We start from the raw sequence: 108,804 nt of genomic DNA, 5'->3' as shown, positions 1-108,804 counted from the left end.
TCACCCGCCCGCAACCAGCGTGGCGCGAACAAACCGGCGGCTCCCAACCTGCAGCAAATAGGTACGCCCCGCCAGCAGCCGCAGCTCCCGGTCCTCAACCTTCTCCTGCTCAACGCGTACCGCGCGCTGCTGAATCATGCGCATGCCTTCGCCGTTGCTCGAGACTAGTCCTGCTTCTTTCAGGACACGGGCCAGCGCCATGCCGTCCGCAGGGACCGCAATGGTGACTTCCGTAATGTCTGCGGGTAAGGCGCCCTTGGAAAACTGAGCGATAAATGCGGCCTTGGCCGCCTCTCCCGAGCCTGCGGGATGGAAACGATCAACCAGCTCAATCCCCAGTTCCATTTTGACGTCCCGCGGATTGCCGCCCTCCTCAACTCGCTCCCGCAGTCTTTGAATTTCAGACAACGGCCGGAACGACAGGAGTTCAAAGTAGCGCCACATCAGGGTGTCCGAGATCGACATGAGTTTGCCGAACATATCTCCAGGGGAATCGTTGACCCCTATGTAGTTGTTCAGACTCTTAGACATCTTCTGGACGCCGTCCAAGCCCTCCAAAATGGGCACGGTCGCAATGCACTGTGCCCGCTGTCCGTAGGCATGCTGCAGATGGCGCCCAACGAGCAGGTTGAATTTCTGATCGGTCCCCCCGAGCTCCACATCCGCTTTCAGTGCAACTGAGTCGTAGCCCTGCAACAACGGATAGAGGAACTCATGCACGGCAATCGGCTGACCCCCTGCGTAACGTATTGCAAAATCGTCCCGCTCAAGCATTCGCGCGACTGTGTGTTGCGCCGCCAGACGTATCAGCCCCTCGGCTCCGAGCGGATCCAACCAGCGACTGTTGAACTCGATCTTGGTTTTTTGCGGATCCAAGATCTTGAAAACCTGCTCTTTGTAGGTTTGCGCGTTCTCCTCAACCTGCTCACGTGTGAGAGGCTTGCGCGTCTCGTTCTTACCGGTCGGGTCTCCGATCATTCCGGTAAAGTCTCCGATCAGGAAAATCGCCTCATGACCGGCCTCCTGAAATGCCCGCAAGCGATTCAAGAGCAGGGTATGCCCAAGGTGCAAGTCCTTCGCCGTAGGGTCGAACCCCGCCTTAATTCTGAGCGACTGTCCGCTTTGCGCAGCCTCCCGCATCCGCGCCCGAAACTCAGCCTCGGGCAAGATTTCATGGGTGCCGCGTTCGAGCTCGGAAAGGTCAATGGTATTTGGCATCAGCGTGTCAGTCCTGCGAGCTGAGGGTCTTCCCCCAGCCAAGAAAGATAAGGGTGAAATTCCTAGTGAGATCTGCTTGCAAAGGATAGGAAACTATGTTTCCTTACGCCTCAAGAAGCGTCCCAATATTGTTAGCACACCGAGGACGCCACGGGTGCCGGACCGCACACTCGAAGTGTGTGGCCTCAATTCGTTTTTCGGGTCAGAGAATGCAACTGGATTATAGCCCAGCCAAACCGGCTCACCGCCGGCCGGCACGTCGTTCCGTATTGGCTGCAACAATGTGCCTGGTCATGCTGACCGCAGTTGCCACCCGGGAATCGGTCGCCAACCGGCACAGCGCGCTGAGGGACGCAAGCGTTCCTGAGTCCACCCTCCCGGCATTCTCGTCACAAACCGAAGCCGCGTTCGACGAAACTGTACAGGGCGCGCTTGCCGACCCTCTGGAAGCCCCCCCCGCGAGCGAGTGGACAACTATCACGGTCAAGCCCGGCCAGACGCTGTCGGACATCTTTGAAAGCCAGGATCTGGGATTCTCAGAAGCCATGGCTGTCGTCAAACTCGGCAAACGCACCGAAGAACTGAAGAGGCTGCGCGCAGGCGAGAAGCTGCTACTGAAGAAGACGCCCGAGCAGAAACTGGAGGAGTTGCGCTACGAACTGGATGAAGCCAACGTGCTGCAGGTTCGCAGAACCGACGATGGCTTGGAGGCGATCACGCTCGCAGCCGAAATCGAACGGCATCAGACAGCAGTCTCCGGTGTCATCGAGAATTCCCTGTTCCTGGATGGACAACGCGCCGGGCTGTCTAATCGGCTGCTGATGCAAATGGCGGAAATGTTCGCCTATGACATCGATTTCGCACTTGATCTTCGTGCCGGCGACCGGTTTGGCGTGGTCTACGAGGAGCTGTACAAGGACGGACAAAAGCTGCGTGACGGCGACATTCTGGCCGCTGAATTCGTAAACCGCGGCCAAAGCCACCGCGCAGTTCGTTACATGGACGCCGATGGCAACATTGCGTACTACTCCCCTGAGGGCGACTCCCTGCGCAAGGCGTTCATTCGAACCCCGGTCGATTTTGCCCGGGTGAGCTCCGGATTCAATCCACATCGCCGCCATCCGATCTTGAACACGATTCGGGCACACAAGGGCGTCGACTACGCCGCCGCGACGGGCACTCCGGTCAAGGCCACCGGCGATGGACGCGTGGAGTTCATCGGGGTCAAGGGCGGATACGGACGCGTCGTCGTCCTCAAGCACGGATCGCAGTACACGACACTCTATGCCCATCTTTCCCGCTATCGCTCTGGACTTAAGGCCGGCGCAGCAGTCCGACAGGGCCAAGTGATCGGTTACGTTGGCGCTTCGGGCCTGGCCACCGCACCTCACTTGCACTACGAATTCCGCATCAATGGTGTCCACAAGAACCCGATGACGGTTGCCCTGCCGCGCTCGAACCCACTCCCGCGTAGCGTCTCCGCACAGTGGCGTCATGAAATGACGCCAGAACTGGCCCAGCTGGACGCGATGGCGGCTTCCGCCCAACTCGCGCAAGCGCCCGGAGACGCGGCAGCATCACGCTGATCGCGCCTTTATTCCGAACATGCGCAGCGAGTTCCAGCGCTGCATAGGCCTCATGTCCGGCACCAGCATGGATGCCGTAGACGCTGCGCTGTGCCGCTTCGATTCATCGGGCAAGCTGCTGGAAATCGAATCCACCTGCAGCCTGGAATATGGATCGAAGCTGCGCGCAGCGTTGTTGCGGATTCAGCTTGACCCTGATCACCTCCTGAGTCTTCGAACGATGGCCGATCTCGACCAGCAGATCGCAGGGGCGTTTGCTGAGTGCGCGGCAACGTTGATTGCCCAGTGTTCGCTAAGCCCGGCCGATATTCTGGTCATTGGATCACACGGGCAGACTGTCTTTCACGACGCGCTCAATCTCGGCAACAGCCTGCAACTGGGCAATCCGAGCCTGATTGCAGCGCGTTGCGGTGTTCCGGTCGTCGCAGACTTCCGGCGTGCCGATATAGCTGCTGGCGGGCAAGGCGCGCCGCTGGTCCCGGCGTTTCATCTCGATCAGTTCGGGTCCCGAGCTCCGTGCGCCGTGCTCAACATCGGCGGCATCGCAAACTTAACGCTGCTGGATGGCGAATCGGTCACCGGCTTTGACACCGGCCCCGGCAACGGATTGATGGACGAATGGATCCAGGTCCATCGCGCAGAACCCTTCGATCGTGGCGGCAGCTGGGCTGCGCAGGGAAAAGTAGTCGAGGCTCTGGTTACTGCGTGCCTGAACGATCCCTACTTTGCCTCTGCCCCCCCCAAGAGCACCGGGCGCGATCAGTTCAATTTGGCTTGGTTACGTCGGCGCTACCCGGCACTTGACCAGCTGCCTGCGGTCGACGTGCAACGCAGCCTTTGCGAACTCACCGCTCGCAGCATCAGCAACAGCCTGCTCTCAGCGGCATCTGGCGTCAGCCGGATCTACGTCTGCGGCGGCGGAACAGCAAACATTCTGTTGCTCGAGAGCCTACGGCGGCACTTGCCAGGGACCCGTGTCGAAACCACGCAGGCGGCCGGCCTTGATCCGCTATGGGTAGAGGCCAGCGCATTCGCATGGCTGGCTTGGCGCACAGCGCACGGACGTGCAGGTAACTTAACGAGCGTTACAGGCGCCGGCCGCGAAGTTGTACTTGGCGGGGTCTTCCGGCCCTAAGCGGCGTCACACCGAGAACGAATTCCCGCAACCACAGCTCGTTGTTGCATTCGGGTTACGGATGACGAACTGCGCACCCTCAATGCTTTCCTTGTAATCAATCTCGGCGCCGATGAGGTATTGCACACTCATCGGATCCACCAGCAGCGTGACGCCGTTCTTGACGACCAACGTGTCGCCTTCCTCAGGCTGCTTCTCGAACTTGAAGCCGTACTGAAAGCCGGAGCAGCCGCCGCCAGTGACGAAAACACGCAGCATCTGCTCGGGATCGTCTTCCTCCCGCAGCAGCGCACTCACCTTATCGGCTGCAGCATCCGAAAAGATCACTGGCACTTCCGTTTCTACGCTTGTCTCGGACATGGCTTTACTTCAACCGCCAATCACGGTGCTTTTGACTCGGCGAGCCTCGCTGAGTTCATCAGGTGTCGCGTCGTCCATCGATCGCCCCGTCAACGCCGAGAAACCGTCCGCCGCTGCGCCGGTGCCATCGTCGTGAACCAGCTGACCGTTGACCTGCGCACCACCCTCCATTTCGATAATGCGATAAAACACGTTGCCGGTCACGCGTGCTTTTGCTGAGAGCGTGATCTTGGTCGACGCGTGCACGTCCCCGACCACGCTGCCGTTCAGCACTATGCTGGGCACACGAACATCCCCTTCGATGGAGCCGCTATCGCTCACGGAAAGGGCCGATGCCTTGTCACTCGCCGCAATGACCTTGCCCTTGACCTTGCCATCAATGTGCAAGCCGCCGCTGAAATGGACATCGCCCAATATCTCGGTCTGACGCCCCACCAGCGTATCAACCGTCGTCGAAGTGCTGGTGTTCTTACTGGATTTGTTGCCGCCCAACATCACTGTCCTCCTGTACCGCCAGTCAGGCGATCCCAGTCGTAGGATTCCTCGACATTCGGCGCACCGTTTTCGTCCGGAACCAGGGTTACTTCAATTCGAGTCGGCTTGAAAGCGCCTGGAAGCTGGAACTCGCCAGCGAATTCCTCGAAGTACTTCAAGGAAAATAGCAGATTTCGGGTGGAATCGTCGGTAATTAGATCGTGCAACGGATAGCGCGCGTCCCCTTTGCTTCCGCGCCCGACCAGGTTGACCTGAATGCGGCCAGCCACCCGTTGCTCGTGCCTGACCGACTGGATCAGCACCAGATCAAAGCGGTACCGCCCCGGCTGAGCTCCGGCCGACAGTTTGAACTCGTATATGCGAACGCCGGCACGCGATTGTTCCGGCTCAACAATTCCGCGGTAAAAGGCAAGCTGCTCGCGCAGCTCTGAGGCCTCGGCCTGCGCCTGCGTCATCGAATCTCGAACGGCGGAACATGCCTGCGTATCGATGTCCTGAGACTGCTGGATATAAGCAGCCTGTTGCTCGAGCTCCGCCACGCGCTCACGTGCCGCACGCAAATCACGGGTCAGACTGCGGCGCTCTTCCCGCAGTTGCTCAACCTCCAGCTGGGCTCTTTCGAAATCACTGACAGTCGACGCTCGTGTGTAGCTGTACAGCGCCCAGGCCGCAACCGCAATCAGGCAGGTGCCGCCACCAATGATCCACGCTCGCAGCCACGGTCGGTGCCGGGTGACGACGATTCTAGGCTGCATCGCCGCGATGCCCTAAGGCGCAAGCGGTGGCGCATCAAGTCCGCAGCGCTCGTCGAATCCGAACATGAGGTTCAGATTCTGCACCGCCTGACCGGACGCTCCCTTGACCAGATTGTCGATGACACTCAGCACGATTGCTGTCCGACCGCCCTGCTGCCGATGGACCGCAATCCGGCACTGATTGGACGCACGTACACCGCGGGTCTCGGGATGTTCGCCGGCAGCGAGCAGGTCGACGAAGGGTTCATCGTTGAAGCGCTTTTCGTAAATCGACTGCAGGTCGATTGCCGGGTCGGTCAGTCGCGCATAGAGCGTTGCATGGATGCCTCGATTCATCGGCACCAGATGCGGCACAAAGGTGAGCCCCACTGCCTGCCCTGCCATCTGGGTCAGTCCCTGGGCGATCTCGGGCAGATGACGATGCCCCGACACTCCATACGCCTTGAACGAATCGCTGGCTTCACAGAACAGCGAACCCACCTTGGCCTCCCGGCCGGCGCCGCTGACGCCCGACTTGCAGTCGGCAATGATGTCCCCCAGCTCGACCGCGCCAGCCTCGATCAAAGGCAACAAGCCCAGCTGCACGGCAGTCGGATAACACCCGGGATTGGCGACAACCCGGGCCTCGCGAATCTGCGCGCGGTTGACTTCAGGCAAGCCATAGACCGATTCAGCCAGCAGATCGGGACAGCTATGCGGCATGCCATACCAGTGCGAAAACGTCTCGACGTCACGCAGCCGGAAATCCGCCGACAGATCGATCACCCGGACGCCCGCCGCCACCAATTGGGGCGCCAACGACATTGCGGTGCCATGCGGCGTCGCAAAAAACACGGCATCGCAGGTAGCCAGGGTATCCAGCTCCGGCACCACAAACGACAGATCGCAGTAGCCACGCAGATGCGGAAACAACGCATCCGCCCGACGCCCTTGCTCCTTGCGTGAGGTCAGCAGCTTCACCCGCACCTGAGGATGTGCCGCCAGCAAGCGCAACAGTTCGGCTCCCGTGTATCCGGTGCCCCCGACGATTCCGACCTCGATCATGGCTCTATGCTTACGCCGTTCAAACAGATTTGAAGGCGGCGATGATACGCGCCGCGGCCTACCCCTGCATCAGCCCGCGAGCCTCGAGCTGCTAGACTTCGTTGTCGATTCGGCCCGGAAACGCGACACCCATGCTTTGGCTCAAAGCCGTTCACATCATCTTCGTTGTCGCCTGGTTCGCCGGCCTGTTCTACATGCCCAGACTGTTCGTCTATCACACCCAGGCTCTGGCTTCGCCGTCGATGACCGACGCGGAGCATGCGCGGTTCTGCGTGATGGAGCGCAAGCTCTATGGCATCACCACGATCGGAATGATCGGCACCTGGGCGTTCGGCATCGCGACGCTACTCAGCGCGGACACTAACTATGCCAAAGCCCTGTACTGGGGCATGGGCTGGCTGCACGTAAAGATCGCGCTGGTGCTCGCACTTTCGGGATATCACGGCTGGCTCAAAGTCACTGCACGTCGCTTCGCTGCCCATGCCAATACGCGCAGCGAGCGCTATTACCGCATCGTCAACGAAGTGCCAGCGCTGATCCTGATCGCGGTGGTCCTGCTGGTCGTGACCAAGCCTTTCTAGCGACTTTGAGATCCATCAGTCCCTGCACGTCGCCAGGGACGGCAGTCCAGCTCAGCTCGCGGGCATCTCGCCAACGGCAGTCTGGATGTAATTCTCCAGCCCCATGCGCTCAATCAAACCCAGCTGGGTTTCGATCCAGTCGATGTGCTCTTCTTCGCTTTCCTGGATCTCGACCAACAGGTCGCGCGTCACGTAGTCACGCACGGTCTCGCAATGGGCAATCGCCGCCTGGTACATCGGATGCGCTTCCTTTTCGCGCTTGAGGTCGCATTCGAGGATTTCCTTGACGTCCTCGCCGATAAACAGCTTGCCGAGATCCTGCAGGTTGGGCAGCCCTTCGAGAAACAGAATCCGCTCGATCAACCGGTCGGCGTGCTTCATCTCGTCGATCGACTCTTCGTACTCGTGCTTGCCCAGGCGCTTCATGCCCCAGTTGTCCAGCATGCGGGCATGCAGAAAATACTGATTGACCGAAGTCAATTCGTTCTTGAGCGCCTGATTCAGATGTTCAATAACTTGGGTATCGCCTCGCATGGCAAGGACTCCATCGCAAAAAGGGCATCGGAGTATAGGCAGGCTTCGACACCGATGACGAAGCGGGAGCGTTGCGAATTTTTCTCGCGCCAGCCCGATCGCCGAAGCAGCGATCGCCTGAGCGTTAAAGAAGCACCCTAGGCGGCGACGGAAGCATTCAGTCGCGCGGACCCCACCCGAACTGGGGGCACCGTTTCCGTGCTGCGCACCTGGGCCAGCATTTCGCGAATTTCCGGAACGCATTTTCCGCAACAGGTTCCGACACCGTGCCGTCGCGATAGCTCGCGCAGGGTGACGACGCCATCGTTCGCGACGGCGCGGCGAATGGCGCGGTCAGAAACGGCTTTGCAGATGCAGACATACATGATGTCCGTACTGTAATTGCCAATGAGAATGATTGTCAAGACGATCAGGGAATGCTTCCCGATCCGCTCAGCCCATCGTACGCCGGATGGCGGCAGGTGCGTCGGCCTGGACACCCAGCATCGGCGCCAGCTCGATCAGCGCCCGCCGGTAGACCTCGCGTTTGAACTCGACCACTTCCGTCAGCGGATGCCAGTAGTCGACCCAGCGCCAGCCATCGAATTCCGGTTTGTCGCTGCCGTCCAGGCACACCGCATCTTCCGAACTCAGCAGACGCAGCGCGAACCACTTCTGCTTTTGCCCAATGCATAAACGGCCGCGCGTTCTGCGCAGATATCGACTGGGCAGGCGATAACGCAACCAGCCCGATGTCACTCCGATGATCTCGACCTGCGGCGCGTGCAAACCCAGTTCCTCGTGCAATTCCCGATACAGCGCATCGCGCGGGCTCTCGCCGCGCTTGATACCACCCTGCGGGAACTGCCAAGCGTCCTGGTTAATACGCTTGGCCCACAGCAGACGCCCGTCAGCACCGCTGACGATAATTCCGACATTTGGGCGAAAGCCATCCGCGTCAATCACTTGCAAGACTCAACCGAAGCTCAGCTCAAACGATTCTTTCACAGCCTTGCAATAGGCGGCAATTCAGTCCTCGAGACACTGCTATCCTGCGCCGCCTAAATCTGATTGCGACTGATCGAGCCGACCATGCGTCTTGCCGTCTTTGATCTCGACAACACCCTGCTTGCCGGTGACAGCGACTATCTGTGGGGACGCTTCCAGGTCGAGCAGGGCGTGGTCGATGCTGACACTTACGAGCGCGAAAACCAGCGCTTCTATCGCGAATATCAGGCCGGCACGCTGGATATTCATGAATACGCTGCGTTTGCGCTGCAGAGTCTGGTTGCTCAGGACTTCGCGCACATGCAGGCGCTGCGCTCGCGCTTCGTAAGCGAATGCATCGCACCGATCGTCGCAACCGGCACTCCCGCATTGCTGGAACGCCACCGCGCACAGGGCGATACGCTGATCATCACCACTGCGACCAATCGCTTCGTCACCGAGCCGATCGCGGCCCTGCTGGGCATCGATCATCTGCTGGCGACCGACCCCGAGATTGTCGACGGTCGCTACACCGGACGCATCGCCGGCATTCCGAACTTCCAGGCAGGGAAAGTCGTGCGACTACGCCAGTGGATTGAAAGCCGCTCAGAAGCCTGCGAGCACATGAGCTGCTACAGCGATTCGCACAACGACATTCCACTGCTGGAGATGGCGCAGGCTGCTGTCGCAGTCGATCCGGATGCAGTACTGCAGGCCACCGCCGCACGCCGCGGCTGGTCCATCATCAGCCTGCGCGGAAACGCCGCGGTCGGACATTAACGCAGCGACAACGACTCCAGCGCGTCGTGCAAACGCCCGTTGGTCGCGCGCACGGTGCGAATATCCAGGCCGACCGGCCCGCCATTCAGATCGGTCAGGATCCCTCCTGCTTCGCGCACGATGACGGCCAGCGCTGCGATATCCAGGATGTTGACGTCGGATTCGACCACTGCATCAATCCGCCCCGCCGCCAGCAGGTGGTAGTGCAGAAAATCACCGTAGCCGCGAATGCGATGCAGCTGCGGGATCAATGCCCCCAGCGCCGCCCACTGCGGCGCGCGCGCCAAGGTCGCCAGATTTCCGGTCGACAACGTTGCTTTTTCGATGCGGTCAACCGTCGATACCTGCAGACGCTCGAATGCCTCCAGCGGCGTATTCAGATCACCGCGCCACGCGCCCTGCCCGCGCTGTGCCCACAACAGCTCACCCGCCGGCTCGTTCCAGCACGGGGCACAGGACACGCCGAGCTCCAGCTCGCCACGATGCATCAGCGCGATCTGCACCGAGAACATCGGATAGCCGCGCACAAATGACTTGGTGCCGTCGATCGGATCGACCAGCCACAGATACTCGGCATCGGCGTGGTCCTTGCCGGTTTCCTCGCCGAAGAAGCCGTATCCGGGAAACCGTGCCTGCAGCACCGCCTTGATCGCATGCTCGGCAGCGACGTCGACCTCCGTCACGGGACTGGCATCAGCCTTGTAGTCAACCGAGAAGTTGCCACGGTAGGCCTTGCGGATGATGTCGGCAGCGGCACGGGCCGCTTCCAGGGCAACTGCGAGCTGGTGGGTGGACATATCGATCTCTCCTTGGCGGCGCGCATGATACCCGGCCGCCGCACGGCGTGAATTCCTCTCAGGTACTACAGCCCGCGTATAATCTCGCCCCAGCAGGTGCCGCACGATGCGTGCGGTGAAACGGGAAGTGGGTGAGATGCCCACGCTGCCCCCGCAACGGTAACTGGCAAAGCCCCACCGTCGAAGCCACTGGCCCCGTGCCGGGAAGACTTCAGACCCAAGAATGCGCCAGGAGCCCGGAGACCGGCCTGCGAGGCCCGGCACTTCGCCGGTAATTGGGTTTCAAAACACCGCGGGGATGCGGTGTGGGAGCATGATCTTGAATATTCGTATCCGTGCCGCGCTCGCGGCGACGCTGTCTGCTGCCTGTCATTCGGCATACGCAGACAGCGTTGAACAACTTTCCCCCATTACTGTTACCGCTACACGCACACCCGTCGCCGAACCCGACGCCTGGGCCAGCACCACCGTGCTGAACCGTGCCGATATCGAACGCGCACAGGCAACCGATCTTGCCGAGCTGTTGCGCGACGTCACCGGCGTCGACATCGCCCGCAATGGCGGCCCTGGCCAGGTCACTTCCGTGTTTCTACGCGGAGGCGAGTCAAATCACACACTGGTGCTGATCGACGGCGTTCGCGTCAATCCGGCCACCGCCGGTGGCGCAGCCGTGCAAAATCTTTCACCCGAGCTGATCGAACGCATCGAGATCGTCAAAGGCCCGCGCGCCACCCTGTATGGTTCCGACGCCATTGCTGGCGTCATCAACATCATCACCCGGACGCCGCAGCGCAGCGGGGTCGGTGCCAGTCTGCGCGCCGGCGCGCTCGACACACGCGAAGCCTCAGGCTATGCGTCACTGGCTGGCGACACCTCCGGCATCAACCTTCAGGCTCAGAGCACGCACAGCGACGGATTACCGCCGTGCAGCTTTGGCGGCCCGGATCGTGGGTACGACCGCAACAGCCTCACCCTGGGCGCACGTGGCAGCGCGATCGGAATCGATTTCGACGCGCGGATTTATCACACCGAAGGCAATGTCGAGTACGTCGATTACTGCGACGCTGATTTCGGCAACAACCCGCTGGATCAGGACTTCCGCAATCAAGTGGTCCAAGTCGGCGCCAGCGCGCGGCCGCTGTCCGGCTGGACTTCCCAGCTGAGCCTGAGCCGCATGGTCGACGACATCGAGCAGCAGCAGCAAAACTATCTGGGCGCCTACGATTTCGTGCGCACCGAGCGGCCGAGTCTGGATTGGCACAACGTCGTCGAACTCGGGTCGATGCAACGCTTCAGCGGCGGCCTGATGCTGGCGCGGGAATCCGTCGATGCGCTGAGCTACGGGATACGCATAGAAGAGGATCGTGACCTGTGGTCGGCCTATCTGCAGGACGAAATCAGCCTCGGCGCACAGCATGTACTGCTGGCGGCCAGCTATGCGGACCACGACGCTTTCGGCAGCGAAATCACCTGGAACGCCGAGTATCGCTGGGACATCAGCGCGCAGACCCAGGTGCAGGCATCCGCCGGCACCGGGTTCCGCGCGCCGGACGCGACCGACCGTTTCGGCTTTGGGGGCAACCCGGATCTGGATCCGGAACAAGCAACCAACTTCGAACTGGCGCTGCACCAGTTGATCGGGACCGCGCAGTCGCTGCGTCTGAGCCTGTTCCAGTCTGACGTCGACGATCTGATTGCCGTGGTGTTCGATCCGGCGGCACCGGCAGACGACCCGAGCTTCGGTTTCCACGCGGTCAACATCGATCGCTATCGCAATCGTGGCGCCGAAATCGATTACGCGCTGAACCTGGACAGCGTGTCGCTGCGCGTCGGCGGCATCTGGCAGAAACCAGAAGACCGCAGCACCGGTGAAGCGCTGCTACGACGTGCCGAACGCTCGGCGCATGCGGATCTGGTGCTGCCTCTGGGTCCCCACGAGATCGGGCTGCAGCTGCTAGCCGTCGGTGACCGTCCGGATGTTGACGCCTCCAGCGGCAACGACGTTAGCCGAGGCGGCTATGCCCTGCTTAATTTGAACGGGCGTCTGCAGTTCTCATCCGCATGGTCAGTGCTGGCACGGATCGAAAATGCCCTGGACAAGGATTACCAGACAGCGGCCGGCTTCAATCAGCCCGGCACTGGCGCGTATCTAACGCTGCGCTATTCCAACTGATAGGCTGCGGCCGCGGGGTTTCGGCCCCGCGGCCTTTCAGCGGAGACACGTCACATCATGGGTCACAGACTGAGCAAGATCGTTACGCGGACCGGAGACACCGGCACCTCCGGACTCGCAGATGGATCACGCCTGCCGAAATGGGATTTGCGCTTTGAAGCGATGGGGGATGTCGATGAGCTCAACAGCCACCTCGGCGTGCTGCTGACGCTAAACCTGCCGCAAGAGCTTGCAACCGTTCTGCTCGATGTGCAGCAGCGCCTGTTCGATATCGGCGGCGAATTGGCGATGCCGGAGTATCACGCGATACGCGAGGAGCACCTGGCAACACTGGATGCGGCGCTGGAACAGTTCAACGCTTCATTACCACCACTGAAAGAGTTCATCCTGCCTGGCGGCAGCCCAGCAGCAGCACAGGCGCATCTTGCCCGCGCCGTTGCGCGACGGGCCGAACGCGCGCTGTGGCGCACGCACGAGAACACGCCATTGCAGCACACGTTCAGCCTGCGCTTCCTGAACCGCCTGTCCGATCTGCTGTTCGTGATGGCGCGAGTGCTCGGGCGCTCCGCCGGTGCGGCCGAATCAACCTGGCAAAAGCGCGGCGGCTGATCAATCGGCGAGCGTATTGCGCACGCGGTCAATTCCCGCACATAGCTGCGCAATGCCGCCGAGCACCCGCGGCGACTGCCGCGTCAGTGTGTTGGCATCGACGATGACGTGACGCGCCGGGTCCGCCGCCGGCATCACCGACAGGCGGGACCACAGGCGCGCGATCGCTGCAGGATCTTCCTGCTGTGCATAGATCACCACCTGCGGATTCGCCGCGACAATCGCTTCCAGACTGATGGCGCCAGCGATCGCCGGCATCTCCGCGAACACATTGTCCGCCCCGCACAGGTCCAATGCGGCGTGAATCGGACTGCTGCGATTGACACTGAAGGGCGGATCCGTTTCGGTGTGATAGAACGCACGCAGACGTCTGCGGCCCGCGTACTGTGCGCGCAGTGTCGCCAGTTGCCGACGATAAGCCTGCGCCGCCCGCTGCGCCACAGGCGTGTCTCCGGTCAGCGCGCCGACGCGTTCCAGTGCATCGGCGATGTCATCAAGGCCACGCACCGTCACCGCCTCGACATGCAGCTTCAACGGTTGCAGTCTGCGCAACAATTCCGGACTGTTGCCGCCATCCCAGCTCAACACCAGATCCGGATGCAGCGCCAGCACCGCTTCGAGATTGACGCTGTATGCGTTACCGACCTGCGGTCGCGCAGCGGCCTGTGGCGGAGCGTCGGTATAGGCAGCGACACCGACCAGACGATCGCAGGCCCCCACCGCGCACACCAGTTCGGCCAGATGCGGCGCCAGCGTCACGATGCGCTCGGCCGCCTGTGCAGACACCGCCGCCAGCAGCAGCGCAGCAGCAGCCATCAGGCGCATCAAAGCAGGGTGCCAGTCGCGACCAGGACGAAGCCGGCGAGCAGAATCAGCAGGCTGCGGGTCTGCATATGCAGCACCTCGTGCATCATCGCCTCGAGGCTGGCCGGCACCACCGGCGAACCATCTCCTTCTTCGGAGCCCAGCGACGCCGCCGGAATTTCCGCCAGTAACGCCCAGGTCTGCGTGCGCCATTCGTGTTCGGGCTCGCGCAGCAGGCGGCGCCAGGCCTGCAGCGCATCGTCGAGGCTGCCTGCCAAGGCATAAACCAGTGCCGTGATGCGCGCCGGAATCCATGCCAGACCGGCGTGCAGCCGATCCGCGGTCCACAGCGCCGTACTGTCGGGCGCATTTTCCGAAAGATAGCGCGGCAAACGGCTCGCCAAGCGATACAACACGGCGCCCGCAGGGCCGGCAACGAAAAACCAGATCAGCACACCAAACAGCTTTTCATGCGACTGGATGAACAGCGCGCCCATCAGCGAGCGATGGCTTTCGCCCGGATTGGGTCCACGCTGCAGCGCGCGTGACAGCTGGGTCACCCGCACCAGATCGCCGTGCTCGCGCGCACGCAACAGTTCGTGCACCTCTTCCGCCAGGTCGCGGGGCCCCAGACACAGCAGCAGAATGGCCGCGGAAACACTCAGTTCAATCAGCGGGTCTTCGAGCTGCCCGCGCAGCCACCAGGTCACTGCGGTCGGCAGCGCCACGACCACCAGCGGCAGAATCCCTGACTGCCACAGCCGCTCGGGAGTCAGCACATGGACGCCGCGCATCACGCCGAGAAAAATCACCGGTCGGCCCCACCCCGGCACGTGGCCCAACAGGCGTTCCATGCCCAGCGCAATGAGGATACCGATCAAGGTCATGGCAGCTACTTTATCCGATCACGCAAACCAACCCGGAAGCGTGGCCAGTCGAACGCCGGCCCCGGATCAGTCTTGCGACCCGGCGCGATATCGCTGTGCCCCACGATGCGCTCCGGCTTGATCCGCGGATAGGTCCGCAGCAACGCAGCACTGACGCGAATCAGCTGCGCGTACTGCCGCGCCGTATAAGGCGTCGTGTCAGCACCTTCAAGCTCGATGCCGATGGAGAAATCGTTGCAGCGCTCGCGCCCGCTGAAAGTCGACACGCCGGCATGCCACGCGCGCTGATCGAACGCGACGTACTGCGTCAACCGGCCATCGCGACGGATGCACAGGTGCGCGGACACGCGCAGCTGGCTGATCGTTTGAAAGTACGGGTCCGCCGTGGGGTCGAGCGTGTTGGTGAAGAGCGCGTCGATCCACGGGCCGCCGAAGCGCCCCGGGGGCAGCGAGATGCCGTGAATCACCAGCAGGCTGATGTCGTCAGGGTCTGGACGGTCATCGCAATTCGGTGACGGCACGCGTCGCGCGCGCTTGAGCCAGCCGCGGTCGCAGTCCAGACTTGGGGTTCCGGAACCTTTCCGACGCTTCGCACTCAATTCAGTCATTGGCGCACAGTTTCGCCGAAATCCTCAGGGGACATCATGACCGACGCAACGCGCTGGATGAAAGCCATCCGCATCGCGACCGTGACCATTGCGGCATTGCTGGCCAGCGGCATCAGCCACGCCGCCGAATCCGATTTTCCGGATCTGAAAATTCCCTACGAGCGCCATGTGCTTTCCAACGGACTGACCCTGCTGATTCACGAGGATCACAAGGCTCCGGTGGTGGCGGTAAACGTCTGGTATCACGTTGGCAGCAAGGATGAGCGACCGGGACGCACCGGCTTCGCGCACTTGTTCGAGCATCTGATGTTCAACGGCTCGGAGAACTACAACGACGAGTTCTTCCGCCCGCTGGAGCCAGCCGGCGCAACGCAGATGAACGGCACGACCTGGTACGACCGCACCAACTATTTCCAGAATGTACCGACCAGCGCGCTCGACATGACCCTCTGGCTGGAATCCGATCGCATGGGGCACCTGCTCGGCGCCATTGATCAGGCCCGGCTGGATGAGCAACGCGAGGTGGTACTGAACGAGAAGCGCCAGGGTGAGAACGAACCCTACGGCAAAGTCGATGAACTGATTGCCGACGCAACCTATCCAGCAGGGCACCCCTACTCGTGGACCACGATCGGCTCGGCCGACGACCTGAACGCAGCAACGCTGGATGACGTCAAACAATGGTTCCGCGACAACTATGGCGCGGCCAATGCCGTGCTGGTCGTCGCCGGCGACATCGATCCGAAAACCATCCAGGCCAAGGTCGAGCACTATTTCGGCGACATTCCGCCGGGACCGACGCGCGAACACCCCGGCGCCTGGGTTGCAAAGATGCACGGCACCAAGCGCGCCACCCTGCAGGACCGCGTACCGCAGGCGCGCATCTACAAGGTCTGGAACATTCCCGGCTTCTGTGAAACCGACGCCAACCTGTTGTCGATGGTTGCGGCCGTACTCGGAGACGGCAAGAACAGCCGCCTGTACAAGCGCCTGGTCTACCGGGATCGCAGCGCAACCGCGGTCGATGTAAGCATCGGCCCGTTTGAGATCGCCTCGCAATTCACGATCGACGCCACTGTCGCCCCCGGCGCAGATCCTGCCGCGGTCGAGCGCGCGATCGACGAAGAGGTCGCGAGTCTGCTGAAGGATGGACCAACGCGCGCAGAACTCGAACGCGTGCAGACCAAAGTCTTCGCCGGTGCGGTGCGCGGGCTGGAGCGCATCGATGGCTTCGGCGGCAAGTCCGCGACCTTGGCGCAGTATCAGGTCTACTGCGGCACACCGGATCGCTACACCGAGGAACTGCGTGAAATTCGCGACGCCAGCTCCAAGCAACTGCGCACGGTGGCACGCCGCTGGCTCGACGACGGTCAATTCGTGCTCAACGTCGAACCGTTCCCCGAATACACCTCGGCAAAGGAAGGGGCCGATCGCAGCAAGCTGCCGCCGCTGGGCAAACCGCCGGCATTGAAGCTGCCGCCGCTGCAACGGGTACAACTGGCCAATGGCCTGACCTTGGCAGTTGCCGAGCGGCACGCTGCACCGGTCGTGCAATTCACCCTGATCGCGGACGCCGGCTTTGCCGCCGACGCCGGCGCCAAGGCCGGCACCGCGCGACTGACCATGGACATGATCGACGAAGGCGCCGGCGACTACGATGCCCTGGCCCTGTCGGCGCGTGCGGAGGCGCTCGGCGCGGTGATCGGTGCCGGCTCGAATCTCGACACCTCCTACATCGGCCTGAATGCGTTGAAGGCCAAGCTTGATCCAAGCCTGGACCTGTACGCCGATGTCGTTTTGCGACCGCAATTCCCGGCCAAGGAGCTGGAGCGCTTGCGCCAGCTGCAACTGGCGCGGATTCAGCAGGAAAAGGCGCAGCCCTACGGCATCGCCTCCCGCCTGTATACGCGCCTGATCTACGGCGAAGGCCACGCCTACGCCAATCCGCGCAGCGGCAATGGCACCGAGGCCAGCGTCGCCACGATCAGCACCGACGACTTGCGCGCGTTCTATCAGCACTGGGTGCGTCCGGATCAGGCAACCTTGCTGGTGGTCGGCGACACCACCTTGGACGAAATCCGTCCACTGATCGAGAAGCGCTTCGGTAGCTGGACCGCACCCGACACCGCGGCGCCGAAGAAGCAATTGGACACGGTGGCACTGCCGAAGCAGCCGCGCATCTTCCTGATCAACCGCACCGCAGCCGAGCAGTCGCTGATCCTGGCGGCGCATCTCGCCCCGCCGAAATCCGATCCGGACGATCTGGCGATGGAAGTCGCCAATACCGCACTTGGCGGCAACTTTGTGTCGCGCATGAACATGAACCTGCGTGAGGACAAACACTGGAGCTACGGTGCGTACACTGTGGTCTCCGGCGCCAAGGCGCAGCGCCCGTTCTTTGCCTACGCGCCGGTGCAAACCGACAAGACTGTCGAGTCATTGGTGGAAACGCGCAAAGAGCTGGAACGTGTGATCGGCAAGCAGCCGCTGTCGGAGGACGAACTCGAGTTTGCGCGCGACAGCCTGGTGCGGTCGCTGCCCGGCAACAACGAGACCGCAGGCGACATCGCCGGCTCCTACACCACTGTGCTCAGCTACGGCCTGCCGGACAGCTACTGGAACGACTATGTAACCCGCGCGGAGGCATTGGATCTGCAGCAGGTCAACGCCGCAGTGAAGCGTCTGGTGCACCCGGATGCGCTGACCTGGATCGTGGTCGGCGATCTGTCCAAGATCGAAGCCCCCATCCGCAAACTGGGTTGGGGCGAAGTCACCGTGCTGGATACCGATGGCAAGGTCGTGCGCTGAATGCGCATGACCTTCAGTCAGGAAGGCGCTCCAGCAAGGCGGTCAGGCTGAGCCAGAACAGCTCGTCATTGGCGTAGCCGCTGAAGCGGCCGATTTCCCGGCCAGCGTCGATCAGCACAAAGGTCGGCGCGACAGCCGGCACCTCGACGCCATACAAATCATCAGGTTGCGCGGCGTGGATTTCGACGCGTCGCAGCGGCGCCCGCTGGTGTTCGGCTGTCTTGGCGTAGATGCCGCCGACTTCATGCTCGAACAGGCGGCAGGGACCGCAGCTGGGATCGGTGTACATCAGCAGTTCTGCCGCCGAAAGCGGCGACGCAATGGCGGACAACAGTAGCGCCACCGCCAGGGCACGCACGGATGCGTCAGGCAGGTGATGCCCTATTGCTTCCCGCATGCGAGATTGGCCGGCACTGCAATATCCATCAAACGCGGATTCGGCAGATTCAGTGAAGTCATGATCTGCACATACTCGTCCTCGGTCTTGCCGGCCAATCGTGGATTGGCGCGCTTCTCTTCGCCGATGCTCGATGCGGTCCAGCCCTTGTAGTCGTGTCCGGGGTAAACCAGCGTATCGTCGTCGAGACGGAAAAGAGTGTTGACGATCGAATTCCAGGACTTGCGGGGATCGCCGCCCTGAAAGTCGGTGCGCCCTGTGCCACGGATCAGCAACACGTCGCCGGTGAAGACCGCTTTCGGTCGATCCGGTTGCAGCACAAAGCTGAACGATTCATCCGTGTGTCCCGGCGTGTACAGCGCCTGCAGACGGATGCCGTCGACATCAAGCATCTGACCATCGACGACGCGGCTCGACACGCACTGCGCGCGGGTGAATTCGCCCATCACGGTCACACAGCCGGTGCTGTCGCGCAGATCACCCAGCGCCGTGATGTGATCGGCATGCGTATGCGTATCGATCGCCGTCACCAGCTTGAGGTCCAGATCGCGGATCAGTGCGAGGTAGTGCGGCAGCTGTTCCTTGACCGGGTCGATGATCAAGGCTTCACGTCCGCGCGCGGAAGCCAGCACGTAGGTGTACGTGCTCGAAGCCGCATCGAACAGCTGCCGGAAAATCACGCCGTAACTCGCGTCTGCAGTCGCATGTCTACGAGCCGGAAAGATTCGATGCGGACGGCAAGCCCGCACGCATCATCTGTCGCCGGGTCTGCAACAGGGTCACGCGATCGCTCAACCACATGCCGGCAATCATCGCTGCAACAAACACGAAGAACTGCGGCACGCCAGTCGCCAGCGCAACGATCGCAGGTCCGGGGCACAGCCCGGTGATGCCCCAGCCGATTCCAAACAGCGCGGAACCCGCAAGCAGATTGAAATCCAGATCCTGCTTGGTCGGCAGAACGAACCGCTCTTCGAACATCGGCCGCTTCAGCCGCAGCAACCAACGGAAAGCCGGCGTGGTCAGCAACAAAGCGCCTCCCATGACAAACGCCAGCGACGGATCCCAATGCCCGGCGAGATCGAGGAATGCGACAACCTTGGCCGGGTCAGTCATTCCGCCCAGACTCAGGCCAATTCCGAATAGCAGGCCGCAAAGCAGTGCCGACAGGGATTTTCTGAGCGTCATAGCACGTGATGCACGATAAAGACGGTAAGCATGCCGCAAGCCATGAACGTGATAGTCGCCACGATCGAACGCCGCGATGTACGCGCGATGCCGCAAACCCCGTGCCCCGAAGTGCAGCCACTGCCCATCCGCGTTCCGAATCCGACGATCAGCCCGGCCAGAGCCATGCCGGTCCAGCCGGTCTGCAAGGTGTGCTGCAGTGCGCCCGGCCACAGCAGCGCGAACACCGCTCCGCCCAGGATCAGGCCGACGATGAACATCGCGCGCCAGGACCACTCCGACATCACTCGGGCAGACGGCAGAATGCCGGCCAGAATGCTGCTGATCCCGGCAATGCGACCATTAATGCCCAATAGCAGCACCGCCGAAAAACCTATCAACAAGCCACCGGCCAGCGAGCGCAACCACTGCTCCGGTTGAATCACAATCTCCACGTCTGCCTCCCCTCATTGGCGTGCACGCCACTCTGGCAGTCGGTAGTATCGGAGGCAACCCCGTCAGCATTTGTACCGCGGACCTGGCCCATTAACTGCTTTGCGTAAAACACCCCCGCACCGGGGTAGAGGGAATCCACATGCCGTCGCCCGCCAAATCCAGCAAGTCCGCCCGTCCGGCAAGCAAGAGTGCTGCTGCGCCAGCGGCGCTGACTCCGCCCTCCCACCAGCAGGACGTGGTGCATCGTCTGCGCCGGGTCGAGGGCCAGATTCGCGGTGTCCTGACGATGATCGAACGCGATGAGGACTGCGATGCCATCGCGCAGCAGCTGGCTGCCGCTCGCAAGGCGCTCGACCGCGCGTTTTACGAAATGATGGCCTGCAGCCTGGAAATGGAACTGCAAGGCACGCCAACGGACGACAAGGCCCGCGAACGCATTGCCGAGAAGACCCGCCTGCTGGCCAAGTACGCCTGAGGCGGCTTGGTGATGGGCCGTCAGACGCGGAACCGCCTGCGTCATACCAGACCTTGGTTGTCGCCGATGCCGATCAGACGCGGCTGATTGAGCGTCGGCACCGTCACCGTCTTTCGATCGCGCAACCATTGCGCCACCACATCCCAGATCGGCTCGCCGCTGGCATTGGGCTGCACCGATGCCCAGCCGGCCACCTTGTAAGTCTTGCTGGCGTCGAGCGGCTTGCCGTCGAGCCGCATGTCCTGAATCCGCTGCCCCATCACCGCACCGGGATCGATGGCATAGGTCAGCCCACCGACGCGAACCATGTCTCCACCCTGCTGGTAGTAGGGATCGGGGTTGAACAGATTGTCGGCAACATCTTCCAGCACGGCTTTGACGCGCTCGCCGCTCATCTCGGTCAATGTCGTGCTGGGATAGGTGATCGCGGTCTGATCGAGAACATGCTCCATTGTGATCGGGCTGCCCGGCAACAGGCTCGTGCCCCAGCGAAAGCCCGGCGAAAATGCGATCTGCGCTTCGCGCACATCAAGCATCGCGTCGACGATCAGCTGGTCGAAGGTGCCGTTGAAATTTCCACGGCGATAGAGCAGATCTTCCGTCGTCGCCAGGACCTCGCCGAGCTGCTTCTCGTAAGGCTTGCGCACGCGCGTGATCAGCGCCTGCATGCCGGGGTCGGCCGGCAGTGCATCGGCAAACACGGGCAACAGACGATACCGCCAGTCGGAGATCTTGCCTTTCTTGACGTCAAAATCGAGCACGCCGAGGAACTTGGCGTTGCTGCCGGCATTGGTCACCAGCGTCTTGCCGGCACCGTTATCGACCAGCACCGGCTGAGGCATGCCGTCATGCGTGTGCCCACCGAGGATCGCGTCGAGACCGCGCACACGACCGGCCAGTTTCAGATCAACGTCCATGCCGTTATGCGACAACAGCACGACAACCTGGGCGCCTTTGCCGCGAGCTTCGTCAATGACTGACTGCAGGTGTTCTTCCTGGATGCCGAAAGTCCAGTTCGGCACCAGATGCCCCGGGTTGGCGATCGGCGTATACGGGAACGCCTGACCAATGATCGCGACCGGAACACCATTCATCTCACGCAGGGTGTAGGCCTCGAACACAGGATCGCCGAAGTCCGCGGTGGCCACGTTCTGCGCCAGAAAATCGATCTTGCCTTTCAGCGGCCCGCTGACCAGTTCCTGGACGCGCTCCTCGCCCAAGGTGAATTCCCAATGCGCGGTCATCACGTCGACACCCAGCTGCAGGATCGCATCGACCATGTCCTGGCCTTTGGTCCACAGAGCTGTACCGGAGCCCTGCCAGGTATCACCCCCATCCAGCAGCAAGGCACCGGGACGCGAAGCCTTCAGCTGCTTGACCAGGGTTGCTAGATGCGCAAATCCGCCGACCTTGCCATAGCGCTGCGCCGCCGCCTCGAAATCGAGACAGGAGAATGCATAGGCTTCCGGTGTTCCGGGCTTGAGCCCGAACTGCTTCAGGAAGTTGGCGCCAACAATGTGCGGCGCTCGATTGCGCGCCTCGCCAATGCCCAGATTGACGGACGGTTCGCGGAAATAGATCGGCTGCAACTGCGCGTGCGAATCGGTCATGTGCAACAGATGCACATTGCCGAAGCGCGGCACCTGATACAGCCCATCGAACTGCGAGCCCGCCCACGCGCTACGTGGCGTCAGCGGCATTCCGGCTGCGGCAGCTGCCGCCAGCACCTGCAGAAAATCACGCCGATTCATGTGCCCGCTCCTGTCCTACTGGTTGACTGGTGAATCCAGATCGAACAGATACGCCATCACATCCTTCAGCTGTTGCTCTGTCAGAATGCCAGCATCGCCGAAACGCGGCATGTGGGAACAAACGTTGTAGACGTGTGAATTCCACAAACGCGTCCAGGTGTATTCGAGAATCGCCGGGCTGGTGCCGCGCAGCTTGCCGTACTGGCTCAGACTCGGCCCGAGCGTGCCATAGGCGATTTCGCTACCTGCCATCTGATGACAGGCATAGCAGTTACCGCCGTTAGGCTCGGCCGGATCGTCCGAATACTGCATGCCCTTGCCCGTCTGCGCGATCTTTTCGCCCGCTTTCCAGTCGCCAAGATACTGCCCGTCCGACGGCGGCTTGACGCGCTCCTGCGCGCTGCGGCTGATCGACTTGGCCACCTCTGCGGAAGGTTCGCTACTCGCCGGCTGACTGCAGGCCTGCTGCATCGGATCGCGCTCGAGCCGGTCCATGCCCGCCTGACCATGCGCCTTGAACGACGCGGCAACATTTCCCAACGGATCCGACTTGCCCGCCGCAGCGGCCAGCATCGAGGTACAGCACAGCGCAGCGCCCAGCAGGCCCCACTTCACAGTACGGTGCATGTCAGTCTCCGCTAGCGTTTCAGGCCGGGAGCGTTCATCGGCTCTCCGTTGGCCATCACGCCCAAATAGGTGATCAGTCCGATCGCAATATCCGAACCGAACTGCAGCTCGGGCAACCGCTGCTGCCGCACGCAATCTCCCATGCGCCATTCCATCGTACGCACGGTACCTTCGGAAATTCGGTAGCCCGGCCACGTCGAGTAGGCCTTGCGTGCTTCTGCCGCCTCGGTCAGATTGGGCAATGCCTGCAGGCGGATGCGCTTACCGCTCTGTGAATGACAGGTCGCACAGGAAAAGTCATGCGGCCCCGCTCGGTAGTAGAAGAATTCCTTGCCGCGCTCATAGGCCGCACGCTCCTGCGCGTGCGACTGCGATACCTTGATGGGCGCGCCACGCGATCGACCCGCAATGAATGCCGACAGCGCTTCGAGATCGCTGGGCTGTTCGCCTCGCCCCGAGAACGGTTTGGCGACCAGATCCTTTTCAGAAAATCCCTGCAGCGTCACCATGCAGTAGACCAGCCGTGTTTCCAGATCCATCACGTGCTTGGTGTCAGCAAAGTAACGCGGCAGCTGCGCGTAGGCGCCATCCAGCTTGCCCGGCCCAAGGCCGAGATCGCACTTTTCCAGCGACGCTTTCTTCGGCCCACGCACCTGCGACCACAGATCCTCACCCTGCAGCTCGATAAGCTCGGCTGGATTGTCATCCCCGAACATCTCGCGGTACTGCGCGAAGACGTTGTCGCCATCATCCTGCGCAACGGCGCTGTCCGGTACGGTCAGTACCGCCAATGAGACCCAAGCCAGTGCGGCAAAGATGCTCTTGTCGATTTTCATGCCTTGGATACTCCGGAGTCGACGCCGCGAGGTGGTGACGCAACGTTCAGGACAGCGTCGCCTGTTCGGTCTGCGACTCGCCCAGATTGTCGACCCACTTGATCGTCACGGTGTCACCCGCAGCGCCGCCCTTGAATTGGAAATTGAGGAACGGATTCTGCGAAACCGCCGGCCCCCAGTAGGCATGCAGCACCAGCTTGTCGTTGTGGGTGGCGGTGACTTCAGTAATGTAGTGCGCAGGGATCGGTTTACCTTCCGCATCCTTGCGCATGCCGGTTTCCATCGGGTGCGACATCAGTGCCTTGACCTCGGTGATGCCATCGGTGGTCTTGGCTCGAATCCGCATCGGGCTTGCCATGGTGTATCTCCAGATTGATTGCGTTGACGGCGAATGAACTGCGCGGCCTTAGCCGCCGCAACCGCCGAGCGTGACTTTGGTTTCCTTGGACGCGCTGTAAAGCTTGCCCCCGGCCTTGACCACCGCAATCAGGTTGCAGGTCTGCGCAACCTTGACGCGCAGGCTGACGAAAGGCTCCGTCCCTTCGGGAATCGTGAAGGCGGCCGCAAGCGGGTTCGGGTTTTTCTCGACCAGAATGTAGATCTCTTCGGTCCCCGGAAGCTTGCTCGTGACGTTGATCGGCACCACAGCCCCGTTCTCCGCGATATCAGGTGTCGAGAGATCAATCTCGGCGCTTGCCGTCGGTGTGCCGCCCAGCCCCTTGTAGGTGCCTTCGAGATCCTTTGCGACGAATGCTGCCTCGGGACGCACCGCAGCGGCCAGCGCGCGCAACGGCCACATTGCCGTCGTCGCCAGCGCTGCCAGCGCGCTTCCGCCAAGCTTCAGGAATGATCTGCGGGGGTAATTCATATCAACTGACTCCGTGGTTCTTCGGTCGGTGCCACAATCGGCGATCAAAGTGGGTTCATGCTAATGCTTGGCGCCGGCGGCCAACCATTCGACAATCGTCTGGATCTCAGCATCCGTCAGTTGCGGCTGCGGCGGCATCGGGATCGATCCCCAACTACCGGAACCACCGTTGCGGATGCGACCACTGAGACGGCTCACAATATCAGCCTGCCCATGATACTTCTCAGCCACGTGGCTGAACGCCGGGCCAACAACCTTCTGATCCATGCCGTGACATCCGGTGCAGCCGTTGGCGGCAAGGATCGCCGTCGGCGGTCCAGGCGTCTTGTCATCGGTCGCTGCCGCTGCCGGCGCGGCGGCGCCTGGCTCAGGCGTTGGCACCCCGCGGACCGGACCATACTCCCGATTCTGCTTTGATAGGTCACCGTTGGCGCCACGCGCATAGTCCGGCAGCGACGACAGAATTGTCGCCTCCTTCTTGCAGTTCTTCATGCATGCGGTGTTATGCGTATCCGGCTTGCCGTCGATCGTCCACATGCCGTGGTCACGGGTCATGCCGTTGCGATTCGGCATGCGCTGCTGAACCTCGGCGATGTTCTCATTCGATAGCACATAGTCGTTCGGCACGATCTCGGCCAAATTCAGCAGATACGCAAGAATCGCGTAGACCTGATCTGTACTCAACGACTTGGGCGCATTCCACGGCATCGCACGATTGATGAAGTCCCACAGGGTCGACACCGTGCTGACCTTGGCAATGGTGGTGCGCACCGCGCCACCCTTCTTCAGCGAAGCGACGTGCCCGGTTTCGATGTCCTCGGTGGTGGTGTTGCCGATCAGCGGAGGAAACACATGGTTGGCATCGCCGAAGTCACCATGACAGCTAGAACACTTCTCGATCCACAGTTCCTCGCCGTCCTCGACACTCCCGGAACCCGGGGGTAGTCCGAGAAAATCCGGGCGCACGTCAATGTCCCAGGCAGCGACTTCAGCTGGCGTAGCATCCCGCCCGACACCCGCATAGTCGGCCTGCGCCGTCAGCGTGACGGCGGCGGCAAAGCATCCAAACACTATCGGTAGGCGCATGGCGGTCACACCTGCACGTTGGAAACTTCGCCGGACTCGGCGACTTTCCACGACTGGATGGCGTTGTTGTGATACACCGAACGCGTTCCCCGCACTTCGCGCAGCTGCGTATAGGTCGGCTGCACAAAACCGGTGTCGTCGATTACCCGGCTCTGAAGAATCGCAGGCGCGCCATTCCAGACCCAATCGATGTTGAACCGTGTCAGCGCCTTGGGGAGAACGGGCTGTTCCAGCCTCGCGGCATGCCAATTGATGCCGCCGTCAAACGACACGTCGACGCGCTTGACCTTGCCACGTCCCGTCCAGGCCAGACCGGTGACGTTGTAGAACCCCTTGTCGATCAGCTTCTGCCCGCCGGACGGGCTGGTGATAACCGACTTTGCCTCCTGAATCGTCGCGTACTGGCGCTGCATGCCGTCCGGCATCAGATCGGCGTACTGCGACGTTTCATCCTTGGCATTCCACGGCTTGTCTCCAACCTCGAGACGGCGCAACCACTTGACCCAGGACACGCCCTGAATCCCCGGCGCGACTAGGCGCAATGGATAGCCATTTTCCGGCCGCAGCATCTCACCGTTCATGCCGTAGGCCACCAGACAGTCGTCGAGCACGCGTTCCATCGGCAGCGTACGCGTCATGCTCGAACCATCAGCGCCCTCCGCCAGAAGATATTGCCCCCGCTTGCGATCGAATCCGGCATCTTCCAGCAGGGTTGACAGCAGCACGCCGGTGAATTCAGAACCCGATAGCATGCCGTGGGTGTATTGCACCGTTGGGACCGCGACGTTGCCCCACTCCATTGCCGAGTTGGCTCCGCACTCGAGAAAATGGATGCGCGAAACCGATGGCAGCCGCATCAGATCGTCCATGGTGTAGACGCGCGGCCGCTTGACCAGACCATTGATCATCAACCGATGCCGCGAAGGATCGATTTCCTCCCAACCCTGGTGATGACGCTCATAGTGCAGGCCCGACGCGGTAATGATGCCGAACATGCCCTGCAGGGGCGTGAACGCGACGGAGGCCTGCGACACGCTGGCCAGCCCCGGACTCTCGCGCCGCACCAGATTCATTTCATACTTCGCTGGCGACCCATACGGACGTGATGCTACGGGTTTGCCCAGCGTAGTCGTCCATGGCGGCAGATTCAAAATGTCCGGATCACCCTGTGCCGGCGCAGCCAGCGCCTCGCCCAACGGCGCGGCGGTCAGCGCCGCACTGGCGGCAAGGAAACTCTTGCGCAGAAATGCGCGGCGCGTCTCGTCAAAGCCGTGTTGCTTGACCTCGGCAATAAACTGCGGATCAAGGAACGATTCTGGTGCCTTGAGCAGACGACCTGGACGGATTTTCTTAGACGTCATTGCAGCCCGCCCTCGGGGCCAGCGAGCCCTCTCAGCAAAACCTGTCCGCGGCACGCGCCCGGATGTAATAGCCGACGGCGCCCCTGATAACGGGGACAGCCAATGCCGACAGCGCCTGTAGTGTGTGCTCTCATCCTCACCTCGCACGGTGTCGCACTATATTCATGCCGTCTTTGCGGCTAGAGCAGCGCGTGACTTATACGTCGATATGTTATACCCCCGAGTGTATCTCAAGTCCAGCGAGCATATACAAGCCCCATGCAGTCACTTATTCGACCCACTTTTGCCGCCGCAGCCGCCCTGCTGGTATGCACCCTGTGCGCCTGCGCACTCGCCCGGACACCAAATGAGATCATCGCCCAGGATCCTGAACTGATCCCGCAGGCCGTGGCCAAAGGCGCCTGGTACTTTCGCGGCACCTCCGGCGTCGCCGCCGCCGACAATCGTGGCTTCACCAGCAATGCCGGATTCGTTGTCACCGCTTCGGGGGTGGTGGTATTTGATGCGCTGGGCACCCCAGCCCTGGGATCGGAAATGATCGATGCCATCGCACACGTGACCGACCTTCCCATCAAGCTGGTCATCATCAGTCACTATCACGCCGACCACATCTACGGACTGCAAGCCTTCAAAGCCGCAGGGGCGACCATCTGGGCACGCGATGCGGGCCAGGACTATCTAAGCTCGGACACCGCGCGTGAGCGCCTGACGATTCGCCGCCAGGAACTGGCGCCATGGGTCAATTCTGATACTCAACTGATCCCTGCGGATCGCTGGATCCGCTTCGGCGACGAGCGATCAATCCCGTTCGAGTTTGGCGGCATGCATTTCGAGCTGATTGACGGCGGCGACTCGCATTCGCCAAGCGATCTGATGCTGTACGCGCATGAGCCGAGCGTGCTGTTCTCCGGCGATCTGTTCTTCACCGGTCGGCTGCCCTACGTTGTCGGCAGCAATACCCGAAACTGGTTGGGGGCGCTGGAACGGATGGCGCAGATTCACCCCAGGGTTGTGGTGCCCGGACATGGCGCCGCATCGCACGCGGTCGAAAACGACCTGAAAATGACGTACGACTATCTGCAGTTCCTGAGGCAACGCATGGGTGATGCCGCAGCCCAGCTAGAAGATTTTGATGAAGCCTATGTCAAGACCGATTGGTCGGCATTTGCCAATCTACCCACCTTTGCCGACGCCAACCGGCGTAATGCCTACAGTGTATTTCTGGAGATGCAGGCAGAGCTGCTGGAAGCTCCGCCGCATTGAATGAATGACACCAGTGGACGAGCGCGTCGCCCACTGGTGTCTTCAATCCAAGCCAATGAAATCGATCAGTCGGTCACACCAACGACCGGATGGCCCAGCGTGGTCCATTCATGCATCGATCCGTCGTACAGGCTGACGTTCTTACCGCCCATGATCTCGCTCTCGACGAACCAGGCCCCAGCGGCCATATGCCCGGTGTTGCAGTAGGTGATTGCCGGCGCATCCGTGGAAATACCCTGCGCTGCCAGCACACCGCGATATTCCTTTTCGCTCAGGAATTTCTGCGAGATACCGACGCTGCGTGTGCGCACTTCCCCGGGAAGGCTCTTGGCACCAGCGACATGCCCGCCTGCCGTCACGGCCGGTTTCTTGAACTTCAGCCCCAGATACTGATCCAGCGGGCGCGCATCAACCAGTTGCACTCCACCTTTCGTAGCCTTCTCGACGTCCGCAGTCTCCGCTAGGTAAGCCTTGCGCGCCGCAGAAGCCTTCCAGTCGCCGCGCGCAGCTGACGGCTTGTCGGTGCTGACGGCGTATCCCGCCTCGAGCCAGGCCGCATTGCCACCGTCGAGGATCGCCATGTCATCGGCGCCATAGACCTTCAGCGTCCAGTACAGGCGCGCGGCCTCTTCGACTTCGCTTACGGTTTCCCCGGGCGAGGTGATTACCAGCGCCTTGCCCTTGGGCACGCCCGCGGACTGCATCAGATCTTCGACGTAAGCCTGATCCGGCAGCAGCTTGTCGATCTTCTTGCCATCAATCTCGCGACTGACACGAAGCTTGCCGAACTCAACCAGTCGCGCTCCATCAATGTGCCCACCCGCTGCGACCAGTTTCTTGGCCCCGGCATCTCCGGACTCGTACTCCGGCGCCTGCGTAAAACTCTCTGCATCGTCGCGCACATCGATAACGACGACGTCGCCGGCGTGCTTGTTGAGCCACTCCGCCGATACCACCGGTCCCGGCACGCCGCCGGCAACCGCGGCCATTGAACCCATCGCCAACACCATGGCGGACACACTTGCCAACACAGATACTTTCATGACGCTGCCTCCAGTCGATTGATTTATGCGCGGGCCGTCAGCGCGTCGAGCGCCACCGCCTGCTGTGCGAGTGAAACATGGAATTGACTCAATATCGTGACGCGGCGGTCGTCGAACAGCCCTGGGCGCGGCTGACCTCCGCGCAATTCACGCAAGCGCTGATCACGTGCGCGCAGCAGCCAGCGGAGCTGCGGCCGAAACACCTGCAACAATGCCGACAACCACGCGTGGACACGCTTCAGGCCCTGCGGCGCCCGCAATACGAAGCCGTCGATCAGATCCAGGACCTTTCCCGCGGGTTTCCAGCACTCGTCGGTAATCCAGCGATTGGTGGTGAACAGCCGCAGCGGCAACCCATGCGCGTCCACCCCGATGGCAGCCAGGTGCGTGACGCCACCAGCACGGTCGGCGTCGGCGAAGACGTGAAAATGACCGTGCTCCGCGCGCGTAGCGCCGTGCCCCGGGTGGCAGTGGTAGTAGTAGCGGTAGCCGCTCCGCGGATCGTGAGCGTCGCCTTCCGGCAGGTGCTGCCAGATCTTCGGAGCCGCAGCAGGATCAGCAAGCTCGTTGAGGATTGAACGGCCTAACCGCGCCATTCGCACCATCTGCTGCGTCAACCTCGCCGCCGCTGCGGCAGACCGCTCCAGCTCATCGGTGCCACACCGCGCCAGCAGCTGGGTTGCATCAAGCTTCGGCTCCAGCGCGCCGTAGCGGGCAACCATGGCTCAGGCGCCGCCGCCGATCTCTCAACCACCCACCGCGCAGGGACCCGCAGGCCGCTTCTTCTTCTTGGCAGGGGCGCAAGGATTGCTTGCATCGCGCTTCTGTTCAGGTGCCGCTGTCGTCGAACCTGTGGTCGGCTCAGCTGACTGCGAAGCGTCAGGACTCGCCGACGCTGTCGGGGCCGGCGAAGGCTCCGCCGCCATGTCCTCGGCTGCGGCCGGCATCGCCGCGACGCTGCTCAGAGCCAGACTCAGGGCGCCAACCGCACTGGCGAGCGAACTGCGGGGGGACTTCTTGGACATCATCATCTCCATCAACATACGTTTTCGGGCCCACGACTTGCGGCCCTCGTGAACTCGCCCGTTCAGGTCGCGTTGCGTGTGGCACCACCGATCCGCGGCTGTGCAGTTGACGCACGGCTCGAAGGCGTTGCGCATGGGGCATCAGGAACCGGGCCGCGCGTCAGCCAGCCAACCACCACCGCTACGGCCAACAGAGCGACCAGCACTACCCAAGTCGGCAAGTGCAGCAGCTGCGGAACAGTTTGTGCCTCCGGGCCGGGGAGCGCGTCGAGCACGGGTTCAAGACGCTCGTAGACGCCGGAAAAAGCCAAGGTACCGAACAGCAGGCCGACGAAGAACACCAGTCCATCAATGCGTCCTGACATGAAGCTGACCACTGAGGTGCCGGGACAGTAGCCCCCGATCGCCATACCCGCACCGACGCCGACGCCGCCCAGCAGCGTCGCCCACACGTAAGTCGTCGGAATGTAGATCATCTCTGATGGCATCACGCCGGTCAGATCCAACAGATACAGCCCGAGCGCGCACACCAGAATCGCCGTGAACATCACCTTGAATACGGCCCAGTCACGGAAGCGCAGCTGCGCGGTCAACTTGCATCCACTGGCAAAGCCCGCGCGCTCAAGCGCGAAACCAAAAATAAGACCGCAGATCAGGCCCGACGCCACACCGCTGATTGCCATGGGAAATGTCATTGCCAAAACCTCTTCATCAACAGGCCGAATCCGGCCCCGGTTGCAAAGAATCCGATCAGGAACAGAAATCCGGCCGTCGCCAGCGTTGCCGCGCCGGACAGCCCCAGACCGCTGGTACATCCCAGCGACATCCGTGCACCAAAGGCCGCGATGGCGCCACCAGCGAATGCCAGCAGCAATCGTGTGCCTATTTTGAGGCGCCCCGGTCCGTCTACCGTGATCCTGAATCGACCGGCGGTAACTGCAGCAATCAATGCCCCCAGTGCCAGCCCGATAACCTGCCAGGTGATCCACGAATCCAGTGGATTGGCACCGTCCTCGACCATCGAACCCATGTAACTGTTGGCTTCGGTGGCCTCCGGTGCGGCAACATGTGCGAGCGCCGCGGTCAGGCGAGTGGTGAATCCACTGGCGCCCAGACCATGTCCGGTCATCATGAACGTCAGCAACAGACCGGCGCCCAGCAAGGCTCCAGCAGCGTAGGGATTCCACAGTGGTTTGGGCTGATTCATGGCTGATTCCCTTCAGAATCCGCATCTCTGTTCAATGGCGCGCGCCCGACAGACGCATTGCAACGTCTAATCATGCTTGATCTCCTCATCTATTTATCGCCGGAGGGATATACCCATGCCCGTATGGGTGTGATTTACACCACGGGCACTCAGGCGTCAATGCTGCAGTGCGCCATTACCCCGGCACTGCGAACCATCCGTCACACACAGGCGGCGGTCGCGCCACGCACCTCGATCAGCTCCGCAAGCGAGTCAATCACGCGGTCAGGTCGCGCTTCGGCTATCGGCCGCCCGGCGTTGTAGCCATAGCTGACCGCCCAGCACGACACGCCCGCAGCGCGGGCAGTTGCGACGTCCACTGCGGAATCACCCACCAGCAGCGCACGACTCGGCGCCACTCCGCAGTGCTGCAGACAGTGGCGGACAGTGCGCGGGTCCGGCTTGCGCACCGGCAAGGTATCCCCGGCGACAACCGGTGCAAACCAGCCGGACAGGCCATGAGACTGCAACAGCGCGTCGACGAACCGTCCTTCCTTGTTGGTCACAAGCGCCATGATCTGGCCACGTCGCCGTAGCTCCTGGAGTGTTTCGCGAACCCCGGCGAACAAAGTGCTGCCGGTGCCTACGCGGCGCGCGTGATGGCGTGCAAACTGCGCAAACAGACGATCGAGCACCGCCGCATCACGCAGGCTCAACAGGCTTCGCCGCGTGCGCGCGGCGTACGCCTGCCGCAACGTCTCGCGTGCGCCATGCCCGATCCAGTTGCGCACTTCCGAAAGCGGCAGCGGAGCAATGCCCTCGTCACTGAGCACGTCATTGATCGTGTCGGCGATCTCCGACGCGGTATCGATCAACGTGCCGTCGAGATCAAACAGAATCAGATCAAATTGTGGCATGGCCCCTCAGGCTCGTCGCTTCTGGTCCATCAACCGCAAAATCATCGGCGTCAGAATCAGTTGCAGGGCCAGCCCCATCTTTCCACCTGGCACCAGGATATTGTTCGGCCGACTCATCCACGAGCCATCCAGCATCGACAGCAGGTAGGGAAAATCGATTCCATGTGGATCCGCGAAACGGATCACGACCATGCTTTCGTCTGCCGTCGGGACATCCTTGGCAATGAACGGATTCGACGTATCGACCGTCGGCACCCGCTGGAAATTTACATGCGTCCGCGAGAACTGTGGGCAGATGTGATTCACGTAATCCGGCATGCGGCGAAGGATCGTGTCGACCACGGCTTCCTGCGAATAGCCACGCATGTTCTGATCACGATGCAGCTTCTGGATCCATTCCAGATTGATGATCGGGACCACGCCGATCAGCAGATCGACATGGCGCGCGCAGTTGACCTGCTCGTCGGCATACCCTCCGTGCAGACCCTCGTAGAAAAGCAGATCGGTGCCCGCTTCGACCTCGTTCCACGGTGTGAAGGTTCCGGCCGACTGCCCGGCCGCCTCGGCCTCGACGTGATCGTGCAAATAGCGTCGCGTGCGACAGCGGCCGGTTGCCGCATACTGCGCGAAGGTCTGTTCCAGATCCGCGAGGAGATTCGCCTCCGGACCGAAATGACTGAAATTGCGATGCCCCTGCGTTTCATGCTCGGCCATTGCCGCGCGCATGCCGACACGGTCATAGCGGTGAAAAGCATCGCCTTCGATCACCGCCGCCTTCAATTTTTCGCGCCGGAAGATGTGCTCGAACGCGCGCATCACCGTCGTCGTGCCGGCACCGGACGATCCGGTGACGGCCATGATTGGATGTTTGATCGACATCATGTGCTCCTGTCGTCATGCGACGATCAACGCCGCACCAGCAGTCAGGCTTCTGACCTTCAAACCTCGGCGCGATAAAGCGAGCGCTCCTTGAACAGCGGGCTGCGATACGGTTTGTCAGTGCCCTGTTCGTACTCGCCGTGGTAGCGCTCGATCCGCTCTATTTCAGCTCTGGATCCAAGAATGACCGGAATCCGCTGATGCATGTCTTCGGGCACAACTTCCATCAGGCGCATGCGCCCGGTTGATGCGGCGCCACCGGCCTGTTCGACCACAAACGCAATCGGATTGGCTTCATACATCAACCGCAGACGCCCAGGCCGCGTCGGATCGCGGAAGTCCCGCGGGTACAGAAAGACGCCGCCGCGCATCAGAATGCGATGGACATCAGCGACCATCGAAGCGATCCAGCGCATGTTGAAATCACGCTCGCGCACGCCGGTGGCGCCCGCCTTGCATTCAGTCACGTACCGTTGCACCGGCGGCTCCCAGAAGCGTTCGTTGCTGGTGTTGATCGCAAACTCGCTGGTCTCCGGTGGAATCGCAATACTGGGGTGCGTCAGCACAAAGTTGCCGACCTCACGATCAAGCGTGAATCCATGCGTCCCTTTGCCGACTGTCAGCACAAGCATTGTCGCCGGGCCATAGATTGCGTAGCCGGCCGCAACCTGGCGCACACCCGGCTGCAGAAAATCGGCTGCGACGGGCGTCTCGGAGCTTGCGTGGCGCAACACCGAAAAAATGGTGCCAACCGACACGTTCATTGCCACATTGGATGAGCCGTCCAGGGGATCGAACACCAGCAGATAGCGTCCGACCGGCCCGTCTGTTTCGACTGGGATGGGCTGTTCGTTCTCTTCCGAAGCCATGCCGGCGACGAGTCCGTTCCAGTTGCAATGCTCGATCATGATGGTGTCAGCCAGCACATCAAGCTTGGTCTGCGCCTCGCCATGCACGTTTTCGCTGCCCGCATCGCCGTGATGACCACCCAGCGCGCCGCGCCCGGTCAATGCGGCAATGGTCTTGACGGCCGCGGCGACGTCCACCAGCAAGCCCGCCAGCTGTCCTCCATCGTCCAGATCCTGCAGATGCTCGATCAGAAACTTGGACAAGGTGGTGCGTCCGGTATACATGCGCGTCATGTCGTTTCTCCGTGAGACACCGCGTCGAGTTCCTGGAACACGCGGGAAGCGTGCAGGTCCGCTGCAGACAGTGTGCTGAGCGCGACCTGATCGACCGCCTGTGGCAATGCGAACAGGCGATTGGCCTGCCGCAGACGCGCACGGTCCAGCGCATTTCGAATCGAGCGCGCATTGGCAAAGTTCGGCCGACGCACCCGACGCTCGATGTACTCTCGCATCGCCTGCTCGCCCGAAGCGTCCAGTCGATAGTTCATCTGCGCCAGCATCAGCTGCGCGATCTGCATCAGCTCATCTTCGCTGTAGTCCGGAAACTCGATGTGATGCGCGATGCGCGAGGCCATGCCTGCGTTGGCGCGAAAGAAAGTTTCCATCCGATCCTTGTAGCCGGCCAGAATCACAACAAAGTCGTCACGATGATTCTCCATCGCCTGCAGCAGGATCTCGATCGCTTCCTGCCCATAGTCACGCTCGTTTTCCGGACGATAGAGATAGTAGGCCTCGTCGATGAACAGCACGCCGCCCATGGCCCGTTTCAGGATCTCCTTGGTCTTGGGTGCGGTGTGACCGATGTACTGACCGACAAGATCGTCCCGCGTCACCGACACCAGATGGCCTTTGCGCACGTAGCCCAGCCGATGCAGGATGTCGGCCATGCGCGTAGCCACCGTCGTCTTGCCGGTACCCGGGTTGCCGCTGAAGCACATGTGCAGACTCGGCGGCGAAACTTCCAGACCGAACTGCTTGCGCGCCCGCGAGACCAGCAGGAAGGCAGCGATCTCGCGCAGGCGTCGCTTCACGGGCGCCAGTCCAATCAGCTCCCGATCGAGCTGGTCCAGCACGCTTTGCACATCCGACTCGCGCAGCAACGCCTGCAAATCGATGGTGCCTTCCGTCAATGCGGACGACTCGCGCGCGGCAAGGATCGTTTGATCCGCGCTCATGGATCAGCCCGATATCGCTCTTCAGGCGATCGGTCGGCCGCATAGCCATGCAGGCGGTAGCGCATGTTGCGACCCTCACCTTCCTGGCGATCAAGACCGAAGCCGGGCTCTTCGTCAGGTCGATTGACGATGAACGCCATGCGGATTGACTCCACTCCGCGCGTGGAATCAAAAGCGCACAGGCGAATGTATCCCCGTCCGCAGGCTTTGCGACACTCATTCAATGCGTGCAATACGCCCGCACCGTCGCGCAAATCGAACATCGGCGTGCCCCACATTTCCCAGTAGGTGTTGCGAGGATGCGGGTCGTCTGTGTACTCGATCGCCCAGGCCCAGCCACGCTCGAGACCGTAGTCGACTTGCAAGCGAATCTCCTCATCGGTGAGGTCAGGCAGAAAAGAGAATGCACCTTGGGTCAGTCGCATGATCGATGCTCCAGGTTCAGGCCGACGCCGTCGCGGTGGCGACGAAGTCCGGCGTATCGGTGGACGTGTAGTTGAAGCTCACGTCCTTCCAGGTTTCCAGCGCCTGCTTCAGCGGCGTGCACCAGCGCGCGGCAGCCGCCAGAATTTCCGGCCCCTCGTGATCAATATCACGTCCCTCATTGCGCGCCTTGGTCATCGCCTCCAACGCCACCCGGTTTGCGGTCGCACCGGCCTGGATGCCGGCTGGATGCCCGATGGTGCCGCCACCGAACTGCAGGATGACGTCGTCGCCGAACAGCGACAGCAGTTGATGCATCTGCCCCGCATGAATGCCGCCGGATGCCACAGGCATCACCTTGGCCAGATCGGCCCAGTCCTGTTCGAAGAACAGGCCTCGTGCCAGATCCTGCTGCGTCACCGCGTCGCGGCAGACGTTGTAGTAACCCTGCACTGTCATCGGATCACCCTCCAGCTTTCCGACCGCGGTACCGGCATGCAGATGGTCGACACCCGCCAAACGCAGCCACTTGGCAATCACGCGGAACGATACGCCGTGATTCTTCTGCCGCGTATAGGTGCCATGCCCGGCGCGATGCATGTGAAGAATCATGTCGTTGTTGCGGCACCAGCGACTGATTGACTGGATCGCGGTATAGCCGATGACCAGATCGATCATCACAATCGGGGCTCCGAGCTGCTTGGCAAATTCGGCGCGCTCGTACATGTCCTCCATCGTACCGGCGGTGATGTTGAGGTAGTGTCCTTTGACCTCACCGCTGCTCGCGACCGCACGGTTGACTGCCTCGGTGCAATACAGGAAGCGGTCACGCCAGTGCATGAACGCCTGCGAGTTGATGTTCTCGTCGTCCTTGGTGAAATCGAGTCCGCCTTTGAGCGCCTCATAGACCACGCGACCGTAGTTGCGTCCGGACAACCCCAGCTTCGGCTTCATCGTCGCGCCGAGCAGCGCTCGACCATAATTGTTCAGTCGCTCACGCTCGACCACGATGCCAGTCGGCGGCCCCGGAAACGTCTTCACGTAAGCCACGGGGATGCGCATGTCTTCCAGACGGCAGGCGCGCAGTGGCTTGAACGAGAACACGTTGCCGATGATTGATGCCGTGAGATTGGCAATCGAGCCGGCCTCGAACAGGATCAGGTCATAGGCCACATAGGCAAAGTACTGCTGTGGCGTCGCCGTTCCGGCGCCGGTGTTTGGCACCTCGTCCACTTGATACGCCTTGGCGCGATAGCTATCGCACGCGGTCAGACGGTCGGTCCAGACCACAGTCCAGGTCGCGGTCGATGATTCCCCTGCTACGGCTGCCGCAGCCTCAATGGCATCAACGCCCTCTTGCGGGGTAATCCTGAACACACAGATCAGATCGGTGTCCTTGGGCGTGTAGTCGGGCTGCCAGTAGCCCATTTCGCGGTACTTGAGCACGCCGGCGTCGTAGCGGCCACGCGGGCGGTCTGCAGTGGTTGTCGTCGCGAAATCATTCATCGTTGCGCTCCAGTGATCTACTTGGGCTTGCAGCGATCCTAGGTGGGGTATAGGTTAAATGGAATTCACAATAACTTAGGTAGAAGTTCAGGATTTACTGATGTTTCGCGCCACCACACGTCAGCTGCAGGTTTTTACCGCGGTCGCCCGACACCTGAGCTTTGTGCGCGCGGCGGAGGAGTTGCATTTGACGCCACCGGCCATCTCGATGCAGATCCGGCAACTCGAATCCCTGGTCGGCCTGCCTCTGTTCGAACGCAACAGCAGCGCGGTATCACTGACAATTACCGGTGAATACTTGCTGATTCACGCACGGCGCGTGCTGTCGGCACTGAAGGATGCCGAAGACATGATTGCGCGGTTGCGGCGAGTCGAGACCGGTCGATTGACCATCGGCATGCTGGGGACCGCCAAGTATTTCCTGCCGAGCCTGATGTCGGGTTTCCTGCACGATCACCCCGGAGTCGAGATCAAACTGACCGAAGGCAATCGACAGAATCTAGTCGAGTGCCTGCATCGAAATGAAATCGACCTGGCCATCATGGGGCGCCCGCCGAGCGAGCTGGACACCCGAGCCGAGCCGTTTGCGCCGCATCCTCTGGCATTTGTCGCCGCCGCCGATCATCCCCTGGCCCAGCTTGAGGCGGTGACCCCGATACAACTCAGTGCGGAGCCATTCATCATGCGCGAACACGGATCAGGCACGCGGCTGGCCATGGAAAGCTGCCTGCGTCGCTGGCGGGTCCATCCACCTGTGATCATGCAGATGACCAGCAACGAGAGCATCAAGCAGGCGGTGATTGCGCGCATGGGCCTGTCGTTTCTGTCGCTGCACACAATCGAAACCGAGCTGTCGCTGGGTCGTCTGCGCTGGCTTCCCATCGCTGACACACCGCTGATCCGACAGTGGCACATCGTTCATCTGCGAGCACGTGCGCTGTCTCCAGCTGCCGAAGCGTTTCGCTATGACATCCTCGAACGCGGCGCTGCGTTTCTGCGCACCCACTTCCCGCTGGCGAGCTCGGCGCGGGCAGTCGAAATGCCAGGCACACCGGACGAGTCGCCAACCTGATAGCGCTTGCGCACACGGCACGGCAAGCCATCCACGAAGCCCGCCGCCAACCCTACATCCACCAGGAGTCGAACCAATGGACGACACAAGCAACCCGCAGCGCCGACGCTTGCTGCAACGACTCGCCGGCCTTGCTTCCGTGCTGGGCACCGGCGCTGCCAGTGCGGCCACAGTGGAACACGCCGCACAGGAACGCGTGGTTTACCACATCGACGACAGCGCACGGGCCATCGGTGCACTCCGCAATATCACCAATCATCTCGACGCGCGGCCGCAGACCAAGATCATCGTCGTCGCACTCGGACGCGGGATCGATTTCCTGGTTGACGGACATCGGGACGACCGCGGCAATTCCTACGATGCGCTGGTCGATCCCCTGATGCTGCGCGGCGTTGAGTTCCGCGTCTGCAACAACTCATTGCTGGGTCGCCACGTCGAGCCCGGCGCACTGCTGCCGGACGTGCAGGTTGTACCGTCCGGCGTTGCCGAGGTTGCGCGTCTGCAGCTTCAGGAGGGCTGCGCCTACATCAAACCCTAGGTCGCATCGGCCGCACAGACCGCGCGCCTGCCGGCCACCGCGCACTGCGGCAGCCGGCACGCGCTCAAATCAGAAGTTGAAACCCTTGTCCTTGCCGCCGCCCGCCACCTTGCGCAGCAATTCCTCGATCGCGCCCGGGCTCGACATCAGCTTGCCGAAAGTCACCATGGTCAGATCCGGGTGCCAGACCGCCATGCGAAAACGCATGTGCAGAGCGACCACGTCTTTGCCATCGACCATCAACTGGTACGGAAGATACGCAGTGGTCTTGATGTCAAAGTTCTTGTCGACCACGTCCATCATGATGTGTTGATCGTTGGCCGCCTGATCCTTGACACTGGCGCGCGAGATCCCGAACACCGTCTGCTGCTTGCCGGGGATATCGATTCGATACACCTTGGCGGCGCCTCCGACCTGCTTGGCCAGATTGTCCTCGACGGCCTTCACCGCTTCCTCATAGCTGGCGTGGCTGCCCAGCTTGTAGAAATCGTCGAAATGCTCCATGCCAAGCATGTAATTGAAGCTGCGCAGATCATCCGGCTCGCGACCCTTCTCAGTGCCGAAGGTCCCGGCCTGACCCAACGCCTCCTTCAATTTGGCACTGACGCCCGACAGATCAGCGCTGATACGGTACGCAGCGGCGACGTAGGCGGGATTCAGGTAGCTGATCTGAACCTTCCCATCGCTTTCGGTCAATGCGACATGCTCAGCCGCAGCAAAGCCGCCACGCGCGTCGCCTGCCGCAGCCTGCAACAATTCGGGGCTCGTAACTGCAATTACCTGCGCACCGGCATAAGGGCTGAACTCGCCGATGATTTCGAATCCCGCCGCGGTCAGCTTGCCCTTGACCGCCTCGACCTGCGTCGCCATCGCGCCGTCTGCGGTCGATGCCAGCACATAGGGTTGGATCGGCGCAGCCCAAGCCGACGGAACCATCAGCAAGCCCGCACCCAACAGCATCCCCACGCCCGCTGCCGCTCGCATTCTTTGAATATTCATTGTGCTCTCTCCAGTCGATGACCCGCTCTGATCGGTGCTACGCGCGCGCTAGAAGCGGTAGCTGATCCCGATGACCGCTTCCCATTGATGCATGTCCAGCGACAGATCCTGATCCTGCGGATCCGAGCCGAATGCATCTGCGGTGCTGCCACCGAATCCGATCAGATCAATCACTGTGGCGTCGGTGTTGCTCAGCGGATTCTTGCCACGAACCGGATTGTCTTCTGCGTACATGAACGATAGATCGAAGCCCAGTGCGCTCGACATCTGGTAGGACACGCCAGCGGTGTAGTGCATCTCGACCACGGCAGGCGCCAGAATGTTGAACAGCACTTCGCTGCTGGGAATCGGCTGGTTGGTAATGCTGTAGCCCAGGCGGAACTTGAAACTGGCGAACTTCAGCTGATAGCCGAGCTTGTAGACGTCCATGTCCTCCCAGCCGAATCCCGGCCCACTCGACGACCCGAGACAGGCGTCGGGATTCTTCTCTGGGGCTGTAATCAGGGCACCAAACAATGGATTCTCAGCAAGGAAGTCACCCAGCAGTACCGGTATTGCACATTCGTTGATGAAGCGGTTGGGATTCAGCGGATTGCCGACCGAATTGATCTCGCTGTAGTTGATCCGCTGCCAATCAAAGGCAAGACGCTGGTTTTCGCTGATGTGAGCCGAGATGCCGACATTCCACGACGACGGAATGTCGAAGCCGCCCTGTTCGGCAAACAGGCCCTTGTACTTCTTGAACTCGGACATGTAGATCCGCGTCTGATAGGACGCACCGATGCCGAACCCAGAGATTGCTCCAGTCAAAAAACCGATGCGCCCACCAAAGCCGTACGACGTGTCGTAACCATTGTCCGAAACGCTGTCCGGATCATTCGAGAAGCGCGCAAACGCTTTCAGACCGTCGGCACGAAAGCGCTGTCCCGCGAAAATCGGCGAAATGCCCACCGAGGTGCGATCTCCAACCTTGCGCGAATAGAACGGCGCGATAAACAACTGGATCAGATCAACGCCCGCCGTCTTGTCGCCGTAACCGCACAGATGTGCCTGGTCCTCGACACCTTCAACCGGCTGTCCGCCGCCGAATGTGCCGTAGCACTGGGTTTCGAAGTTGATATCAAGCAACAGCGTCGTCGGATCCTGCATCGCCAGCCCCTGGGCGAAGCGCGCGGTATTGCCGTGATATTCGGTGTTCATGCCGCCGTTGCCGTACATCGCAAAACCCCAGCTCTGCACGTCATCGATTTCCCAGTTCACGGCCATCCCCGGGATGTAGTACAGATCGTTATCGCTACGGATCGTCTTGGGATCGATCGTGAAGATGCTTTGCTGCGCGTCCGGCCCACGCTCGGTGGCGGTGTAGTCGCGCACAGGCGCAAACAAGCCCAGATTGAAGTCGAAGCGATTTCCGACCCAGGCAGAACCGCCCGGATTGATCGTCGAAATCAGCGAATCTTCAACCAGCGCGGTACCTGCACCACCCATCGCGGACTGCGACGCGCTGTACCCGTGCGCGAAGTACCCATTGGTTGCCGCAGCTGGTCCACACAACGTCAGTGACGCGACTGAAGCCAGAATGCATCGCCTGAACAGCGGGGCGATTCCGGATTTTCGCGGGACTTCCGCAGGCACTGCCCCTACACCGCCTGATCCATTCCCGATGTCATGCCACATACTCGATTCTCCTCAAAACCGATGTCGATCCGCACGCCGAGCCCCTCGGCACGCGCACTCCCTGTTCGATGCAGATGCGCACGCGGCAGGTCATCCCCGCGGCGACGAACATCGCACGGCCATGCAAAACAATAGGGAAGAATTGTGATGATGCTCAGAAGATGTGAGCTCGCCATTCGACCGCACCTCAGCGGACACAGCGAGGATTCCCCGAACTACCTGGGCTGATGCCGACCTGCCACCCTCTGCGTAAGACACGCAGCGACTGACAGCATCGCACCGGTCACACCCCATCATCACTGCTCTCCTCTTCGCATCATGCGTCGGCGGGTACCGCCGGAAAGGGGCAGCCCAACCTTATGCTTTTCAGAACCTCGACGCGGCACGGCCGGCGGTCGATGAGTCATCTGATGTAATGCGGCAGACGCTACCGTGTAGAGTATCCACGGTCAAGCAAGTGCTCGGGGCGCCGCACGCACGCGGCGACGCGGACTTGTCAGTTCGAGGAGATACAGAGGCAGAACGCCCTGAACGCGCCGCAAGCCGGGGCGCGCGAGGTTTGCCCGCGCGCTACCAGCTTTCGCCGAGCGGTCGCGTGAAAGTGTATTGGGCCGGCTCGACGATCAGTTTCTTGGCCGGCGTGCTGAAGTCCATCTGCACCATCGCAATCGGCAGCTGCAGGACGTACAGGCCCGCTCCCGCAACGGTGACCACCAGACTGAGGGGCCGGACCACCACCAAATCGAATGCCATCGCAGGCGCCGACGGCGTATCGTCGACCATCACGTTTGGAGACTGCGCATTGGCTGCGAAAGCCGAAACGGCGATCGCCACCGCCGCCGCAAGAGCCGTGATCTTTTTCATGGCGCATTCTTCTACACTGGAACAGTGTTCCGAGCCTAGGCCCGAATGGGCATACTGTCAACGTTAAATAATGCCCGCAAGTCATTGGGATGAAGGCAATTTACCATCCGGCCGACCCGGTCGAAGCGGAAATTTTGCGGGCCTATCTGGCCGCGCACGGAATTGACGCCAGCATCTTCGGCGCCGGGCTGTGGAGCGCGCGCGGCGAACTTCCGGCCGATCCGGGAACACGCCTGGTCCTTCGCGACGCGCGTGACACCGAGCATGCAACCCAGTTGCTGCAGCGCTACGAGCGGCATCGCCATGCACATGGCGTATGGCAGTGCCCATGCGGCGAACAATCGCCGATCACCTTCGAAACCTGCTGGGCCTGCGGCAGCGACCGCCCAACGCCGGATCAATAATGCATATCGCGCTCTACCAGCCCGAAATTCCACCGAATACGGGCAACATCATTCGCTTGTGCGCCAACGCAGGCGCGCAGCTGCATCTGATCCACCCACTGGGATTCCGGCTTGACGAGAGCTCGGTGCGCCGCGCGGGCCTGGACTACCACTGGCTCGTGAACATCCGGCAGCACCCGCACTGGCAGGATCTGACCGCATCGCTGCCCGATGCGCGCATCTTCGCGTTTACCACCCGCGGTACGCAGCGCTATGACCAGATCCGCTATCAGGACGACGATGTGCTGCTGTTCGGGCCGGAAACCCGCGGGCTTCCGGACGAAATCCTGCAACAGGTGCCCGCAACACAGTGGCTCCGAGTGCCCATGGTGCCCGCCAGTCGCAGCGTGAACCTGTCAAATACCGTCGCGATTGCGCTGTATGAAGCGTGGCGGCAGCAGGACTTCGCAGGGGCAATTGACCCGCGGCAGTAGCCTAGCCAAGCTCGTGCTTGGCCGGGCGTGTGGCCAACGCACGCACGGCTTCGATCGCGGTCATCGTGCCATCGAGCACGGCACACACCGCGGAGGTGATCGGCATTTCAATGCCGAGCCGCTGGGCCAGACGCGACACTTCTGGCGCGGCACGCACGCCTTCGACCACCTGCCGGATTTCCTGGGTCGCTTCGTCAACCGATTTGCCCTGCGCCAACAGCAAACCCATCCGTCGATTTCTCGACTGGTTGTCGGTGCAGGTGAGCACCAGATCTCCCATCCCAGCCAAACCCATCAGCGTCTCGGCTTGCGCGCCAAGCGCATCCGCGAGACGCATGATTTCGGCCATGCCACGCGTGATCAGTGCTGCCCGCGTATTGGCACCCAGCCCGAGCCCATCGGCAATGCCGACGCCGATCGCCATGACATTCTTCGCAGCACCGCCGATTTCAACGCCCGGCAGATCGCTGGTCCAATAGGCCCGGAAGCCATCGCCATGCAGATGCCTGGCCATTTTTTCGGCAAACGCTTCATCACCCGAGGCGATCGTCACCGCGGTCGGCATGCCCAGTGCGAGTTCCTTGGCAAAGGTCGGACCGGAAATCACCGCCAGAGCGACTTCGTCGCCGAGCTCCTGCGCGATGACCTCGTGGATCAACAGGCTGGTCTGAGGTTCGAGCCCCTTGCAGGCCGTCGCGATACCCTGCCCGGGGCGCAGCAGCGGACGCAGCGCTTGCAAGGTCTGACGCAAGGCGTAAGACGGCGTGGCAATCAGCAAGTCGTCCGAGCCAGCTACTGTAGCGGCGAGATCGGCTGTGACGTCCAGCTTTGCCGGCAGCGGACAATCCGGCAGATACGTGGCATTGCGGCGATCAGCCTGCATCGCCTCGGCACGCTGCGGGTCACGGCCCCATAGCACGGTCGGCGCGCCGCGACGCGCCAGCTGGATCGCCAGCGCGGTACCAAATGACCCCGCCCCGAGCACACCGACGGCATAGCTCATCGCGTTCTCCGGTGTGCGCAGCGCAGGTCAACCAGCATGCCCGCGAGCCCGCTCAGTGCGCGGTCGCGCCGCCAGTGGCTGCCGCTGCAGCGGTCTGCTGCTCGCGAGCGCGCTTGAGATGATCCAGATACAAGGCATCGAAATTCAGCGGCTGCAGCAGCAACTGCGGGAACCCGGCGCGCTGCACCAGATCGGCAACAGTTTCGCGTGCGAACGGGAAAATCAGATTGGGGCAATACGCACCCAGAACGGCCTGGCGTTCGGCATCGGTATTGAAACCCTGCACGAGGACCACACCCGCCTGATGCGCTTCGACCAGGAAGGCGACGTCTTCTTCCAGCTTGGCCGTCACGGTCAGCGACAGCGTGACCTGGTAAACGTCCTGCTGCAGCGTCTTGACGTCCGTGTTGACCTGTACATCGATCTGCGGCTTCCAGGGGCGCGTGAAGATTTCAGGCGCCAACGGCACTTCCAGCGACGCGTCGCGGACAAAAATCTTCTGCAGCACGACCTGCCGCTGTTCGGGGGCATCCGCCGCTGCTGCCGGAGTCGGATTGGGAGTCTGGGTTTCGCTCATAGTCCTTGGCTCTTCAAAACGTCAGTCATTATTGAGTAGGGGGTCGAGTTGCCCGCTGCGGTCCAGTGCGTACAGATCGTCGCACCCTCCAACGTGCTGCTCGCCGATAAATATCTGTGGAACGGTGTGGCGTCCGGTCAATTCGCGCATTTCCACGCGCTTTTCCGGCGCCTGGTCGACGCGAATCTCCTCGACCGCGACGCCTTTGGATGCCAACAGCCGACGCGCCATCACACAGAATGGGCACATCAATGTGCTGTACATCCGCACCGATTTCACTTCGTCGTCACCGGCAGATTGGCCGAAACCCAGGCACCGATACCGCCGCGCAGCGGATAGACCTCGGTATAGCCGCTCTTGCGCAGACGCTCGACCGCACCGGTCGAGCTGCTGCCGATCGCGCAATACACCAGGACCGGGCGAGACTTGTCCTTTGCGACACGAGTCAGGTGCTCGTCGAGCTTTGCCAGCGGAGCGTTCTGCGCATTCAGCAGGTGCCCCCGCTTGAAGTCGGCGGGCGTGCGCACGTCCAGAATGACCGGCTCGCGGTCATTGATCAGACGCACTGCCTCGGACACGCTCAGGCGCTTGCCGCCGGTCAGCGTGCCATGCAGTTCGTTGGCAATGAGGGCCAGCACACCGGCGCCGAGCGCGACGAAGTGATAGGGATGGTTACGGATAAATTCGAGGAACTGGTCCATCGTGTCCGGTGGTTTTCACAAGTGGTTGGGGCAAGGCCACGTCAATCCGTCGGCCAAACCGGCTAGCATTATCGCATGAACTACCGGGCGTTCCTGTGCGGCCTGTCCCTGCTTCCCGCGGCCGCGGCGATGGCGGCTTCCGGCGATATCAAGCAGAACCAGGCCTCGCTCGACCAGATTCGCAGCCGGATTCAGGCCCTTTCATCGTCGATCGAGAACACCCAGTCCGAGCGCGACTCGCTCGCCCGCGACGTGCAGAAGAGCGAACGCCGGGTTGCCGAGCTCGAATCCGCGGTCAAGTCGCTCAAGCGCCGCTCCGCGGAACAGCAGAAACGCATTGATGCAACCCGCGCCGAGCGCACCGAAACCCAGTCCAGACTGCAACAGGGCCACGCTGCGCTGGCGCAGCAGATGCGTGCCGCCTACGTGGTCGGACGGCAGGCACAGACGCAACTGTTGCTGAACCAGAGCGACGTGCAGCAGGTCGGCCGGATGCTGGTTTACTACGATTACCTGCAACGCGCGCAAACTAAGGCAATGGCGGAGATCGCATCGCGGATCGACGCCCTCGCCGCGTTGGCGGAACGCCTGCAAGCAGAGCAGGATCAGTTGTTGGCCCTGCAAAAGGAGCAACAGGACGCGCTCGACCAACTGCGCAAAACACGCAAGGAACGCGCCCAGATGCTGGATAAGCTGAAGCAGCGGATCCGCGATGAGCGTGGCGAGCTCAAACGCATGCAGGCCGAGGAAAAGTCGGTTCGCGACCTGATTCAGCGTCTTCAGGACGCCTTGTCGGACCTGCCCCCGGACGTAAAGTTTTCCGATCAACCGTTTGCCAAGCTCAAGGGCAAGCTGCCATGGCCGGTCCGCGGCAAGCTGATCGCGCGCTTCGGCGACGACAAAGCTGCCGGCAAGCTGAGCTGGAAGGGTCACTGGATCGACGCCAGCGAGGGCACATCAGTCCGTGCCGTCGCCCGCGGCCGCGTGGTCTACGTCGGCTGGCTGCATCGCTACGGACTGATCGTGCTGCTGGAGCACGAAGGCAGTTACTACACCCTGTATGGACATGCGCAATCGACCGCCGTTGCGGTTGGCGACGCGGTCAGTGCCGGGCAGGTCATCGCCGCCGCCGGGAATACCGGCGGGCATGACCGCTCGGGGGTTTATTTCGAGTTGCGCAAGGGCACCGAGCCGATCGACCCGAGCCAGTGGCTGGTCCGATAAGCGGCCAATCCACGCCACCGCGGAACCCCGCGCTTTCCGCACAGTCCTACAGTTGCTATCGTGCCTTCCTGATTCGAGCTTGAACCCAAGATCAAACCCATGTCCCTGAAATACCGTGTTCCGCTGGCGACTGCCGTCGGCGTGTTGGTTGGCGCCTCCATCAGCCTGACCTCGGGGGTTCTGGCTGAAAAGGCCAGCACGCCGTCCGAGCTGCCGCTGCAGGAGCTGCAGACCTTTGTTGAAATCCTGAACCGGGTGAAATCCGACTATGTCGAACCGGTCGAGGATCAGACCCTGCTCGAGAATGCGGTACGCGGCATGCTGTCCGGCCTGGATCCGCATTCCTCATACCTCGACAAGAAAGAATTCCGCGACATGAACATCGCGACCACCGGCAAGTTCGGCGGTCTCGGTATCGAAGTGCAGATGCAGGACGGCTTCGTCCGCGTCGTTGCGCCAATTGATGACACGCCGGCAGCGAAAGCAGGCATTCAGTCCGGCGACCTGATCGTCAAGATCGACGAAACGCCGGTCAAGGGCCTGACCCTGAACGATGCGGTATCGAAGATGCGCGGCGAGCCGGGCACCAAGATCAAGCTGACCGTGGTTCGCGACGGCGAAGCGGCGCCTAAGGTGGTCGAGATCGAGCGCGACGTGATCAAGGTCGCCAGCGTCCGCGGCCGCATGCTGGAGCCCGGCGTGGCCTATGTACGCATCTCCAGCTTCACCACCGAGACTGGTCCGGCCCTGGAGAAGACCTTCCATCAGTTGGAAAAGGAAGCGGACGGCAAGATCAATGGCCTGGTGCTGGATCTGCGCAACAACCCCGGTGGCGTGCTGGACGCTGCGGTGAAAGTCAGCGACGACTTCCTGGACGACGGCACCATTGTCACGATCAAGGGCCGTGAAACCGCATCCGAACGCTCATTCAAGGCTACCCGCGGCGATCTGCTCAATGGCAAGCCGATGGTGGTCATGATCAATGGCGGTTCGGCGTCGGCGTCTGAAATCGTTGCCGGCGCGCTGCAGGATCAGAAGCGCGGCGTGCTGGTCGGCTCACGCAGTTTCGGCAAGGGTTCGGTGCAGACCATCCTGCCACTGAGCAATCAAGGTGCGATCAAGCTGACAACAGCCCGCTACTACACGCCGTCCGGACGCTCGATCCAGGCCGAAGGCATCGACCCAGACATCAATATCCGTCCACTGAAGATCGCCGAAACCGAAGCCAACCCGGATGAAGACAGCTTCGATCCAATCACGGAAGCTAGCCTCGCCAACAGCCTGGCCAACGAGAATGGTGACGCCAAGCATCTAGATGAAATCGCGCAGAAGCGCGAAGAACTCGAGAAACGCGCCAAGGCAGCGCAGGAACTCGCGCAGAAGGATTACGCGCTGTATGAGGCGTTGAACCTGCTCAAGGGCCTGGTGATCGCTCGGGCGCAGTAAGCGCCACTGCAGACCAGATTCAAGGGCCGTGACCCGACACTCAATGCGTTCACGGCCAGGTGCGTGCGCGGCCACCGCGCTGTTGCTGATCGCAGCACTCGGTGCGGTGCGCGCGGTTGCTGCGGCGCCGCTCGTCAGCGTCATCATTGATGACATGGGCGACTCGCTACAGCAGGGCCGAACGGCTCTGGAACTGCCCGGCGCAGTGGCCTATGCGTTCCTGCCGGAATCGCCCCATACGGTGCCCCTGGCCGAGCGCGCGTATGCGGCCCACAAGGAGATTCTGGTCCACTTGCCACTGCAGCCTATGGAGGCACGTGCGCACCCGCTGGCGTTATCGATGCAGGCTTCAGCGCCCAGTCGCCACGATTCGCTGCAGCAGCTGCTGGCATCAGTTCCCCATGCCACCGGCGTCAACAATCACCAGGGCAGTCAGGCCACCGCCAACCTGGGACAGATGCGTTGGCTGATGCGCGAGCTGTCACTGCACCCGGTCGGCTTCTTTGTGGACAGTCGGACCACACCCAACAGCGTCGCCTATGCGGTGGCGCGCGCCTACGGCATCCCGTCGACACGACGACAGGTGTTTCTCGATCACGACCCGGATGCTGACGCTGTCGAGCAGCAGTTCTCGCGACTGATCGCGCTGGCGCAACGCGACGGCAGCGCACTGGCGATCGGGCATCCGCATCCGGCGACCTTGTCGATGCTGGCACGACGCCTGCCGCAGCTGGCACAACAGGGCATTAGCCTGATTGCGCCGTCCGAGCTGATCCGCCGCGTCGAGCGCTCGGTTCCGACCTTGCCGGTGGCCTTGCGCATGAGCCCGGCGCTCGGCCACACGTCCCATTCGGGCACAGCTGCAGCAATCGGCGCGCCACCCGCGGACCGCCCGGCGGCTAGTCCGCTTGGCGCAAGGTCCGCCAGCCCAGCCACAGCGCTAGCAGGCCCAGCGCTTCGCTGAGCACGGGCGCCCCCGCCAACAGCGGCCCCTTGCCGGACACATAGATCAGAGCTGCACAGAACGCCAGCGCGCCCGCCGCGAGCATCTGCAGCTGGCGCCGGTTCGATGCCTGCAGTTGCGTGCGCAGTCGGTCCAGATCCTGTCGGCCAACGCCGCCCAGCCCCTGCCCGCGCGACAACTGCCGTAGCGCCTGATGCGCCAGTTCGGGCAAGGAATCGGCCAGGGTCGGGATGTTCGCGCGCATGCGCTCCAGTGCCGCCGCCGGACCCAGACGCTTGCGCATCCAGTCTTCCATGATCGGCTTGGCCGTCTTCCACAGATCCAGATCCGGGTTGAGCTGGCGGCCCAGACCTTCGATCTGCAACAGGGTTTTCTGCAACAGGACCAGCTGCGGTTGGACCTGATAGTCGAAGCGTCGCGCGATCTGGAACAGGCGCAGGAGGAAGAAGCCAAACGAAATGTCCTTCAGCGGCCGCTGGAAAATCGGCTCGCAGACGGTGCGGATCGCCGATTCGAATTCCTCAACGCGGGTGCCCGACGGCACCCATTCCGACTCCATGTGCAGTTCTGCAACTCGGCGATAGTCGCGGTTGAAGAACGCGTAGAAATTCTCGGCCAGATAGCGCTGGTCCGTCGGTGTCAGCTGACCCACGATGCCGAAATCGACCGCGATATAACTCGGGTGGGCCGGATCCGACGCATCGACAAAGATGTTTCCGGGATGCATGTCCGCGTGGAAAAAATTGTCGCGGAAGGTTTGCTTGAAAAAGATTTCGACGCCGCGCTCCGACAACGCGCGAAAATCGACACCCAGCGCGCGCAGCGTATCGAGTTCGCGAATCGGAACGCCGTAGATGCGCTCCATGACCAGTACCCGGGTGCGGGTGTAATCCCAGTAGACCATCGGGTGGTAGATCAGCTCCGACCCGAGCCAGTTGCGACGCAGCAGCGCGCAGTTGGCACCCTCGCGCATCAGGTCGAGCTCGTCGAGCAGCACCTTCTCGTACTCGGCAACGACCTCGCGCGGCCGCAACCGGCGCGCATCCGCGGAGAAGCGCTGCGCAAGCTGCGCCAGCGTATGCAGCAGCTCGATATCGTCGGCCATGACGTGCTCGATGCCCGGCCGCAATACCTTGACCACGACCTCCAGCCCGGGGCTGCCGTCTTCCGCATCCGGCAGCCGCGCGGTATGGACCTGCGCAACCGACGCCGATGCCAGTGGGACCGGATCGAAGGCTGCGAACAGTTCTTCGACCGGCTTGCCCAGCTCGGCCTCGATGATTGCGCGCGCCTGCTCGATCGGGAACGGCGGCACCTGGTCCTGCAGTCGCGCCAGATCCGCCGCGATGTCCGGCGGCACCAGATCCGGCCGCGTCGACAAGGCCTGGCCGAATTTGATGAACACCGGTCCGAGTTCTTCCAGCGCCAGGCGCAGGCGCTCGCCACGCGGACGTCCGTCACCGCGGGGCTTGCCATCGAGAAACTCGCGCAAACCGTAGCGCGCGGCAACCCGGCGGATCTGCCAGATCCTGCGCAGGCGGTTGAAGCTGAAGGTGGAGCGGCTCATGAATTCGGGGTCTCGTCCAATCGCGGCGGCGGCGTTTCCAGTCGCCGCAGGCGTGCGTCGAAGCGCTCGACGTCGTCACGCAGCCGGTCGATCTCGTTCATCCAGTCTTCGACATCCGCCGCACGCGCCAGATCGCGGGTTTCTTCACGCAGGTATTCAGCGGCATCCAGGCCCAGCGTCGACGCGGCACGTCGCCCCCAGTCGAACAGGCTGCGCAGGCCCTGAGTCGCCCGGTGCGCGGCGGCATCGCCAACAAAACGCGCCGCAAATTCCTCGGGGTCAAAACCCACCCCGGCAAGCACGCGATTGAAGCGCTGCAACAGCTCGACATCGCCCTCAACCTGCAGGTCCTGCGGCATACCGCTCTGCCCCTGCGCAACGGTCCAGGCGAGCCTCATCAAGGCCGGCATGCGCCCGCTGACGCTGACGTCCGCCGCCCCGTCCAGCTCCCCGCCGACACGCACACCACCGGCGTGGAATTCGATGACGAAGCGCCAATCCGGTGCCTGCGCATGCAAGGCAATCCGACGCCCGGATAACTGCGCACAGGCCTCAAGCGCCGAGGCCTCCAGCCCCAGATATCGGTTCAGCGCCACTTCCAGCGCGGCACTCAGCATCGCCGGCGCGTTCATGCGTGGCACCCCGGCACGGAGCACCTTGGTTTGGCACCGACGATCATTCGAGACGGAAACCGCGATGGACGGCGACGATACCACCAGTCAGGTTGTAGACCTGCACGCGCTCCAAACCCGCGCTCTGCATCATGCCCTTGAGCGTTTCCTGATCCGGGTGCATGCGGATCGACTCGGCGAGATACCGATACGAAGCCTCGTCGCCGGCGACCAGCTTGCCCATCATCGGCAGCAGCTTGAACGAATACTGATCGTAGACCTTGCCCAGACCTGCATTCAGCGGTTTGGAAAACTCCAGCACCAGCAAACGGCCGCCCGGCTTCAGGCAACGCTTCATCGAACGCAGCGCAGCGTCCTTGTCGGTGACGTTGCGCAGACCGAAACCGATCGTGATGCAGTCAAAGCTGGCATCAGCGAACGGCAATTTCTCGGCATTGGCCTGCGCCAGCGGGACGCCGACCACGCCTTTGTCGAGCAGGCGGCGACGGCCCTCGCCCAGCATGGCGGCGTTGATGTCCGACAGCACCGCCAGCCCGGTCGGTCCCACTGCCCGGGCAAACTCGCGGGTCAGATCGCCGGTGCCGCCGGCGACGTCGAGCACGCGCTCACCCGGCCGCACTCCGGCCAGATCTATGACGAAGCGCTTCCATAACCGGTGCACGCCCATCGACATCAGGTCGTTCATCAGGTCGTACTTGCTCGCGACCGAGGTGAAAACCCCGGCCACGCGCTGCTGTTTCTCGACGACCGGAACCTCTTCGTAACCGAAGTGGGTGGTGGCCGATTTCTCTTTGGAGGTCATGGGCGGCACGCTGAATTCAAGAGGCCCATTGTAGCGCCCCGCTGCGGAGCGACGCCGGGAGTGTGCAGCTGCGCGGCCGCACCGCTGTGCTGGTCCGCGGGAGGACCGGCGCACCCGGAAGCGCGATTCAGGCTTTCGGAGGCGGGGTATAGGTCCGCACCAGGGCGGACAGTTTCACAACATCACGGTCTCGCGACATGCCGTGTTCGGCCAGGCGTTGCTCGTAGCGCGCCCACTGCTCGGTCTGGCGCTCGCCCAGCTCGCGCAACACCGGCCAGCTGTACAACCCCGTGTCATGGCCATCGTCGAACACAAGCTTGACCGCGTAGCGGCCAACCGGGACCACTTTCTCGATGTTCACCTCACGCTTGCCGCCGATCAGCATCGGCTCCGGCAAGCCATGCCCCTGCAGCTCGGCGCTGGGCGAAAACACGCGCAGGTACTCGCATGGCAGCAGGTACTGCGTCCCATCAGCCCAACCCACTTCAAGTGCACGCGCCTTGCGGTGCAGACGAATGAGTGTAGGCGTGTTGCTCGTATTCATTGCGTTTCAGCCTTGCGCCTGAGAATCGAATCGGCCGACGCGCAGAAAGTGCAGCGTCTGGCGTTTCACCTCCGGCGCCGACATCAGAAAAGTATGCGTGTGCGGCACCCGCAGGAAATCACGCATGCCGTCAACGCGGGTGCGCGCCACCGCCACCTTGCCATCGTCGTCACCGATGATCAATGACGAATACAGCGGATTCAGCGAACGCGTGCCGGCAATCACGCCGAGCTCGAAATCCACGGCGCCGAGCTGCTGCGGAAGGTGGTTATCCCCCGTGCCGAGCTGCAGACCGGCCGGGCCATTGATCCACCGAAACGGCGCCAGCGACCCCAAACGGTCGACCAGCTCGCTGCCGCGATTGGGCGGCGCCAGCATCACTACGCGTCCGAGTTGCGGCTGCCGGTAGCGGCGCAAGTAGTCACGCACCAGAATCCCGCCCATCGAATGGGTAACGAAATGCACACGGGCATCAGGCGCCAGCGTGAGCTTCGACAGGCGCGGCACCAGGACCTGATCAACCAGCTGTTCAACCGGCGCCCGGGTCGACGGATAGTCGAGGTTGACCACGGCATAGCCGTGATGACCGAGCACCCGGGCCATGCTCCCCATCGATGCCGAGCTGCGCGCGAGACCGTGCAGCAGCACCACCGTGTCGGCCTTCTCCGCGGCCGCCGCTGGCACTGCGCCGGACAATCCGGACAACAGCAATGCCAGCGCGGTCCGCAGCGACGTCACAGGATGTAGCGGCTCAGATCGTCGTCCCCGGCCAGCTTGCCGAGCCGTTCATCGACGTATGCGGCATCAATGCGCACGCTCTGATTCGGCCGCTCCGGCGCGTCGAACGCGACATCCTCCATCAGCCGCTCCATCACCGTGTGCAGACGGCGTGCGCCGATATTCTCGGTGCGCTCGTTGACCTGCCATGCCACTTCTGCGATGCGACGTATGCCGTCGTCGGCAAACACGATCTCGACCTGTTCGGTCGCCAGCAGTGCACGGTACTGCTCGGTCAGCGCGAAGTTTGGTTCAGTGAGGATGCGCAGGAAATCCTCCGACTTCAGCGCGTCCAGCTCGACCCGGATCGGCAGGCGCCCCTGCAGCTCCGGAATCAGATCGGACGGCTTGGCCAGATGGAACGCCCCCGAAGCGATGAACAGCATGTGATCGGTCTTGACCGTACCGTACTTGGTGTTGACGGTACAGCCTTCGATCAGCGGCAGCAGGTCACGCTGGACCCCTTCGCGCGAGACATCGGTGCCGGCGTATTCGCCGCGCTTGCAGACCTTGTCCAGCTCGTCGATGAAAACGATGCCGTTTTCCTCGACGTTGCGCAGGGCGTCGCTGGTGATCGCTTCTTCGTCGACCAGCTTGGCCGCTTCCTCGTCAATCAGCTGCGCCAGCGCATCCTTGATCGTGAGCTTGCGCGTCTTGATCTTGCCCTGGCCCATATTGGCGAACATCGACTGCAGCTGCTGGGTCATTTCCTCCATGCCCGGGGGCCCCATCAGCTCGACCTTGGGGCTGCCCTGCGACAGCTTCAGCTCGATTTCCTTGTCGTCAAGCTTGCCCTCGCGCAACTGCTTGCGGAACACCTGCCGCGCCGCGCCGCTCTCTTGCTGACGCTGCGGGCTGGCCTCGCCGAAGTCCTTCGGCGGCGGCAACAGCACGTCGAGAATGCGCTCTTCGGCCGCATCAGCGGCACGGTCACGCAGGCCGCGCTTGGCCTGCTCGCGCGCCATCTTCACAGCCACATCGACCAGATCGCGAATGATGGTGTCGACGTCCTTGCCGACATAGCCGACTTCGGTGAACTTGGTCGCCTCGACCTTGACGAAAGGCGCATTGACCAGCTTGGCCAGGCGCCGCGCGATCTCGGTCTTGCCGACACCGGTCGGCCCGATCATCAGGATGTTCTTGGGGTGGATCTCGGCGCGCAGCTGGCCGTCGAGCTGGGCGCGGCGCCAGCGGTTGCGCAGCGCGATCGCTACGGCGCGCTTGGCGGCCTGCTGGCCGACGATGTGCTGGTCGAGCTGCGCGACGATTTCGCGCGGGGTCATCGTATCCGGAGCGGCAAGAGCTTCTGTCATGGGATCTCGAAAGTTTGCGATCGGGGGCAGCGCACGCCGGATCAGGCGTCCAGCGTTTCGATCGTCAGCTGATGATTGGTGTAGATGCAGATGTCGGCAGCGATATGCAGGCCTTTTTCGACGATCTCGCGTGCACCCAGTTCGGTGTTGTGTACCAGCGCCAGCGCTGCGGCCTGCGCAAACGACCCACCGGAACCGATCGCCAGCACACCGTGCTCTTCGGGCTCCATCACGTCGCCATTGCCGCTGATCATCAGCGATGCATCGCGATCCGCCACCAACAGCAGCGCCTCGAGCCGGCGCAGATAACGGTCGGTGCGCCAGTCCTTGGCCATCTCGACCGCGGCGCGCACCAGCTGGCCGCCATGCTTTTCAAGCTTGCCTTCGAAGCGCTCGAACAGGGTAAAGGCGTCGGCGGTGCCGCCGGCAAATCCGGCAATGACCTTGTCGCCGTACAGGCGGCGCACCTTGCGCGCATTGTTCTTGACGCGCGTGTTGTTCATCGAAACCTGCCCGTCGCCACCCAGCGCGACCTGGCCGCCGCGACGTACACACAGGATTGTGGTGCCGTCGAACTGTTTCATAGGGACTCGTCCTTGATCATCGGACAGTCCATCGTGGGGACGCCAAGCCCTGGTTTCAAGCCAGGGCATCCTGCGGCAGACGCAATTGCGCGTCCATCGCGATCAAAACGGACGCTCAGTTCGGCGCTGCGGGGGATTCGGCAGGCGGCGCGGACTCTCCCGCGGCAGACGCTTCGTCGGCCTCGGGCGGCATCGTTGTTCCCGCCGGCAACCCGTTCGACGGCGCCCCCGGTGTCGGCAACAGCTCGCACCGCGCACGCGGTTCGGCATCGCAGTTGCACACCGCAGCCTCACCGGTCGGACACTGGATCGTCGCGGTCACCCCGTCGCCGCACTGCCGGCTGCATGAGGCTACTGCGGCGCTGGCATCGGCCGCGCGCTCCTCGTCGGCGGTTGGCATGGACACGGCCGCATCCGGGCCATACAGGCGCGGCTGTTCGGCTGCCGGTGGCGTCTCCTTGCCGCAAGCCGCAAGCAACAGCAGCGCGGCAAGCGCCACGGCATACGCGCTAGAACGACTCATACCCGCAATCCCCATTGCTGTGTTCCCTATATGGCACTGCCCTTCGGACAGGCGCTTGATCATCCGCGATGATAGCTGGATTCGGCCAGCGGCCATTGCAGGACGATGTTTCAGGACGATGATTTGCGCCGTGCACGCGGATGCGTATCGTCGTAGACCGCAGCAAGACGCTTCCAGTCCAGATGCGTGTAGATCTGCGTGGTGGACAGATGCGCATGTCCGAGCAGCTCCTGTACCGCGCGCAGGTCACCGCTGGATTCCAGCAGGTGAGTCGCAAACGAATGCCGCAATCGGTGCGGATGCAGATGCACGCCCAAACCCGTGCGCGCCGCCCAGGCCTTGAGCCTCTGGCCGATGGCCGCGCGCGACAGCCGCGTGCCGCGCTGTGACACGAACAGGGCAGGTTCCCCTGCCCTCGCATGTTCGGGGCGCTGCCGCAGCCACGCATCCAGCGCGGCACGCGCCGGCCGACCGATCATGACCCGACGCTCCTTGCTGCCCTTGCCCAGAATGGTGATCTCGACCTGGCCGGCATCGACCATCGACGCATCCAGGCTGTGAAGCTCGGCCAGACGCAGGCCCGCCGAGTAGAACAGCTCGATCATCGCCTGATCGCGCTGCTCCAGCGCATCCTCGGGCGAATGGTCGAGCGCAGCAGACAGTGCATCCGCTCCGATGACCGAGGGAAGACGCCGGCGCAGTTTCGGCGCGCGGACGGTCTGCGCCGGGTTGGCGTCGATCCGCCCCTGACGCAGCTGATGCCGGAAGAATCCGCGCAGCGTCGACAGATGCCGATGCAGCGACGCCGGTTGCAGACCCCCTCGATGGCGAGCGCCGATATAGGCCCGAACCAGATGGCTGTCGATCTGGCGCAGGTCGCCAATCCGTGCCTGCACACAATAGGCAGAGAATCCGGCGAGATCGTGGACTACGGCTTCGCAGGTGCGCGGCGAGTAGCGCTTCTGATGCTGCAGATGATCGAGATATTCAGCGATCGGCTGCTGCAGGCAGGGGCACTCCGCGGGCGGGCCCTCCTGCGCTGCATGCGGCCGCGTCACCGCGGCGCTCAGATTCGCGCGCGGATTGCCGCGGCGACCAGCTCGGCCGTCAGCTCGAGAAACAGCTTGCCCTGTCGCGGCTGAAAGCGCTTGGGATCGCTGCTGCCCAGAGCCAGCATGCCGAAACTCTTTTCCTTTTCCAGCGGCACCACCGCCGCCGAAGCGATCGAATCGACCGCCTTGCCGAACAGCAACGCCGCCTTGTCTTCCGCAATCGGCCCGCATTCGATCAGGCGGGTACGGAAAAAATCCTCGAACGCGCGCGCCAGCCGGCCGTCCGGCTCGATCGGCACGATGCCGACGATGTCGTGGCGCTTGAACTGGCTGGAAGCGACGCCGACAAACACTGCATCAATGCCGAAGTCCTCGCGCATGCACTTGACCAACCCGGCCGCGACCGCCGCCAGCGATGGCGCCCGGATCAGCGTCCGCGCAAGGCGCTGTACGGCCTCGGTGCGGCGCTCATTTTCGCGCGCTGCTTCGAGCAGCCGCGCCATGCGATCTTCCAGCCGCTGGTTCTTGGCCCGCAGCATGTCGACCTGCTTCTCGATCAGTGACACCGCCGAACCGGACCGGTGGCGCAGTTCGATCGCCTCCAGCAGATCCGGATGGCGCGACAGGAAATCATCGTGCTGCTTCAGATAGGCAACGACCTCGCGTTCGCTCAATTTCGAGCCTGCGACTTCGTCTTTGCTGGCAGTCAGTTCGGCCATTCCAGTTCCCCCGTGAATACGGTTTGCGCGGGCCCAGTCATCAAGACCGGATGTCCCTCGCCTTGCCAGTCGATCGTCAGGGTCCCGCCGCGCAACTGCATCTGCACGCTAGGCCCCAGCACCCCCCATAACTGTCCCACGACCGCGGCGGCGCAGGCCCCACTGCCACAAGCCAGTGTCTCGCCCGCACCGCGCTCGTAAACCCGCAGCCGCGCGTGGCCGGCATCAAGGATCTGCAGGAAACCGACGTTGACGCTCTGTGGGAAAGCCGGGTGCGCCTGCAGCGCCGCGCCGATTTCGGCCACCGGCGCGCGGTCAACATCGTCAACCAGCAGCACCGCATGGGGGTTTCCCATGCTGACCACTCCGATCTCCAGCGCCGTGTTGCCATCCAGCATCACGGTGTACCGCGTTGCGCGCGACGCGGCCTCGAACGGCACCTGCGCCGGCTCCAGCTTCGGCACGCCCATATTGACCCGGTACTCGCCGGGTCCGGCGTCGCGCAATTCCAGCACCGAAGTGGTGGTCCGCACCCGGATCGGGTTCTTGTCCGACAGGCCGTGCTCACGAACATAGCGCGCCAGTGCGCGCGAACCATTGCCGCACTGTCCCACTTCACTGCCGTCGGCATTGAAGATGCGGTAATCGAAATCGACGTCGGCCTGCGACGGGGATTCGATCACCAGCACCTGATCGCAGCCGACGCCGAAACGTCGATCGGTCAGGCGCTGCAACAGCGCGGGGTCCGGCGTAAACGGCGTGCGCGTCGCGTCAATCACGACAAAGTCATTGCCGGCGCCATGCATCTTGGTGAACTGCAGCTTCATGAGGGAATTCTACAGGGGCGCGTGAGCGCTTGCGCAGCGCGCCTCGACCGCGGCAGCATTTGGCGAGTCAGATCCTGCCGGCGATCCCCTCACCCATGAATACTGCCCTGCATACCGGCGGCTGCCACTGTGGCAGCGTCCGCTTCGAAGTCCGCGCACCGCGCCGGCTGCGGATTCAGCGCTGCAACTGTTCGATCTGCACGATGACCGGATTCGAGCACCTGATCGTGCCCGCGGCGGACTTCCGCCTGATCTCCGGCGCCGAACTACTGACGACCTACACCTTCAATACCGGAGTGGCGCGCCATCTGTTCTGTCGCGTCTGCGGCATCAAGTCGTTCTACGTTCCTCGCAGCAATCCGGACGGGTATTCGGTCAACCTGCGCTGTCTCGACCGCATGCAGATCGAAGCCGTCGACTACGAGGACTTCGACGGCCAGCGCTGGGAGCGCAGCGGCCATACGCTGGCGGAACTGTCGCGTCCGCGATCATGACGATGCCCACGGACGTCCGCATCCGCCCGGCCACAGAGGCCGATGGCGCTGCCCTCGCGGCGATCTACGCGCCGCACATCGAGACCCTGCACACGTCGTTCGAGGACGTCGCACCGGACGCGGCGGCCATGGCCGCGCGCATTGCGGCATTGCGTCCACTGCTGCCATGGCTGGTCGCCGAGAGCGACGGCAACGTGCTCGGGTATGCCTATGCGAGCCGCCATCGGGAGCGCGCCGGCTATCAGTGGAGCGTCGATGTCGCGATCTATCTGCGCGACGACGCCCGGCGGCAGGGGCTCGGGCGCCGCCTGTATCAGGCACTGTTCCCGATCCTGCGCCGGCAGGGCTATTACAACGCCTACGCCGGCATTGCGCTGCCCAACCCGGCCAGCGTCGCGCTGCACGAATCGCTGGGCTTTGCGCCAGTTGGGGTGTTCCAAAAGGTCGGTTACAAGCACGGCGCCTGGCATGACGTCGGCTGGTGGCAGCGGGCATTGCAGCCGCATGCCGATGCGCCGTCGCCACCGCGCCCGCTGGCGCAACTGTCCGCCGCAGAACGCGGCCTGGACTGACGACACGCGCCTGAAGCGGCTTTGTGTTTTAACCATGCGCGTGCTAGAAACGCTTGAAAATCAATGCAGGTAGGGGGTTGGCCGTGAAGGTGCTCGGGACAGATATCGGCTTCGGCTATACCAAAGCCACCGACGGGAAACAGTTCCAGGTCTTCAAGTCGGTCGTTGGCGAAGCCAATGAAGCGCAGTTCAGCGAAACCCTGCTGCCCTCGTCAGTCACCTACCCGCGCCACATCGGCATCGGCAAGGACGCCTACTTCGTCGGTGAGCTGGCCGAACAGCAGTCGCGCGGTCGCGGGTTCACGCTGGATCAGGCGCAGTTCCTGACCCAGTTCGCCAAGACACTGGCGCTGACTGCGATGACACCCTTCGTCGACAGTGGCGAGCCGGTGCGCGTGGTGACCGGCCTGCCGATCAGCTTTTTTCGCAAGCAGAAAGATGCGTTGACGACGCTGCTGCAGCAGCGCCACACCGTCATCGTGCCCAAAGCGGGTGGCGGCGAGCGAGAGGAAAAAATCATCAACATCGAGCGCGTGCGCGTGATTCCGCAGCCGTTCGGTGCGATGTTCAATCTGATGCTGAACGACGTCGGCAAGCCGACCAACCAGCGCTTCGTCAACGAAAAGATCGGCCTGATCGACATCGGCTTCCGCACGGCAGACTACACCGTCAGCGACAAGACGCGGTATTCCGAGCGCGGCAGTCAGTCGTCCGACTCAGGGATCGCCGTGGCCTATGCCGCGATCGCCAACGTGTTGCAGGAGAAGAGCGGCGTCAACGTCGAGCTGTACCGGCTCTACGACGGCGTCAGCCGCGGCACGATCAAGATCAAGGGCAAGCGTTACGATCTCACCGGCATCGTGCAGCAGGCGTTCCAGCAGCTGGCCACGCGCATCGCGCAGGAGGTCAACCGGCTGTGGGCGGACGACTGGGACATCGATGCGATCGTCATTTCCGGCGGCGGCGGCACCGCGCTCGCTCCGTTCCTGACACCTCTGCTGGAGGGCGAAGTGTTGCCGATGCCAACCGATCAGGACGCCCGCCTGAACAACGTCACCGGCTACTGGAAGTACGGCATGCATCTCTGGGGCGCGTGATCCCGGTGCCGGCAAGGGCCCGGCGAACCCTTGCTGCCCATCACGACAATCAGTGCCCAGGCGCGCCGCGCTGCAGCATCTCGGCCATCTTCTGATGGATCAGATTGATCGCTTTCAGTGGCCGCAGCATCACCTTGAAATCGACGATGCGCCCAGTCGCATCCCAGGTGATCATATCAACCCCGTTGACCTCGATCCCATCGATCTCGACCGTGAATTCCAGTACCGCCTCCGGACCCTGGACGACTTCGCGCACATAGCGAAAACTGTCATTGAAGAACACCGCAAACGCCGCAGCCAGATAAGTCTGCGTTCGCGCCTTGCCCCGTTGCGGCGTATGCACTACGGGAGAATGGAACACCGCGTTATCCGCCAGCAGGACATCCAGCGCGGCCACGTCGCGCGCGGCGACTGCGCGATGCCAGGCAGCCAGCGCGGAGCGGTCGTCATGCTCCACGCATGCCGCCGGGTTCAGATCGGATGTCGTCATGCCGTCAATTCCTCCAAAGCAAAGGCGAAGTCACTGCCATCAAGAGTTGCACGATGCGGGTCAACGTCACCGGTCTCGCCATTGAACCCGGCGCCGGCAGGAGAACACAGAAACACCGCGGCATCCACAATCTCTGCAGAACGGCCGTCGCCGTAGCGCGGAGACGTGCCGGTCCCTCGCTCTTCATGACCCGGATCCAGCGTCGGTCGATCCGAATTCCGGAAACCGTCACACCATCCGGGCGCGATGGCATTGACGCGTACGCCCTCCAATCCCCATTCCATTGCGAGTACCCGCGTCAGCGCGTCGATACCTGCCTTGGCCGCAAAGGCCTGCGCCTGATCCGTTTTCCACGTACGGGCCGTCGAGATGTTCACAATCGAAGCGCCGGGCTTGCGCAATGCGGGGTACACCGCGCGACAGACATTGAAAGTCCCGAGCAAATCGATATCGGGACCGAATTCGCCCCGCCCTGAATGCTCTCGCACCGTCGGCGCCTCGCCCTGTTCGGCTGCGCCGGATACCGCAATGTCGACGGCTCCGAACTGCCATACGCATTCAGCCACTGCCGAGCGCATGGCCTCGAGATCGCGCCTGTCTGCAGCAGCACCCGCAGCCGGACCGCTGCGCGACAGGTCCGCGACCGCGTCGGCAACCCGGCCTGACCATCGACTGGTCACGAACAACGAGGCCCCCAGGTCGGAAAAGCGCCGCGCGATATTCAGGCTGATGCCACTGATCCCGCCGTCAACAAGCACTGTCTTCCCGGCGAACAGCGCCGGCGCAAAATTCGCGGGCAACTCGATCATGATGACCCTCAAAGTCACTGACGATGCCCCGCCAGGGAACGCCGGCGCGGCGAGGTCACATCGTGTGTGGAGGCCAGGACCGCCAACGACGCTAGATGACGTGTTGCCGGGCACCTGCCGACGCAGCAACTGCACGATATGAGCCCCCTAGGACAACGTCACCGATCAAAAGATCAGTTCACGACGAATTCAATGCGGCCTATACCCATTTGGCGGCGTGCCCCATGAGTGGCAATTTCAGCCCATACAAGGCAAATCCCAACTTTGGGTAGGGGCCAAATCCCCTATGGAATGTTTGTCTAGCACAGGGAAAACCAGACCAAAAAGGGAACCGGCATGAACTTCTTCTGGCATCGAGCCTATCCACTCGACGTGCCATACCAAGTCGATCTGACGCGGTATTCGAGCGTGCCGGAGTTGCTTCGCCACGCCATTGAACAGCGACCTGACGCGATCGCATTCGACGATGGCCGCCAACAGATGACCTATCGGGCCTTTGGCGAGCAGGCGTCGGCACTGTCTGCGTATCTGGTGGCTGCGCTGGGCCTGCGCAGCGGCGAGCGCGTTGCGATCATGATCCCGAACGACATGGCCTACCCGATCACGGCGCTGGCCGTACTGGAAGCCGGCCTGGTCCTGGTCAACGTGAACCCGATGTATACGCCGCGCGAACTGGAGCATCAGCTCCGCGATTCCGGCACCACCGCCATCGTCATCGCCCGAACCCTGCTCGGAAAAATGGGTTCAGTCCTGCAACGGCTGAACATCGACCGCATCATCGCCGTTGATGTCGACACTTCATGGATACCCGGCAGCTGCGAGTCGCCGGGAAACCCGACCTCGTTCGAGCTGGCCATCGAACGCGGGAGCGGACTGGCCTTCGTTCCACCAGCGATCCGCCGCGGCTCCACAGCATTGCTGCAGTACACCGGAGGCACCGTCGGCCCATCCAAGGGCGCAGTTCTCAGCCACGGCAATCTGACCGCCAACGTATTGCAGGTTGAGGCCTGGCTCGGTGCGCAGCTGCGTCGAGACCGCGAGGTCTTCCTGACTGCACTGCCGCTCTATCACGCGTACGCGCTGACCCTGAACTTTCTCTACGGCATGCTGATCGGTGCACGTCTGGTGCTGGTCACCAACCCGAAGGATCTGCCGACGCTGGTGCAGCGCATGCAGCAACAGCGTCTGACGTTCATCAGCGGCGTCAACACGCTGTTCGTCGGACTGATGAACACACCCGGCTTCGACCGCATCGATTTTTCCGATCTGCACATGACGCTCGGCGGCGGTGCCGCCACCCAGCCGGCCGTGGCGCGGCGCTGGCGCGCGCAGACCGGCGTCTGCATCACCGAGGCCTACGGCATGACCGAAGCCTCGCCGGCGCTGTGCACCAACCCCATTCCGACACACGAATTCGATGGCTCGATCGGTTTTCCGCTGCCGATGACCGAGGTCACCCTGCGGGACGAATACAATCGCGACGTTCCGATCGGCGAAATCGGCGAGCTTTGTGCGCGCGGGCCGCAAATGATGTCCGGGTACTGGAACGCTCCCGAGGCCAATGCGCTCGCCTTCACTTCAGATGGCTTTTTTCGAACCGGCGACATCGCGCGCATGGACGACCACGGTCGCTTCTATCTGGTCGACCGCAAGAAAGACATGGTGCTGGTTTCAGGCTTCAGCGTGTTCCCCAGCGAAATCGAAGCGGTTTGCGCCGAACATTGGGGCGTCGCCGAAGCCGCCTGCGTCGGCGTACCGGACGCTCGTACCGGCGAAGCAGTCAAGGTGCATGTCGTGCGCTCTGACGCCCGCCTGAGTGCCGAGGACCTGATCGCGCATTGCCGTTTGCACCTCACCGCGTACAAGGTCCCCCGGCATGTGCAGTTCGTCGAAGAACTGCCCAAAAGCCCTGTTGGCAAGATCCTGCGCCGCATGCTGCGCGAAGAAACCCGTACCGCACCGCCACCGACCACCGAAGCCACGATTCCCCCCAGATCAAGTTAGGGTCGGAGCGATGCGGCCGGCACCAACGACCCAACTTAGGTTAGGGGGCAGCGCCACCGACATCACCCACAGTCGATGGACGAAAAAAGGACTGGAGAGTCGTCGATGAATGCCGTGATGCAAATGCCAATGGAAATGCAGGATCAATCCGCCGATCCGCTGCTGGCGCTGTTCGAGCGGCAACGCGCGCGTGCCATTGAGCTGCGCCGTTCCAGCGCGGCTGAGCGCAAGGCGCGCATCCAGCGCGTACTCGATCTGGTCCTGAGCCACCGTGACGACATCATTGCCGCAGCTGCACAGGATTGCGGCAAGCCGGCTCCGGAAGTGGCGCTGACCGAGGTCTATCCGGTCGTTGGCGAGGCCCGCGAAGCGTTACGCAATCTTTCGAAGTGGATGAAGCCCAAGCGGGTGCGGACAACGCTGTCGATGCTCGGCACGCAGGCGCAGATCCGCCCCGAGCCACGCGGCGTGTCTCTTATCGTGTCGCCCTGGAACTACCCGGTGACGCTGTCGTTCCGCCCGCTGATCTCTGCCCTGGCGGCGGGTTGCCCGGTGATTCTGAAGCCTTCGGAGATGACGCCGACACTTTCGGCCCTGATGAAGCGCATGCTGGAATCGGCCTTCGATCCTCAGGACGTTGCCGTAATCGAAGGCGACGCAAGCATCTCAACACGGTTGCTGGCGCTGCCGTTTGATCACATCTTCTTCACCGGCAGCCCGCGGGTTGGTCGCGTCGTGATGGCCGCAGCAGCTCAGCACCTCACCAGCGTGACCCTCGAACTCGGCGGAAAATCTCCGGTGATCGTCGATCGCGATGCCGACCTGGACAAGGCCGCGCGCAATCTGGCCTGGGGAAAATTCACCAACTGCGGCCAGACCTGTATCGCGCCGGATCATATCTACGTTCACGACGACGTTGCCGATGCCTTCATCGACAAGATGCAGCAAGCGCTGAAGCGCACGTTCGGCAACGATCCGTCCGCCTGGCGCCAGAGCGCCGACTACGCGCGCATCGTCAATCATCACCACCATGGCCGGGTACAGCGCTTGCTGAAGGACGCGCTGGATCGCGGGGCGCGTTTGCTGATCGGCGGTGACAGCGATGCGACGCAGAATTACCTGTCACCCAGCCTGCTGACCGACGTGCCGGCTGACGCACAGATCATGGAAGAGGAGATCTTCGGACCGCTACTGCCGATCCTGCGCTTCCGCGACCTCGAAGACCCAATCCGCCAGATCAACGCACGCCCCAAACCGCTGGCACTGTATGTATTTGCACGTGATCGCAAGCGGATCGAACAGGTGATCTCAAGCACCAGTGCCGGCGGCACCGTGGTCAACCACGTTGTGCTGCACTTCCTGCATCCGCATCTGCCGTTTGGCGGCGTCAACAACAGCGGACTCGGCAGCTCGCATGGAGAATTCGGCTTCCGTGCGTTTTCGCACGAGCGCTCAGTGCTGATCGAAAAGCACAGCACCACGCACATGCTGTTTCCGCCGTACACGGGGTTTGTCCGGCGCATGATCGACATCGCGATCCGCTGGCTGACCTGATTCTTGGCGAATCAGCTGAAGCCGGTTTTGTCGCCGGCTTCAGCTGATCAGAGTCAGACGCCTTGCCTTGGCGATGGCGCCCGAGCGGCTGCGCACCGACAGCTTGCTGTAGAGATTGTGCAGGTGCCATTTGACCGTGCCTTCGGACACGAACAAGGCCTGCGCCAGCTGCCGGTTCGACATCCCCGACTCGATCATGCGAAGGATCTGCAGCTCGCGCTTGGTCAAGGGCTCGAGCATCGCGCCGGACTGATCCTGCCGCCCTGGCGCTGACGACGCGGCACCAGCATTGGGCGTCAACTGGCACGCACTGAGAATCGCCTGCAGGTGCGCCGTGATACGCGCCTCGGCATCCGACGGGCCGGCCTCGCGCTCGCACAGACTGCGCAACAGGGGATGCAGACTCTCGCCCTCGTCGACAAAGACACGGATCATCCCTTCCGGCGCGGCAATGCCAATCGCTTCGTGCAAGGCGCGCAAGGCTTCATTCTGGTTGCCGAGCAGATAGAGCGCATGCGCCCGCTGCAGCAGCAGATCAACCAGCTTGAGCTGCTGGCCCTGCGCCCGCGCATGCCGGATCAATGGTTGAAGGATCTCGAGGGCAGCATCGGCGTGGCCCCGTGCAACGGCAATACGCGCCTGCAACTGCGCCGATTTGTCGCGGACCAATCCGCTGTAGCGCTCGTCGTGAATCGCTCCGTTGAGCAACGGCGAGCGCGCCAATTCCTCGGCCGTCGCGATATCCCCCTGCTTCAGGCAGATCAGGGCACGACCAACCAGCGAGCACACGACCATGCGCGGCGCGCTGCGCTGCACACCGAGATTCTCACCCTCGATCAGGATGTCCTTGGCATCGTCATAGCGGTCCTCAGCGACCAGTAGTTTCGCCAGCGTCAGGTAACCGACCAACACCGGATCAAGCGAACTGAACATCGCCAGAAAGCGTAGCCCCTGCGACAAGGCTTCGCGCGCGGCAGGCAGATTGTTGAACTCGTAGTACAGCCCGGCGGATAGCGCCGACAGCACGCAGTATCCGTGTGACGCGGGGCCAAGCTTTTCGCGGCACACCGTGAGCGCCGATTCAGCCTCTGCAAGCGCATGCTGCAGCCGCCCCTGTCGCATCAGCGTCATCAGACTGACAGCTTCAGCCCAGACCTTGCCATAGGGCGCGCGTGCACGAGTGAAGCGCAGCTTGGCATCGCGGGCCACTTCCAGGGCCTCATCAAACTGGCCGACGCTCTTCAATGCGTAGCCCATCGCGGCGCCTGCCGAGGCATGAAGGAAATCCGGCGCGTTGGGATTGCATTGCATCCAGCGCCGCCCGCAATCCAGCGTCTGCTCGGCGTGATCCGCCAGCGCATGGCCGACGATTTCGACCACGTCACGATAGCTGCCGACACTTTTCAGCAGTGTCGCGGAATCCGCCATGTCGTCGGCCTGAATCTCGGCCAGCAGGGCATCCAGCACAGCCTCGGCCTCGGCGAAGCGGTGATTGAAGTTCAGCGACCACGCCAGGCTGATCTGGATCTGAGGGTATCGTGCCAGCACACGCGGTGACAGCTGATCGATCCAGTTCATCAGGGTGCGATGCTCACCGCGCCACTGCACCAGTTCTTCGGCGTACATCGACAGAATCTGCGCAGCGCGTTCCTGCAGCCCAGCGCGTAGCGCGTAGTTGATCGCATCGTCGCGATAGTCGTGCTGGATCGACCACGATTCGGCGCGCTTCAGGCAATCCGCCCAGCCATCGGGGTCGGCCGCGCGGAAACGTCCACGCAGGAATTCGCCGAACAGCGGATGAAACCGGTACCAGTCGCGGCGATCGTCCATCGGCAACAGAAACAGATTCTGCCGCTCGATCGATTCCAACCGCAGCTGCGGCGCCTTTTCGCCGGTCAGCGCACGACAGACATCGGCGTTGACCCGATCCAGCACCGAAATCCGAAACAGGAACTGCACGTCGTCTTCGGATAGATTGTCCAGCACCGCTTCGGCCAGATAGTCGGTGATCTCGCGATTGGACCCCCCGAAATGACGCACAAAATCGGTCGGATCGGTGCGATGCCCCATCGCCAGTGCCGCCATCTGCAAGGCGGCAATCCAGCCCTCGGTCTGAGCATGCAGACGCACCAGTGTCTCGGCATCCAGCCTCAGACCGTACATCTGTTCCAGAAAGTGCCCGGCTTCGTCGACCGTAAATGCCAGCTCGCGCGCGCTGTAACGCGTTACCTGCTTGGCCAGCAGGCGTTTCTGCAGGGCGAGTCCGGTGTATTCACGCGCACTCAGAATCAGCAGTACATGATCCGGCTGATTGCGACAGATCCAGTTCAGGGTATCGATCGCCGGACTCGATTCCAGCAGATGCACGTCGTCGATCACGACCGCGATCGGAGCCGAATCGGACTGCAGCGTGGCGATCAATTGCTCCAGGCCCGCATCTTCCGAAAACACCGGCGCCCCCGCCCCGGTTGCTCCAGGATCGCGGCCTTCGATGGCTTGCAAAAGATTGGCCAGAAAACGCACCGGGTCGCGATGGCTTTGTGTCAGCGGCAGGCGATAGACCTGACGGCCATCCGCGGCCAGCGCACGCGACCAGCTCTCGACCAGTGTCGACTTGCCGTAGCCGGCCGGCGCCACGATCTCGACGATCTGACGACGTCCTTCGGTCACCGCACGCGGCAACGCGAGGCGGGCGCGATTCAGCGCACGCTCCTCCATCGGCTCGACTTCAGCCCGCACTGTGGCCGCTCCGTTCCGCACTACTCTCTCAACGCTCAATTGCACGGTCTCCCCCGGTATCAATCGATCATTTCCATCGGACGGTGCGGCTTCTCCTTACCTGTTGCACTGCAACAGCCGCTGTTCCATCAGGGGTGGTTGCATACTGTCGCACAAATAAAAAGACGGACCCAAACTTTCGTTAGGGTCCGTAACGCGGGGGAGACGCGTAATCCGGAATTTGGCAGGGTGATTCGAAGTCGACGGCCGCTACCAATAGACCGGTGCGGCATCGAGTTCGGTCCCGCAGGCCGAACACTTGCGCACCGATTTGTGGGCATTGTTCTTCTTGCCGCACTGGCTGCAGGCCACCATTACCGGCTTGGCCCGCACCAGCTGGTACACCCGCGAATGGGTGCCCCAGGCCAAACCTTCCTTCATGAACTGATGCACCGCATCCTGGTGTGTCGCGTTGGGCAGCAGATTTGCCTCCAAAGCCTCGAGATTCTCCCAGGCCGACAAGGTGAATCCGGATGAGTATCCGGTTTCATCTGGCGGGCGGGCGCCAACGATGCCCGTGACGAAGCCGGGACGATCGGAAAAGCTTTCGGCGACCGCATTGGTGATGCGCGCCGCATTTTCAAACTGGTCCGGATCGCGCAGCTGCAACCAGGTAATCCCGATCGCCTCGGGCGGCTGCACATTGCCTTTGTTCAGGCGGTAGAACGCGCCGAACTGATAGTTGCCCTGAGTGCGCGGCATCAGCAAGGCGTAGAAACCGAGCTGTTCGGCCAGCGTTTCCAGATCGAAGCCGTTGTCGACCTCGACGGCGCCATCGGACTTGAATACCAGAAAAATCGTGGCTTCCAGCAGGATGCGCTTTCCGGTGGGCTCGACCCGTTCGATGCCCAGACCACCGGGCAGCGCGCCCGTATGAGTGCCGCTGAGCGTGTAGCGCGCAGCAACCGCCCCATCTCCCACTGTGATTGGGCCATTCAGATCGAATGAAAGATCGGGAAACGCGGAAAACAGTGTTTGCGCATGCCCGCGCAACGCTGCGCCCTGCTGACGCCCCTTGCTCAGCGGATCTGCGTAGTGGCCGCCGCCCAACATTGCCGTGACCTTGTCGGCATCATGTGCATTCCACGCTGCCAGGAACGACTCGGCGAAACCGAGCGTGCGCGGCGCGCGCATCACTCCTGACATCAGTCGCGCGAGCACACCGACCTTGTTCATTCGGCGCCTCCGCTGCGCCGCGCAGTGGCGGCTGCAGCGGCCAGCAGCCCAGCTTGCGCGAAACCGGTCACAACGGCGACCAGAAAGAACAAATAGGTCGCGGTATTGGCCGCGGCACCGCCAAACTCGAGCCCACGGACCCCGAACAGCGTGCCGGTCAAAAAACCAAGCGAGTTGGCATATCCGGTCACGATCACGCTGACGACATAAATCGCTCGACCGCGGGAACCGAAGCGGGCCGTCGTTGCCACCGCCGCAAACGCCAGCATCGCGATCGCATTGATGATCAGGCCCAGATGCGCACGCCGCCAGCCGGCTTCTGTACCCGGAAAATCAAAGTTGATGGGTGGCAGCAGCGGCCATGCTGCGACATGCCCGATCGCCTCGAATGTGAACACCAGACCAACGACCAGACCCGCTCCGAACAGCCAGGCGGCGTACTGGATGATGGTCGCCCGCTGCGCCTGCGTCAGCGGCGCGGCGCTCACGGATTCACCACCGCACGTCTGACACCCTCATGCGTCGCAACCAGGACCTGCTTTCCATGCACCACGATACTGTTGAACGGACCTGATTCGCCATTCGGATCATGCGAATCGATCTCGCCCCGGTGGACCTTGCCGTCCTGCGCGACGATCAACAAGGTCTGATTCATGCCGGTAATCGCAAACGTTCCGTCCGGCAGGCTGCGCACGCCCGTCAATCCCTGCACCGTGCCGGTTTCAACCTTCGACCAAGAACCGGTGCGCACATCATCGGTGCGGTACGCGTTGCCGCGCATGCCCACGATCATGACGCCATGCTCTCCCAGTGCTTCGGCCGCATAGAGAGAGCCCTCGTAGGGTGATTCAATCTTCTGCCAGTTGCCGTCGGCATCGCCAACCGCCATCAGCCCCATCTCACCGACGACAAGCAAACTGCCGTCATGCAGGCGCGTAATCGCATTGAGATGGTTGCCATCATCAACGACCGCCGGCGGCGTAATCACTTCCCAGCTCTGCCCGCCATCGAGCGTCTGCATGAACAGACCGAATGCGCCTACAGCGAATCCAGTGCGCGAGTCGGCGAAATAGACATCCAACAACGGTTGACCCAGATCAGGCTGGAAGTTCTGCAAAGTCCAGGTCTGGCCGCCGTCAGCGCTGTGCAGGATCGCTGCATCGTGACCGACAGCCCACCCATTCTTTGCGTCCGGAAAGCTGACGGCCGTCAGCATCACATTGACCGGATCGTCGACCTGCTTCCACTCGACGCCGTCTGGTGACACGAGGATATGTCCTCGCTCGCCAACAGCAACCAGATGGTCGCCGGCTTCGACCACGTCAAGCAGCATGCTGCGCGGCGCCAATGGCGCAATCAACGCCGGTTGCGCCGCCAGCGGCTCGCCGGCCGTCGCTTGTGCGGTCTGCAGTGGCAACGTTGCGATGCCGCCGAGGACAAGAAGCGCCTTGAGCGCGGTAAAGGTGTAGAAACGATGCACGGTTCGCATGGGATTCTCCGGTGCGGGCGCGATCAGAAGATCGCGCCCGCAACCCGTCGTCAGAACTGATACTTCACAAAGAAGCCGAGGTTGTCGCGATCGGCGTACAGGTTGTTGTGTCCCGCGCCGGTGAACATGTTGTAGGAGACAGTGAACGCGAACGACTTCTCGTAGCGCGTCTCCAGCAGGAAGTTCAGCGACTTGCGACCCTCGACAAAGTTTCCAGCAGGCCCCGGCGAGTTGCCGTGGATGTCCTGCATCCAGATGAACAACGGCTGGATACTGATACCGGGCAGTACGGACTCGTAGCTGATGCGGCCGACCACTCGGTAGCCCCATGAGAACGCGTCCGCGAACGCCTTGCGTGGTGCCTGGAACGGATTGAAGCGCAGACCGTCCGGTCCGATCGTGCATGACGGATTTGTAGAGCACGCCAGCCGCGATCCGTCTGCGCCGCTGCCATCGGCCCCGGCACTGGCGCTCGTAGTCGCGGTATACGGGCCTTCGATCTGCAACTCATCGAAGTCCGGCATGTTCAGCACATGCGTCGCCGCCAGTTCGTACAGCAAGATGATCTGATCGGCTCCGATCCAGTTCTCCGAACTGCCGAGCACGCGCGTGGCGCCGAGGTTGTACTGCGCGACCTTGCCCGGAATCCAGCCCTGAATGTAACTGTTCGGAGCGTTCTCGCCGACCGTGCCGCCACGGTACGGGATGATGAAGTTCGGGAACGAACGTGCCGAGCCAGGCGCCGATCCGATCACGAGGTTGACCGTGTCCGGATACGGATTGTTGCCATTGGCGTCCGTGAAATCATTGCTGTCGTAGAACGTGTACTGGCCGTCCTCGGTAAAGCCGCGCGACGCAGTCGATCCGTTGCACTCCAGTGATTCGTTGTGGCACCGCGTCAGCGCAGGACCAAGCGCAGCAAAGGCAAGGTCAACCAACGAGACCTGCAGCGGCACGTTCGGTCGATACGACATTTCCCCCTGGAACGAATAGTCGCCCGCAGTAGTGTTGAAGCTGAACCCGAACATCTTCAGATCTTCGGGGTATTCCAGCTGGATCTTTACCGTATCAATCGGGACCATATCTGCGAAAGGCTGAGACGGATCGTAGACCAGCAGACTGTTCAGCGATGCAAGAATCGTCGAAAGATTGTCCACTGGACCCAGATCAGCCAGAACGCCTGGATGCGCCGCAGTCAGTGCCAGCGTATCTGCGATGAACGCATTCCGCGCCTGAGCCTGCGAGATCGGCAGGTTCGGGCAGACGCGCAGAAGTTCGAGCGAATTACGCGCATCGACTCCCTCAGCATTGCCCTCTCGCCGGGCACAGCTGGCATCGGACGAGTAGAAGCTCGCATACGGCAGCTTCGAATGATAATTCATGAAGTAGAAGCCGAACTCGGTGCCGTTGTTGATGGCATCGGAGTAGTACTTGAAGGCGACGCCGTACTGACCGCTGTCTCGCGCTTCATTGTCGCGCAGACGTTCACCAGTCAGCGTGGTTGGTGTGATGCCGGCCAGTGGCGTATCGAGCAGTGTACCCACACTATCCGGATCTTCGGCGCCACCGCCGAATGCCAGATTGACGTTGTTGACCAGATTGTCCGTACCCAGATCGAGGAACGACATGTAGGTGCCGGGTGTCGGAATCTCGATCGGCTCCCACTCCCACTGGTAGTAGCCCTCGACGCTCAGGCCGTCCATGACCTCGGCGCTGATTCGCGCCATGCCGACCGGCAGGAACAGCTCTTCGAGCAAGCCAAAGCCCAGTCGGTACAGGCTGTTGGCATTGACCGGCTGCGCCTGGTTGACACTGTTGATGACGGCCACGGTGCTTTCGCCCCAGTTCACCGTCTGCCGACCGACGCGGAACAGCATTTGGCGATCGTCGGTATAGAAGAAACTGCCGTAGATGTTGGCGTCAAGCAAGTCATAGCGCAAACCAGCCTGACGCAAGGCCGTATTGTCGGTGCGCTCGTTGCGCACGACACCGCCCGGTCCGTAGACCTGCGCGTAGTAGCGGTTCGAGAACTGCGGGTCATCGGTGGTACCGACATCCGCGGCATTGTCCGCGGTAATCCTGTTGGGGTGGTATTCCTCGAAGTCGTTGTAGTTGACGTAGTCGTAGATACCCAGCCCCCGCACGAAGATGCCGAAATCGCCAAAGCGGATATTCAGATCATTGGCCAACTTGAACGGGGCCTGCGTGACGTCCCACTTGTCGTAGTTGAGGTTGCCGTCGTCGAAGTTGACCGATGCCATGCCCGGCGCAGCAGCCAGATGCGCCGCCGGGTAGCTCTGCTGCCGATGCACACCTTGGCACGATTGATAGACGCCGCCACAGACGGATGGATCAAGGTTGCTCTTGCCGACCAGATAGTCATCACGGCCTTCGATGCGCCACGATGCACCCAGGGTCGCAGTATTGTTCACGACCGAGGTGACGTCTTGGTCGAACAACGAAAAGTTGTACTCAAACGCAGATGCGCTCAACGGGACGCCGCCGGCAACCCCAGCTGCCACGGCGAAAATTCGCAATACTTTCGATTGCATAGGACTCTCCTCTCACTACGCACGAACACGGGGCTCTTGGCCCTTGACTCAGCAGCCAACACCCGGCGTGCACTGCACGCCGGGTGCGGTTAGCTGACGGCCTTTACTTGGATGCCTTCTTCTGAACCGTATTGGCTTCGAAATCGCTGTCGCTGAACGTCACTGACTGATCGTACGGCTGATCTTCGTTGTTCATCGCGGTAACGAAGTAACGCCCGGAATTGAAGTGATAGATCACTTCCGGCTGCGTGGTCGCTGCCAGGATGTTGAAGTACTGAATCAGGTGGCCTTCCTGGAACTCGGTCAGCTTGTCCTGCTGGTCGTAGTCGTCGATCGCGACGATGTTCCAGGAGTCTTCGTCAAAGTAGATCACGCGCTTCTTGAAGGTGTGACGCTGATCCGGCTTGTTGTCGGCCTCGACCACCCAGACACGATGCAGCTCGTAACGCGGCAGTTCTGGATTGACATGGTTCGGCGCTGCAATGTCCGCATACTTGGTCGGAGGGCTGGCCATCTTGTACGAGTTGTACGGAATGTAGATCTCGCGCTTGCCCACCAACTTCCAGGTGAAGCGTTCGAGCACGCCGTTGTACATGTCGACCTGATCGTAGAACTGATGACCATCCGTTCCTTCGTACGGGTTGTCGCAGCACACGGCCGGGGCGCGGCGAATGCGCTTCAGCGCCGGGGCGTAGAGCCATGCAGCACGGCCTTCCGTACCGAAGCCGGCCTTTTCATGCACCAGAATGTAGGTTCCGGCAATGCGGGGCGGCGAGATCGTTTCGGACAGATAACGCAGAAAGTCGACGCCCGGCTTCAGTTCAGGCGGGTTCGCTTCGTCGATGTTCGAATAATAGAACTTCACGTCCTCGACGATCTTGGTCAGCGTGAACTTGCCGTCCTGCTGCACGATCATCTGGTTGTTGAAACGACGCTGGGCGTTGCCGCGCCATTTTGTGCGGTGGTTCCAGATCGGCTCTGCACCTGACTTCGGAATCGGGAACGGGAATCCGACATACGCACCCTTCGGATTGTCGACGCCCTCGAGCTCCGCGCGCGTCGCATTCTTGACGGTTTCGTCGAGAATCTTCTGCGGGTAGTTCACCTTGCGGTAGGACTTGTACACGTTCATCTTGTACGTGTCCGGGTACCGCTTCATCAGTTCCTTGTGCCCTTCAGTCAGCTTGTCGGCATATTGCGCGACGTTGGCAGCCGTGATCGTAAACAGCGGCTTTTCATTCGCCAACGCAGGATCGCTTGCGTACTCGCCCTTCATCGCACCGTGCTTCTCAGCCGGGGTCCATGCCGGGATCGTGCCGTCCTTGTTGCCGGCGCGCTCGGCGCCGACCGGTGTCAGGTCCTTGCCCAGCCGCGCGGCCTCCTCCGGCGAAACCTTCGCGGATGCCCCCGTTGTTGCCAGCAGTAAGGTGGCCAGCAGCGCTGGCACCGTCAGTTTCGTCGTCCTCAACACTTTTCTTCTCCTGTCGTGGAAAGCCCTAGCGAGCTTTTTGCTTCTATCTTCCCTGTCCGGCGGCCACCACACCTGTGGTGGCGCCGCTGGTATCGAATCTTCTTCTGCTTCAGATCGGCGCTGCTGCCGAATCCATCGGCTCCACCTCGGCCTGCGTCGGCTTGGCCCGCAGCAGAAATGCTGCGAACGCCGGCAGCAGCACCACTGCGGCGACCGCATTGGCGATGAACATGATCGTCAGCAGAATGCCCATGTCGATCTGGAACTGAAGACCCGAGAAGAACCAGGTGCAGACACTGGCCGCCAGCGTCAGCGCGGTCACAATCACCGCCTTGCCGGTCTGATGCAGCGTTTCCTCATAGGCCTTGCGCAGCGGCATGCCGCGGTTCAGCACGCATTCTTCGAGCACGCTGTAAATGTAGATGCCGTAGTCAACACCGATACCTGCAGCAAACGCCGCAACAGCGAGGTTCGACACCTTGATGCCGATCTGCAGATAAACCATGACCGCATAGGACAGCACCGAAACCAGTGCCAGCGGTACCAGCACGCAAACAAGTCCAGCGAAGCTGCGGAAAGACATCAGCACGCAAACACCGATGCCGAGGAACAGCCACAGCAACACCTTGGATTCGGTTTCCTTGATCACATCGTTAGCCGCAGCCATCACGCCGACGTTGCCCGTTGCCAGACGGAACGTCACCGGGGCATCTGCAGGTTGCGCGTCGATAAACGACTGCGCGGCGAAGACGATGCGATCGATGGTCTCTGCCTTGTGGTCCTTGGAATACACCAGGATCGGAATCGCGCTGCAATCTTCGTTGAGCAGGCCGGTTGAACTCGGGAACGGCTGCACCGTCACCACCAAGGCGCCCGATTCACGCGGCAACACGAACCACTTCGGATTGTTCTCGTTGTAGGCGTTGAAAACGGCACGCGAAGTTTTTGCCAGCGACATGGTCGACTGCACGCCCTCGACGTTTTCCATCCGCCAGGCGAACTCATCGATCTTGTCCATGACGGCGTGATCAATACAACCGTCGGCATGTGACTCGGAAATCAGCTTGATGACATCCACACCGATCGAGAAGGCGCCGGTGATCGTGCGTGAGTCCTGGTTGTAGCGTGCGTTTGGACGCAGCTCCGGCACACCTTCATGCAGCTCACCGATCTTCAGATCCTGCGAGACGTACTCGGCCCAACCCCACAAGCCAACCGCTGCCAGCAGAACCACAGCAGCCACCGGACGTTTGGTAATGACCGACAGCGTGCGCCAGATCGGTGCGAAGAAACGGTCGCGGCTCTTCTGATGCTCGCGGAATTTGGCCGGATTCTTCATCGGCGCGAACGACAGCAGGCACGGCAGCAGGACTTTCTTGCACAGCACGATCGCCATCAGGCCGAACATGGCGTTGATTGCCATCTCCTGGATGATCCCGATCGGGATCAGCAGAATCGTGCCGAAACCGACGAAGTTGGTGAGCAGGGCGGAAATGCCGGGAATCACCAACCGTCGATAGGTCGCACGCGAAGCCTCGAAGCTCGACAAGCCATTGTCGGCCACTTCATTAAGCCAGAAGTTGGTGATCTGGATGCCGTGCGACGTACTGATCGCGAGGACAATGAAGGGCATCAGCACCGCAAAAGGATCGAGCGCGAAACCGAACAGCTGCAGCATGCCGAGTTCCCATACCACCGCGAGCACGCCGCAAATCAGAGGCAGAAGCGCAATGGAGGGCGAGCCGCAGTACTGCCACAGCAGCAACCACACCAGAATCAGGGTCAGGCCAAAGAAGCTGAAGACTTCGACCGCACTGTCCGCGATATCACCGACGGCCTTGGCGAAGCCGATGATTGCGATATCGATATTCGGGTTGTAGTCCGGATTCTCAACCGTGCGTACGTCGAGCTGGTAGCCGCGGAACCGCACCGGAGCAACGTCGGTCTCGCCGGAGTCGACGGTCACGTGCATGATGGGGAACGCCCAGTTCCGCGTGTCCTTGTATTCGGTCTTGACGATATCGCCCTTCTTGAAGGGACCGACATCAGTCTTGGCAAGGTACTCGACTTTGGTGGGCGAAATGAACCGATTGCGCACCTGTTCCAGACGGTGAGCCGTATCGATGTAGTCGAGCTTGACTCCGGTGACCGGATCCTTTTCCAGCAGCTCGGACACCACCATCGCGGCGGACTGATCATTGGCGACCAGGCGCCCGCGGATATCGGACTTGGCGACGTTGGAACGCACCTTGGCCAGCATTTCCGGCGTTGGCTTGAAGTCGGCCGGGACCACGTTGCCGCCCTGGAAGCCGGACTCCACCACTTCCATGTAGCGCACGTTCGGCGTGAACAGCGAGCTGACGCGCGAGCGATCGACGCCCGGGGTGAAATACACCGCATCAGTGGCCTGACGCAGCGAGGTCATGAAATCGGCGGTATAGATGTCACCTTGCTTCTGTATCACCGCCAGCAGCACGATATTGGCGCCGCCAAACTCGCCCTGATACTGGTGGTAGATGCCCATGTAGGGATGCCCCAGCGGCAGCTGCTTGTCGAAACCGGTATCCATGCGCAGCTGCGTGGCGTGATAGCCAAAGAACAACGTCGCCAACCCAAGAAACAGCAACGTCGCCCAGCGACGATTGAAGATCATTGGCTCGGTAACGCGTACGAACAACTGCGCGAACTTGCTTCGGCTGTCTGCGTGCACTGCTTGCTCTCCCCGCATCGCTATTTCATGCGTCGACCCATGCGGTTTGGGTCAACTGCTCTATGGCCAGACCACCTGAATTCGGTGGTGTCAGCTCCGAATGCAACGCTAAGTGCGCCAAGGCAATGCGACGCCTAACAAAAGTTAGGTTTGCCCACCTCGCCGCCGACCGAGCCCTACCGGACGGGAAGGTTTCGACACCCCTCCAGCCTTTGGAGGACTCGCTCCTCAATTAATTTGACGGTGTTAACTTAATGCTGGTACAACACCGTCCATGGCACGTCAAACCTTTTCCGCCGAGCAGGTCGAATCCAAACGCGAACAGATCCTGGACGCTGCGATGCAGCTGTTCGAAGACAGCGGGCTGTCCGCTGTCAGCTTCCGCAAGATCTCGTCACTGCTGGGGTGCAGCTATTCCGCTCCGTACCGCTATTTCTCCAGCAAGGAGGAATTGGTTACAGCACTGAGGGCGAGGGCATATCGCTGGATCGAACAGGCCATGCTGGAAGCGATTGCCCCGTACACCGAACCGCTGACGCAACTCAACGTCCTGGCCGACGCCTATATCCGCGCAGGCCTGGAGCGTCCGAATCGCTATGCACTGATGTTCTTCGAACTTGAGGGCAGCGATCTGGGCCAGCGCTCACTGGAGCTGGCCGCGGCCAAGCGCGATTCGTTGGGGGTGTGCACCAAGGTCGTCACCGCAGCGCACAACAGCGGCGCACTGCAGCTGACAACCGATCCGCTGACCGCGAGCCATCTGTTCTGGGCCGGCGCGCATGGCCTGGTGTCGCTGCAGGTCGCGGGGCAATTCGTCATGGGTCGCACGATCGACGCCCTGGTGCCAACCATGATCGCCACGCTGATGGCCGGCCTGCAGCACCCTCAACTCAGCGCCGACTCACCGCCGCGCAAGACCAGCAAGACAAAAAACACAGCAGCAGCCGCACGCCCCGGCGTTGCGATACCAGAGGAGCCTCCTAAATGAGCACGAACCCATCCCCTGCACTGACCGCACGCCGCATTCCTTTCGAGTTTCCCGAAGGCATGCAGACGAACTGGATGCCCAAGGATCCGGAGTTCGCCGCCATGCTCAATGGCGCGTCATTGACGATGCCGTACCTGGAACCCTTTCTGATTCGCACGATGCGTGAAACATTGGCGCGCATTGACGACGCTTCGTTGCAAGCCGACGGCGAGGGCTTCATGGCCCAGGAAGGCCAGCACTTCCGCACGCACCGGCGTTTCAACGATCTGCTGAAGAACCACGGATATCCCGAACTGGCCGAGGTGGAGCAGCAGATGGAAGCGTCATACGCGCGCCTGTCGCAGCGTTCGCTCCGCACGCGCATGGCTTACACCGCCGGTTTCGAGTCGATGACCCTGGGCGTCACGCGCTGGCTGGTCGAGCACCGTGTCGAGCTGTTTCACGGCGCGGATCCGCGCGTGGTGTCCTTCGTGCTGTGGCACATGGTCGAGGAAACCGAGCACAAGTGTGTCGCCTATGACGTCTATCAGGCCGCTTTCGGCACCTCTCTCGGCAGTTACTGGGCGCGCATGATTGGCGTGTTCCATGGCTCATTCGATGTCATGCGCTATTCGATGCAGGGATACCGGGCGATCCTGAAGAAGGACGGTCGCTGGAACCAGTTGCGTTCACGCCTGCGCCTGGCCGTCCGGATCGGTCGATTCATCCGTCACGTTGGACCCTATCTCTTGCGCGCAGCGCTCCCGGGTAATAGTCCGCGCCGTGAACGCGATCCGGAATGGGTTCTGGACTGGCTGCGGGGCTACGACCGCAGTGCAGCACCCGGTGTGCCGCTGCTCGATACCCTGGACCCGCTGATGGCGGTGCCGTTCGCAAGCACCCCCTCTCGAGACGCCGCGTGAGCTCGGCCGACCCTATTGCGGACGCTCGCCGCCACCTGATCGGCCACGGCGCACTCCTGATTTTCGCGGGCGGAGCCATTGGCTTCGGCTTTCTGTTCTTTCTGATCGGTCACATCACGCTGTGGCCGATTCCCGGCGTCATCGAGGTGCAGCTGCCCGGCACCTACGATGCATGGCGCATGGCACATCTCGAAGGCATCATCAACGGCTTCGCGCTATGGCTGGCCGCCGCAGTGCTGCCCTTGATCCCGCTGTCGACCCTTGGCCGCAAACGCACTGCGCACGGACTGATCGTGGTGGCCTGGACCTTCGTCATCGCCTCCCTGCTCGATCCGCTGTTCCCGCACAGTCGCGGTCTGGAGTTTGGCGGCCCGGCCACCAACCAGATCGCATTCTTCCTGTTCTATGTCGGCGTCGTGCTGGTCATGCTGATTACCGCAACAATTGCATGGAAGGCATTGCGACGTCCGCAAATCGACCCGACCTGATCGATCGATAGGGGACAAGCGGCATTCACCGGTCAATTATCCAGATTGCCCCCGCTGCGGCAGGGTGCGCTCCACCCTGAAGGTGGCCAGGCGCCCCGCTCGGATTCGGCCCGTCGACAGTTGTCGGCGGGCCGAGTCGAAACACCAGCCAACGCGGGCATATCCTGGAGGACTGCACAGTGAATGAATTCGACTACGTTATCGTTGGTGCCGGCTCGGCCGGTTGCGTTCTGGCGGATCGCCTCAGCGCGAACCCACGACATCGCGTGTGCCTGATCGAAGCCGGCCCGCCGGATTCCAGCGCCTTGATCCACACCCCACTGGGCGTGATCGGCCTGATCGGCAGCAAGACCTATAACTGGTGCTTCGACACCGAACCACAGGCACAGCTTGATCAGCGCAAACTGTTCTGGCCTCGCGGCAAGACCCTGGGTGGCAGCAGTTCGATCAATGCGATGGTCTACATCCGCGGACATGCCCGCGACTATGACGACTGGGCCAATCAGGGCAATCCCGGCTGGAGCCACGATGATCTGCTTCCGCTGTTCAAGGCGCACGAGAACAACGAGCGCGGACCGTCGCGCTCACATGGCACCGGCGGCCCGCTGAACGTCGCCGATGTGCGCGACCCCAACCCGTTGTCGCAGGTCTTCATCGAAGCCGCCAAACAGGCCGGGCTGCCGTACAACCCCGACTTCAACGGCGTGGAACAGGAAGGCGTCGGCCTTTATCAGGTCACGCAGAAGGATGGACGCCGCTGGAGCAGCGCCCGGGCGTTCCTTGAAAACGCGAGATCCCGACCGAACCTGACGGTGCTGACCGGTGCACATGCCACGCGCGTGCTGATGGAAGGTAAGCGTGCGGTCGGAATTGAAGTCGTTGTCCAAAACGGGCAAAAGCGACATCTGAGCGCACAGCGTGAAGTGGTGTTGTGCGGCGGCGCAGTGAATTCGCCGCAACTGCTGATGCTGTCCGGAATCGGCCCCAGGAAAGAACTCGAACAGCACGGCATCAAGGTGGTGCACGAGCTTCCGGGTGTCGGACAGAACCTGCAGGATCATCTCGACATGACGGTGATGATCCGCGATCGCAGCAAGCGCGCATTCGGTCTGGCACTTTCCTTTGTACCCCGCGCAATCGCCGCACTGTTCCGCTATATCTTCGGACGCCGCGGCATGCTTGCCAGCAATGTCGCTGAAGGCGGTGGCTTCGCCAAGCTGTCAAAGGACTCCGAGCGCCCTGACATCCAGTTCCATTTCCTGCCGAGCTTCCTCAAGGATCATGGTCGCAAGCTGGTCCCGGGTTACGGCTGCACCCTGCATGTTTGCCAGTTGCGTCCGAAGAGTCGCGGCTACATCGGCCTCAAGAGCGCCGATCCGATGGCCGCACCGCTGATTCAGCCGAACTACCTGGAACATCCGGACGATCGCGCCGCACTGATCGCGTCGGTTCGGCTGGCCCGTCGCATCTTTGCATCGCCCGCATTCGCCACCACCAATGGCGGCGAAACCGAACCCGGTTCGGCAGCGCAAAGCGACGAAGCGATTCTCGCCGACATCCGCAAGCGTGCCGAGACCATCTATCACCCGGTCGGCACCTGCAAGATGGGACCGGATGCGATGGCGGTTGTCGACGCGCAGTTGCGCGTGCATGGCATCGAAGGCCTGCGCGTTGCCGACGCCTCGATCATGCCGACCCTGATCGGCGGCAATACCAACGCGCCGGCAATGGTGATCGGCGAGATGGCCGCCCGGATGATGCTGCAACAGAACCAGCCCGCAGCCATGGACATGTCGCAGGCTGCTTGATGCGGGATTCCGGTGTACGCAAAAAGGCGGAGCAATAGCTCCGCCTTTTTTGTTGCGACGGCAGCATCGTCACCACATCCCGCAGACCACTGATGGGGATGCACGCTGAGCATCCACTGTCACGCCGCGGTGGCTGCCTGCTCCGGTGGGCCCAATGGATCGCGCCGATCTTGTCCGCGGAAAATCACCACGACCCAAGCGCTGCTCAAGGCGGCAATCTTGCTGCAGCGTCATGGGCTGCCGCAGAGATGCGTATCGCGCGCTGCTTCGTCGCGAGACGATACGATCGCATATCGAACCCCAGGGTGAAAATTCTCGCGCTGGCGACGCGTGGCGACCTGACCCGCAGCAGCGCTAGCGTTCGCGGAACAGCGGTTTGGAGATTCCCGGAACACCGGGCAGATCGCCGTCACCGCGACCAACCTTGAGCTGCGCGATCAAACCTTTCTCCGTGTGCTGCGCAATGTCACAGTGCACGAAATAGGTACGGTCATCGCTGGGCACAATGAAGGTGCCGGTCATGCGCCGCTCACCCTCGACCTCGAGATGGAACATGCCTTCGTGGTACAGATATTTCGGCAGCCCGTGCAGCATCCACATATGCCGCACCTGGTCTTCGTTGATCAGAGTGACATGCAGCCGACTGCACTTGGGCACCCGCCATTCGTACTGACTGTAACCGAGCACGTAGCCCGCGGGCGCATAACGGCGGCCAACATGCACGGTAATCTCGACATCACCACTGATTTGTGCACAGCCACGCGGCAGTTCATCGCCCTGGTTCTCGCCCATGACCATGCCGCTGGCGTCCCAGATCATGCGATGCCCTGGCCCATCGTGCGCGGGCTGACCCGCATCGGCACTCCACACCATCGGCGACGACGACAGCACCGCAACAGCAAGCAGCAGAGCGAGCCTGAAGTGAACCCGGCGGAGCGAATGCGAACGCACGTGCGAAATCCGCGGCGAGATTAAGGCGCGTTGCCGATCGAAACCGTCAGCCGCTGCTCCACGGCGTATTCGTGATGACTGGCGTTGGAGATCGTGACTTTTAGCTCGTGACGACCAGGCGCCAGGGTCGCGGGCTCGATTTGATATTTCGTACGGCCTCCACCGACCATCGCAACGAGCTCACCATCAACATACAGGTGCCAGTGATCGCCAGAGGCATCCATGCCGGTGGTCTCGACCTGCACCAGAATCGCTGCGTCGGCATCGAGCTGCGCACCATCGGCCGGCTGTGTCACCATGATCGACATGCCTGCCGGCGTCGGGACGCGACTGTCGTCTCCACCGCGATCCATGTGCATGTGATGCGCATGAGCATTGGCGGCATCTTCTGCAAACACATCGCCGGCAGCAGCCAGCTGGCCGAACATCACGATGGGCAATACCCATCCAAACTTGCCAATTTTCATTTTTGAGTGTCCCGTTTGGGATTGGAAGTACACATGGCCTGGGGGACGTTGGGGTCTCCGAACAGATCCGGCGCCATCTCCGCCCAGACCGGAATCTCCCCGCGGTAGTACGCGGGATTGAAGAACGTCGCCAGGCTACCGTAAGTCTTCGGCATGCCATCAGCATTCAAATAGGTCTCGTAGACAACGAGGCTGATGTCACCCCCGGGGCTGATGCCGTCGGTGGTGATGCCGGGCTCTCGATGATCGTGCATGAACCACGCGCCCTCACCGTAGCTATGCAGCCCGTCGTTTACGGTCGACAGGTCAAACTCGGCACGCTGCGCGGGCCCGATCTCGAAGACATCACGTGTGATCGACTGCGAAAGTCTGACGCCGTCGTAGTGCGTCACCGTCGGCTTGTGCCCGTGAGGATGAAGATAGATCGGCTCGGCCCCGGTATTGATCACGCGAAGCTTCACGTTCTCGTCCGGCGCGACGACGACCATGGAGTCACGCAGGGTATAGGGAAACGAATGCCCGTTCAGCAGATGATACTCAGCGCTCCGCTCGGCGATTTTGTAATCGCGATTCATCGCCTTGGCCGTCCAGCGAATGTCATTGGTATGCTGGATCAGGTTGTGCAGCTCGCGATCCATGTCCTGGTAGTGCAGATCGTACTCACGGTCGTATTGCTCGCGCGAAGCGACCGAACGATGTCGCACACGGCCGGCACCGACGTTGAAGGTCTGCAACCAGTTGTCGGGACGGTTCTCCTCAACCACGATCATGCCGGCCAGCCCCATCAGGATGTGCGCCTGTGGCTGTACATGGCAGTGGTAGAAAAAGGTCCCTGTCTGGCGCGGCGTAAAGCGGTAACTGTGTCGCTGGCCCGGCAATGTCGCCATTTCGCTAATCATCGGCACGCCGTCATTCCCCTGGCCATCGGCCTGAACGAACGGATGATCGACACCGTGCAGGTGAATCGTGTGCGGAAAGTAGTGCGTGTTTTCCAGGGTGATCGTGACCGTGTCGCCCTGCTCCACTCGGATCACCGGAGCCGGCAGACGCAGCAACGGCTGCGGGTCATTGCTCAGGAAGTTCGTCGTCGACATGCCGCGCACTTTCGGCGAGAACACCCATAGGCCCGGCGTGATGCCGGGAGCGATCGGGTAACGCAGCGACGGCACATCCAGGTTCGGTGAAAATCCGTTGAGCTCGGTGACCTCGAGCTTGATCTCGATGTCGTCCGGATCACCGTCACCGTCGCGGTCGTTACGCTTGATCACCGCGTCGCGTGCGAGACGGGTTTCCATCAACGCCTGCACCGCACGGTTTGTGCCCTTGACCACAGCAGCGACAACCGCCGGATCATCCGGCTCACAGGACGGATCGGCCTCGATCTCGACGCCGTCGATCGTCTGTGCGTCACGCCAGTGGGCCGGCGTCCCGGGCGGACATGCATCCTCAGGCACGGTGTCGCCACCGACGGATCGTGGCGCACTTGGCCCGAACACAACCAGCGCTGCAACCCCTGCGATCATCAGCGCTGCGACGCTGGTGATCCAGACTACGGGCAGCATGGACTCCGCTCGGCCCATCAGCGGTTATGCCTGCCTTCTATTGAGCATCGGAAGCCGCATTCACGCAGCGGTGGTCGAGGCGCCGCCAGCACGTTTTCGACCGCTGACACGGTACAACAGCACTGACAGCGCCAGGATCACCAACAGCGCAACACCGTAACGCCAGTAGCTGCGCACGCCGACTCGGAATGGAAACACCGAGTGCAGGGTGCCACCGGTCTCTGGGTCCGTAGCACTGAGAACTCCGATATACCAGCCCGACTGATCCAGCGTCGGCTCCAGGGTAATCGTTCCACGCGGATAGGTCGCTGCGGGTACGTTGAACAAACTGCGTTCACGAATCTGCTGCATCGAGCCGAGCTGGTCGAAGCGTGCCGCCGCTCCCAATCCATCCGTATCACGCAGCAGATTGAACTCGACGCTCATACCGCGCAGGACGTTGTCGATGAAATCCAGCACGATGATCGCCTTGGCCACCACCGGAATGTCCTCGCAGAATTCCTGCGTCGCACGATACTCCGGCTGATAGCCCGTGAAATGTGCCCGGTATGGCCCGATGCGCATGATGCAGACATCGTCCTCGACCGAGACCCCGCCGTGCGCTGCCGTCGGTCCGGACTGCACGGCCATGAGCAGAACCAGCATCAGGCCCATCAGACGTGTCATCAAACGAACTCCGGAATCATCATTCCACCCACTTCGACAGGATAGCGCTCGCCATTGGCATCGAAGAAGAACAGAAGCCCGGCCACCAACGCATCCGGGGACGCAATCATCGTCGTCATGCGTTGAGTCTCCCACAGCGCATCGTCGGCGTAGACGACAATTGTGCGGGTTTCGCCCGGCGCAACCGAGCCTCCCTCGACGCGAAGTGCATCTGCCGCAATCAAGTCGTCCTCATCCTTGGGCGTCACCTGCAAGACCGCGCTGTTGATGAAACGCAGATTACCCGCAGCAAACTCACCCACCGTGACCGGACTGTCGCCAGAGTTCGTCACTTCCAGCTCCATGCGGAAGCTGCGACCCGGAATACGGTAGCGTGCATCCGTCAACCGCACCTTCAGCGGCATGCTCTCAGCCTCAAGCGGCGGCACTTCGACTTTGCCGGTTTGCAACGGCGTGGTGATCGGCCATTTCTCCTGCGTATACATGTAGGAGCCGGTGACCAGCGACAGCGTCAGCACCAGAAACACAAACCCGACGCGGCGATCCGTCGTTGTGATGATCTTGTCCGCATTGACGACGCCCAGCTCATCAACCCGCTTGAAGCGCGGCACCACGATCGGACACTTCGACAACCAGTACGCAAACCATGCCAGACCGATCACGAACCACAGCGCGGACCAGAACGCCGCATTGCGGAGTCCGTAGGTTTCCAGGTCGATGGTCTGGCCGAGCAAGGTCGTCGCGCTGTTTTCAAATGCCGCCTCGTCTCCGCCCACGTCAACCCACAGTCCGGGCCCGATGATCGGTCCCGTTCCCTCGACGTTGATCACCGGATGCACGTGATAACGTCCGACCTTGCGCGCCTTGAGCGTCACTTCAAAGTTGTACCGCTCACCTTTCATGAAGGCCGTCGATCGAATCATCGGCACTCCATTGACGCGCGAGTCCAGCCGCACAAATGACGGCCCAGGCACCCCGATGTTCAGGAAGGCAGTCTTTTCAATTGACTGGACATGCTCCGGCCAATACTTCGACGGCATGAAGCTGCCGGTGACCTTGACGATGTCGTTGATCTGCATATCGACTGTCGACACGTTGACGTCGAACCAATGCACGGAGCGCATGCGTAACTGCGGCATCTGGGCGCGTTCGCCATGCGCCTCGGCGGACTCGATTGCGACGGTAAAACTCGACAGGACGATAAGTGCTGCACAGGCCCAAGAGATCAGTCGGTTCATCATTGTTGTTCTCCTCAGACGATCTTTCGGATCCACAGGGCCTTGCTGCCGAGATAGCCGATCCAGGTCCAGAACCAGAAGTTCATGATGTTGAGGAAGCCGGCAAACACGGCGGTCAACGGTGTCACTGCCTCGCCGAAGGTACGCAGCGTGGATTGCTCGATGATGCGGACGTATTCCGGAATCGCTGTGCGGACGTACTCGAAGCCCATCAGATCGGACACCGTCAGCATCGTCCCATGCAATTCGAGCGGCACCTGAAACGGCGCGAGCAGCGGCCAGTTCATCGGGTAGAGCAGCACCGCGAAGGCAAAGCCGCCCAATAACCCGGTCCAGAAGAAGCTGCCGGTCAGCAGCAGAATGCAGTCCACGATCAGACCCAAACCGATGTATGCCGATGGCCACACCATGTTCATCGGAAAGTTCGCAAAGAGATGAAAGTTCAGGTACCGACTGACCCACGCTGCAGCGGTCAGCGCGAGGATCGTCAGTGTCGCCGCCAACGGTAGACGCAGACGCTCCCACAGGAAGTAGCTGAAGACTGCCGGCAGGATGGTCAATGCCAACGGCGTAACCAGCGGCCACCAGCGACGATCGCGCCAGTCGATCCAGTAATCCCAGTCACCGACCAGCAGCGCAAACTGGAAACTGAATACGGCCGCAAACAATAGGACGACCAGCGGAATCGCCAGCAAGTCGACTTGAACATGCACGCGGTGCTGCTCGGCGGTGCTGCGCACCGCCGATACGGTTAGTTCCTGAGACATTGATGCTCCCGAATAAAGCGGGGGAGCCGCACGCAGGCGGCTCCCCGAGTCAAACGCTGCGATCGTGGCCTGGATCAGGCCGCCGCGTTCAGCTCCGCATTGGCTGCAGCTTCACTTTTGATGTTGGTCTGCTGAACGTCAGCCGAGCTAACAACCTGGGTCAGCTGCACGACGCGGGTCAGGATCTGCACCAGCAAACCGCCCGCCGCAAAGGTGGCCCAACCCAGCAGCACGAAGCCCCAATGAATCGGCGCTGCAAACAGTTCCTCAGCGTAGAAGAACGTGTGCCCCCACTCGTTGAAGCCCAGGTTCGGCATGATCATCACCGGACCGGCAACCAGCAGCGCGAACGGCAGCGACACCCGCTTCGCAAACGCCGGGATGCGCGTGCGTGCGTAGACGAATGCAGTCAGCACACTGAGGATGAAAACAGGAACGCCAAAGTAGAACAGCCCAATGTGGGTCGGAGTGAAGTCGGTATCGCGCACCGTAACCTGATGCCAGGCCGCATCGGACTCGGTGTAGATCGAAGTCACCACATAGGCAATTGCTCCGAACATCAGGAGCTGACTCATCAGCACCAGATAGCGTCGCAGTTCTTCCGAGGGCGTGATCTTGTCGAGATTGCGATCGCGCGTGATCCAGAGGTAACCGACGATTGCGATACCGAGGAGCACTTCGATTGCGAGCTCGGAGTACAGCACACTCATCCAATACGTCGCGAACTCCGGATTGAAGTAGTCCAATCCGAACGTAAACGCAGTTTCATGCTGATAGATGCGGTAGGCGGCGAAGACAGCCGCAGCAAACGCCAACATGCCAAAAAACGCTTTCCAGGGTGCACGCAGCGCTCTGTCGTGAGCGTCGTCCGATGCTTCGACTGAAGTGGTCACTTGTAGATCTCCTTCCAAATATCGCAGGTTCGAGTCAGCCATCACACAGCCCCACGGCATCCTGGCTCTTCTGAACGGAGCCATGTACCCGAAGTTTTGCACAGGTTTTTAAGCATGTCCATAGTGAATAGTTTCACTACGCACAAGGCCAGACACGGCCACTCGTCAACGCATGCGGACCCGAAGCCCTGACCCGATCAAGTGCTGCGGGCCAGTACCGCCCCGCCTTCAGTCAATCGCCGCACGTGCAGCGGCTTTGGCCACGATCGCATCGTTGATTGGCGGCCATCGCCAATGGCCCACTGGAAGCTCGCAATAGCGCAGCTGCCCTCGGCAGCCCGAATAGGCAAGGCAGCCGTCCGAATCGAGAGCCGGCGTCGCTGCGCACCCCAGACAGTCTGCCCAGCCCCGCGCCGCCGAGGCCCCGTACCCCGGAAAGTGGTGGTCGTCACGGCCGTGAAAAAGGGTGACGTCGACCGGCTGGACGCAGCGAAATTCGGCAAAGTCCGACTCGATCAGACCCGCACCGCTGGCCACAATCGCCGCTGGAACGCTTCCCGCCCCGGCATCGAGCAAAGCGAGCAGTTCGGCAACGGTGCCGCCATCAGAATGGCCCGCTACCGTGATGCGGCTCGGATCCACACACCACTGTGCCGCGATCGCTGACACCACCTGCGCGAAGCGCCCCACCGCCTTGCGGCTCAGTTTCAGGCTATCGACATACGCGACGATCAATCCTTGCGCCGTAGCGACATTCGTCAGCCCACTGATACGCTCTCTCATTCCGCGCCCGATGCCTGCCGGACTAAAAACAACCAGGAGCGGATGCGCCTGGCGCGGATCGTAGTTGCTCGGTGTCCGCACGGTGTATCCGGGCAGAAGTTCCGCCGGAGCAGTTCCGGCCAATGCCGGCCTGACCGCCGGACAATCCGCATCGGACTCGCCATAGTGGTACGGCGCCGGACGCAGCGCCTGCCCCCAGTGAAGTTGACTGGCAATGTATGCCGGCATGCTCACGGCTGCAGCCACCATCAACAGCCATCTGATGGCATTCGCACGCATGAAATGTGTGGCGCGAACGGGAGTGCTTCCGGGGTGCGCGCCGTATCAGACCTTGGAACGGCGCGTCGATGCCCTGCCATCGGCGCTCCCGCGGGCTGCCGCACTTGCGACCCGCCTGGCTGGAACCCTGCTCTCGGAGCGCTGGGCCAGGTAACGCTCGATGAACATACCCAGCCGCCGCTCATGCAGTATCGCGAAGACACGACTGAGCGTCGGAATCACGACTTCCGACAGGCGCGTTCCTTCGTCCGGTGACATCGTCTGGATCTTTTGCTCAAACAGTCGCAGTTCCGCCTGCACCGCAAAGTCGACCAGTTCGACAAGATAACCAAGATCCTTGGGCGTGAAGCCGCGCGCCTCGGAGAGACCGTTTTTCTTGAGCTTGATCCAGAGTTCAGCAACCTCGATATCGCTGACGGTCGCGTCCTTCGCCAAGGTGAGCCCGATGTCATCGAACTCCTTGAGCTCCTTGCGCGTCAGCCCCAGATCACGCGCAATGGCACCGGGCTTTCCCGAAGGCAGCAAACCCCGACTGCCAAACGACAGCTGATTCCGGATTTGCGCCAGCACGCCTTCCTGCTGCGTGGTGAATTCAAAATCCGAGGAGCCGTGAACCAGTGATTTGATCGCCTTGAGCGGCAGAAACTGTTCACGCTGCAGTTTCTGAATCAGCTGAAGCAGATCGATATGGTGCTGCGTGTACCAGCCCATGTTACGGGCCGACTTCTCCGGCGGCGGCAACAGGCCTTCATTGATATAGAACCGAATCGTCTCACGCGAAACACCGGTGATCTCAGATACATCCTTGATCTTGTACGGCGCCGGCCGTGCAGCGGCCCGTGGGCGAGCGGTTGATTTCTTGGGGGGTGCCATAACGCTGGATCGAGCTCAAAGGCTGGCGAGGGGTCGGTGCACTCGGGCGGTCGCGCTGACCGCCGCGAGCTCTATTGTATGCATCTGGCTGGCGCGTCCGCACGCGCCGCCCAGATGCCACAACCACCACGCCCGCATCGCTCAGACCGTAGCGCTGCGCTTGGAGCGCTTTTTTGCCGGGGCCTTGGTGCGCTGCTGCTCAGGCGCTGAATTCAGCCCCAGCACGGCCTCCAGCTCGTCCAGTGCATCGCCCATGTAGACCGCTAAACGCTGCATGCTCGGCAAGGTGTCGCGACAACCGGTGAATCCGACGTTGAACTGTCCGTTGTAGCTGACGACGGTAATGTTCAGCGCCTGCCCATGCGACAGCAGCGACACCGGATACATCTGCTCCAGACGCGCGCCGTTGTAATACAGGGGACGATCCGGCCCCGGCACATTGGAGATCGTGACATTGAACATCGGTCGTGCGCGACCGCCGAGACCCGCAATCAGCTGCAGGATGAACGGGGCCATGAAGATCATGGTGTAGTTGCTGATGTCGGCCTTCGGCAGCTTCTGCAGATGCTCCTTGGCGATCAGCGCTGACTCGTGAATCGCATGCAGACGCTCGATCGGGTCGGCGATGTCCGTATTCAGGCGCGCGATGATGAAGCTGATCGCATTGGCCGACTCGCCGTCATCCGCGGGCCGGACCGACACCGGCACGCCGGCAGTGAGCGATTTTTCCGGCAACGCATCGAGATCCAGCAAATAGTGACGCATCGCGGCTGAACAGAGCCCCAGAAATACGTCATTGACCGTGACACCGGCGCCCTTGGCCACTGCGCGGATGCGATCCAGTGCGTAATGCTGCGTCGCGAAGCGGCGCTGCCCTGAAACCTTGTCATTGAGCACCGACTTGGGTCCGGCAAACGGCAACGCCCACGACTGCAGGTTCTGCCTCACGGCCTCACGCAGCACTTCGACAAATGCGCGCGAAACCCCCGGAACCGTCGCGGCCTGCTGGCGCACCGTGCTGATCAGGCGCTGCAACTGCCCCAGGCTCGGACTGCCGCCTGCCCCCCGCGGCCGGCCGCCAGACCCGACGGCCCATGGCGGCAGCAGATGGGGGTCGTTCGGGTCATCCGACAGGATGCGTTGCAGGATGCGCATGCCGCCGACGCCATCCACCAGTGAGTGGTGCATCTTCATGTACAGCGCGAAGCGACCATGCTCGAGGCCTTCGATGACATGCATTTCCCACAGCGGGCGATTGAAGTCCATCGGGTGCGAGTGCAGGCGCGACACCAGCACACCGAGCTCGCGCTCACCGCCCGGCTGCGGCAGCGCCGAATGCCTGAAGTGGTAATCGAGGTCGATCTCGTCATCCTCGACCCAGCTTGGCACCACACCCTTCAACCGTGCCGAACGCAGCTTCAGATTGAACGGGGCGGCGCAAGTCTGCACCTCGCGCAGCTGCGCCACCATGTCGCGCAGAAAGTGCTCCGGAGCCTTGGGCGGCAACGAGAAGATCGTCAGGCTGCCCACATGCATGGGGGTGTCGACGGTATCGACGTACAGCCATGCGGCGTCCAACGGGCTCATGCGCTTCATGCCTCTCCTCCGGAATTGTCTTTATTTATATGAACATCGCAGATCAGACCACAAAGCAACGCCCAGGAACAATCCCGCGTACCCACGGCCGGAACCGGCCGGGGTGTTGCCCGGCTCCGCCCCGGCCTATACTTGAACATTCGGTTGATTAGCCCGCGCCCGGCGCGGCACCCAAATTTCGGAGAGAGAATTCATGAGCACGGTCGTGTCCTACCTGCCCAGCGCCGCCAGTGGCACTGCCCCGGGCGAAACCCCGGAAGCCGAAATTCAGCGAATTTTTGAACGTCAACGCGAAACCGCGATCCGCCTGCGCACCTCGACCGCTCAGGAACGCATCGCCAAGATCCGCAAGTTGCACGACGCCGTGATGGCCCATCGCGAGGCCTTTCACGAAGCCGCATATCTGGATTTCAAGAAGCCGCCGGCTGAAGTCGATCTCGCCGAGATCCTGCCGGTCATCAGCGAAGCCAAGCACGCGATGCGCGCGCTGAAGAAATGGATGAAGCCGCATACGGTGTGGCCGACCAGCCTGACAGTGGGCCTGAAGTCCTGGGTGCAGTTTGAGCCCAAGGGCCGCTGCCTGATCATGTCGCCATGGAACTACAACGTTAACCTCAGCTTCGGACCGCTGGTGTCATGCATTGCGGCCGGCAACACCGCCATCGTCAAACCGTCCGAGATGACGCCGCATCTGACCACACTGATGGCCAAGGTGATCCGCGAAATCTTCCCCGAAGATGAAGTGGCGATCGTCGAGGGCGCCGTTGCAACCTCAACCGCACTGCTGGCGCTGCCGTTTGATCACGTCTTCTTCACCGGATCGCCGGCGGTCGGCAAGATCGTGATGGCAGCAGCGGCGAAGCACCTGACCAGTGTCACGCTGGAACTGGGCGGCAAGTCGCCGACGATCATCGACGCCAGCGCCGACCTCAAGCTCGCGGCACGCACGATCATGTGGGGCAAGTACACCAACAATGGTCAGACCTGCATCGCACCGGATTACATCTATGTGCACGCGACGGTCAAGGACGCGTTCGTTGCCGAGTGCATCAACGTACTCAAGGAATGCTACGGCGAAACCGCAGAGCAACAGATGAACTCGCCGTACCTGGCGCGCGTGGTCAATCAGCGCCACACCACGCGCATCAACACGTTGCTGACGGATGCCCGCGAGCGTGGCGCCCGGGTGCTGTTCGGTGGCCAAGCCTCCGAGAAGGACTGCTTCATCCAGCCAACCCTGATCGACAACATTCCGGAAGACGCCAAGATCAAGACCGAAGAGATCTTCGGGCCGCTGTTGCCGATCATCGCCTACACCGACCTTGATCGCGCGATCGAGGCGATCAACGCCGATCCCAAGCCGTTGGCGCTGTACATCTGGAGCCGCACCGAGAGCAACATCGAGAAGACGCTCAAGCGCACCAGCGCCGGCGGCACCTGCATCAATCACTGCGTGGTGCAGTATGCACACGGCAATCTGCCGTTTGGCGGCGTCAACAATTCCGGCATCGGCAGTGCGCACGGCATCTACGGCTTCCGAGCGTTCTCGCATGAACGCGCAGTCGTCCGCACGCGATTCATGATGGCGCGTGTGCTGTTCCCGCCGTACACCGACTTCAAGAAGAAGCTGATGAACATCATGCTGAAGACGCAGTAACGACAGCAGATGCAAAGAAGGCCACCGCGAGGTGGCCTTCTTTGTTTACAGCTTTGTGGAATCCTCAGCCGCGTTTGAACGCGCTGGTGACCTTGATGATGCCGTTGATGAGATTGATCGCGGCATCCGGCATCTTGATCTCCTTGCTCAACAGCTGCCCGATCATCTGCTTGTACTTGTCCGAGTACGGCGGATACATCAGATTCGGATCGCCGACCGGAGGGCCTTCCTCAACCACTGCTCGCGGATTCGAGCATTCCAGGAACGAATAGTAGCCGCCGATGCGGCCAATACCGCTGGCGTTAACGCCGCCGAACGGCAGATTCGGATTGGTCCCGGACTGGATCAGGTTGTGGTTGACCACACAGCTGCCCGAGGTCGTGTGCTGCAGGAACCAGTCGATCGCCTCGCGATCCTTGGCGAAGATGTACGAGCCCAGCGGCTTGGCTCGCGTGCGGATCTCGCGAATCACGTCCTCGCGCCGCTCGAACGGCAGCACGCAGATGATCGGCCCGAAGATCTCGTCCTGCATGATCTTCATGTCAGGCGTCAGATTCGACAGTACCGTCGGCGCGATGAACAGGTCATCGGCGTCGGTCTGCCCGCCGCACTCAACCCTGGCGCCCTTGGCGATGGCGTCGTCGAGCAGCGCCTTGATCCGCGCGAAGTGACGTGCATTGACGATTCGCGGCACGAATCCCGACTTCTGGAATCCCTGACCGTCGGCGTCGTACATCTGCTTCATCGCTGCGCCGAGCGCGTCGATGAATTTGCGCTCGACTGAAGCGTGCACCAGCGCATAGTCCGGCGCCAGACAGACCTGGCCGGCGTTGGCGACACGGCCCCACGCGGTCTTGCGTGCCGCATCCTCGATGTCGGCGCTGGCATCGACGATGGTCGGATTCTTGCCGCCCATCTCCAGGGTGACCGAAGCAAAGTGTTCGGCCGCCGCACGCATGATGATGCGCCCGACCGCGTGCCCTCCGATATAAAACGCGTGGTTGAACGGACAGGCCAGCAGCGCCTGCGCTGCCTCGGCCGCACCGTTGACCACGGCGAACTCGTCGTCAGGCATCGCCTTGGCGATGATGTCCGCGAGCACCTGCGCCGAATACGGCGCGAGTTCCGATGGCTTCAGGATGAAGCCGTTGCCGGCCGCAATGGCACCGAACGCCGGCACCAGCGCTTCGGCAATGGGTGCATTCCAGGTTGAAACGTGAATCACCACACCCTTGGGCTGATACTGGATGTAGCTCTTCTTGCCCAGAGTCATCAGCGAGCCCTGGACCTTCTGCGGCTGCATCCATCGCGCCAAGTGCTTGACGATGAACTCGGCCTCGGACTTGATCATCAGCAACTGCGCGTCGAGATCGGTCTCGCACAGGCGCAGTTCCTTGTGTCCCGCTGCGATGATCGCGTCACGCGCGTCCAGCGTCGCCTTCAGCAGGCTGCGAATCTTGTCCGCCCGCTGTTCGGCCGTGGTGTCGACTAGTGCCGTCGCACGCGCGGCAACACGGTCGAACACCGCACGGATCTGGTCAGCTGTGGTGTCTTCGGCAGGCTTGAGTACTGCATTCATGGGATCGTCCTCAGGCCTTGTACGCGGGAATCTTGAATGTCATGCGCATCATCGATTCAAGCTGGCTGTCCGACAGCAGTCGGCGCATCACGCCCATCGGCTTGACGTCCTTGCCCAGGTATTCCATTGGCTTCCACTTCTTCTTGTCGAGAATCGCCAAGGTGCCCTCGAGCGCCTGTTCCGGCGTGCTGCCACTCTTTTCCAGCATGTCCGGCAGTACCTGCATCATCACCGGCCCCAGATACGGCTCGTAAACCTTGCGCACTGCCTCAGGCTGTTCGTTCCAGGTCTTCTTGGTGTTGGCGTGGGAATTCGCCGACATCGCGGTCAATACGCCGCCGGGAATGATCGAGGTGACTTGGATTCCGAACGGCGCGAGTTCATGCCGCAGGGTCAGCGTCATGCCGTGAATCGCATGTTTGGTCATGTTGTAGGCGCCGGCGCCCACCGGGTTGGCCAGGATCGCACCCGAACTGTAGTTGGCAATGCGCGAGCCCGGCGCGTTCTTGCGCACCAACGGCAGAAACGCCTGGATCACGCGCAACTGTCCGAACAGATTGATGTTGAACAGGCGCTGGACGTCCTCGAATTTAGCCGCCTCCAGTACCCCGGTACCAATATTGGCAACGCCCGCGACGTTCATCAGCAGATCCAGACCTTCGCCGTTGAGTGCCGCCGTCACCGTTGCCGCGCTCTGCGCCACAGAGTCGCTGTCGGACACGTCCTGGTCGACCACGGTGATGTTGCCGTCAGTCTTCAGGTCCGTCGGCGCACCCGGCAGCACGCCTGCAAACACGCGCCAGCCGCGCTGTGCCAGTGCCTTGACCAGCAGATTGGCCTGCCCGACGTTGGCGCCAGTGATAAATGCGTTTTTCATCCCAACCTCACTCAAAGAAAATGGGGCGGGCAATGCCCGCCCCGTCAGATTGCTCAGCGTCGCGCCCGGCTCAGTGCCCGCCGCGTGCCGCCGCTTCCGGGCTGAACTGCGCCGGCGTCAGCGGCTGGTTGATGCGCCACCAATCCTTGCCACGCTCATTGACCATGTACCCTGCCTCGTAGGCCTTCGCGGTGAGGTCGTGATAAACCGAAGTGCCGCGATGGAATGCCATCGATTCCTGCGAGTAGAAGTAGTTCACGAACGCGACGCGCCAAAGCTGGCCACGACCGTCGTAGTTGTCGGCCCACAGCGCGATCCAGCTGTCTTCGTCCGCGTACAGACGGCGCTTGCTGTAGATATGGCGCATGCCGTCCTTCAGATAGCCTTCGACGATCCAGACGCGATGCAGCTCGTAGCGCTCGTATTCCGGATTGATCGTGTTCGGCTTGATGATCTGGTCGTACTTCAGCGACGGATCATTGATCTTGAAGTTGTGATACGGCACGTAAATCTCTTTCTTGCCGACCAGCTTCCAGGTGTAGCGTTCCGGCGAGCCGTTGAAGACATAGTCGTCATCGACCGTGCGCAGACCGGCCGGCGGCACCGGGTAGTCACAGCAGACTTCCGGCGCCTGACGCACGCGACGGATGCCCGGCTGGTACTGCCACGACTGCGTGGCGTCATTGCTGAAGTCGTTCGGCTGATAACCGACGGCGACGAAGCCCTTGTCACGCTCGGGCAGCAGGTAGCCGGTGTAGAAGTAGGCGTTGATCTTGTCCTGGAACGAGGCGCGCTTCTTCGGATCGTTGCCGGGGTTCAGGGTCATGAACTTGTTGCGACCCCAGGCGATGCTGCCGTTGGCATAGACATCGGCGATGTCGCAGACCGCCTGTTCGGTCCAGGCGCGGTGCGGATTGATGATATTCCAGATCGCCTCGCTGCCGTTCTTGGCGAACGGGAACGGAATCGCACCGCTGGTGCCGCTGATGCCCAGACCGTCATGCACCAACTCGGCTTCGGCCGCGTTCTTCTTGACGGTGTCGCAGACCCAGTCCTGGAAGCGGAAATCGCGATGGCTGGGATACACATTCATCTTGTAGGAGTCGGGATACGCCTTCAGCAAGGCCTTCTGGCCTTCGGTCAGCTTGTCCTCGTACTGCGCCATGTTCTGCGCGGTAATCGTGAACAGGGGTTTCTCCGCAGCATACGGGCCCGGCTCGTAGCCATAGGGCTTGGTCATGCCCGGCCACTTGCCGAGATATTTACCGGTGTATTCGGCCACGCCGTCCGGGCTGCCGGCACGCTCGGCACCCATGCAGGTGAGATTGTCGCCGTCGAGCTTCGCGATCTCCTCCGCGGTGGCCTTGGCTGCGGCCTGATGGATCGGCAGACCGAATCCGCCTATCAACGCACATACCGCTAAAGCCTTGTTGAGCCTCATTACCGTCTCCTCCTCACACCGGAACGTCACGCGCCCCGAATCTTGGTTGCGCCACAATTCAACACTGCATCCCGGTGGCGGCGGCAAATGCACGCCCCGGGCATGCCCATGGTAGTGGGCTACTGTCGCCCCGCCTCGTCCGAAACGAGTAAGCCGATACCGCACAGGTGCTGCAGCAACCACGCGGCATGCGCCAAACCCGCTCAGGGATCTGAAAGTGCCGTACCGAACAACTGTTCCGGCAGCGTCTCTCCACGTGCCTGGGCGAAGCCGGCCAGCAGATCGCGCAGCGCCAGCAACCAGTGCGCCGGATTGATATTGAGAAATTCCGCGGCTGCGCCACGCACTTCCGGCAGTTCGTCGGCATCACGCTCAGCCAGCACCCGACGCATCGCAGCGTCGTGCGGCTGCCCGGCAGCAGCGGCGCCACTCAGCGACAAGGCTCCAGCAGCGGCACCAATCGCCATCATCGCGAGCGCATGATGCAGGCGGATACTTTCACGCGCACTGAAACCATGCTGCTTGAGCTCGGCCAGGAACTGTTCGAGGAAATCCACTTCAGCGTCCGGGCCGATGCGCCCACGCGCCATTTCGTGGATCAGCTGCGGCTCGCCGGCAAAGGTCTCGTACAGACTCGCGGCAAAGCCGAGGGCAACTTCGGCCCAGTGCACCGCGCGGCCAGGTTGCGAGCGCGGCATTCGCCGCGACAGCACCACGCGAAACGCCGCCATCCGCAACAACTCGTCGCGACTGCGCACATGCCGGTACAGCGTGGCGACGCCAACGCCGAGATGGTCCGCCACCTGCTTCAGCGTGACCCGATCCAGACCCAATTCGATGGCCGCCTCGATGATGGCCTGGGCACTGACACGCGGCGGGCGTCCGACCCTGGGGCCAGCCACCTCCATGTCGCGGTGCAATACCGCTGCTTGCGCGTCATCCGCCGCCATCGGTCAGCTCTGAGCCTCCGAACCTTGTTATGCGAACTAGATTCGCAAACGGGGGGTGCTGTCGCCTCCCCCGCTCGGACTAGCCGCATGCCTCATGCCGAAAGGGATGCAGCATAAGTCCGCGCTTGCGCTGCCGCATGCCACCGGATAGCGTCGCTCCATGCCCAAGGAGCTTGTCAGCACCTCTCGACCTCGTCTGGTCTGCCCACACGCAATCCTGTTTGACTGGCACGCCACATTGGCCAATACCTTCGACGCGATGTATCACGCGCTCGATGAGGTGCTGCCGAAGCTGAAAACGCTCGATCTGCTCGACCAGCTGGTGGCGCCGGGGCAGTCGAAGACGCCGGAAGATGAAAAACTGGTCAACTATGTTCGAGAAACAGGCCACCTGCATCCGCGCATTCGCGCCGAGCGCAAGGTCTCCCGCACCGACATCTTCGAAGTCCTGTTCGGCAACAACCAGGCCGCCAAGTCAATCGCTCATCGCGCGTTTGACGACAGCTACGCGCGTCATTTCGGCATCGTGCACCCGATGGAACCGCAGGCACGCACTCAGCTGCTCGCCTTGCGGGAGATGGGCATCCCGCTCGGGGTTCTGACCAACCGACGGCGTCAGTTCATGGCACACGAGGTCTACACCATCGATGGCAGCGGCTGGCATGAGCTGTTTGCCACCATTGTCTGTGGCGACGACGGCGCCCGGCGCAAACCCCAGCCCGACCAGATCCACAGGGCGCTGACAGAACTCGCGCTGCCCGCTGACGCCGCCTGCTGGTTCGTCGGCGACAGTACTACCGACGTGATTGCAGCCAAGCGCGCCGGCGTCACTGCGGTGTTTTACAACGGGGCCGGTTGGGATCAAGCCTGGATCGACAAGATTTTCCCCGGCACCCCGCGTCATCCGGAGCAACCCGATCTGGTCGTCTGCAGCCTGCCGGAACTGCTGGATCAGGTCCGCCGGCTGCAGCGTTAACGCGGCAGCGATTGCTTGACGGCCAGCCGCGCCTGGTCGCGCAGCGTTCGCAGCAGCGATAAATGTTCAGGGCTGATGCTCAGACTGTTGGCACGCTCGACATCGGCATAGATCAGGCCCACCGCGCGCTGCCCCACCCGCATCGGCAGCAGCAGGAAACTGGCGGCGCCAAAACGTTCGCGATGCCAATCCGGCAGGTGCTTGCGGATTTTTTCGACGGCAGCGTCCGAGACCAGTACGTCGAGATTCCCGGCCACGATGCGATCGAAGATGTCACCCCCACCGAGCGGAACCCTGAACGTCGACATCAACTGATCGACCTGGGTACCAAAACCATGTCGCGCAACCAGACTGTCGCCGGCCGCATTGCGCACGCACAGCAGCACCCGCTGTACCGACAGCGCGCGATAGACAATTTCGGCAATGATCCGCAGCACGTCGGCAGGCGGTGTGTCATCGATCAGCGCCTGGCCGATGTCCTGGATCCCGCCCTGCAGGATTGCGCCAATGTTGACCGCATCGGTATCGCGCGCCGCGTCGCCGGCTTCGGTTTCCGGCGGCAGCGGTGCAACCCCGCCAGCAGCCTGAGCCTGCGCATCCGGCGCCGAGGGGACTTCCGCACCGGGGGTCACGGCGCGCAGAAACGCCGAGCTGTCGCGCTGCAGCCCAAGCGCCTGGACCAGTTCCTTGAGCCCATTGACCGACGCGTCCAGCGCAGTCGCCGCCTGCTTGCCGTTGAGGCCCAGCGCCTCGCCAAAGGTCTTCAGAATGGCTGCCATATCGGCCGGCTGAGCAGTGCCGCCAGAGCGTTCCGAGGCTTCCACCAACGCGTTCGCACAGGCGCTGTACAGCCTCAGATGGTCACCGCGCGAGCGGGGCGACGAAACCCGGCCGGCAGGAATCGCCGTCATGCTGTCGAGAATGCTGCCCGGGAAGCCCCAGCTGCGGGCGACGCCGATGCCGAGTTCGCGATAGCTGACTCCGAGGACTCGCTGCGCCGCCATGTCCTCGTCGCAATGTTCCATCGCAACGATACGCGCCACCATCTCGGCTTCGTCGCGAAAGTAGTAGCACGACAGCAGCCGCCCCAGGTTGCGGAACATCGCGCAGACAAAGATCTCTTCCTGCTGCGGGTCTCCGGTCTGCGACGCCAGCTCACGCGCCAGCAGCCCGCCGAATGTCGCACGCAGGAACTCGTCCTTCAGAAGGGCGGCATGCCGCTGGTCACGGATGTGCTCGAACAGCACCAGCGAGATCGCCAGATCCCGCGTCAAGTCAAACCCCAGGATCACGATCGCGCGCGATACCGTGCGCACGCGCCCGCCGTCGGAGTGACGGTAGAACGCCGAGTTGGCCAGACGCAGGATCTTGTTGGTGAGCGCAAAGTCCTTGAGGATCTCGTTTGCCAGCACGGCCGCACTGGACTGATCCGAGATGGCCAGCCGGTTGATCGACCGGATCGACGCCGACATCGCCGGAAAGTCACTCTTGTGACTCATGCGCCGCAGCAGAAAATCCAGCGTGCTCTGTGCCGACCCGGCGCCGTTGGCCGTGCCGCTGCGCCCCGCAGCGTAGACCTTGAGCGCTTCGCCCATCTGTGCGGCCGAGGCAAAGCGCAGTTCGGGCTCCCGCGCTGTCGCCTTGATCAGTGCATCAAGCAGCGGCTCGTCGATTCGAGCAGCGGCATCAGCCGGCAGGACGATCGGCTGATTGGCGATGCGGTGCAGCACCTGAAAAATATTGTCGCCGGAGTACGCAGGGACACCGAACAGCATCTCGTACAACACCAGTCCGGCCGCAAATACGTCGTTCTGCGGACCAACCACGCCTTCGGTGATGTACTCCGGGGCCATGTACCGGGGCGTGCCGACCAGAGCCCCGCCCTGGCTGCTTTCGGCGGCGCAGCGCACGGCAATACCGAAGTCGGTGATGCGCGGCTGGTCCTGCGCGTCGATCAGGATATTGGCCGGCTTCAGGTCACGGTGCACCACGCCCATCGTGTGCGCATGCTGAAGCGCGTCGAGCAGGCTGATCATCATCGGCACTGCGCGTTCCGCCGGCAGTGCACCGTCCTCGGACAGCACCTGCGCCAGGGTCCGCGCTTCGATGAACTCGCAGACGATGTATGGCAGTCGCTGGTGCTCGCCAACGTCGAAAACCGTGACGATGCCGGAATGTCGCAACTGTCCGGCGGCGCGGGCCTCCTGCAGCACGCGATCCTGCGCCGGGGCGCCGTCGCCACGATCCTGCATCAGCTTGATGGCCACCACGCGATCGACCTGGGGATCGCGCGCAAGGAAGACGGCGCCGTGAGCGCCGCGGCCCAGCGGCCGCATCACTTCAAACCGGCCGATCATCTTGCCCATGCCGAATCCCTGCCGCGAAACCAACCCCGATAAGGGTCGATAGCGGCAGACTCGGCCGGATCTAAACCCGGCGGCGAACGCTCCCGACGAGCGGAACCGATCCGCCGTGTGCCTGGAAACCCACGGCACCCGCCGCGGCGCGCCGCATTTACTCGTCCGACACGCGGACCAGCGTGCGCCCGGTGACCGTCCCGGCAATCAGATCCTCACATGCGGCCGGCACCTGATCGAGGCTGACCTCACGCGCCACCAGACGCTCGAACGAGGCAGGCTTCAGATCGGTCGCCAGATGCCGCCAGATTTCCTCGCGCCAGCGGCGCGGACACTCGACTGAATGGATACCCAGCACCGATACGCCGCGCAGAATGAACGGCATCACCGTGGTGTTCAGCTCGTGCGACTGTGCCAGCCCGATGCTGGCGATGTTGCCCCAAGGCCGCGTAGTGCGGGTCAGCCACGCCAGGGTTTCGCCGCCCAGATTGTCGACCGCACCGCCCCACAGCGCCGATTCCAATGGCCGCGTGCCCAGATTCAGCGACTGCCTCGACACGACCTCGTCGGCGCCCAGCGATTTCAGATAGGCATCAGCGGCGCCGGCCTTGCCGGTGATTGCATGCACGGTAAAGCCGGCGCGCTTGAACAGTTCGATCGCGACCGAACCGACGCCGCCTGTCGGGCCGGTGACCGCAATCGGCCCCATCTCCGGGGCCTGATGGTTCTCCAGCATGCGGCGCAACGCCATGGCGGCGGTAAATCCTGCCGTCCCCAGAACCATTGACTCGCGCAAGCTGAGTCCCTCCGGCAGCGGCACCAGAATGCTGGCCGGCACGCGTGCTTTCTCGGCGTAGCCACCATCCAGCGCCTCGCCAATATTGCAGCCGGTAACCAGCACGCGATCGCCCGGCGCGTAACGTGCGTCGGCGCTGGACTCGACGACGCCAGCCAGGTCGATGCCGGGCACCTTGGGGTAGCCCTTGAGAATGCGGCCCTTGCCGGTCACCGCCAATGCGTCCTTGTAATTGATATCCGACCAGACCACGCGCACCACCACGTTGCCGGATGACAGGTCGTCGACCGTCAGCGTCTCGAATTTTGCAGTCGTGGTCTTGTCGAGTGAATGAACACGCAGGGCTTTGAAGCTGGGCATGGCAAGCATTCCGGTTGAGTGGATTCGAACGCCGGCGCCGGCTTCGACAGCGAGCCGGATTGGCGCGACAATTCTCGAACGTCCCGGCCCCGTCCCGCGGCCGGCGTCCCGATTTGCCGCTGAGTGTGCCAGACCCGAGATGACCCAATACACCCGTAACCCGCCGCTGCTCGAAGCCGATCTGTCGGCCGACCCGATCGAACAACTGGAGCGCTGGCTCGCTGCCGCGGCTGAAGTCAGTGACCACAGTACCGCGATGACCCTGGCAACGATCGATGCCGACGGTCGTCCCTCCGCACGCATCGTGCTGTTCAAGGGCATCGTCGACGGCGGCCTGACCTTCTACACCAACTACCTCAGCCGCAAGGGCGAGGCACTGGCGGCCAATCCCAACGTCGCGCTGGTGTTCTTCTGGGAACAGCTGGAGCGCCAGATCCGTATTGAAGGCACGGTCTCCCGGGTCTCCCCCGAGCTGTCGCGCGAGTACTTCTACCAGCGCCCGCGCGAATCGCAGATCGGCGCGATCACCTCGCACCAGAGCCAGGTGGTCGAGTCGCGCGAAGCGCTGGATCGCCGCTACGACGCGCAGGAGGCCGCGCTCGGCGGCGCCACCGTGCCGTTCCCGGATTACTGGGGCGGCTACCGCGTCGAACCGCTGAACATCGAATTCTGGCAGGGTCGCCTGGGGCGGCTGCATGACCGTCTGCGCTATCGGCGCGACGGCGCCGGCTGGATTATCGAGCGCCTCGAGCCCTGAACGTGCGCCTCTGCGCCGCCGCCTGCATCGCATTTATTTGGAGCGGCGGCGCATGCGCGGGCTACGTTCCGCGCAGCGCGCTGGACGAAGCGGTACGCATTGCAGCCGTTACCGCAAAATCAGCACCCGACGAAAGCACGCTGGCGGCACGCCTGGATGCCGCACGGCTCTCCGCAGTCAGCGACCCGTTACCGGCAGAAGCCGAACTGCAGCAGACCCTGCTGCGATTGCGCGAAGCCATTGCCCCGCAAGCTGCGACCCGTATGCAGGTCGAAGCACTGACGGATTATTCACCGCAGACCTATACCGATGCGCTGGACGACGAACGCGCGCGCGGCGGGCTGACCGTGCCTGCATTCGAGATTGCCGCAACCGCACGGGGGACCCTGCGCCGCTGGGACAAGGCCGCGCACCGCGCCGCACTCGTCAGCGCGTTGCGTCGGGGTGATCTTGAGGCCCTGCGTGCAATCGACGACGCAGCGGCCTGGCGCGAGCAGATCGCTGTCGCGAGCGATGCGGAGCTGCTGCTGCTGCGCAGCGCCGACTCTGCCGATCCCGGCGTTCGCAGCGCATTGGCGCTGCGCCTGGGCGACACATCACTGGCACGCGACGTCCTGCGGGCCCCGGCAACACCTGCCGGACTCACGCTGCTGGCTGCACTACCCGAGGCATTCGAGTCGACTGTCGCCCTGACGCTGCTGAACGACCCCGACCTCGATTCCGGCTACCGCTCTGCCGCGCGCCTGGCCATGTCCCGTCTGGTGTGGAGTGCGGAAACCCAGCAGGCGCTGCTTGCAGGCCTGGGCGACGCTGACGGCGCCTCCAGCGCTCAGGCACTCGCGCGCGATCCGCGCAACCTGCCAGCGTTGCGAAGGATCATTGCAGATGCGCCGGACGATCTGAGTCTGCGCCGCGCACTGCTGGCACTGCACTGGATGGAGGATGCGGGCGCCAGCGCCACGCTGGCCGCGTTCAGCCACGATCCGGCCCAACCCGCATCACTGCGCGCAGAGGTCAGCCAATGGCTGCGCTGAGCCGTGTCACCGCAGCATTGCTGTTCAGCGTCACGGCAACAGCAGCGGCGCAAGTTCTGACGCTGACCGAGGACAGCTACGGCGATACGCTGGTGCCGCTGGGTTATCCGGTACCGCTGCCAGTCGATTCGCAGACGCCGGTCGACGGTTTTCGCCGCTATGCCGCACTGCAGGCACGACTGGATGAACTGGCGCTATCCAGCGACAGCATTCGCGAACAGACAATCGGCCAGACCTTGGCGCAGCGCCCGATCACCGCGGTGCAGCTCAGCGATGCCGATGCCCTGACGGCCGAGGGCTTTGCCGAACCGGCCGCCTTGATCAACGGCGGCATCCACGCACGCGAATGGGGCAGTCCGGAAGTTGTTGCGGCCCTGGTTGAGCACTACGCCGAGCGCCAGAACGACGGCGGGCTGTACCGTTACCTGCTCGACAACCTGAACCTGATCGTGATCCCGGTGCTCAACGTCGACGGCTTCCTGCAGACGCAACGCTACCCCGACACCTTCCTGCAGACCGAATACAGCGGGGACCCCACGCCGGCAGATCTGTCCGCGGAACCTGCGGAATACCGCAATTATCCGCGCGATGGTCGTTTCCGACGCAAGAACATGCGCAATGTCGACGAGACCCTGTGTGCTGCCGGCAGCACCGGATGCGTCGCCGACGGCATGCTCGGCGTCGACCTCAACCGCAACAACACCCACGCCTTCGCGTCCGGCAATCAGAACAGCAATGCCAGCGGCTCGCTGGTCTATCACGGCGTCTCGGCGGCATCCGAACCGGAAATCCAGGCGCTGTATGCCGCCGGGAATCTCGGCCCGGCGGCACGCCTGCGGCTTTATGTCGATACGCACACCTTCAGCCGCGTGTACTACGGCGTGAACACCGGTCGCACGCGGCGCGACGCGCTTGCGCGCGCGCTGGCACAGCGCATGAGCGCTGCCACCGGCGGGGTTGATCGCTATCCGTACAACCCAACACCCGCCGGTCAGGGTATTGGCAGCACCGACGAACGCTTCGCCTACGACTACCAGATTCCGGCTTACACCCTGGAACTGGAACCCTCAGCCAACGGCGGCAGCGATTACGGCAGCTTCGGCTACCACCACGACGGCTTCGTTTTGCCTGCATCCGAGATCGCGCGGGTGCGCGAGGAAATCACCGCCGCCAATACGGTCGGCCTGTATCGCATGGCCGGACCGCCGAGTTTGATCGCCGCGCAGGTCCGTCGCGTGGATAGCGATCTTTTGGTGTACGACGCCCGCTGGATGCGCGACGGCAGCACGCGCGCGTTGACACAGTTCGGCGACGGCAACCTCGAACCCGGAGTCGCCTACCGCCTGTGGCTGGCATTCAACAAACCCATGCGGTGGCGTGATCCGCAGACCCAGGCGATCACCCAATTCATTGGGCAGAGCATCGATCTGGCACCGCAGATCGCCTTGACCGGCCGCGATGCCGGCGGCGCCGCGTTCAGCTTCGCGTTGGCGACGACCGCAGAAGGCTGGCGCGCCACGCCACCCGGAACATCCGCAGGCTGCCTGCGCTATGCCGACGATGCCTATCAGGTCGTGTTCACGCTGCCCACCGGCAGCCCGGCGATCGAGGCGCGCAGACTGCAACTCGCGGTGACGGCGACGGACTTTACCGGACAGGCTCTGGATACCAATCCCGCGACCGTCGCCGACTGGGCCGGCGGCTGGGCCAACTACGAAGACGACGCTGGCCGTGCCGATACTGATGTGGGCGGCAGTGATCGCACCCTGGTCCTGGTCGACGACGGCAGTTCCGCTGCCGCCGGCGGCTCCGGCGGGGGCGGCAGCGTCGGCCTCGGCTCCAGCCTCACGCTGCTGCTGGCTGCGTGGCTGCGCAGGCAGCGCGCACAAAAAAGCCGGGGCAAGCCCCGGCTTCAATGACACAGTCCGGTTAGTTGAGAACCGCGACCTGTTCGGCCTGCAGGCCCTTCTGACCCTGTATCACATTGAATTGAACCTGCTGTCCCTCCTGCAACGTGCGATAACCCTCGCCCTGGATTTGCCGGAAATGGACAAAGACGTCGTCCTGTCCTGTTCCGCGCTGTATGAAGCCATAGCCTTTGGCATTGTCAAACCACTTGACGGTACCGGTCTCACGCTCAGACATACTTGATCTACCTTCCAGAAAGACTGACGGTCGTTGCCGTCTCGACACTGCGGACGGGTCAATTTCTCCTCCGACCCTGGCCGCATCCCCATGGATCCTGACGGACCCAAAAGAGACTTTACCGGGATTGCGCCGACCGCGCGACGCGGCGTGCGGGTGGCTTTCACGGTGGCTTTCACGGCAGCATCCACTATCATTTCACCGGCGTTTTCAGTTCCTCGGAGAAATTGCATGTCGCGCTGGCCCGCAGTCCGCACCCTGTTGTGCATCGCCGTCGTCGGCGCCGTCGTGACCGCCTGCGTAACATCGCCGACCGGACGCCGTCAGTTGCGCCTGGTGTCGGACGCTGAAATGGCGCAGATGGGCGTCACCGCATTTCAGGATCTGAAGGAAAAGACTCCGCCAACCAAGGACGGCAAGACCAACCGCTACGTCCAGTGCGTCGCCAACGCGATCACGCGCGAAGTCGGTGGGCAGTGGGAAGTGCAGGTCTTCGACTCCAAGCAGGTCAACGCCTTCGCGCTGCCTGGCGGCAAGATCGGCGTATACACCGGCCTGCTCAAAGTCACCCAGAATCAGGACCAGCTCGCGGCAGTGATCGGCCACGAGGTCTCGCATGTGCTGGCCGGCCACTCGGCCGCACGCGTTTCCAACGAAATGGCGACGCAGCTCGGCGTTGCGGTGGTGTCGTCGGCTACCGGCGTATCCGGCGACATGATCGGCATGGGTGCCAATCTGCTGCTGTTGCTGCCGTATTCTCGCGGCGACGAATCCGAAGCCGACGTCCTCGGTCAGCAACTGATGGCGCGCGCCGGCTTTGACCCAGCCGAAGCGTCGAAGCTGTGGGAGAACATGGCGCGGGCGGGCGGAGAAACGCCGCCCGAGTTTGCCTCGACGCATCCGTCGCCGAGCACACGCATCAGCGATCTGAACAAGAATCTCAGCAAGGTCATTCCGCTGTACAACCAGGCGCGGGCAGCCGGCAAGAAACCGAGCTGTTGAACGTCCGCCGGTTTGGTCAGAGCCCGCGCTGTTCCGGCGCGGAGCGGCTGACGGACCAGTTTTGTGCGCCTGCAACGTAGTGGCAGGCCACTGCGGCACCATCGTCCAGTCGCTGCACCGGTGGAATCCGACGCGTGCACTGTTCATCGGCCATCGGGCAGCGCGTGACAAATGCGCAGCCTGACGCCGGCACGCTGAGATCCGGTGACTCACCCGCAAGCAGCAACTGCCTGCGCAACGCGTGATCGGTGCCGGGCACGGACGCCAGCAAGGCCTTGGTGTATGGATGCCGCGGTTGCTCGAACAGCACGTCGGCCCTGGCCTGTTCCATCACGCGGCCGAAGTACATCACCATCACGCGGTCGCTGATCTGACGCGCCACGGCCAGATCATGCGTGATGAACAACATCGACAGGCCGGAATCGCGCTGCAGCGCCATCAGCAGATCGATAACCTGCGCCTGCACGGAGACATCCAGCGCCGACACCGCCTCGTCGCAGATCAGCAGTCTCGGCCGCACAACAAGCGCGCGTGCAATACCCACCCGCTGACATTGGCCGCCCGACAGCTCATGCGGATAGCGCGCATGCAGGGGGGCGTCGATACCGACCCGCTCCAGCGTCTCGGCAGCGCGGTGCCGGCGCG

110 protein-coding genes and 1 riboswitch (1 of these 111 cut by a window edge) are annotated in these 108,804 nt (G+C 62.2%); of the genes, 31 read left to right on the top strand and 79 right to left on the bottom strand.

Annotated elements, in window-relative coordinates; all coding sequences use genetic code 11:
• Entirely contained in the window at positions 1–1,218 is a 1,218-nt protein-coding gene (tyrS, locus tag E4T66_RS01080) for a tyrosine--tRNA ligase (RefSeq protein ID WP_136847064.1), read from the bottom strand.
• A gap of 293 nt (positions 1,219–1,511) precedes the next feature.
• Here tyrS and E4T66_RS01075 point away from each other — a divergent pair, with 293 nt between their 5' ends.
• Positions 1,512–2,804 (top strand): OapA family protein, encoded by a 1,293-nt coding sequence (locus E4T66_RS01075; RefSeq protein WP_136847063.1) that lies wholly within the window; start codon positions 1,512–1,514, stop codon positions 2,802–2,804.
• A 19-nt stretch (positions 2,805–2,823) separates the two neighbouring features.
• A complete protein-coding gene (locus E4T66_RS01070) occupies positions 2,824–3,939 on the top strand; it encodes an anhydro-N-acetylmuramic acid kinase (protein ID WP_136847062.1) in 1,116 nt (371 codons plus the stop codon).
• A 6-nt stretch (positions 3,940–3,945) separates the two neighbouring features.
• Here E4T66_RS01070 and erpA read toward each other — a convergent pair whose 3' ends face one another.
• From erpA to argC, 4 genes are read right to left on the bottom strand one after another with little or no spacing between them, the layout of a single operon-like run.
• A complete protein-coding gene (gene erpA / locus E4T66_RS01065) occupies positions 3,946–4,299 on the bottom strand; it encodes an iron-sulfur cluster insertion protein ErpA (protein WP_136847061.1) in 354 nt (117 codons plus the stop codon).
• Positions 4,300–4,308: 9 nt separating this feature from the next.
• A complete protein-coding gene (locus tag E4T66_RS01060) occupies positions 4,309–4,794 on the bottom strand; it encodes a bactofilin family protein (RefSeq protein WP_136847060.1) in 486 nt (161 codons plus the stop codon).
• Positions 4,794–5,549 (bottom strand): DUF6776 family protein, encoded by a 756-nt coding sequence (locus E4T66_RS01055; RefSeq protein ID WP_136847059.1) that lies wholly within the window; start codon positions 5,547–5,549, stop codon positions 4,794–4,796. The genes E4T66_RS01060 and E4T66_RS01055 overlap by 1 nt, the downstream gene beginning before the upstream one ends.
• Positions 5,550–5,561: 12 nt before the next feature.
• Positions 5,562–6,593: an N-acetyl-gamma-glutamyl-phosphate reductase gene (gene argC, locus E4T66_RS01050; RefSeq protein ID WP_136847058.1), complete on the bottom strand. Its 1,032-nt coding sequence runs from the start codon at positions 6,591–6,593 to the stop codon at positions 5,562–5,564.
• Positions 6,594–6,724: 131 nt separating this feature from the next.
• Here argC and E4T66_RS01045 point away from each other — a divergent pair, with 131 nt between their 5' ends.
• Positions 6,725–7,174, top strand: a complete 450-nt coding sequence (locus E4T66_RS01045) for a CopD family protein (RefSeq protein WP_136847057.1) — start codon at positions 6,725–6,727, stop codon at positions 7,172–7,174.
• Between the two features lie 51 nt (positions 7,175–7,225).
• Here the strand turns inward: E4T66_RS01045 and bfr are convergent, their stop codons facing one another.
• The 3 genes from bfr to E4T66_RS01030 all read right to left on the bottom strand — a co-directional run bounded on the left by bfr (position 7,226) and on the right by E4T66_RS01030 (position 8,653).
• Positions 7,226–7,708, bottom strand: coding sequence for a bacterioferritin (bfr, locus tag E4T66_RS01040; protein WP_136847056.1), 483 nt, complete (start codon positions 7,706–7,708; stop codon positions 7,226–7,228).
• Positions 7,709–7,845: 137 nt separating this feature from the next.
• A complete protein-coding gene (locus E4T66_RS01035) occupies positions 7,846–8,073 on the bottom strand; it encodes a (2Fe-2S)-binding protein (RefSeq protein ID WP_136847055.1) in 228 nt (75 codons plus the stop codon).
• Between the two features lie 67 nt (positions 8,074–8,140).
• Positions 8,141–8,653 (bottom strand): RNA pyrophosphohydrolase, encoded by a 513-nt coding sequence (locus tag E4T66_RS01030; protein ID WP_136847054.1) that lies wholly within the window; start codon positions 8,651–8,653, stop codon positions 8,141–8,143.
• A gap of 126 nt (positions 8,654–8,779) precedes the next feature.
• Between E4T66_RS01030 and E4T66_RS01025 the strand changes: the two genes are divergently transcribed.
• Positions 8,780–9,454 (top strand): histidinol-phosphatase, encoded by a 675-nt coding sequence (locus E4T66_RS01025; RefSeq protein ID WP_136847053.1) that lies wholly within the window; start codon positions 8,780–8,782, stop codon positions 9,452–9,454.
• On the opposite strand, the gene E4T66_RS01020 is transcribed toward E4T66_RS01025, so the two are convergent.
• Positions 9,451–10,251 (bottom strand): inositol monophosphatase family protein, encoded by an 801-nt coding sequence (locus tag E4T66_RS01020; protein ID WP_136847052.1) that lies wholly within the window; start codon positions 10,249–10,251, stop codon positions 9,451–9,453. The two genes, E4T66_RS01025 and E4T66_RS01020, sit on opposite strands and share 4 nt — an antisense overlap.
• A 77-nt stretch (positions 10,252–10,328) precedes the next feature.
• Positions 10,329–10,517, top strand: a riboswitch (cobalamin riboswitch).
• 47 nt (positions 10,518–10,564) lie between these two features.
• Here E4T66_RS01020 and E4T66_RS01015 point away from each other — a divergent pair.
• Positions 10,565–12,424, top strand: coding sequence for a TonB-dependent receptor domain-containing protein (locus tag E4T66_RS01015; protein WP_169577416.1), 1,860 nt, complete (start codon positions 10,565–10,567; stop codon positions 12,422–12,424).
• A gap of 57 nt (positions 12,425–12,481) precedes the next feature.
• Positions 12,482–13,033, top strand: a complete 552-nt coding sequence (locus E4T66_RS01010; protein WP_136847050.1) for a cob(I)yrinic acid a,c-diamide adenosyltransferase — start codon at positions 12,482–12,484, stop codon at positions 13,031–13,033.
• Here the strand turns inward: E4T66_RS01010 and E4T66_RS01005 are convergent, their stop codons facing one another.
• The 3 genes from E4T66_RS01005 to ampD are packed head-to-tail and all read right to left on the bottom strand — an operon-like array spanning position 13,034 to position 15,332.
• The gene (locus tag E4T66_RS01005; protein ID WP_136847049.1) at positions 13,034–13,858 is read right to left on the bottom strand and encodes a helical backbone metal receptor; all 825 of its coding nucleotides are present in this window, start codon (positions 13,856–13,858) and stop codon (positions 13,034–13,036) included.
• On the bottom strand, positions 13,858–14,724 hold the full coding sequence (gene ampE, locus E4T66_RS01000) for a regulatory signaling modulator protein AmpE (RefSeq protein ID WP_136847048.1): 867 nt from the start codon (positions 14,722–14,724) through the stop codon (positions 13,858–13,860). The genes E4T66_RS01005 and ampE overlap by 1 nt, the downstream gene beginning before the upstream one ends.
• Before the next feature lie 5 nt (positions 14,725–14,729).
• On the bottom strand, positions 14,730–15,332 hold the full coding sequence (gene ampD / locus E4T66_RS00995; protein WP_136847047.1) for a 1,6-anhydro-N-acetylmuramyl-L-alanine amidase AmpD: 603 nt from the start codon (positions 15,330–15,332) through the stop codon (positions 14,730–14,732).
• Between the two features lie 36 nt (positions 15,333–15,368).
• On the opposite strand from ampD, the gene E4T66_RS00990 reads away from it, so the two are divergent.
• Positions 15,369–18,140, top strand: coding sequence for a M16 family metallopeptidase (locus E4T66_RS00990; protein WP_248679343.1), 2,772 nt, complete (start codon positions 15,369–15,371; stop codon positions 18,138–18,140).
• A gap of 13 nt (positions 18,141–18,153) precedes the next feature.
• Here E4T66_RS00990 and E4T66_RS00985 read toward each other — a convergent pair whose 3' ends face one another.
• From E4T66_RS00985 to E4T66_RS00970, 4 genes are read right to left on the bottom strand one after another with little or no spacing between them, the layout of a single operon-like run.
• A complete protein-coding gene (locus E4T66_RS00985; RefSeq protein WP_136847046.1) occupies positions 18,154–18,537 on the bottom strand; it encodes a YbbN family protein in 384 nt (127 codons plus the stop codon).
• On the bottom strand, positions 18,522–19,217 hold the full coding sequence (locus E4T66_RS00980) for an MBL fold metallo-hydrolase (protein WP_136847045.1): 696 nt from the start codon (positions 19,215–19,217) through the stop codon (positions 18,522–18,524). Before E4T66_RS00980 ends, E4T66_RS00985 begins: the two co-directional genes overlap by 16 nt.
• A gap of 28 nt (positions 19,218–19,245) precedes the next feature.
• Positions 19,246–19,725, bottom strand: coding sequence for a DUF6691 family protein (locus E4T66_RS00975; RefSeq protein ID WP_169577415.1), 480 nt, complete (start codon positions 19,723–19,725; stop codon positions 19,246–19,248).
• Positions 19,722–20,159, bottom strand: a complete 438-nt coding sequence (locus E4T66_RS00970; protein ID WP_211242696.1) for a YeeE/YedE family protein — start codon at positions 20,157–20,159, stop codon at positions 19,722–19,724. The genes E4T66_RS00975 and E4T66_RS00970 overlap by 4 nt, the downstream gene beginning before the upstream one ends.
• Positions 20,160–20,299: 140 nt before the next feature.
• On the opposite strand from E4T66_RS00970, the gene E4T66_RS00965 reads away from it, so the two are divergent.
• Positions 20,300–20,635, top strand: coding sequence for a metal-sensitive transcriptional regulator (locus tag E4T66_RS00965; RefSeq protein ID WP_136847044.1), 336 nt, complete (start codon positions 20,300–20,302; stop codon positions 20,633–20,635).
• 41 nt (positions 20,636–20,676) lie between these two features.
• Here the strand turns inward: E4T66_RS00965 and soxB are convergent, their stop codons facing one another.
• From soxB to soxC, 7 genes are read right to left on the bottom strand one after another with little or no spacing between them, the layout of a single operon-like run.
• Entirely contained in the window at positions 20,677–22,386 is a 1,710-nt protein-coding gene (gene soxB, locus E4T66_RS00960) for a thiosulfohydrolase SoxB (RefSeq protein WP_136847043.1), read from the bottom strand.
• A gap of 15 nt (positions 22,387–22,401) precedes the next feature.
• On the bottom strand, positions 22,402–23,013 hold the full coding sequence (soxX, locus tag E4T66_RS00955) for a sulfur oxidation c-type cytochrome SoxX (RefSeq protein ID WP_136847042.1): 612 nt from the start codon (positions 23,011–23,013) through the stop codon (positions 22,402–22,404).
• A gap of 11 nt (positions 23,014–23,024) precedes the next feature.
• Entirely contained in the window at positions 23,025–23,849 is an 825-nt protein-coding gene (gene soxA / locus E4T66_RS00950) for a sulfur oxidation c-type cytochrome SoxA (RefSeq protein WP_136847041.1), read from the bottom strand.
• A 46-nt stretch (positions 23,850–23,895) separates the two neighbouring features.
• Positions 23,896–24,207 carry a thiosulfate oxidation carrier complex protein SoxZ gene (gene soxZ, locus E4T66_RS00945; RefSeq protein WP_211242695.1) on the bottom strand — a complete coding sequence of 104 codons (312 nt, stop codon included), beginning with the start codon at positions 24,205–24,207 and terminating at the stop codon, positions 23,896–23,898.
• 48 nt (positions 24,208–24,255) lie between these two features.
• On the bottom strand, positions 24,256–24,717 hold the full coding sequence (gene soxY, locus E4T66_RS00940; RefSeq protein WP_136847040.1) for a thiosulfate oxidation carrier protein SoxY: 462 nt from the start codon (positions 24,715–24,717) through the stop codon (positions 24,256–24,258).
• 60 nt (positions 24,718–24,777) lie between these two features.
• Entirely contained in the window at positions 24,778–25,803 is a 1,026-nt protein-coding gene (locus E4T66_RS00935; RefSeq protein ID WP_136847039.1) for a c-type cytochrome, read from the bottom strand.
• Between the two features lie 5 nt (positions 25,804–25,808).
• Positions 25,809–27,164, bottom strand: a complete 1,356-nt coding sequence (gene soxC, locus E4T66_RS00930) for a sulfite dehydrogenase (RefSeq protein ID WP_136847038.1) — start codon at positions 27,162–27,164, stop codon at positions 25,809–25,811.
• A 258-nt stretch (positions 27,165–27,422) separates the two neighbouring features.
• Here soxC and E4T66_RS00925 point away from each other — a divergent pair, with 258 nt between their 5' ends.
• A complete protein-coding gene (locus E4T66_RS00925; protein ID WP_136847037.1) occupies positions 27,423–28,427 on the top strand; it encodes an MBL fold metallo-hydrolase in 1,005 nt (334 codons plus the stop codon).
• A gap of 65 nt (positions 28,428–28,492) precedes the next feature.
• On the opposite strand, the gene E4T66_RS00920 is transcribed toward E4T66_RS00925, so the two are convergent.
• The 11 genes from E4T66_RS00920 to E4T66_RS00870 all read right to left on the bottom strand — a co-directional run bounded on the left by E4T66_RS00920 (position 28,493) and on the right by E4T66_RS00870 (position 37,489).
• Positions 28,493–29,470 (bottom strand): sulfurtransferase, encoded by a 978-nt coding sequence (locus E4T66_RS00920; protein WP_136847036.1) that lies wholly within the window; start codon positions 29,468–29,470, stop codon positions 28,493–28,495.
• A 23-nt stretch (positions 29,471–29,493) separates the two neighbouring features.
• Positions 29,494–30,192, bottom strand: a complete 699-nt coding sequence (locus tag E4T66_RS00915) for a DUF6969 family protein (RefSeq protein ID WP_136847035.1) — start codon at positions 30,190–30,192, stop codon at positions 29,494–29,496.
• Positions 30,193–30,216: 24 nt separating this feature from the next.
• Positions 30,217–30,495 carry a hypothetical protein gene (locus tag E4T66_RS00910; protein ID WP_136847034.1) on the bottom strand — a complete coding sequence of 93 codons (279 nt, stop codon included), beginning with the start codon at positions 30,493–30,495 and terminating at the stop codon, positions 30,217–30,219.
• 62 nt (positions 30,496–30,557) lie between these two features.
• A complete protein-coding gene (locus tag E4T66_RS00905; protein WP_136847033.1) occupies positions 30,558–31,190 on the bottom strand; it encodes a DUF6691 family protein in 633 nt (210 codons plus the stop codon).
• Positions 31,187–31,702, bottom strand: a complete 516-nt coding sequence (locus tag E4T66_RS00900) for a YeeE/YedE thiosulfate transporter family protein (protein WP_136847032.1) — start codon at positions 31,700–31,702, stop codon at positions 31,187–31,189. The genes E4T66_RS00905 and E4T66_RS00900 overlap by 4 nt, the downstream gene beginning before the upstream one ends.
• A gap of 200 nt (positions 31,703–31,902) precedes the next feature.
• A complete protein-coding gene (gene gph, locus E4T66_RS00895) occupies positions 31,903–32,598 on the bottom strand; it encodes a phosphoglycolate phosphatase (RefSeq protein ID WP_136847031.1) in 696 nt (231 codons plus the stop codon).
• 6 nt (positions 32,599–32,604) lie between these two features.
• Positions 32,605–33,477, bottom strand: coding sequence for a phosphoribulokinase (locus E4T66_RS00890; protein WP_136847030.1), 873 nt, complete (start codon positions 33,475–33,477; stop codon positions 32,605–32,607).
• A 59-nt stretch (positions 33,478–33,536) separates the two neighbouring features.
• Complete coding sequence (locus E4T66_RS00885; protein WP_136847494.1) at positions 33,537–34,610, bottom strand: class 1 fructose-bisphosphatase; 1,074 nt, start codon at positions 34,608–34,610, stop codon at positions 33,537–33,539.
• A 5-nt stretch (positions 34,611–34,615) separates the two neighbouring features.
• Positions 34,616–35,560: a CbbX protein gene (gene cbbX, locus E4T66_RS00880; RefSeq protein WP_136847029.1), complete on the bottom strand. Its 945-nt coding sequence runs from the start codon at positions 35,558–35,560 to the stop codon at positions 34,616–34,618.
• The gene (locus tag E4T66_RS00875) at positions 35,557–35,985 is read right to left on the bottom strand and encodes a ribulose bisphosphate carboxylase small subunit (protein WP_136847028.1); all 429 of its coding nucleotides are present in this window, start codon (positions 35,983–35,985) and stop codon (positions 35,557–35,559) included. Before E4T66_RS00875 ends, cbbX begins: the two co-directional genes overlap by 4 nt.
• Before the next feature lie 16 nt (positions 35,986–36,001).
• On the bottom strand, positions 36,002–37,489 hold the full coding sequence (locus E4T66_RS00870) for a ribulose-bisphosphate carboxylase large subunit (RefSeq protein WP_136847027.1): 1,488 nt from the start codon (positions 37,487–37,489) through the stop codon (positions 36,002–36,004).
• A gap of 100 nt (positions 37,490–37,589) precedes the next feature.
• On the opposite strand from E4T66_RS00870, the gene E4T66_RS00865 reads away from it, so the two are divergent.
• Both E4T66_RS00865 and E4T66_RS00860 read left to right on the top strand, forming a co-directional pair.
• Complete coding sequence (locus E4T66_RS00865) at positions 37,590–38,561, top strand: LysR family transcriptional regulator (RefSeq protein WP_136847026.1); 972 nt, start codon at positions 37,590–37,592, stop codon at positions 38,559–38,561.
• A 76-nt stretch (positions 38,562–38,637) separates the two neighbouring features.
• Entirely contained in the window at positions 38,638–39,099 is a 462-nt protein-coding gene (locus E4T66_RS00860) for a DsrE family protein (protein ID WP_136847025.1), read from the top strand.
• A gap of 69 nt (positions 39,100–39,168) precedes the next feature.
• On the opposite strand, the gene E4T66_RS00855 is transcribed toward E4T66_RS00860, so the two are convergent.
• The 3 genes from E4T66_RS00855 to E4T66_RS00845 form a co-directional block, all read right to left on the bottom strand.
• Entirely contained in the window at positions 39,169–40,098 is a 930-nt protein-coding gene (locus E4T66_RS00855) for a hypothetical protein (protein WP_136847024.1), read from the bottom strand.
• Between the two features lie 48 nt (positions 40,099–40,146).
• Positions 40,147–41,586 carry an OmpP1/FadL family transporter gene (locus tag E4T66_RS00850; protein ID WP_248679339.1) on the bottom strand — a complete coding sequence of 480 codons (1,440 nt, stop codon included), beginning with the start codon at positions 41,584–41,586 and terminating at the stop codon, positions 40,147–40,149.
• A gap of 759 nt (positions 41,587–42,345) precedes the next feature.
• On the bottom strand, positions 42,346–42,639 hold the full coding sequence (locus E4T66_RS00845; RefSeq protein WP_136847022.1) for a hypothetical protein: 294 nt from the start codon (positions 42,637–42,639) through the stop codon (positions 42,346–42,348).
• Between the two features lie 89 nt (positions 42,640–42,728).
• Between E4T66_RS00845 and E4T66_RS00840 the strand changes: the two genes are divergently transcribed.
• Both E4T66_RS00840 and trmL read left to right on the top strand, forming a co-directional pair.
• A complete protein-coding gene (locus tag E4T66_RS00840) occupies positions 42,729–43,043 on the top strand; it encodes a putative signal transducing protein (RefSeq protein WP_136847021.1) in 315 nt (104 codons plus the stop codon).
• The gene (trmL, locus tag E4T66_RS00835) at positions 43,043–43,516 is read left to right on the top strand and encodes a tRNA (uridine(34)/cytosine(34)/5-carboxymethylaminomethyluridine(34)-2'-O)-methyltransferase TrmL (protein WP_136847020.1); all 474 of its coding nucleotides are present in this window, start codon (positions 43,043–43,045) and stop codon (positions 43,514–43,516) included. The genes E4T66_RS00840 and trmL overlap by 1 nt, the downstream gene beginning before the upstream one ends.
• A 1-nt stretch (position 43,517) precedes the next feature.
• On the opposite strand, the gene E4T66_RS00830 is transcribed toward trmL, so the two are convergent.
• The 4 genes from E4T66_RS00830 to E4T66_RS00815 are packed head-to-tail and all read right to left on the bottom strand — an operon-like array spanning position 43,518 to position 45,797.
• Positions 43,518–44,519 carry an NAD(P)H-dependent glycerol-3-phosphate dehydrogenase gene (locus tag E4T66_RS00830; RefSeq protein WP_136847019.1) on the bottom strand — a complete coding sequence of 334 codons (1,002 nt, stop codon included), beginning with the start codon at positions 44,517–44,519 and terminating at the stop codon, positions 43,518–43,520.
• A gap of 52 nt (positions 44,520–44,571) precedes the next feature.
• On the bottom strand, positions 44,572–45,096 hold the full coding sequence (gene secB / locus E4T66_RS00825; protein WP_136847018.1) for a protein-export chaperone SecB: 525 nt from the start codon (positions 45,094–45,096) through the stop codon (positions 44,572–44,574).
• Positions 45,097–45,117: 21 nt separating this feature from the next.
• Positions 45,118–45,375, bottom strand: a complete 258-nt coding sequence (gene grxC / locus E4T66_RS00820) for a glutaredoxin 3 (RefSeq protein ID WP_248679337.1) — start codon at positions 45,373–45,375, stop codon at positions 45,118–45,120.
• Positions 45,372–45,797, bottom strand: coding sequence for a rhodanese-like domain-containing protein (locus E4T66_RS00815; protein WP_136847017.1), 426 nt, complete (start codon positions 45,795–45,797; stop codon positions 45,372–45,374). The genes grxC and E4T66_RS00815 overlap by 4 nt, the downstream gene beginning before the upstream one ends.
• 75 nt (positions 45,798–45,872) lie before the next feature.
• Here E4T66_RS00815 and E4T66_RS00810 point away from each other — a divergent pair, with 75 nt between their 5' ends.
• From E4T66_RS00810 to E4T66_RS00800, 3 genes are all read left to right on the top strand, one after another.
• A complete protein-coding gene (locus tag E4T66_RS00810; RefSeq protein WP_136847016.1) occupies positions 45,873–47,021 on the top strand; it encodes a murein hydrolase activator EnvC family protein in 1,149 nt (382 codons plus the stop codon).
• 99 nt (positions 47,022–47,120) lie between these two features.
• Positions 47,121–48,467 carry a S41 family peptidase gene (locus E4T66_RS00805; protein ID WP_136847015.1) on the top strand — a complete coding sequence of 449 codons (1,347 nt, stop codon included), beginning with the start codon at positions 47,121–47,123 and terminating at the stop codon, positions 48,465–48,467.
• 43 nt (positions 48,468–48,510) lie between these two features.
• On the top strand, positions 48,511–49,431 hold the full coding sequence (locus tag E4T66_RS00800) for a divergent polysaccharide deacetylase family protein (RefSeq protein ID WP_136847014.1): 921 nt from the start codon (positions 48,511–48,513) through the stop codon (positions 49,429–49,431).
• On the opposite strand, the gene ubiB is transcribed toward E4T66_RS00800, so the two are convergent.
• The 11 genes from ubiB to dapF all read right to left on the bottom strand — a co-directional run bounded on the left by ubiB (position 49,367) and on the right by dapF (position 58,771).
• Entirely contained in the window at positions 49,367–50,998 is a 1,632-nt protein-coding gene (gene ubiB / locus E4T66_RS00795; protein WP_136847013.1) for a ubiquinone biosynthesis regulatory protein kinase UbiB, read from the bottom strand. The genes E4T66_RS00800 and ubiB overlap by 65 nt on opposite strands.
• Entirely contained in the window at positions 50,995–51,630 is a 636-nt protein-coding gene (locus E4T66_RS00790; RefSeq protein WP_136847012.1) for a ubiquinone biosynthesis accessory factor UbiJ, read from the bottom strand. The genes ubiB and E4T66_RS00790 overlap by 4 nt, the downstream gene beginning before the upstream one ends.
• Positions 51,631–51,673: 43 nt before the next feature.
• Positions 51,674–52,432, bottom strand: coding sequence for a bifunctional demethylmenaquinone methyltransferase/2-methoxy-6-polyprenyl-1,4-benzoquinol methylase UbiE (gene ubiE / locus E4T66_RS00785; protein WP_136847011.1), 759 nt, complete (start codon positions 52,430–52,432; stop codon positions 51,674–51,676).
• A gap of 127 nt (positions 52,433–52,559) precedes the next feature.
• Complete coding sequence (locus E4T66_RS00780; protein WP_136847010.1) at positions 52,560–52,976, bottom strand: gamma-butyrobetaine hydroxylase family protein; 417 nt, start codon at positions 52,974–52,976, stop codon at positions 52,560–52,562.
• Between the two features lie 6 nt (positions 52,977–52,982).
• Positions 52,983–53,714, bottom strand: coding sequence for an alpha/beta hydrolase (locus E4T66_RS00775; RefSeq protein ID WP_136847009.1), 732 nt, complete (start codon positions 53,712–53,714; stop codon positions 52,983–52,985).
• Entirely contained in the window at positions 53,711–55,036 is a 1,326-nt protein-coding gene (hslU, locus tag E4T66_RS00770; RefSeq protein ID WP_136847492.1) for an ATP-dependent protease ATPase subunit HslU, read from the bottom strand. Before hslU ends, E4T66_RS00775 begins: the two co-directional genes overlap by 4 nt.
• A 71-nt stretch (positions 55,037–55,107) precedes the next feature.
• The gene (gene hslV, locus E4T66_RS00765; protein ID WP_136847008.1) at positions 55,108–55,650 is read right to left on the bottom strand and encodes an ATP-dependent protease subunit HslV; all 543 of its coding nucleotides are present in this window, start codon (positions 55,648–55,650) and stop codon (positions 55,108–55,110) included.
• A gap of 115 nt (positions 55,651–55,765) precedes the next feature.
• Positions 55,766–56,173, bottom strand: coding sequence for a hypothetical protein (locus E4T66_RS00760; RefSeq protein ID WP_136847007.1), 408 nt, complete (start codon positions 56,171–56,173; stop codon positions 55,766–55,768).
• A gap of 110 nt (positions 56,174–56,283) precedes the next feature.
• A complete protein-coding gene (locus E4T66_RS00755) occupies positions 56,284–57,231 on the bottom strand; it encodes a tyrosine recombinase XerC (protein WP_248679334.1) in 948 nt (315 codons plus the stop codon).
• Between the two features lie 8 nt (positions 57,232–57,239).
• Entirely contained in the window at positions 57,240–57,944 is a 705-nt protein-coding gene (locus tag E4T66_RS00750) for a DUF484 family protein (protein ID WP_136847006.1), read from the bottom strand.
• Positions 57,932–58,771, bottom strand: coding sequence for a diaminopimelate epimerase (gene dapF / locus E4T66_RS00745; RefSeq protein WP_136847005.1), 840 nt, complete (start codon positions 58,769–58,771; stop codon positions 57,932–57,934). The genes E4T66_RS00750 and dapF overlap by 13 nt, the downstream gene beginning before the upstream one ends.
• A 95-nt stretch (positions 58,772–58,866) precedes the next feature.
• Between dapF and E4T66_RS00740 the strand changes: the two genes are divergently transcribed.
• The 3 genes from E4T66_RS00740 to E4T66_RS00730 all read left to right on the top strand — a co-directional run bounded on the left by E4T66_RS00740 (position 58,867) and on the right by E4T66_RS00730 (position 60,934).
• Complete coding sequence (locus tag E4T66_RS00740; RefSeq protein WP_136847004.1) at positions 58,867–59,265, top strand: GFA family protein; 399 nt, start codon at positions 58,867–58,869, stop codon at positions 59,263–59,265.
• A complete protein-coding gene (locus E4T66_RS00735; protein WP_211242694.1) occupies positions 59,262–59,837 on the top strand; it encodes an arsinothricin resistance N-acetyltransferase ArsN1 family B in 576 nt (191 codons plus the stop codon). The genes E4T66_RS00740 and E4T66_RS00735 overlap by 4 nt, the downstream gene beginning before the upstream one ends.
• An 83-nt stretch (positions 59,838–59,920) precedes the next feature.
• Entirely contained in the window at positions 59,921–60,934 is a 1,014-nt protein-coding gene (locus tag E4T66_RS00730) for a ParM/StbA family protein (RefSeq protein WP_136847003.1), read from the top strand.
• Between the two features lie 49 nt (positions 60,935–60,983).
• On the opposite strand, the gene E4T66_RS00725 is transcribed toward E4T66_RS00730, so the two are convergent.
• Both E4T66_RS00725 and E4T66_RS00720 read right to left on the bottom strand, forming a co-directional pair.
• On the bottom strand, positions 60,984–61,424 hold the full coding sequence (locus tag E4T66_RS00725) for a nuclear transport factor 2 family protein (protein WP_136847002.1): 441 nt from the start codon (positions 61,422–61,424) through the stop codon (positions 60,984–60,986).
• Positions 61,421–62,233, bottom strand: a complete 813-nt coding sequence (locus E4T66_RS00720) for an SDR family oxidoreductase (protein WP_136847001.1) — start codon at positions 62,231–62,233, stop codon at positions 61,421–61,423. Before E4T66_RS00720 ends, E4T66_RS00725 begins: the two co-directional genes overlap by 4 nt.
• Positions 62,234–62,569: 336 nt before the next feature.
• On the opposite strand from E4T66_RS00720, the gene E4T66_RS00715 reads away from it, so the two are divergent.
• Together E4T66_RS00715 and E4T66_RS00710 are read left to right on the top strand one after the other, a co-directional pair.
• Positions 62,570–64,237 carry an AMP-binding protein gene (locus E4T66_RS00715; protein ID WP_136847000.1) on the top strand — a complete coding sequence of 556 codons (1,668 nt, stop codon included), beginning with the start codon at positions 62,570–62,572 and terminating at the stop codon, positions 64,235–64,237.
• Positions 64,238–64,342: 105 nt separating this feature from the next.
• Positions 64,343–65,791, top strand: a complete 1,449-nt coding sequence (locus tag E4T66_RS00710) for an aldehyde dehydrogenase family protein (RefSeq protein WP_211242693.1) — start codon at positions 64,343–64,345, stop codon at positions 65,789–65,791.
• 39 nt (positions 65,792–65,830) lie between these two features.
• On the opposite strand, the gene E4T66_RS00705 is transcribed toward E4T66_RS00710, so the two are convergent.
• From E4T66_RS00705 to E4T66_RS00675, 7 genes are all read right to left on the bottom strand, one after another.
• Positions 65,831–68,530, bottom strand: a complete 2,700-nt coding sequence (locus E4T66_RS00705) for a LuxR C-terminal-related transcriptional regulator (protein ID WP_136846999.1) — start codon at positions 68,528–68,530, stop codon at positions 65,831–65,833.
• Positions 68,531–68,779: 249 nt separating this feature from the next.
• Complete coding sequence (locus E4T66_RS00700) at positions 68,780–69,745, bottom strand: ester cyclase (RefSeq protein WP_136846998.1); 966 nt, start codon at positions 69,743–69,745, stop codon at positions 68,780–68,782.
• Positions 69,742–70,233, bottom strand: a complete 492-nt coding sequence (locus E4T66_RS00695) for a hypothetical protein (protein ID WP_136846997.1) — start codon at positions 70,231–70,233, stop codon at positions 69,742–69,744. The genes E4T66_RS00700 and E4T66_RS00695 overlap by 4 nt, the downstream gene beginning before the upstream one ends.
• On the bottom strand, positions 70,230–71,234 hold the full coding sequence (locus E4T66_RS00690; RefSeq protein WP_136846996.1) for a WD40/YVTN/BNR-like repeat-containing protein: 1,005 nt from the start codon (positions 71,232–71,234) through the stop codon (positions 70,230–70,232). The genes E4T66_RS00695 and E4T66_RS00690 overlap by 4 nt, the downstream gene beginning before the upstream one ends.
• A 50-nt stretch (positions 71,235–71,284) precedes the next feature.
• On the bottom strand, positions 71,285–73,786 hold the full coding sequence (locus E4T66_RS00685) for a DUF1302 family protein (protein ID WP_136846995.1): 2,502 nt from the start codon (positions 73,784–73,786) through the stop codon (positions 71,285–71,287).
• A 103-nt stretch (positions 73,787–73,889) separates the two neighbouring features.
• A complete protein-coding gene (locus tag E4T66_RS00680; protein ID WP_441347687.1) occupies positions 73,890–75,257 on the bottom strand; it encodes a DUF1329 domain-containing protein in 1,368 nt (455 codons plus the stop codon).
• A gap of 109 nt (positions 75,258–75,366) precedes the next feature.
• Positions 75,367–77,967: an efflux RND transporter permease subunit gene (locus tag E4T66_RS00675; protein ID WP_248679330.1), complete on the bottom strand. Its 2,601-nt coding sequence runs from the start codon at positions 77,965–77,967 to the stop codon at positions 75,367–75,369.
• A 274-nt stretch (positions 77,968–78,241) separates the two neighbouring features.
• Here E4T66_RS00675 and E4T66_RS00670 point away from each other — a divergent pair, with 274 nt between their 5' ends.
• The 4 genes from E4T66_RS00670 to E4T66_RS00655 all read left to right on the top strand — a co-directional run bounded on the left by E4T66_RS00670 (position 78,242) and on the right by E4T66_RS00655 (position 82,153).
• Entirely contained in the window at positions 78,242–78,955 is a 714-nt protein-coding gene (locus E4T66_RS00670) for a TetR/AcrR family transcriptional regulator (protein ID WP_136846993.1), read from the top strand.
• Positions 78,952–79,857: a metal-dependent hydrolase gene (locus tag E4T66_RS00665; protein ID WP_136846992.1), complete on the top strand. Its 906-nt coding sequence runs from the start codon at positions 78,952–78,954 to the stop codon at positions 79,855–79,857. The genes E4T66_RS00670 and E4T66_RS00665 overlap by 4 nt, the downstream gene beginning before the upstream one ends.
• Positions 79,854–80,345, top strand: coding sequence for a hypothetical protein (locus E4T66_RS00660; protein WP_136846991.1), 492 nt, complete (start codon positions 79,854–79,856; stop codon positions 80,343–80,345). The genes E4T66_RS00665 and E4T66_RS00660 overlap by 4 nt, the downstream gene beginning before the upstream one ends.
• 179 nt (positions 80,346–80,524) lie before the next feature.
• The gene (locus E4T66_RS00655) at positions 80,525–82,153 is read left to right on the top strand and encodes a GMC family oxidoreductase (RefSeq protein WP_136846990.1); all 1,629 of its coding nucleotides are present in this window, start codon (positions 80,525–80,527) and stop codon (positions 82,151–82,153) included.
• 354 nt (positions 82,154–82,507) lie between these two features.
• On the opposite strand, the gene E4T66_RS00650 is transcribed toward E4T66_RS00655, so the two are convergent.
• The 10 genes from E4T66_RS00650 to E4T66_RS00605 all read right to left on the bottom strand — a co-directional run bounded on the left by E4T66_RS00650 (position 82,508) and on the right by E4T66_RS00605 (position 92,228).
• A complete protein-coding gene (locus E4T66_RS00650) occupies positions 82,508–83,104 on the bottom strand; it encodes a copper oxidase (protein ID WP_136846989.1) in 597 nt (198 codons plus the stop codon).
• 20 nt (positions 83,105–83,124) lie between these two features.
• Positions 83,125–83,571, bottom strand: coding sequence for a hypothetical protein (locus E4T66_RS00645; RefSeq protein WP_136846988.1), 447 nt, complete (start codon positions 83,569–83,571; stop codon positions 83,125–83,127).
• The gene (locus E4T66_RS00640; protein ID WP_136846987.1) at positions 83,568–85,133 is read right to left on the bottom strand and encodes a multicopper oxidase domain-containing protein; all 1,566 of its coding nucleotides are present in this window, start codon (positions 85,131–85,133) and stop codon (positions 83,568–83,570) included. The genes E4T66_RS00645 and E4T66_RS00640 overlap by 4 nt, the downstream gene beginning before the upstream one ends.
• A gap of 60 nt (positions 85,134–85,193) precedes the next feature.
• On the bottom strand, positions 85,194–85,799 hold the full coding sequence (locus tag E4T66_RS00635; RefSeq protein WP_136846986.1) for a hypothetical protein: 606 nt from the start codon (positions 85,797–85,799) through the stop codon (positions 85,194–85,196).
• A complete protein-coding gene (gene amoB, locus E4T66_RS00630; RefSeq protein ID WP_169577413.1) occupies positions 85,799–87,037 on the bottom strand; it encodes a bacterial ammonia monooxygenase, subunit AmoB in 1,239 nt (412 codons plus the stop codon). Before amoB ends, E4T66_RS00635 begins: the two co-directional genes overlap by 1 nt.
• A gap of 14 nt (positions 87,038–87,051) precedes the next feature.
• Positions 87,052–87,804, bottom strand: a complete 753-nt coding sequence (locus tag E4T66_RS00625; RefSeq protein ID WP_136846984.1) for a methane monooxygenase/ammonia monooxygenase subunit A — start codon at positions 87,802–87,804, stop codon at positions 87,052–87,054.
• Between the two features lie 74 nt (positions 87,805–87,878).
• Complete coding sequence (locus E4T66_RS00620) at positions 87,879–88,697, bottom strand: methane monooxygenase/ammonia monooxygenase subunit C (protein ID WP_169577412.1); 819 nt, start codon at positions 88,695–88,697, stop codon at positions 87,879–87,881.
• 228 nt (positions 88,698–88,925) lie between these two features.
• A complete protein-coding gene (locus E4T66_RS00615) occupies positions 88,926–89,708 on the bottom strand; it encodes an alpha/beta hydrolase family protein (protein WP_169577411.1) in 783 nt (260 codons plus the stop codon).
• 96 nt (positions 89,709–89,804) lie between these two features.
• Positions 89,805–90,632, bottom strand: coding sequence for a MerR family transcriptional regulator (locus E4T66_RS00610; RefSeq protein WP_136846981.1), 828 nt, complete (start codon positions 90,630–90,632; stop codon positions 89,805–89,807).
• 141 nt (positions 90,633–90,773) lie between these two features.
• Positions 90,774–92,228: a WS/DGAT/MGAT family O-acyltransferase gene (locus E4T66_RS00605; RefSeq protein WP_136846980.1), complete on the bottom strand. Its 1,455-nt coding sequence runs from the start codon at positions 92,226–92,228 to the stop codon at positions 90,774–90,776.
• Positions 92,229–92,421: 193 nt separating this feature from the next.
• On the opposite strand from E4T66_RS00605, the gene E4T66_RS00600 reads away from it, so the two are divergent.
• Complete coding sequence (locus E4T66_RS00600; RefSeq protein ID WP_136846979.1) at positions 92,422–93,885, top strand: aldehyde dehydrogenase family protein; 1,464 nt, start codon at positions 92,422–92,424, stop codon at positions 93,883–93,885.
• Positions 93,886–93,949: 64 nt separating this feature from the next.
• Here E4T66_RS00600 and E4T66_RS00595 read toward each other — a convergent pair whose 3' ends face one another.
• From E4T66_RS00595 to E4T66_RS00580, 4 genes are all read right to left on the bottom strand, one after another.
• Positions 93,950–95,464 carry an aldehyde dehydrogenase family protein gene (locus tag E4T66_RS00595; protein ID WP_136846978.1) on the bottom strand — a complete coding sequence of 505 codons (1,515 nt, stop codon included), beginning with the start codon at positions 95,462–95,464 and terminating at the stop codon, positions 93,950–93,952.
• A 10-nt stretch (positions 95,465–95,474) separates the two neighbouring features.
• Positions 95,475–96,341, bottom strand: coding sequence for an SDR family NAD(P)-dependent oxidoreductase (locus tag E4T66_RS00590; protein ID WP_136846977.1), 867 nt, complete (start codon positions 96,339–96,341; stop codon positions 95,475–95,477).
• A gap of 70 nt (positions 96,342–96,411) precedes the next feature.
• Positions 96,412–97,782 carry a DUF1329 domain-containing protein gene (locus tag E4T66_RS00585; RefSeq protein ID WP_136846976.1) on the bottom strand — a complete coding sequence of 457 codons (1,371 nt, stop codon included), beginning with the start codon at positions 97,780–97,782 and terminating at the stop codon, positions 96,412–96,414.
• Between the two features lie 203 nt (positions 97,783–97,985).
• Positions 97,986–98,732 carry a TetR/AcrR family transcriptional regulator gene (locus E4T66_RS00580; protein WP_136846975.1) on the bottom strand — a complete coding sequence of 249 codons (747 nt, stop codon included), beginning with the start codon at positions 98,730–98,732 and terminating at the stop codon, positions 97,986–97,988.
• Between the two features lie 160 nt (positions 98,733–98,892).
• Here E4T66_RS00580 and E4T66_RS00575 point away from each other — a divergent pair, with 160 nt between their 5' ends.
• Positions 98,893–99,708, top strand: a complete 816-nt coding sequence (locus E4T66_RS00575) for an HAD family hydrolase (protein ID WP_136846974.1) — start codon at positions 98,893–98,895, stop codon at positions 99,706–99,708.
• Here E4T66_RS00575 and E4T66_RS00570 read toward each other — a convergent pair.
• Together E4T66_RS00570 and E4T66_RS00565 are read right to left on the bottom strand one after the other, a co-directional pair.
• Positions 99,705–102,074, bottom strand: coding sequence for a serine/threonine protein kinase (locus tag E4T66_RS00570; protein WP_136846973.1), 2,370 nt, complete (start codon positions 102,072–102,074; stop codon positions 99,705–99,707). The genes E4T66_RS00575 and E4T66_RS00570 overlap by 4 nt on opposite strands.
• 148 nt (positions 102,075–102,222) lie before the next feature.
• Positions 102,223–103,221 carry an acrylyl-CoA reductase family protein gene (locus E4T66_RS00565; protein WP_136846972.1) on the bottom strand — a complete coding sequence of 333 codons (999 nt, stop codon included), beginning with the start codon at positions 103,219–103,221 and terminating at the stop codon, positions 102,223–102,225.
• A gap of 139 nt (positions 103,222–103,360) precedes the next feature.
• Between E4T66_RS00565 and pdxH the strand changes: the two genes are divergently transcribed.
• From pdxH to E4T66_RS00550, 3 genes are read left to right on the top strand one after another with little or no spacing between them, the layout of a single operon-like run.
• Complete coding sequence (pdxH, locus tag E4T66_RS00560) at positions 103,361–103,978, top strand: pyridoxamine 5'-phosphate oxidase (RefSeq protein ID WP_136846971.1); 618 nt, start codon at positions 103,361–103,363, stop codon at positions 103,976–103,978.
• A gap of 2 nt (positions 103,979–103,980) precedes the next feature.
• Complete coding sequence (locus E4T66_RS00555; protein ID WP_136846970.1) at positions 103,981–105,012, top strand: hypothetical protein; 1,032 nt, start codon at positions 103,981–103,983, stop codon at positions 105,010–105,012.
• Positions 105,000–106,931 carry a M14 family metallopeptidase gene (locus tag E4T66_RS00550; protein ID WP_136846969.1) on the top strand — a complete coding sequence of 644 codons (1,932 nt, stop codon included), beginning with the start codon at positions 105,000–105,002 and terminating at the stop codon, positions 106,929–106,931. The genes E4T66_RS00555 and E4T66_RS00550 overlap by 13 nt, the downstream gene beginning before the upstream one ends.
• Positions 106,932–106,941: 10 nt before the next feature.
• Here the strand turns inward: E4T66_RS00550 and E4T66_RS00545 are convergent, their stop codons facing one another.
• A complete protein-coding gene (locus tag E4T66_RS00545; RefSeq protein ID WP_136846968.1) occupies positions 106,942–107,157 on the bottom strand; it encodes a cold-shock protein in 216 nt (71 codons plus the stop codon).
• A gap of 231 nt (positions 107,158–107,388) precedes the next feature.
• Between E4T66_RS00545 and E4T66_RS00540 the strand changes: the two genes are divergently transcribed.
• Positions 107,389–108,159 (top strand): M48 family metallopeptidase, encoded by a 771-nt coding sequence (locus tag E4T66_RS00540; RefSeq protein WP_136846967.1) that lies wholly within the window; start codon positions 107,389–107,391, stop codon positions 108,157–108,159.
• 16 nt (positions 108,160–108,175) lie between these two features.
• Here the strand turns inward: E4T66_RS00540 and E4T66_RS00535 are convergent, their stop codons facing one another.
• A protein-coding gene (locus E4T66_RS00535; protein ID WP_248679386.1) for an ABC transporter ATP-binding protein crosses the window boundary here: on the bottom strand, positions 108,176–108,804 show its 3' portion. 394 nt of this gene lie beyond the right edge of the window; the window shows 629 of its 1,023 coding nt (coding positions 395–1,023); the start codon falls outside the window, past its right edge; its stop codon occupies positions 108,176–108,178.

It is taken from the genome of Sinimarinibacterium arenosum (assembly GCF_005047655.1).
Taxonomy (GTDB): Bacteria; Pseudomonadota; Gammaproteobacteria; order Nevskiales; family Nevskiaceae; genus Solimonas.
The sequence above is the reverse complement of the archived record's forward strand: the minus strand, read 5'-3'. Positions and strand labels throughout refer to the sequence as shown.

What these genes read in the sequence shown, in the direction of transcription:
- tyrS (WP_136847064.1), bottom strand. Translation starts at nt 1,218, where the DNA reads ATGCCAAATACCATTGACCTTTCCGAGCTCGAACGCGGCACCCATGAA.
- E4T66_RS01075 (WP_136847063.1), top strand. Translation starts at nt 1,512, where the DNA reads ATGCTGACCGCAGTTGCCACCCGGGAATCGGTCGCCAACCGGCACAGC.
- E4T66_RS01070 (WP_136847062.1), top strand. Translation starts at nt 2,824, where the DNA reads ATGCGCAGCGAGTTCCAGCGCTGCATAGGCCTCATGTCCGGCACCAGC.
- erpA (WP_136847061.1), bottom strand. Translation starts at nt 4,299, where the DNA reads ATGTCCGAGACAAGCGTAGAAACGGAAGTGCCAGTGATCTTTTCGGAT.
- E4T66_RS01060 (WP_136847060.1), bottom strand. Translation starts at nt 4,794, where the DNA reads ATGTTGGGCGGCAACAAATCCAGTAAGAACACCAGCACTTCGACGACG.
- E4T66_RS01055 (WP_136847059.1), bottom strand. Translation starts at nt 5,549, where the DNA reads ATGCAGCCTAGAATCGTCGTCACCCGGCACCGACCGTGGCTGCGAGCG.
- argC (WP_136847058.1), bottom strand. Translation starts at nt 6,593, where the DNA reads ATGATCGAGGTCGGAATCGTCGGGGGCACCGGATACACGGGAGCCGAA.
- E4T66_RS01045 (WP_136847057.1), top strand. Translation starts at nt 6,725, where the DNA reads ATGCTTTGGCTCAAAGCCGTTCACATCATCTTCGTTGTCGCCTGGTTC.
- bfr (WP_136847056.1), bottom strand. Translation starts at nt 7,708, where the DNA reads ATGCGAGGCGATACCCAAGTTATTGAACATCTGAATCAGGCGCTCAAG.
- E4T66_RS01035 (WP_136847055.1), bottom strand. Translation starts at nt 8,073, where the DNA reads ATGTATGTCTGCATCTGCAAAGCCGTTTCTGACCGCGCCATTCGCCGC.
- E4T66_RS01025 (WP_136847053.1), top strand. Translation starts at nt 8,780, where the DNA reads ATGCGTCTTGCCGTCTTTGATCTCGACAACACCCTGCTTGCCGGTGAC.
- E4T66_RS01020 (WP_136847052.1), bottom strand. Translation starts at nt 10,251, where the DNA reads ATGTCCACCCACCAGCTCGCAGTTGCCCTGGAAGCGGCCCGTGCCGCT.
- E4T66_RS01015 (WP_169577416.1), top strand. Translation starts at nt 10,565, where the DNA reads ATGATCTTGAATATTCGTATCCGTGCCGCGCTCGCGGCGACGCTGTCT.
- E4T66_RS01010 (WP_136847050.1), top strand. Translation starts at nt 12,482, where the DNA reads ATGGGTCACAGACTGAGCAAGATCGTTACGCGGACCGGAGACACCGGC.
- E4T66_RS01005 (WP_136847049.1), bottom strand. Translation starts at nt 13,858, where the DNA reads ATGCGCCTGATGGCTGCTGCTGCGCTGCTGCTGGCGGCGGTGTCTGCA.
- ampE (WP_136847048.1), bottom strand. Translation starts at nt 14,724, where the DNA reads ATGACCTTGATCGGTATCCTCATTGCGCTGGGCATGGAACGCCTGTTG.
- ampD (WP_136847047.1), bottom strand. Translation starts at nt 15,332, where the DNA reads ATGACTGAATTGAGTGCGAAGCGTCGGAAAGGTTCCGGAACCCCAAGT.
- E4T66_RS00990 (WP_248679343.1), top strand. Translation starts at nt 15,369, where the DNA reads ATGACCGACGCAACGCGCTGGATGAAAGCCATCCGCATCGCGACCGTG.
- E4T66_RS00985 (WP_136847046.1), bottom strand. Translation starts at nt 18,537, where the DNA reads ATGCGGGAAGCAATAGGGCATCACCTGCCTGACGCATCCGTGCGTGCC.
- E4T66_RS00975 (WP_169577415.1), bottom strand. Translation starts at nt 19,725, where the DNA reads ATGACGCTCAGAAAATCCCTGTCGGCACTGCTTTGCGGCCTGCTATTC.
- E4T66_RS00965 (WP_136847044.1), top strand. Translation starts at nt 20,300, where the DNA reads ATGCCGTCGCCCGCCAAATCCAGCAAGTCCGCCCGTCCGGCAAGCAAG.
- soxB (WP_136847043.1), bottom strand. Translation starts at nt 22,386, where the DNA reads ATGAATCGGCGTGATTTTCTGCAGGTGCTGGCGGCAGCTGCCGCAGCC.
- soxX (WP_136847042.1), bottom strand. Translation starts at nt 23,013, where the DNA reads ATGCACCGTACTGTGAAGTGGGGCCTGCTGGGCGCTGCGCTGTGCTGT.
- soxA (WP_136847041.1), bottom strand. Translation starts at nt 23,849, where the DNA reads ATGAAAATCGACAAGAGCATCTTTGCCGCACTGGCTTGGGTCTCATTG.
- soxZ (WP_211242695.1), bottom strand. Translation starts at nt 24,207, where the DNA reads ATGGCAAGCCCGATGCGGATTCGAGCCAAGACCACCGATGGCATCACC.
- soxY (WP_136847040.1), bottom strand. Translation starts at nt 24,717, where the DNA reads ATGAATTACCCCCGCAGATCATTCCTGAAGCTTGGCGGAAGCGCGCTG.
- E4T66_RS00935 (WP_136847039.1), bottom strand. Translation starts at nt 25,803, where the DNA reads ATGCGCCTACCGATAGTGTTTGGATGCTTTGCCGCCGCCGTCACGCTG.
- soxC (WP_136847038.1), bottom strand. Translation starts at nt 27,164, where the DNA reads ATGACGTCTAAGAAAATCCGTCCAGGTCGTCTGCTCAAGGCACCAGAA.
- E4T66_RS00925 (WP_136847037.1), top strand. Translation starts at nt 27,423, where the DNA reads ATGCAGTCACTTATTCGACCCACTTTTGCCGCCGCAGCCGCCCTGCTG.
- E4T66_RS00920 (WP_136847036.1), bottom strand. Translation starts at nt 29,470, where the DNA reads ATGAAAGTATCTGTGTTGGCAAGTGTGTCCGCCATGGTGTTGGCGATG.
- E4T66_RS00915 (WP_136847035.1), bottom strand. Translation starts at nt 30,192, where the DNA reads ATGGTTGCCCGCTACGGCGCGCTGGAGCCGAAGCTTGATGCAACCCAG.
- E4T66_RS00910 (WP_136847034.1), bottom strand. Translation starts at nt 30,495, where the DNA reads ATGTCCAAGAAGTCCCCCCGCAGTTCGCTCGCCAGTGCGGTTGGCGCC.
- E4T66_RS00905 (WP_136847033.1), bottom strand. Translation starts at nt 31,190, where the DNA reads ATGACATTTCCCATGGCAATCAGCGGTGTGGCGTCGGGCCTGATCTGC.
- E4T66_RS00900 (WP_136847032.1), bottom strand. Translation starts at nt 31,702, where the DNA reads ATGAATCAGCCCAAACCACTGTGGAATCCCTACGCTGCTGGAGCCTTG.
- gph (WP_136847031.1), bottom strand. Translation starts at nt 32,598, where the DNA reads ATGCCACAATTTGATCTGATTCTGTTTGATCTCGACGGCACGTTGATC.
- E4T66_RS00890 (WP_136847030.1), bottom strand. Translation starts at nt 33,477, where the DNA reads ATGTCGATCAAACATCCAATCATGGCCGTCACCGGATCGTCCGGTGCC.
- E4T66_RS00885 (WP_136847494.1), bottom strand. Translation starts at nt 34,610, where the DNA reads ATGTATACCGGACGCACCACCTTGTCCAAGTTTCTGATCGAGCATCTG.
- cbbX (WP_136847029.1), bottom strand. Translation starts at nt 35,560, where the DNA reads ATGAGCGCGGATCAAACGATCCTTGCCGCGCGCGAGTCGTCCGCATTG.
- E4T66_RS00875 (WP_136847028.1), bottom strand. Translation starts at nt 35,985, where the DNA reads ATGCGACTGACCCAAGGTGCATTCTCTTTTCTGCCTGACCTCACCGAT.
- E4T66_RS00870 (WP_136847027.1), bottom strand. Translation starts at nt 37,489, where the DNA reads ATGAATGATTTCGCGACGACAACCACTGCAGACCGCCCGCGTGGCCGC.
- E4T66_RS00865 (WP_136847026.1), top strand. Translation starts at nt 37,590, where the DNA reads ATGTTTCGCGCCACCACACGTCAGCTGCAGGTTTTTACCGCGGTCGCC.
- E4T66_RS00860 (WP_136847025.1), top strand. Translation starts at nt 38,638, where the DNA reads ATGGACGACACAAGCAACCCGCAGCGCCGACGCTTGCTGCAACGACTC.
- E4T66_RS00855 (WP_136847024.1), bottom strand. Translation starts at nt 40,098, where the DNA reads ATGAATATTCAAAGAATGCGAGCGGCAGCGGGCGTGGGGATGCTGTTG.
- E4T66_RS00850 (WP_248679339.1), bottom strand. Translation starts at nt 41,586, where the DNA reads ATGGGTGGTGCAGGTACCGCGCTGGTTGAAGATTCGCTGATTTCGACG.
- E4T66_RS00845 (WP_136847022.1), bottom strand. Translation starts at nt 42,639, where the DNA reads ATGAAAAAGATCACGGCTCTTGCGGCGGCGGTGGCGATCGCCGTTTCG.
- E4T66_RS00840 (WP_136847021.1), top strand. Translation starts at nt 42,729, where the DNA reads ATGAAGGCAATTTACCATCCGGCCGACCCGGTCGAAGCGGAAATTTTG.
- trmL (WP_136847020.1), top strand. Translation starts at nt 43,043, where the DNA reads ATGCATATCGCGCTCTACCAGCCCGAAATTCCACCGAATACGGGCAAC.
- E4T66_RS00830 (WP_136847019.1), bottom strand. Translation starts at nt 44,519, where the DNA reads ATGAGCTATGCCGTCGGTGTGCTCGGGGCGGGGTCATTTGGTACCGCG.
- secB (WP_136847018.1), bottom strand. Translation starts at nt 45,096, where the DNA reads ATGAGCGAAACCCAGACTCCCAATCCGACTCCGGCAGCAGCGGCGGAT.
- E4T66_RS00815 (WP_136847017.1), bottom strand. Translation starts at nt 45,797, where the DNA reads ATGGACCAGTTCCTCGAATTTATCCGTAACCATCCCTATCACTTCGTC.
- E4T66_RS00810 (WP_136847016.1), top strand. Translation starts at nt 45,873, where the DNA reads ATGAACTACCGGGCGTTCCTGTGCGGCCTGTCCCTGCTTCCCGCGGCC.
- E4T66_RS00805 (WP_136847015.1), top strand. Translation starts at nt 47,121, where the DNA reads ATGTCCCTGAAATACCGTGTTCCGCTGGCGACTGCCGTCGGCGTGTTG.
- E4T66_RS00800 (WP_136847014.1), top strand. Translation starts at nt 48,511, where the DNA reads ATGCGTTCACGGCCAGGTGCGTGCGCGGCCACCGCGCTGTTGCTGATC.
- ubiB (WP_136847013.1), bottom strand. Translation starts at nt 50,998, where the DNA reads ATGAGCCGCTCCACCTTCAGCTTCAACCGCCTGCGCAGGATCTGGCAG.
- E4T66_RS00790 (WP_136847012.1), bottom strand. Translation starts at nt 51,630, where the DNA reads ATGAACGCGCCGGCGATGCTGAGTGCCGCGCTGGAAGTGGCGCTGAAC.
- ubiE (WP_136847011.1), bottom strand. Translation starts at nt 52,432, where the DNA reads ATGACCTCCAAAGAGAAATCGGCCACCACCCACTTCGGTTACGAAGAG.
- E4T66_RS00780 (WP_136847010.1), bottom strand. Translation starts at nt 52,976, where the DNA reads ATGAATACGAGCAACACGCCTACACTCATTCGTCTGCACCGCAAGGCG.
- hslU (WP_136847492.1), bottom strand. Translation starts at nt 55,036, where the DNA reads ATGACCCCGCGCGAAATCGTCGCGCAGCTCGACCAGCACATCGTCGGC.
- hslV (WP_136847008.1), bottom strand. Translation starts at nt 55,650, where the DNA reads ATGAAACAGTTCGACGGCACCACAATCCTGTGTGTACGTCGCGGCGGC.
- E4T66_RS00760 (WP_136847007.1), bottom strand. Translation starts at nt 56,173, where the DNA reads ATGAGTCGTTCTAGCGCGTATGCCGTGGCGCTTGCCGCGCTGCTGTTG.
- E4T66_RS00750 (WP_136847006.1), bottom strand. Translation starts at nt 57,944, where the DNA reads ATGGCCGAACTGACTGCCAGCAAAGACGAAGTCGCAGGCTCGAAATTG.
- dapF (WP_136847005.1), bottom strand. Translation starts at nt 58,771, where the DNA reads ATGAAGCTGCAGTTCACCAAGATGCATGGCGCCGGCAATGACTTTGTC.
- E4T66_RS00740 (WP_136847004.1), top strand. Translation starts at nt 58,867, where the DNA reads ATGAATACTGCCCTGCATACCGGCGGCTGCCACTGTGGCAGCGTCCGC.
- E4T66_RS00735 (WP_211242694.1), top strand. Translation starts at nt 59,262, where the DNA reads ATGACGATGCCCACGGACGTCCGCATCCGCCCGGCCACAGAGGCCGAT.
- E4T66_RS00725 (WP_136847002.1), bottom strand. Translation starts at nt 61,424, where the DNA reads ATGACGACATCCGATCTGAACCCGGCGGCATGCGTGGAGCATGACGAC.
- E4T66_RS00720 (WP_136847001.1), bottom strand. Translation starts at nt 62,233, where the DNA reads ATGATCGAGTTGCCCGCGAATTTTGCGCCGGCGCTGTTCGCCGGGAAG.
- E4T66_RS00715 (WP_136847000.1), top strand. Translation starts at nt 62,570, where the DNA reads ATGAACTTCTTCTGGCATCGAGCCTATCCACTCGACGTGCCATACCAA.
- E4T66_RS00710 (WP_211242693.1), top strand. Translation starts at nt 64,343, where the DNA reads ATGAATGCCGTGATGCAAATGCCAATGGAAATGCAGGATCAATCCGCC.
- E4T66_RS00700 (WP_136846998.1), bottom strand. Translation starts at nt 69,745, where the DNA reads ATGAACAAGGTCGGTGTGCTCGCGCGACTGATGTCAGGAGTGATGCGC.
- E4T66_RS00690 (WP_136846996.1), bottom strand. Translation starts at nt 71,234, where the DNA reads ATGCGAACCGTGCATCGTTTCTACACCTTTACCGCGCTCAAGGCGCTT.
- E4T66_RS00685 (WP_136846995.1), bottom strand. Translation starts at nt 73,786, where the DNA reads ATGCAATCGAAAGTATTGCGAATTTTCGCCGTGGCAGCTGGGGTTGCC.
- E4T66_RS00670 (WP_136846993.1), top strand. Translation starts at nt 78,242, where the DNA reads ATGGCACGTCAAACCTTTTCCGCCGAGCAGGTCGAATCCAAACGCGAA.
- E4T66_RS00665 (WP_136846992.1), top strand. Translation starts at nt 78,952, where the DNA reads ATGAGCACGAACCCATCCCCTGCACTGACCGCACGCCGCATTCCTTTC.
- E4T66_RS00645 (WP_136846988.1), bottom strand. Translation starts at nt 83,571, where the DNA reads ATGAAAATTGGCAAGTTTGGATGGGTATTGCCCATCGTGATGTTCGGC.
- E4T66_RS00640 (WP_136846987.1), bottom strand. Translation starts at nt 85,133, where the DNA reads ATGCTGCCCGTAGTCTGGATCACCAGCGTCGCAGCGCTGATGATCGCA.
- E4T66_RS00635 (WP_136846986.1), bottom strand. Translation starts at nt 85,799, where the DNA reads ATGACACGTCTGATGGGCCTGATGCTGGTTCTGCTCATGGCCGTGCAG.
- amoB (WP_169577413.1), bottom strand. Translation starts at nt 87,037, where the DNA reads ATGAACCGACTGATCTCTTGGGCCTGTGCAGCACTTATCGTCCTGTCG.
- E4T66_RS00625 (WP_136846984.1), bottom strand. Translation starts at nt 87,804, where the DNA reads ATGTCTCAGGAACTAACCGTATCGGCGGTGCGCAGCACCGCCGAGCAG.
- E4T66_RS00615 (WP_169577411.1), bottom strand. Translation starts at nt 89,708, where the DNA reads ATGCCGGCATACATTGCCAGTCAACTTCACTGGGGGCAGGCGCTGCGT.
- E4T66_RS00610 (WP_136846981.1), bottom strand. Translation starts at nt 90,632, where the DNA reads ATGGCACCCCCCAAGAAATCAACCGCTCGCCCACGGGCCGCTGCACGG.
- E4T66_RS00605 (WP_136846980.1), bottom strand. Translation starts at nt 92,228, where the DNA reads ATGAAGCGCATGAGCCCGTTGGACGCCGCATGGCTGTACGTCGATACC.
- E4T66_RS00600 (WP_136846979.1), top strand. Translation starts at nt 92,422, where the DNA reads ATGAGCACGGTCGTGTCCTACCTGCCCAGCGCCGCCAGTGGCACTGCC.
- E4T66_RS00595 (WP_136846978.1), bottom strand. Translation starts at nt 95,464, where the DNA reads ATGAATGCAGTACTCAAGCCTGCCGAAGACACCACAGCTGACCAGATC.
- E4T66_RS00590 (WP_136846977.1), bottom strand. Translation starts at nt 96,341, where the DNA reads ATGAAAAACGCATTTATCACTGGCGCCAACGTCGGGCAGGCCAATCTG.
- E4T66_RS00585 (WP_136846976.1), bottom strand. Translation starts at nt 97,782, where the DNA reads ATGAGGCTCAACAAGGCTTTAGCGGTATGTGCGTTGATAGGCGGATTC.
- E4T66_RS00580 (WP_136846975.1), bottom strand. Translation starts at nt 98,732, where the DNA reads ATGGCGGCGGATGACGCGCAAGCAGCGGTATTGCACCGCGACATGGAG.
- E4T66_RS00575 (WP_136846974.1), top strand. Translation starts at nt 98,893, where the DNA reads ATGCCCAAGGAGCTTGTCAGCACCTCTCGACCTCGTCTGGTCTGCCCA.
- E4T66_RS00570 (WP_136846973.1), bottom strand. Translation starts at nt 102,074, where the DNA reads ATGGGCAAGATGATCGGCCGGTTTGAAGTGATGCGGCCGCTGGGCCGC.
- E4T66_RS00565 (WP_136846972.1), bottom strand. Translation starts at nt 103,221, where the DNA reads ATGCCCAGCTTCAAAGCCCTGCGTGTTCATTCACTCGACAAGACCACG.
- pdxH (WP_136846971.1), top strand. Translation starts at nt 103,361, where the DNA reads ATGACCCAATACACCCGTAACCCGCCGCTGCTCGAAGCCGATCTGTCG.
- E4T66_RS00550 (WP_136846969.1), top strand. Translation starts at nt 105,000, where the DNA reads ATGGCTGCGCTGAGCCGTGTCACCGCAGCATTGCTGTTCAGCGTCACG.
- E4T66_RS00545 (WP_136846968.1), bottom strand. Translation starts at nt 107,157, where the DNA reads ATGTCTGAGCGTGAGACCGGTACCGTCAAGTGGTTTGACAATGCCAAA.
- E4T66_RS00540 (WP_136846967.1), top strand. Translation starts at nt 107,389, where the DNA reads ATGTCGCGCTGGCCCGCAGTCCGCACCCTGTTGTGCATCGCCGTCGTC.